This is a genomic window from Streptomyces sp. NPDC050145, assembly GCF_044460245.1.
In the GTDB taxonomy this organism is placed as follows: domain Bacteria; phylum Actinomycetota; class Actinomycetes; order Streptomycetales; family Streptomycetaceae; genus Streptomyces.
The window spans coordinates 1-115343 of the sequence record NZ_JBITJS010000020.1 but is presented as its reverse complement, the minus strand read 5'-3'; the positions used below and the strand labels follow the sequence as shown (position 1 = coordinate 115343).

Here is a 115343-nt window from a genome sequence, read left to right as displayed (position 1 = left end):
CCCAGCTCCGTACCGGCGAGCGAAAGGCGCATCCGGTACCCGGCCCCGCGCAGCCGGTCGCCGGTCCACTGCACGTCCTGCATGTGCGCCTCGATGACCAACTCGGCAGGGCCCGGCGGGAGTTCGAGACCGAGCAGCCCGGGCAGCTCCATGGCCCAGGCCTCCAGAACGAACTTCGTGCCCAGCGGGGCACCGAAGTGCGCGTGCACGGCGTGCGTCTCGGCCTGCCGACAGCATTCGAGCAGCAGAAGCGGATCGACGGCCTGCGCGGTGGTGTGGTCGGTGAAATAGACATGGGACGGCGGAAGTTGGGCTGCCGCGACGAAGCTCGTGTCGTCGATCTTCCTGCTGTCCGTGAGGAACACCTCGGACAACGCCCTGCGGTGCACCAGTTCCCGTGCCACCGTCCGTCCGAACTCGAGGGACGCGACCGCGCTCCCGACCCCGGCCGACTCCTGGACCACGCTCATCTTCTGCCTTTCCACGAAGCTACGAGACGTTCGCCCTCACGCTGCCAACACGTGCTCACGCCCGACTCATCACCTCGTCACGCGCGCCGGCGCGTCCTGTGGAACACCCTGCGCGGCCCTGCGCGGGCCCGCCGCCGGAGATCCGGGAGTGCTCCGGCGGCAAGACACGCGGACAGTGCCGGGCCGCCGGCACTCGTGGCTTCTCCTAGAACCCGACGGGGCGCGCGAAGACGCTGTACGCCCAGAGGGCGACGACACCGCCCACGCTGAGCAGCACCACCCAGGAGGCCAGGGACATCCGCCGGCCCTTCGGCCTGCGGGCGGGCTTGGGCTTGCGTCCCTGACGCGGCGCCTGGTTCCCGCGGCCGCGTGGCGCCGCGGCCGGAGCCGTGTCGATGGCGGTCTCGGCCAGCAGCCGGCGGCAGATCCCGGCGAGCTCCGCCGTCCCGGCCGTGAGGTCGGCCACCGCCTCCAGGCGGGCCGGGGCGGTGGTGCCGCCGTCGAGGATCCGACCGGCACGGATCAGCGCCTGATCCCTTCGGCCGGTCGGCGCCATGCTGATCCAGCGCCCCACATGCTCCCCCCGGATCACCACACCGCCACCGCGCTCGCGGTAGACGGTGTGCTCCCTCCACAGAACGCCGGCCAATTCGTCGGCGGTCTCTCTCAGTTGCGCCTGCATGACCCTCCCCTGTCATGTCCCTGCCTTCGGAACAGACGCCAGACTCTAGCCGCCGCCGGAACCGGTCCATGATCGAGCCCCGGCGGTCGACTCACCGGGCGCCGTCGGGGTCACAGGCCGCGCGGGCCAGGGGATGGGCGCAGGGGGCCTAAAGCGTTGTCATCTTGGAATACGGGCTCAGGATCCGCCTCTGCTCCGAACCGAAGTCCACGAGCGCCGCGACACCCTCTTCCATGGCCACCACCCGGCCGAGCCCGTACACGTCATGGGTGACCTGGTCCCCTACGGCGAAGTGCTTGAGGGCCGGTGCGACCGGGGCCTTGAAGGGGCTGGTGGGCAGGTGACGCTTGGGTACCGAGGGTTTAGTCATGGCTCAGTATGCGCCCAAACGGAGCCCCCTCCTGCCGCCCCCGTCGACCCCGGACACAAAAGGCCAGGTCACAGCGCCTTACGTGAGCAGCCGATGCCTGTCGACCTGTCGAAATCGGCCGTCGGTGCGTGGGATGCTGCTCGTCGGCTCGCGACGGCGCCGTCCGGCGTCCGCTCCTGGCCCGTCCCCTGATCAGTTTCTGCCTAGGTGAGCACCACGTATGAGAGAAAAAGTGAGATTCCCCAGTGTCGTCGGCCCCGAGCTGGCCGGGGTGATCGATCTGCCGGAGGGCGAGGTCCGGGGGTGGGGGCTCTTCGCGCACGGGTTCACTCTCGGCAAGGACTCGCCGGCCGCCTCACGTGTGTGCAAGCAGCTGGCCCGCGAAGGCATCGGCATGCTGCGCTTCGACAACCTGGGCATCGGCGACTCCGACGGTGACTGGGGCGACGGGTCCTTCACGGTCAAGGTGCAGGACACGGTGCGTGCCGCGGCCTTCATGGCCGAACGCGGGACGCCCGTGGATCTGCTGGTGGGGCACTCGTGGGGTGGCGCCGCTGCCATCGCGGCCGCCGGGGAGGTGCCCGGTCTGCGCGCTCTGGCGACGATCGCCGCGCCCGTCGACCCCAGTCACGTCGAGCGGCAGTACGACTCGGTCCTGGACCGCGTGCTCAGTGACGGCTCGCACGGGTGGTTCGTCGGCGGGCGGACGCTCGTCCTCAAGCGCGCCTTCGTCGAGGACGTCCGCAAGGCGCACCTGCGTGACCGGATCGGCGAGCTGAACCTCCCGTTCCTCGTCGCGCACTCCCCCACGGACTCCACCGTCGGTATCGACAACGCCGCGGAGATCTTCCAGGAGGCCCGGCACCCGCGCAGCTTCATCTCCCTCGAAGGCGCCGACCACCTGCTGACCGCGCGCGGGCAGGCACAGCGGGCCGCGCACATCATCAGCGCCTGGGCCGACCAGTACCTCGACGAGGCTCGCCCCTGAGCGGCGGCTGAGGCCCGGGCCGGGCAGGCTCCACCGCTCGTCGAGCCTGCCCGGCCGGTAGGCGTTACCTTGAAGTGAAGGGCTCGGTGCCGCATCCCCCGTCGGCGCCGGGCCCTTCATTCTTTGCTCCTGCCTCGTGAGGGGCTGCGGCTACCTACTGGCGGCCGGCGCCCTGTCCGCCGTAGCGCTCGGCGACCGGCTCACGCTCCGGGCCCCGATCGCGGCCATCAGGAGCAGCGTCCCGCCGATGCCCGGCACGAGTGCCGTGAAGCTGATCGGCTGGGTGGATGTCGACGCGCCGACGAGGTCGTCGGGGTCGCGCACGATCTCGTAGCGGTCACCGGGACGGGTGTCACGGCCGCACTGATCGCTGTCCCGGAGCCAGAGGGCGCGCCCCTGTGTCGTCTCGGCCTTGCACTGGTAGTCCACACCGCCGGTCCGTGGTTCGTCCTCCTGCTTCACCTCGGTGACGGTGGCCCGTACGTGCTCCCCGCGCCAGTCGAGGACCGCGCTGCGGAAGCCGTTCGGGACCATGAGGAGCAGCAGCACCCAGAGCAGTGCCAGCCCCAGCATGCGCTTCTCCGAGGGCATGCCGAGGGTCAGCAGGAGCATCAGAGACACCATGACGAGCGCGGCGTAGCCGACCATGGAGGCTTGGGGCGCGTTGTGCAGGAGGGCGGCCAGGACGCCGGCGGCCGTGACCATGGCGCCTCCGGCCAGCGCCAGGAGCGCCCCGGTGAGTCGTGGCCGGGGCGGGGTCCAGGAGCCTCGTCGGGTCAGAATCCTTTCCAGGCGCCGCCCCCGTGCCGTGGCCTGCCGCTTCGTCCTCGACTTCGTCACTCCTGCCGCCCCCTCGCTCGCGCCCTTCAACTCGCGTACCCGGCAGGGGTGTTCGGCACGCTTGATCATCCCGTCGCCTCTCCCCATACCCCCACTGGGTAGGGTCGTGCTCGCGATCACTGAGGACGAGGGGGCACGGTGACCACGGAGTTCGACGCGCTCGACGGCGAGACGACCATGGCGCTCTACCGCGAGCTGCGGGGGCGGGGGCGGAGCGCGGAAGGTTTCCGGGAGGCGGCCGAGGCGGCCGGGTTGGCGGAGTCGGAGGCGAAGGCGCATCAGGAGGAGCTGGTGCGGTTGGGCCTGATCGACGGCGCGGGCGGGGACGCTGTCGTGCTGGTGCGGCCGGAGGTGGCGTTGCGCCGGCTGCTGGCCAGGGAGCGGCAGGCGATGCTGGCGAGGGAGCGGGAGGCGGCGTCGGCGTACTCCGCCCTCGGGGAGCTCGCGGAGCGGTATCTCCGCGACGGGGAGTCCGGCGGGCGGGGGTCACCGGTCGAGATCGAGGTGATCACCGGGCGGCCGGGCATCGACCAGATCCTGCTGGAGATAGCCGAGTCGGGTCAGAGCGACGAGTCGTCCATGCACCCGGTGGCGTTCCAGCAGAAGCATCTGGACGAGTCTTTGGAGCGGGACCGGATCTCGCTGGACCGAGGGGTCCGGCGGCGGAGCCTCTACAGCCGTCGGCTGCTCGGACTTCCTTATCTCGTCGAGCACTTCGACGACCAGGTGCGGATCGGGGTCGAGGTGCGTACCGCGCCCGCGGTCCCGCTCACCATGATGATCATGGATGCGCGGCTCGCCCTGCTTCCGCTGGACCTCGACCGGCCCCGCGACGGTCTGATCGTCGCCCGCGGTTCGGCCCTGGTCCGCTCGTACGCGGCGCTTTTCGAGTACTGCTGGATGACGGCGACCCCGTACACCGGTGCGGTCGCCGCACCGGATCCGCACGGGGCGGATGCCCTCACCGAGCAGCAGGTCCTCGCGCTGCGAATGCTGGCCGGCGGTGCGAAGGACGAGCGGATCGCGCGGGCGCTCGGGGTGTCGCTGCGGACGGTGAGCCGGCTGCTGTCGGAGCTGATGCAGCAGCTGGGGGCGTCGAGCCGGTTCGAGGCGGGCGTGCGGGCCGCCCGCCTCGGACTGCTCGACTGATCACTGATCAGAGCGCCGCCCACCTCGAGCTGCTCTACTGAGCGCGGTTCAGAGCCCGAACAGCGGGCCCGTCGGAGGTTCCAGGCGGGTGCCCGGGGGCGGCGGGCACAGGGCCGCGGCGTCGATCGGCCGTGGCACCGGCACGCCGAGCGCCGTCGCCAGCCGGGCCGCGCCGTGCGGCATCACCGGCCACGACCATACCGACAGGGCGCCGGCCACCGCGAGGTGAGCGGCGAGCGCGGGTGCCTCCCAGGTGTTGGCCCGGCCGAACTCCACCGCCTCGACGACGACTTCGTCGAGCAGCGTCACCGCCTGCGCGGCCGCGAAATGCTCCGGGCCCAGGGCGGCGCGCAGTTCGGGCGCGATCCGCCGCAGCCGCTGCGTGAGCTCCGCCCACCCGACGCCGCCCGGTGTCGCATCGGGTACCAGCCCGCCGTGTTCGTCGCGCGCTGCCGCGAACACGCTCCCCAGCCAGCCGTTCCACCGCCCGACGAGGTGCCGCCGCCCCTGCGCCAGCTCCCGCTGCCGATGCTCCACGGGGGCGCCGTCGGGCCGTCTGAGCAGCACGTGCCGTCGCAGGGCGTCCGAGCCGACCGCCGTCAGCGCGTCCAGCGCCCACAGCGGCGCGGCCGTGACGTACGGGTCGTTGATGTGGAACCGCGCGGGCTGCGGGAGGCCGGCGACGCGCAGCAGCGCCGGGACGAGGGCCAGGTGGACGGCGGTGTCGCGGCGGCGCAGGAAGTGCACGGCCTCGTACGGGCCGTCCTCGGCAACGGTCTCGGCCGCCACCAGGTGGGCCAGTGCCGCCGCGAACTGCGGGTCCACGCGCTGCCCGGCGAAGCCTTGCACCGGCACGGCCGGGCCGCGGCTGCCGGGAGACGTCGCGGGCAGAGCGTGCGTCCACGACGCACGGAGCACCTCGTGGTGGGGCTCCAGGGGGAAGAACAGGCGGCGCAGCTCGCGGGGACGAGCGGGGCCGCCGCACCGTGCGCAGTGCGGATCGATCAGCTCCTCGGCGTCGTTGGGGCGCAGACAGGCCTCGCAGGGGCCGGCCCCGCACGGCGCGCCGCATCCCGGGCACTCCCCGACGACGAGCCGCCCCACGCTCCACCGCTCGCAGGACGCGCAGTACGGGTGCCGTCCCTCCCGGGCGGTGAGCAGGCCGGCCGCGTACAGCCGCCGGAACCAGGCCGCCACCCCGGCCCGATGACCCACGTCGTGGCCGACGCGCACCACGCCGTCGAGGGTGATCTGCGCGTGCGCCCAGTCGGCGGCGATGCTCTCGCCGAAGGACTCCGCGACTTCCGCGGGCTCGCGGCCGGAGCGCAGGGCCCGTGCGAGGACACCCGGGTGGTACTCGTCGATGGCGGACGTGAACACCACGGGTTCCCCGTCGGCGCGCATCCGCCGGGCCAGCGCGTCGGCGGCGACGTACGGGCCGGCGAGCTCGCCGATGTCCAGCTCGCCGTCCGCGGCGGCCGCGGCGGCGACCACCCACGTCGTGGGCGTCGGGGTGAGGGAGAAACGGGGGCGGGGGCGGGTGGGCCCCGCGACGGGGGCGGCGGTGACAACCGCGGTCACGACACGACTCCTTGCTACGCGGACAACCGGTGGGTGTCTCCCCCGGACGGGCCCTCCGGAGGAGACGGGGGAACGCTCCGCCTGTCCCCCACCCTGCGCCGGATCCGGTCCGGAACGCGAGTGATCACCGTTGCGTGCCCGCGCCATGGCGTGGATGCGCCAGGCCTCGGACCGCCGTCACGGATCTGGAGGGTGCTGCTTCCCTCCCCGGGTCCTCGGCCGTCCGACGGAGGTACCCTGCGGCGGTGAGCGAAGCGTTGGACGAGGGGCCGTTCTTCCACGGTACGAAGGCCGATCTGCGGGTCGGGGACCAGCTCACCGCTGGTTTCCGTTCCAACTACCGGCCGGAAGTCGTGATGAACCACATCTACTTCACTGCCCTGCGTGACGGCGCGGGGCTGGCCGCCGAACTCGCCGCGGGCGACGGGGACCCGCGCGTGTATCTCGTCGAGCCGACCGGGGAGTTCGAGAACGACCCGAACGTCACCGACAAGAAGTTCCCCGGTAACCCCACCCGCTCCTATCGAAGCCGGGACCCGCTCCAGGTCGTCGGCGAGGTCACCGACTGGACCCGGCTGACACCCGAGGCGCTCCAGATGTGGCGGGACCGGCTGGCGGCCATCCGTGTGGATGCCCGCGCGGAGATCATCAACTGAGGGGTGCCACTCCTGGTTGTCAGTGCCGTTCGGCATAGTGCCGCGCATGATCAACGATCTGGACGGCGTCGACTGGGCGTCGATGAGCCACGCGTACGGACCCGCTGTCGAGGTGCCCGACTGGCTGCGGGCGATGGTTTCCCCCGATCCCGAGGTCCGGGAGAAGGCGTTCAGCGACTTCTCCGGCGCCGCCCACCACCAGGGGGACGTGTACGACTGCACGACGCGCAGCCTGCCGTTCCTGCTGGAGATGGCCGAGGATCCCGCCACGCCGGATCGCGGCGCCGTCCTGGAGCTGGTCCTCAGCATCGGCCGGGAGGCCTGCGACCAGGGAGAGGACGAGTGGCTGATCATCGACGCCGACGGAGAGGAAGTGGCGTCGACGGCGGGGCGCGACGGCATCACGCTCCTGCGCGAGCACATCGCCACCCTCGCCTCCTACGCCTCGGACCCTGATCCGCGGATCCGGCGGGCCGGTGTCGAAGCGATCGGTCTGTTCATGGACGATGCCGACCGGGCGGTGCGGCTCCTGCGGGAGCGGTTGTCCGCCGAGACCGCAAGCGTCGAGCGGCTGCTCGTCATCCGTACGGCGGCCGACCTGGCCCTGCGACTGCCGGCCGCGCACGCCGGCGTCATCGCGTGGCTCGGCGGTCTGGCCGAGGCGAGTGCGACCGATCCGGACATCCGTCTCGCCGCGCTCGTGCACCGGGCCCGATGTGCCCCCTCTGATCTCGATGCGGCGGTCGGCACGGCGGCACGGCTGCTGGGCCGGATCGCCGGCGCCGCGGAGTCCGGGCGTGCGGCCCCGGCAGCGTGCGCGTGCGCCGCCGATGGTGCGGCCGAGGAGAGGGACGGGGAGGCGGACGGGGTCCCGCCGCAGATCACCGCGGCGTTCGCCGACATGGAACGGCACAACCGGCTGCACGCGCCGACCACCACGCTGTTGCGCACCTTCCACCAGGTCCTCGACGAACGCCTGGCCGCGCGCAAGGAGTTGCTCACCGCGCAGCTCACCAGCGCGCATCCCGCCATCCGCCACGACGCGATCCGTATGGCCCGGGACCTGATCACGGCCCGGCGCGGCGATCACAGCCCGCTCGTCCTGCTGCTGGCCGGGTGTCTGCTGCCCGATGACTGCTACACCTCCGCCGCCGCGGGCGAGAGTCTGGGGGCTCTGGCCGTCGTCGCGGAGCCTGCCCGCGAAGCGCTGGCCGCGTACGTCGCAGCCCTCGTCACCGCCCACGGCCCCGACGTGTGGGCCACGCCCAAGTCCCTGCTGCGCCGCGCCTACCAGGAGGCCGTCATGGCGCTGGCACATCTGGGCGACGTGCGGGCCCTTCCGGCCCTGCTGGTGGGTCTGGACAGCGGCATCGACACCTGGCGTGCCGTGCAAGTGGCCGGTCAACTCCGTTCGGCAGCAGATGAGTTGACGCCGCGACTGTCGCGGCTTCTGGCCGAGGCCGATCTCACCGATCAGGGGGCCGACATGAGCGTCAGGGCCCTGATATCGGCCCTGTCCCACCTGGGCGATCCCCGCGCCGTGCCCGTCCTCGTAGACGCCGTCACCACCGCCGTCGAGCACGGTCAGGGGCGTACCGCCGCCAGTGCTCTCAAGGCCCTCGCCTCCTTCGGGCCCCAGGCCGCTGCCGCTCTGCCCGTGATCCGGCCGCTCGCAGACGCGGCCGATGTGAAGGTCCGCGCCGCCGCCACGGCCGCCGTGTGGGACCTCGAGGGCGATCCCGCCCACGCCGTGCCCCGGCTTCAGGCGCTGCTGGACACTCCGTGCCGACACGAGGCGGCCTACGTCCTGGGACGGATCGGACCGCCTGCGTACGCCGCACTGCCGCAACTGCGGGAGATGACAGCGGCCTCGTACGAATGGACGCGGGTGCACGGCGCCGCGGCGCTGTGGGACATCGCGGGCGACGCCGAAGTCGACCTTGTCCTACGGACGTTGCTCGCGGCATGGGAGGTCAATGACGCGACCTCGAACCATGTCCTGGACTGCCTCGACCGGATGGGTCCGGCCGCCGCACCGGCTCTGCCTCGCATCGAGGCCGAACTCGCGCTGTCCCGCCGCAGCGGTCGCTTCGCCGGGCTGTCCGACGACGAGGACCTCCAGCGTGTCTGCCGGGCGGTGCTGGCCCGCCTCGCCTGAGTTACAGGCGCCAGGTGCGGATGCGGTCGGCGGCGGTGAAGACGTCGGTCTTGCCGGTGAGGATCTCGGCGGCCAGGTCGACGAGTTCGCCGTAGGGGGCGTCGATGCCTTCGCCGCTCGCGTGCATGTAGGCGATCGTCACCGCGCAGGCGAAGCGGACGTTGTGCGCGGGCAGCGGCTTGAGGAGCAGGAAGGTATGGAGCAGGGCGGCGGCGCGCCAGGAGGCGTCGGAGTCGGTGCCGACGCGGGGCGGGTCGACGCGGTGGCGGGCGACGGCGGCCATGAGGGCGGAGAAGTCGCTGACGGTGGGGTGCTCGGGCATGGCGGTCTCCTGCTGTTGCAGGAGCCACCGCATGTCGACGTGGAGGACGGGCGGCATGGGTCAGGCGGCCCGTCCTGTGGTCCGGCCGGCCGGTCCGTCGTCGAGGCCCGCGGCCCTGATGGCGTCGGCGAGGGCCGGGTCGTGGAAGGTGCGGGCGAAGATCTCGGCGCCTTCCTTCAGGGCCCGGTGGCGGGCGATCTGGTCGGCGGTCGAGGCGCGTACCAGGGCTTTGAGGGTGACCCCCTGTTCGCGTGCCAGTTCGCGGAGCTCGTCGAGCTCTTCTTCGCTGAATTCCACATTCAAGGCGGGCATGGCTTCAGGGTAGCCGCCGGGTACCTGATCATCAATCGTTGCAGGTCAGAGTGTGTTATGTGAGGTACCTGGGGACAGCGGGGGCGGCAGCGGTCATGATCGGGGGAAGGCGGGTTCGACGGCTGAGGGGGAACGGGATGCTGACCGGGATCGTGATCGACGCTGTTGATGTCGTGGGGATGGAGCGTTTCTGGACGGGTGCGACGCAGGGGCGGACGGATGGTCTGCGGCTGCGGTTCGTGCCGGTCGATGAGCCGAAGGCGGCGTACAAGAACCGGCTCCACCTCGACCTGGCCGGTGGGCCGGACTGGAAGGCCGAGGTGGAGCGGCTGCTCGCGCTGGGGGCGTCACGGGTCGACATCGGCCAGGGGGATGTCCCGTGGGACGTGCTGGCCGATCCGGAGGGCAACGAGTTCTGTGTGCTGCGTCCGGGGCACCCCGGTGTGCTCGCGGATTCCGGTCTGGTCGCGATCTGCCTCGATGTCACCGAGGAGGAGCGGGAGGCTCAGTCGGTCTTCTGGCAGACGCAGGCCGGCTGGCAGGCGGTCGAGTCGTACGAGTGGGGCGTCCGCTTGCGCCGGACACCCACGAGCACGGTCTCATTGGTGATGGGGCCGCCTGCCGCGCCGAAGGTCGTGCGGAACAGGATGCGGCTGGAGGTCAGCCGCCTCGATCGGGAGCCCGGCGAGTTCCTGGATGCTGGCGGGAACGAGTTCCAGGTCGCGCGCTGACGCCTGGCCTATGGGGCGCGTGGAGGGCTTGTCCGTTCCTACTCGGTCGTGTGCGTGGGTTGAAGCTCTCCCCTCCCTTCGCAAGCTCAGGAAGGGGATTCCCGTCTACCTTGCGGCGACAGGCTTGACGGTTTTACCCGCCCTGCGACCGCGCCTTCCGGCGGCCGGGACCTCCACGATGACGTGGCCGATCCGGTACAGGTGCAAGATGTTCCGGGCCGCGTTCCAGTCGGCGTTCGCCGTCCAGCCGCAGTCAGGGTTCTTGCAGGCGAACAGTTCCTGGCTCTCCCGGCTGCCGGGGGTGGTGAATCCGCAGGCGGAGCACCGCTGGGAGGTGTGCGGGGCGGGGACCTTGACGAGCCGGCCGCCGTGGCGGGCGGTCTTGTACGTCAGCATCGTCACGGTCCGCCCCCACGCCTCTTGGACGATGGAGCGGTTGAGTCCGGCCTTCGCCCTGGCCCCGTTGCGCAGGAACGCGCCCTGCTGCTCAGAGTCGGGCTTGGGGGCGGGGCTCTTGGTCATGCCGAGGATGTCGAGTTGTTCGACCACCAGCACGCCGTACGTGCGGGCGAGATAGGTGGTGGTCTTGTGCTGCCAGTCCAGGGCTCGTCGCGTGGCTTTTGCTCGGAGCTGCTTGATCTGGTCGTAGGTGTGCTGCAACCGCCTGGAGGTCTTCTCCCCGCGCTTGCAGAACGTCTTGCGGTGCGCGGCCTGCCGTTCCAACTCGAGGAGCTTGGCCTTCTCCTTCTCGGTCAGCCACTTGTCCCGGTCGGCGGTGCCGTCCGCAAGTCGAGGTGGGCGCCCGTGGTCCTGGTGATCCTTGTTGGACAGGGCCAGGGGGATGTTCACCCCTGCGTCGATGCCGGCCTCCGCCCCCAGGTGGGGCTTGGGGGCGCGTTCGAGGGTCTGGACGCGGAAGGCGATGTGCCAGCCGAGGGCGTCTTTGACCAGGCGGGCGCCGGTGATCCGGTTCTCGTTGTTCGCCCGCTTGCCGACCGGGAGGTCTTTGGTCCAGCGGAAGCGGACCCGGCCGACCTTGGGGATGCTGACCATGCCCCAGCGACGGTGGACCCGGACGATGTTCAGGTCCCGGCCCTGCGGAATGTCTACGGACATCGGCGAGCGGAAGCGGCCCTTGTAGCCGGGCTCGCCGGCCCGTCTTTCCCAGCAGTTCACCCACGCCCGGTGGTACGTCTTCAAGACGGCCTGCGCGGCCTGTGCGGGAAGGACGGCGAGGTGATCGAGATCCTCGCGGGCCTGCCGTATCGCAGCGTCCGCGTCTGCCAGGGTGCGTTTGTCCTTGGGCATCATCTGCCACCAGGAGTGGAGGCAGTTCCACATGGTGCGGGCCGCGTGCGCCTGGTCATCGATGACGCGGATCTCGGCGGGGCTCAGTGCCAGTCGGGCGCGGTGCCCGAACTGCCTCTTCACCAGGCCGAGTTCGCTCATGACCCTCACGCTACTACAGTTGGTTCATGTCACCACGCTGGAATCCGAATCCTGATGTACGCAGCGGTCGCCACGTCGTTTACAACCTGCATGTGCATTTGGTGTTCGTCACCAAGTACCGGCGCGAGGCGTTCACGGACGAGATGCTGACGCGCTGCGAAGAGATCATGCGGGAGGTGTGCGCGGACTTCGAGGCCGACCTCAAGCAGTTCAACGGCGAACAGGACCACGTCCACCTGCTTGTTCACTACCCGCCGAAGGTCCAGCTCTCCAAACTGGTCAACTCCCTCAAGGGCGTCTCCGCCCGCCTGCTCCGCAAGGAGTACGACGCACACGTGCGCCGGTACCTGTGGGGCGGACGCTTCTGGTCCGGCTCGTATTTCGCCGGAAGTTGCGGCGGGGCGCCTCTGACCGTTGTGCAGCAGTACATCGAGCGGCAGAAACGCCCCGCGGGATGAGCTGAACAGTGCAGACCCATGCTTCAGTGTGGGTCGCACCTATTTTGAGATGGCCTTCACCATCCGGCCTGAAGGCCGGAGCACTGGCCAAGAACAAAGGTAGACCTCGACATCGGTGCAGGTGCCCTTGATGTCCCCGGCGTTCGCGGGCCAGTTCAGGGTGACCGTGTGGGTCTCGTTCGGGGGTGTGACGAAGATATGGGTGGGGGACGCGAGGCTGTTGCCGGTCTTGTCGATGGTGTAGGCGAGGTTGAAGACGGCGGCGTCGCCGGGCTTCAGGACGGTGACGCGGGGCTGGGGCTTGCCGCGGGCAAGGGGCTGGTGGTGTGGTCGGCGTCCTTGATGTCGACGCCGGCGAAGCCGGTGGCGGAGCAGGTGGTCGAACCGCGGTTGACCATGGTGATGTCGATGCGGCTCTCAGTCTGGTCGGGGTCGGCGGAGTCCGTCTTTCCGTTGCTCGCCTGGGCGCCGCCCGTGAAGGCCGCGTCGTCCGCCAGCTTGGCATCGTCGTTCGAGGAGGCGTGTGAGGAGGAGTGTCCGGAGGAGGACGAGCCCTTCCTGGAGGAGGAGCCGGTGCCGGATCCGTCGCTGTTGCAGGCGGTGAGCGAGAGGGGGCGGCGACGGTGAGGGCGGCCAGTGCGGTGACGCGGGTGTGCTCCACGGTGTTTCCCCCGTCTGGCGTCAGGGAGTGGGGACGGTTTCCGGTTCGGTGGTGGTGGCGGTGTGCTGCGGGGTCGCGGGGGCGGCCTGCGTGGACTTGGATTTGGCCAGCCAGAGGCCGGTGAAGACGGCGGTGGTCAGGGTGACGGCACCGGCTGCGAGGAAGGCGCTGTCGAGGCCGGCTTCGAAGGAGGCGCCGCTGGACTGGCGGGTGCGGACGACGGCTCCGAGGAGGGCGACGCCGAGGACCGCGCCGATCTGGCGGGTGGTGCTGCTGATGCCGGAGGCGAGGCCGCCTTCCTGCGGGCTGACGGCCTGGACGGCGGCTCCGGTCAGCGGGGAGAGGGTGAGGGCGAAGCCGGTGCCGACGATGGCGAGGCGCCACCACACGTTGGCATAGGGGGTGTCGGCGTGGACCGTGCCGAGTGCGAGGAGTCCGAGTCCGGCGAGGGCCATGCCGACGGTGACGACGACGCGGAAGCCGTAGCGGGCGGCGAGTCGGCCGGCGTAGGGGCTGACGACGACCATGGCGAGGGAGACCGGGAGGGTCTGGAGGCCGGCGCGCAGGATCGAGCTGCCCTGGACGTGGACGAAGAACTGGGAGAAGAAGAACGACGAGCCCATGAGCGCGAAGCCGACCACGACCATGGCCGTGTTGGAGACGGTGAACAGGCGCTGGCGGAACAGGCGCAGCGGCAGCATGGGGTGGGGGCGGCGTGCTTCGACGGCGATGAAGGCGGCGAGGAGGACTGCGGCGGCGGCGAAGCTGCTGAGGATGAGTGGTGAGGTCCAGCCGCGGGCGCCGCCTTCGATGAGGGCGTAGGTGAGGACGCCGACGCCGAGGACGGAGAGCACGGTTCCGGGGACGTCGATGGCGGGGGCGTGCGGGTTGCGGCTCTCTTGGAGGGTGCGCAGGCCCATCAGGAGCAGGATCGCGCCGATGGGGAGGTTGACCAGGAAGATGGCGGGCCAGCCGAAGGCCTCGGTGAGGACGCCGCCGGCGACGGGGCCCGCGGCGAGGCCGATGCCGCTGAGTCCGGCCCACAGGCCGATCGCCTTCATGCGTTCCTGCGGTACGGGGTGGGCGGCGGCGAGCAGGGAGAGCGAGGCGGGGCTGAGGGCGGCGGCTCCGATGCCCTGGAGGACGCGTCCGGCGATGAGCCAGCCGAGCGTGGGGGCGAGGGCGCAGAGCAGGGACGCGGCGGTGAAGACCACGACGCCGGCGAGGTAGACGCGTTTGCGGCCGAACCGGTCGGCGAAGACGCCGCCGGAGAGCAGCAGCATGGCGACGAGCAGGACGTAGGCGTCGACGATCCATTGCAGGCCGGTCAGTCGGGTGTCCAGGCGGTGCTGCATGTCGGGCAGCGCGGCTCCGACGATCGTGTTGTCGAGCAGGACCATGAACTGGCCCAGGCAGGTCACGGTCAGGAGTACGGCTCGGTGGGGGCCGTTGCCTGTGGTCGCAGGTGTTGCGGCAGCCATGTGGGGTCCTCTCACCCTTTAACGCAGTCAGCGACTGCGTTAGGCGACCATAAGGGGAGCCGTTCCATAAACGCAAGTCCTGACTGCGTTAAGGTGGCGGCATGAACGAAGGACAGCGGGCCCGCAGGCCCGGCGGGCGCAGCGCACGTGTCGGCGCGCAGGTGCACCAGGCCGTCACCGAACTCATCAGCGAGCGCGGCTACGGCAACTTCACCGTCGGCGAGGTCGCGGCCCGCGCGGGCGTGGCCGACAGCAGCGTCTACCGGCGGTGGGGCAGCCTGGAGGCCCTGCTCAGCGACGTGGCGCTGACCCGTCTCAACGCGCAGTCGCCGATGCCCGACACCGGGAGCCTGGACGGCGATCTGCGGACCTACGCGGCCGCCGTGGCGCGCGAGATCACCGGACCCGACGGACTGGCGGTGGTGCGCCTGGCCGTCGCCCTGTCGAGCGACGGGCCGCAGGGACTGAAGGCCGGCGACGACCTCTTCGCCGAACGCATGGGGCAGTTGCAGTCGATGCTCGATCGCGCCGGTGACCGTGGCGAGCAGGTCCTCGACGCACTCGACGTGCTGGACCACGTCCTGGCGCCCATGTACATCCGGGTCCTGTTCGGCATGGAGCTCACACCGGAGTACGTCGACGGGCTGGTGGACCGGCTGCACCGGCCCGGCTCCTGACACACCGGCCGACGACACCGACCCAGCTCCTGACGCGCCGGCCGGCGGCACGGCGCACGCTCCTCCCCGTCATTCCGGCCGGGCCGGCCGTTGCGGTGCGAGGTACGCGCGCAGGGCGACCGGTTCCTGGAAGGTGCCCAGGGCCACGTCGACACCGTCGGTGAGGAAACGTTTCTTGCGGGGGGCTCGGCGAGCTGGTTCGGCGACGGGGCCCTCGCGGTCGCCGTCCCGGGTCCGGCCCATGCTCTGCATGGCCTCGGTGAACGGGCGGAGCAGGTCGAGGTTGCCCGGTTCGACCGGGCCGCCCGCGGCCCCGGCGGCCACCGTCTCCGTCCGGACAATGCCGGTGAGGCGTTGCTCGAACTCTCCTTTGAGGCGTTCGAGCGTGTCGAGCAGGCCGGACAGCGTGGCGCTCTGCGGGCTCGCCGGCGTGCCCGGTCCACCGCAGGCGCAGGGTGGCCGGAGTTCGGCGGCGGTATCGAAAATCAAATGGTCATCCATGTGCACGACCTCTCAACGAGCGCAACGGCCTCATGGAACGCTGCAACCCGCACAACTCACCCGGCGCGACGGAAGGTTCGGGCGCGGACAGCCGTCACCGACCGTCTCGCCCGGTCCTCAGCGGGTGCCGAGGGTCCAGCGGGGTCCGTTCGGGCTGTCCTCGATGACGAGCCCGGACTGGCCGAGCTGGTCCCGGATCGCGTCCGCGGTCGCCCAGTCCTTACGAGCCCGCGCCGACTCCCGCTGATCCAGCACCAGCCGTACGAGGGTGTCGACGACGCCGTGCAGATCCTCGCTCCGCTCACCCTCACCGGCCCAGTGCGCGTCCAGCGGGTCCAGGCCCAGGACGCCGAGCATGGCCCGCACCTCCGCCAGGCGGGCGACGGCGGCTTCCTTGTCGTCGGCGGCCAGCGCACTGTTGCCCTGACGCACCGCCGTATGCACGACCGCCAGCGCCCCGGGCACGCCCAGGTCGTCGTCCATCGCCTCGGCGAACGCCGGCGGCACCTCGTCCGCCGGAGCCACCGTCCCGCCCGCCAGCTCGGTCACCCGCTGGACGAAGCCCTCGATCCGCGCGAACGCGGACTCCGCCTCGCGCAGGGCCTCCTCGCTGTACTCGATCGTCGACCGGTAGTGCGGAGTGCCCAGGTAGTAGCGCAGCACGATCGGCCGCCAGTGCTTGACCATCTCACCGACGAGCACGCTGTTGCCCAGCGACTTCGACATCTTCTCGCCCGACATGGTGACCCACGAGTTGTGGACCCAGTACTTGGCGAACTCGTCGCCGAAGGCCTTGGCCTGCGCGATCTCGTTCTCGTGGTGCGGGAAGATCAGGTCGATGCCGCCGCCGTGGATGTCGAACGCGGAGCCCAGGTACTTGTGGGCCATCGCCGAGCACTCCAGGTGCCAGCCCGGACGGCCACGGCCCCACGGCGTCTCCCAGTCCGGCTCACCCGGCTTGGTCGCCTTCCACATCGCGAAGTCGCGGGGGTCACGCTTGCCGGAGATGCCGTCCTCGGCGGGCTGACGCATCTCGTCCAGGTCCTGGTTCGACAGCTCCAGATAACCGGGGAAGGACCGCACGTCGAAGTAGACGCTGCCGTCGGCCTCGTAGGCGTGACCGCGCTCGATCAGCCCCCGCATCATCTCGATCATCTCCGGCACATGGCCGGTGGCGCGGGGCTCGTAGGTGGGCGGCAGGCAGCCGAGCGCGTCATAGGCGTCGTTGAACGCCCGCTCGTTCTCGTAGCCGATCGACCACCACGGCCGGTTCTGCTCCGCCGCCTTCTGGATGATCTTGTCGTCGATGTCCGTCACGTTCCGCACGAACGTCACGTCGTAGCCGCGGTACGTGAACCAGCGGCGCATGATGTCGAAATTCAGGCCCGAGCGGATGTGCCCGATATGGGGTGCGGCCTGCACGGTAGCGCCACACAGGTAGATCGAGACACAGCCCGGAATGAGCGGGGTGAAATCGCGGATCTGCCGGGCGCTGGTGTCGTACAGACGGATGGACATGGCGTCGTCCCTTCGGGCGGGCAGGTGCGACACAGTGCGACACACACGACCGCTGCGGCCGCACGCACCGTTCTAGCAGGCCGCGCCGCGCGGGATCGTCCGCTTCTGGCTTGACGCGACAGCGCCGGGGTGCTTGCGCCGCCCGCCCCGGCCGTCCACCAGGCGCGGCCTCTCGTGGCTGTGTCTGGTGGGCGGCCGGGGTCCCGGTCACGCGGACAGGTCGAGGTCCTTCAGGAACGCCGCGAAGGACTTCAGCCCCGGGTGCGCTGTGCGCAGCGTGGGGATGTCGGCCTGGTAGCCGTGGTCCTGGAACCACTCGAACATGAGGGCGATCTCGGGTGCGTTGGGGATGTACGGGTTCGACGCGACCATGTCCAGGGGGAGTTCCTGGAAGCGGGCCGGTGTGCCCGTGCGGGCGGCGAAGGCCTCGGCGATCTCGGCGGCGGTGAGTTCGTCGCCGGCGATCTCCAGCTTCCGCCCGAGGTACTCCTGCGGCCGGTCGAAGGCCTCGGCGGCGAACCAGCCGATGTCCTCGACCGCGATGTACTGCACGCGGGTGTCCGGCTTCAGGGCCAGCGCCACGACGCGGGTGCCGTCGACGACCTCCGGGAGATGGTCGGCGAAGTTGTCCATGAAGAACGTCGGGCGCAGGACGGTGTGGGGGACGCCCAACTCGTCGAGGTAGCGCTCGATGTGCCGCTTGGAGTCGAAGTGCGGTACGCCGCTGTGGCGGTCGGCGCCGCCCACCGAGCTGTAGACGACGTGCGCGACGCCGGTGTCCCGGGCGGCGCGGGCGACCGCGCGGCCCTGGCGGACCTCGCCGCCGAGGCCGGCCTTCGTCATGAAGTTCTGCACGCTGAAGACGCCGTGCACGCCGTTCATCGCGGCGCGCAGCGACGCCTCGTCGTCCAGGTCGCCCCGGACCAGCGTCGCGCCGAGGGCGGCCAGTTCGCGGGCCGCCGGAGCGTCGGGCGTGCGGACGAGGGCGTGGACGGCGCGGCCCCGGGACAGCAGGGCGCGGGCCGTGGCGCCGCCCTGGGCGCCGGTGGCGCCGATGACGAGGACCGGTCCGTCGCTCTGCACGATGCTGCCTGTCTCACTCATGCCGACTCCTGCGCTGCTTCGCCGAACAGGGACGCGTTCGCCGCGGCCCACGCGCGGTAGGGGCGGGGCTCGCGGCCGGTCAGGTCGCGCACCGCCGGGCTCACCTTCGACCACGGCACGTCGGGGCTGTGCAGGGCGGCCACATTGGTCTGCGCGGCCGGGCGGTCGCCGGTGATCCCGGTGAACACGTCGACGACCTCCTCCTGCGGGGCCACCGAGAACTCCAGGTCGCGGCCCAGGACGTCGCCCAGGATCCGTGCCTGTTCCTCGGAGGTGAGGACCTCGGGGCCGGTGAGCAGGTACGACCTGCCCTCGTGTCCCTCGCCGGTCAGCGTCACGACGGCCGCCGAGGCGATGTCGTACTCGTCGATCGGCGCTCCGGGGTTGTTGCCGATCCAGTCGCGGACGCGGTTCTCCTCGCGGACCGTCCTGATCCACCAGGAGGTGTTCGCGTGGAAGGGGCCCGGGCGCAGGAACGTGCAGCCGGCGCCGGACGCCTCCAGGGCCTCCTCGGCGGCGCGGTGCTCGTCCGCGATGCCGTGCGGCAGCGGATGCTCGACACCGCCCGAGGAGAGGAGGACCAGCCGGGGCAGTCCGGCGGCCTTCGCGGCGGCCGCGAAGGTGGCGGCCTCCCCCGCCACGTCGCCGGACAGGATCACCAGGGCGGCTTCGACGTCCTTGAGCGCGACGGCCAGCGCGTCCGCGTCGCCGGGGCTGCCGGCCACCACTTCGACGGCCTCCGGCAGGTTCGCCTCGGCGGGCTTCCTGCTCAGGGCCCGTACGTCCTTGCCGAGCGCCACGAGCTGCTCGACGGCCTCGCGACCGACCTTGCCGGTCGCTCCGGTCACCAGGATCATGGCTCAGTCCCTCCAGCCCTCGGGCCGGGGCCACGGCGAGCCCAGCTGACGGTAGGTGCCCTGGTAGTCCGGCCAGTCGCGGTGGTCGCGGATCTTGCCGTCGACGAAGCGGATCAGGTGGATCTGCTCGCCGGAGAACTCGCGCCCGGTGGCCGGCATGCCGACGAGGTCGCCGACGTGGGTCCCGTACAGGACGAGGTTCGCGCGCACCCACTCGCCGTTCTCCTCGAGCGACACCTCGACGAGGCGGGCCTGCTCGGAGAACGTCATCCGCAGCCACTTGACCGCCATCGCGAAGGAGTCGGGACCGCGCAGGTCCATGTGCTCCATGGTGGCCGGGTTGAGGTACTCGGGGTGGATGTACTCGGCTACGTCGTCCGTCTTTCCGGTGTTGTACGCGTCTATCATCCGGCGCACAGCGTCGAACTGGCTGCTCATGGGCTTCCTTCCACGGCTTCTTCCCACGGTCCGTCGGGCATCGGTTCGCATCTTCCAGGGCCCGAGCGGCCGGGGGAAGGAACGTCCAACGGGCCCCGACCGGACGTCAGTCGGTCCTCCAGCGGCCCTGCAGCGGCGCTGGGGCAGGGCCTCCCACGATGGGTTCGGACAGTCGTCCGTGAAGCCCCGCAGAACCCGGGAGACGTAGTGACCACCGAGACCGCGACCGCGACGTACAAGACGAAAGTCACCGCTGCCTTCAACGGGGCCGCGGCGACCTACGACCGGCTGGACGTCGAGTTCTTCACCCCGATGGGCAGCCGGCTCGTCGAACGGGCACAGCCGGGGCCCGGCGAGCGGGTGCTCGACGTCGGCTGCGGGCTCGGTGCCACGCTGCTGCCCGCCGCCCGGCTGGTCGGCGAGGAGGGCAGCGCGCTCGGCATCGACATCGCCGCCGCCATGATCGAGGAGGCCGGCAAGGAGGCGGAGCGCCAGGGCATCACCAATGTCGAGGTCCGCGTCATGGACGGCGAGTACCCGGACCTGCCGGCGCGCTCCTTCGACCTCGTGCTCGGCAGCTACAGCGTCATCTTCCTGCCCGACGCCCGTGCCGCGCTGGCCCGTTACGCGGACCTGCTGGCCGACGGGGGCCGGATCGGCTTCACCAGCCCCGTGTTCACCAAGGACACCTTCCCGTTCCTGCCGCCGCTGTTCACCGACCTCATCCCGATGTCGCTGCTCGAGCACCTCCCCGAGGCCTGGCACCCGGAGAACCTGCACCGGCAGCTGCACTCCTGGCTGGAGGACCCCGCGGACCTGACGGCGGCCCTGGAGAAGGCGGGCTTCACCGACGTCGAGATCCACGACGAGCCGGTCGTCCAGACGGCGCCGTCCGGCGAGGCCTGGGTCACCTGGTCGCACACGCAGGGCATGCGCCTGCTGTGGCAGCACCTGCCCGAGGCAGAGGCCGCCGCGCTGCGCGAGCGGATCATCACCGCCCTGGACGCGCTGCGCGGCGAGGACGGCCGGGTCCGCTTCGAGGTCCCGGTCCGCTACGTGACCGCGCGCGTGGCCCGCTGAGCCCCCTCGCCAGGCGCGTGCGAAGGGGCGGGGCCACCGGATCGAATCCGGTGGCCCCGCCCTTCGTGGTTCGTCGCCGGGGAAGGCGCTCAGGTGACCGAGAGCGCCCCGTCGACCGCGAGGACGGTGCCGTTGGCGTACGCCGCCTCGGGGCGGGTCAGCTGCACGATCCACCAGGCGATGTCCTCGGGCCGGCCGACCCGGCCCGAGGGGATGCGCTCGGCCATCTGCGCGAGGAACCCGTCGTAGGCCTCCTGCGGCATCCCGGCCCGTACGCCGACACCCGTGTCCACCACACCGGGCGCGACGCCCACCGAGCGGATGCCGCGCGGCGCGAGCTCGACGGCCCAGGTGCGGGTCAGGAAGTCCATGGCGACCTTCGCCATGCCGTACACGGAGTTGTCGGGCCAGGCGCGCAGGCCGAGCGAGCCGGCCGAGCTCACGTTGACGACGACGCCGCCGGTGGCCTCGAGCGCGTCCAGCGCCCGCTGCGTCAGGAAGACGGGGGCCAGCAGGTTCGTGCCGAGATGGGCTCCGACCGTGTCCCGGTCCAGGCCCTCGAGGCCCGTGAAGCCGGTGACGGCGGCGTTGTTCACCAGCACGTCGAGCCGGCCGAACTCCCGCAGCGCGCTCTCCACGACCCGTTCGGGAGCCCCGGCGTCGGAGATGTCCGCGGCCAGCACCCGGATCCGGTCCTGGTACCCGTCCGCGGTCTCCTTCAGCGTGGCCTCGCTGCGGCCGACGACGAGGACGTGCGCGCCGTCCTCGGCGAAGGCGCGGGCGGTGGCGGCGCCGATCCCGGTGCCGCCGCCGGTGACGACGACCGCCTTGCGCACCTCACTGTTCGTCATGGCGTCCTCTAGAAGCACAGAGCGGTGTTGACACCGCGGATGACGGCCTGCTCGGCGTCGTGGCCGAAGTCCTTGTCGCCGATGGTGAACGACAGCTGCACGCGCGCGTGCAGGTCACGGGTGGTCGCCGCGAGCGTGGCGTAGCCGGGGATGCCCGCGCCGTGGCCCCACAGGTCGAGGTCCTTGTCGTTCTGCAGCTTCATGATGCCCAGGCCGTAGCCGATGCCCATGGGGAGGTTCTCGATCATCTCCGGCGGCAGGGCCGTGGTCATCTCCGCCAGCTGCGCCTCGTCCAGGAGCTTACCGTCGAACAGGCCGGAGAAGAAGGTGTCGAGGTCCTTGGTGGTGGAGATGATCTCGCCCGCGCAGCCGGCCTCGGACGGGTTCATCAGCGTGACGTCGACGGGCTTGCCGCCGATGTCCATGTAGCCGCGGGCGTGCGGCTCCGGGATGTTCGGGTCGTCGCCGGGCAGCACCGTCTCGTCGAGGTCGAGCGGGCGCAGGACGCGCTCGGTGATCTCTTCGCGGTAGGAGCGGCCGGTGACCTTGTCGATGAGCAGGCCGATGATGAAGTAGTTCGTGTTGCAGTACATGAACTTCGTGCCCGGCTCGAACTCCAGCGGCTTGGCGGCCGCGATGGCGATGAGGTCCTGGGGCTCGTAGTGCTTGTAGCGGTCGCGCAGGAAGCGGTCGCCCGGCTTCTGGAACGAGTCCATGTAGTTGTACAGGCCGCTGGTGTGCTGCATCAGGTTGCGGATGGTGATCTTCTCGCCGTACTCCGGCAGCAGCCCCGGCAGGTAGCTCTCCACCGTGCGGTCGAGGTCGATCTTGCCCTCGGCGACCAGCTGGAGCACCACGACCGCGACGAACGGCTTGGTGATGCAGGAGATGCGGAAGCGGCCGTCCTCGGGGACCGGCCGGTCCGTGCCCAGCTCGGCGATGCCGGAGGTCACGACGAAGGACTCCTCGCCCCGCGCGACACGGAACTGGACGCCGGCGGCGCCGAGTTCCACGAGCCGGTCCGCGGCGCCCTGCACGGCCGTCTGAAGGGCCGAGGTCTCCGGCCGGGCGATCGTCGTCTGGGTCATGTCGGAAAAACCCCCATGGGTCCAAGGCGTGGTGGTGCGGGTACGGGCAGCGTCCCCGCGGCCGGTAGCGGCACGGCCGGGGGGCGGTGGAGCGGAGATGGAGGCCGGCCGGGCCGGCGCGCGTCAGGCCAGGTCGTCGCGGGTGACGAGGCGGGCGCGGACCTGGAGTCGCCCGTCGGCGTCGCGTACGAGGATGTCCTCGCAGACACACATGCGGTGCAGGCGCGAGGGCTCGCCGAGCGTGGTCGCGTAGACGGCGACGTAGGAGCGCACCTGCACCGTGGCGTCCTGCTGCGGGCGCACGTCGAGCATGCTGACGACGTGGCGGTGCTGCTCCTTCGCCTCGACGAGCTGCGCGTTGTTGCGGCGGGTGGAGGAGACGAGGTCGGCGCGGCCGCGGACCGGCTCGGGCAGGATCGGCAGGGCGAAGGTGGCGTCCTCGGTGAACGACTCGCCCCACTCCTCGATGCGGTGCAGGTCGAGGAGCTGCATCTGGCGGGTGTAGAACTGCTGCACTTCGGCGTGCAGGACCGCGGACTCGACGGCGGGCAGCCGTACGGCGGTCGTGAGGTCGGCCAGGATGGACACGGACTTCTCCGCTTCGTCGGTGGTCAGCGCGTGGCTGCTGCGCGTCACTGTGAGCACCGCGCATCGAGCCTTCTTCGAGAAACCCTCGACCCGGGTGCCCTCGAGCCCGCGTCCAGCGGGTTCCGAGCCGGGCGGGACACGGTCGGGGCACCGACCGTTTTCTGGAGGAGAGACATGACGGCACCCACGAACCCGGTGGCGCTGGTCACCGGTGCCACCAGCGGCATCGGCCTGGCTGTCGCACGCGACCTGGGGCGCCGCGGCCATCGCGTGTTCCTGTGCGCGCGTACGCCCGAGAAGGTCGCCGAGACGGTGGCGCGGCTGCGGGGCGAGGGCATCGAGGCCGACGGCATCGCGGCCGATGTGCGCGACCGTGAGTCGGTGACGGCGCTGGTCGCGGCCGCGGTGGCCGCGTTCGGTCCGATCAGCGTGCTGGTCAACAACGCCGGCCGCAGTGGTGGCGGTGTGACCGCCGACATCGACGACGACCTGTGGTTCGACGTCATCAACACGAACCTGAACAGTGTCTTCCTGCTGACGCGCGAGGTGCTGAAGAAGGGCGGCATGGAGGGCGCCGCCTACGGCCGGATCATCAACATCGCGTCCACGGCGGGCAAGCAGGGTGTCGTGCTCGGCGCCCCGTACTCCGCGTCGAAGCACGGCGTGGTGGGTTTCACGAAGGCGCTGGGCAACGAGCTGGCGCCGACGGGCATCACCGTGAACGCGGTGTGCCCGGGGTACGTGGAGACGCCGATGGCGCAGAAGGTGCGGGCCGGTTACGCGGCCGCTCTCGAGACGTCGGAGGAGGCCGTGATGGCGAAGTTCACGGCGAAGATCCCGCTGGGCCGCTACGCGACGCCGGAGGAGGTCGCGGGCCTGGTCGGCTATCTGACGACCGATCTCGCGTCGTCCATCACCTCGCAGGCGCTGAACGTCTGCGGCGGGCTCGGCAATTTCTGACCGGAGGGGACACAGTCCGATGTCGAACGAGGAGACGGGCGGGCGGGTGCACCGTACCGTTCACGAGGTGGAGGCCGACGCCCCGGCCGACGTGGTGTACGGGATCGTCGCGGACACCGGCCGGTGGCCGCTGTTCTTCCCGCCGAACGTGCACGTGGAGCAGCTGGAGTTCGACGGCACGACCGAGCGGCTGCGGATGTGGGCGACGGCCAACGGGCAGGTGAAGTCGTGGGCCTCGCGCCGGGTGCTGGATCCGGCGGCGCGGCGGATCGACTTCCGTCAGGAGGTGTCGGCGGCTCCGGTGGAGTCGATGGGCGGCTCCTGGATCGTGACCGAGCTGGGTCCCGAGCGTTCGCGGCTGACGCTGCTGCACGACTTCACGGTCGTGGGTGACGATCCGGCGGGCGTGGAGTGGGTCGAGCGGGCCACGGACTCCAACAGCCGCAAGGAGCTGGAGAATCTGCGGGCTCTGGTGTCCGGCTGGCGCGCGCTGGAGGGCCTGGTGCTGTCCTTCGAGGACTCCGTGCGGATCGACGGTCCCGCGGAGCGGGTGTACGCGTTCCTGGAGCAGGCCGGCAAGTGGCCGGAGCGGGTGGCGCACGTGGACCGGCTCGAGCTGACCGAGGACGAGCCGGGCGTGCAGGTGATGGCGATGGACACGCGGACCGCCGACGGGTCGGTGCACACCACCGAGTCGGTGCGGGTGTGTTTCCCCGAGGACCGGCGGATCGTCTACAAGCAGACCGAGACGCCCGCTCTGATGGCGGCGCACACGGGCCGCTGGACGGTCGTGCCGGCCGAGGACGGTGGTGTGGTCGCGACCTCGCACCACAGTGTGGTGCTGCGCGAGGAGCCGATCGAGCGGGTGCTGGGCGAGGGTGCGGACGTGGCGCGGGCGCGTGGTTACGTGCGCGAGGCGCTGGGGCGCAACAGCACGGCGACGCTGAACCTGGCCAAGGCGTTCGCGGAGAGCGCGGCGTAGGCCCGGGCGCGCGAACGGCTGCCGGATCCCGTGGCGGGGTCCGGCAGCCGGGCGTTCGAGGCGGTGTCAGGCGGTATGTGCGTGCATGTGTGTGGGGGGACGGCGACGGCCCTGGTCCGGCGGGGAGCCGGGCGCAGGGCCGTTTCGCCGTACGGGGTCGGTCGTCACTGGTCGTCGGACGGCACGAATCCCAGTTCCTTGAGCATGGGCAGGTAGTTGAAGACGTCGTAGTGCTCGATGATCTTGCCGTCCGCGTCGAAGCGGAGTTCCTCGAGCATGTACCAGGTGACCTTCTTGCCCGTGGGGGCCTTGCCCATGAACTCGCCGAGGTGGGTGGCGTCCACGGTGATGCGCAGGATGACGCGGTCGTCCTCGGCGACGGCGCTCCTGACGTCCAGGTGGAGGTCGGGGAAGGCGGCGAGGCCGCCCTTCATCGCGCCGATCATCTGCTGGGTGTCGACCTGGCGGTCCTCGGAGTAGTGCCGGATGTCCGGCGCCCAGTGCTCGAGGATGCCGTCCAGCTCCCAGCGGTTCCAGGCGGCGGCGCAGTCGAGGGCGATCTGCTTGTTGCGCTGCTGGACGGTGGGGGCGGCGGGGATCGCCGGCTCGGCCTGTGTGGCGGTCATGTCGGTGGTTCCTCTCAGGGGATCAGGACGTACTTGCCGACCGCGCGGCCGTCGAGGAGCTCGCGCAGGGCGCGGGCCGCGTCGTCGAGCGGGAGGCGGCCGGCGATCTCGGGGCGCAGGACGCCCTGGCCGAGCAGGTCGTACATCGTGGCGAGGTCGGCGGCGAAGTTCTTGCCGGGCTTGACGTAGTACATGCGCATGCGGCGGCCGCCGGTGCGGCCCAGGAGGCGGGCGACGGCGCGGGTGAGGCTGCGGCGCAGGGCGGGCAGGTGGGGGCGGAACCACTGGCCGGGCCGGTAGCCGGCGACGGAGGAGTCGAAGGAGACGAGGGTGCCGCCGGGGGCGAGCATCTTCCAGCTGTCGTCGAGGCCCTTGCCGCCGATGTGGTCGAAGACCGCGGTGACGCCGTCCGGGGCGAACTGCCGCACGGCGGCGGGCAGGTCGGGGGTGCGGTAGTCGAGGGGTTCGGCGCCCATGTCCCGTACGGCGTCGTGCTTGGCGGGCGACGCGGTGCCGATGACGCGCAGGCCGTGGTGGACGGCGATGCGGGTCAGGACGGAGCCGACGCCGCCGCTGGCGCCGTGGACGAGGACGGTGTCGCCGGGGGCGGCGTCGGTGAGCCGGTGGAGCATCTGCCAGGCGGTGACGCCGTTGGTGACCAGGGCGACGGCCTCGGCCGCGTCGAGGTCCTCGGGCAGGTGGGCCAGGCAGGCGGCCGGGATCTCGGCGTGGGTCTGCCAGCCGCCGTAGCGGGGCATGGCGGCGACGCGGTCGCCCTTCTCGAACCCGGTGACGCCGGCGCCGACCTCGACGATCCGGCCGACGAGGTCGTAGCCGGGGACGAAGGGGAAGCGGGGCGGGAAGGGGTGCAGGTGCTGGAGCATCTGCACCTCGGCGTAGGAGACGCCGGCGGCCTCGATCTCGACGACGACCTTGCCGCGGCCGGCGGTGGGCCGGTCGGTGGCGTGGGTCTCGATGTACTGCTCGGGCTCGCCGCTGCCGGTCATCCGGACGGCGCGTCCGGTGCGGGCGAGCTGGGTGGTCTCGGTTCCTGCGGGGGCGCTCATGCGGCGGTCCTCGTGGTCTGCGGGGTGAAGGCGTCGGCGTGGTCGGCGGCCCACTGCGCGAAGGTCAGCGCGGGGCGGCCGGTGATCCGCTCCACCGTGTCGACGGGGGTCGGGGGGTGGGCGACGGCGTCGGCGAGGTAGCCGAGGACCATCTCCACGACGGGGGCGGGCATGGCCCGGCCCATCTGTTCGCGGGCCTGGTCGGGGGTGATCTCCTCGAAGGCGACGGGCTGTCCGACGGCGGCGGCGAGGGCGGCGACCTGGTCGCGCTGGGTGATGGCCTCGGGGCCGGTGAGCACGTAGGCCTGGCCGGCGTGGCGTTCGTCGTCGAGGAGGGCGGCGGCGGCGACCGCGGCGACGTCCTTCTCGTGGATCAGGACGCGGCGGGCGTCTCCGTAGGGGGCGCGGACGACGCCCTCGGCGCGGACGGAGTGGCCCCACTTCCACAGGACGTTGGTGGCGAACTCGTCGGGGCGCACGAAGGTCCAGGTGAGGCCGGAGGCGCGGACGGCCTCTTCCACGGCGCGGTGGTGTTCGCCGCTGTGGTTGTCGCCGGACTCGTCGAGGACGGACGAGGAGGAAAGAACGACGATGTGCCGCACGCCCGCGTCACGGGCGGCGGCGACGATCTCGCGGGCGGTCTCGGGGACCGGGAAGAGGTAGAGCCGGTCGACGCCGCGCAGGGCGTCGGTGACGCTCGCGGGGTCGGTGAGGTCGCCGGCGAACACCTCGGCCTGCGCGGGCAGTCGGGCCTCGGCGGGATCGCGGGTGAGTGCCCGCACGGTCACGTTCTCGGCGATGAGCCGGTCCACCACGTGGCGGCCCACGGATCCCGTCGCGCCTGTCACCAGTACTGTCACGCCAGTTCCACCCTCGTCACCCTGGGTCTCAGCTCGGTGAGACGTCTCGGTCGGTCTGTGGTGACAGGGTCGGGGCCCGGTCTGGAGGGATCCCTGAGAGCCGCTGGACCGGGCCCCTGACGGGCGGCTACCGGCTGTCGGCGGCGGCGTGTTCGGCGACGTAGGTCTCAATGCCGTCCAGGACGCGGTGCAGGCCGAACTCGAAGCCGCCGTCGTCGCCGAAGCCGGAGCCGGGTTCCTCGAAGACCCCGGACATCCAGACGCGGGTGAGGGTCGGGTAGCGGGTGAAGGGGATCAGCCGTTCCAGGACGGGGCCGCTGCGCTCGAACCACTCCTGGTGGCTGAGGCCGGTGCGGCGTTCGTCCTGCAGGGCGTCGGCCTCCTGGACGGTGGCGCCGCGCACGTAGCCGTTGACGAGGTTGACGACGGCGAGCATGTCGGGCTCGGTGAGGCCGGTGGCGGACACGGCGTGCAGGACGCCGTCCCACACCGCGGTCTCGTGGGGTCCCATGAGCATGCGGGAGCCGAACAGGGCCGGCATCCAGGGGTGGCGGCGGGCGATGTCCCTGATGTCGCGTGCGTACAGCTCCAGGGCCGCTCTCCAGTCGCCCTCGACCTCGGACAGGGAGGCTGCCTCCGAGAGGACTTTGTCGAGCATGCAGTTGACGAGTTCGGCGCGTCCGTGGACGTAGGTGTAGAGGGACATGGCCGACACGCCGAGCGGTTCGGCCACTCTTCGCATCGCCAGCGCGTCGAGGCCTTCGGCGTCGGCGACCTCGATCGCGGAGTCGACGATCCGGTCGACGGTCAGTCCCTGCTTGGGTCCCCGCGTGCGGGGAGCCGGTTCCCGATGGTCTCGCCAGAGCAGGGCGAGGGTGCGCGCCGGGTCCGCCGGGCGGTCCTTTCTGGCCATTCTCGTGACGTCCTCTCGCTCCACAACAGAACTCCGTACTATATAAAGGGTTTCCCCTTACGGCATACGGAGTTTATGCCCCCACCCCCCATGAGCCCCAGGAGGCATGAGACTTGACCGCTCCCGCTCCCGCTCCCGTCCCCACCGCCGCCACCACGACCGCCCCCGACGCCGCGCAGCGTGACCGGAAGGAGAAGAAGGCCAGGAAGAAGTTCGAGCTGAGCCGCAGGGCGCGGAAGCTGACCCTGGCCGTCCACGTCGTCACCTCCGTCGGCTGGGTCGGCCTCTCCCTGGGCATGGTCGTCCTCGCCCTCATGGGCTGGACGACCGACGACCCCGCCGTCGCCAAGGGCGTCTACAAGGCGATGTACGTCTTCGACGACACCGCCGTGACGGTGTTCAGCGTGTTCGCCGCGCTCAGCGGGATCCTGCTCTCCTGGGGCACCGCCTGGGGCTTCATGCTGCACTTCTGGATCATCGTGAAGTGGGTCATCACCCTCTTCATGACGATCTTCGCCTGGTTCGTGATCCACCCCGTCGTCACGCAGGCCGCGAAGAACACCGCGGACTCCGCCGGCTCCTCCTCCGGGCCCGGCTGGCCCGGCGACTTCCTCCTGTGGAGCGTGCCGGGCCTGTTCGCCCTGCTCACCGTCGCCGCCGTCGTGTCCGTCTACAAGCCGTGGGGCCGCACGAAGCGGGGCAAGGCCAAGTCACCCGCCGCACGGCGCAAGAGGGCCGCCGCGGCGAGCACGGCGGCCTGAACGTCAGCGACCGGGCCCGCCGCCGCGGGCCCGGTCGAACTCCGCGATCCACTCCGGCAGGCTGCCCGCCGTCAGCAGTCCGGTCCCGATCAGCAGGCCGTCGAACCCGGCGTCCAGCAGACCGGCCGCCGTGCGCGGCCCGTCGATACCGCTGGCGCTGACCGCGCACCCGGTCCCCGTCGCCCGCACCGCAGGGAGCAGGGCCGGACCGCGCGTCAGATCCCCCGCGCCCCGCTCCTTCGTGGCGATGTCCTTGTTGTTGACCGCGACCACACAGCTCTCGCCGTGCGGCACGGCGGCCGCCTCGGCCGCGTCGGCGACCTCCACGAACGGGGTCAGCCCCAGCTCCAGGGCCGCCTCCGTCAGCCGCTCCAGCGTGCCGGCCGCCAGCAGACGCGCCGTCAGCAGCACGGAGGAGGCGCCCAGTTCCCGGCTGCGGCGCAGCTGGCCCCGGCTCGTGACGAAGTCCTTGCGCAGCAAGGGCAGCGAGGTCAGCGCGGCGACCTCGGCGAGGAGCGCCTCGGTGCCGCCGAACCAGCGCCCCGTGACCACCGACACGCAGGGCGCCCCCGCCGCCTCGTAGGCGGCGACGACCTCGGCGACCGTACGACCGCCGAGCAGCTCCCGGCCGTCGGCGTCCCGGCACTTGACCTCCATGACCACCGGGCGGGCCGCCGAGCGCAGCGCGGCCGCGAAGTCCGCGCTCACGCCGCGGCCTCCCCGCGCGCGCCCCGCTCGCCGCGCCAGGCCCGCACCACCGCGCCCGCCGTCCCGGCGTCCAGCGTGCCGAGCGGGCCCCGGGCCGCGGAGTCCACGTCGATGCCGAGCAGCCGGGGATGGTCGAGGACCGTCTCGAAGTCCTCGCGGTTGTGCGCGCCGATCCCGCCCGCGAGCAGGAACGGCAGCGTGGCGCGTGCCGCGAGGGCGAGCACCGCGGCCGGGTCCGCGCTCAGTCCGGTGCTGCCGATCCGTCCGTCGGCGGCCGCCGTGTCGAACAGCAGGAGATCCGCGCCCGCCCGCTCGTACGCGGCCACGAGCGGGCCCTGGAGGCAGCGCCCTGCGGGGTCCAGGTGCAGCACCTTGACGATCCGCAGTCCGGGCGGCCCCTCCCGGCGCAGCCGGCGCACCAGCGACGGTGGCTGGAACCCGTGCAGCTGGACCCAGGACAGGCCCGCTTCGGCCACGACGGAGAGCAGTCGGCCCGCGTCCTTGCCGAAGGTGACCAGGACCGGTTCCACGGCGCCGGTGCGGCGGGCGGCGCCGGCCAGCCGCGCCACCTCGTCGGCGGCGAGGTCGTGCGGGCCGCCCGGGACGCCGCACCACAGGCCCACGAGGTCCGCGCCGGCCCCGGCCACCGCCCGCACCTCCTCCTCGGTGGTGGCACCGCACACCTTGACCAGCATCAGGCCGACACCGTCCGCGCGGCGTCGGCCTCCAGCGACCCGGCGGCGAACGCCGTCGCGTCGCCGGACTCGAACAGCCGCGGGTGCGCGACGCGCAGGTCGGCCAGGATCCGCTCGTAGGGCAGATCGTCGAACTCGCCGTGGAAGCGCAGGAACTCCATGTGGCGGCGCCCCTCGGAGTCGAACGGGTGGTACAGGCTGTCGCCCGTGCCGTCGAAGTCCAGCGGCGCCATCCGGTACAGGCGGCACAGCTTCTTGTTGAACACCGGGGTCGCCTTGACCCAGCGGCCCTCCAGATGCACCGAGGTCAGGCCGTGCTGGTGGAAGACGTCCCCGCCGACAAGCTCCTTGAGCCGCTCGGAGGCCAGATGGTTGCGGACGTCGGCGAGCACGAGCCGGGCCGGGACGCCGAGCGAGCGCAGGCCCGCCGCGAACAGCACCGACTTGTGCAGGCACATCCCGGACCCGGCGCGCACCACCTGGCTGGCGCGCAGTCCCTCGCGGGACAGGTCCGCGCCGTAGACCTCGTAGCGGATGCCGTCGCGGACCGCGTGGTAGAGCGCGACCGCGGACTCGGTGGGGGTGCCCGGGCCCGCGGGGAGGGCGGCGGCGACGAAGTCGCGCACCTCGTCGGACTCGTGGTCGAGGAACTCGGTGGGGCGCAGGGCGTTGGGGAACATGCGGCGTTCTGCTTTCGTCGGGGGCGGCGGGGCCGGCGTCACAGGCCGAGCAGGGCGGCGATGCGGTTGCGCTGGGTCTCGGAGGTCCCCGAGTAGATGGTCCCGGCGACCGCGTTGCGCAGTTCCTTCTCGATGCCGTACTCGGTCATGTAGCCGTTGCCGCCGAAGATCTGGACCGCGGCCAGGGCGGACGCCACGTTGGCCTCGCTGGTGACGAGCTTGGCGATGGCGATGTCCTCGGTGACGTTCTCGCCGGCCGCCATCCGCTCGCCGGTGTCGTAGAGCCAGCGCCGGGAGTTCTCGACGCCGATGCGCAGGTCCACGAGCCGGTGGGAGACGGCCTGGTTGGAGCCGATGGGCCGGCCGAACTGGACGCGCTCCTTGGCGTGGCGCAGGCAGCGGTCGAGCCGGTGGCGCATCTCGCCGGCGTTCACCACGAACGTCAGCAGGATCTCCCAGCGCATCACGTACTCCATGACGAGGTAGCCGCCGCCGACCCGGCCCAGGACCCGGTCGGCCGGGACGCGGCACCCGTCGAGGAACAGTTCGCACAGCGGGGAGGTGCGCAGGCCCATCTTGGCGATCGGGGCGCCCACGGTCAGCCCCGGTGTGTCGCGCTCGACCAGGAAGGCGGTGTAGCCGAGCGGTCCGGGCCGGTCGCTGGTGCGGGCGTAGACGGTGATGAGGTCGGCGACGGGACCGTTGCTGACGAAGGACTTGCTGCCGTCGAGCACCCAGGCGTCGCCGTCGCGGCGGGCCCGGGTGCGCATGGCGAGCGCGTCGGAGCCGCTGTCCGGTTCACTGATCGCGTGGGCGGCGATCAGCGAACCGGAGCAGAGGGCGGGCAGGTAGCGCTCCTTGAGCTCGGGCGAGCCGAAGCGCTGCAGCGGCACCCCGGTACTGGCCAGTTGGGTGCAGACGGAGAAGTTCAGACCGGCGTCGCGGCAGCCCTCCCCCAGCCCTTCCAGCACGTACATGGTCGTGGGCAGGGACTGGCCGAGGCCGCCGTACCGCTCCTCGAAGGGCAGGCCCAGCAGGCCCGTCCCGGCCAGCAGCTTCCACTTGTCGTGCGGGAAGGCGGCGGCCGCGTCCTGTTCCACGTGCCCGGAGTTGAGCTCGTCCAGGTAGGGGGCGAGGCCGTCGCGCAAGGCCTGCTGGTCGGTGCTCCACTTGATCATGGGATGTCCGCTCGGTGTCTGCTGGAATTCCGCTCGATGCCGGCTCGAGGTCCGGTCGGGGGCTCAGTACTGCGAGAAGTCGGGCGAGTCGAGGTTGTGCTTCTCGTCGCCGCGCAGGGCCGGGGTGAACACGCAGACCAGGCGCAGGTCCTCGTGCGGGCTGGCGATCAGCCAGTGGGCGTCGTGCCGGTCCAGGGCGTAGAGGGTCCCGGGGGTGATCGGGTGGGAGTTGCCGGCCTCGTCGACGACCTCGCCGCTGCCCTCGATGCAGTAGCAGGTCTCCAGGTGGTTGCGGTACTCCAGGCGGGACTTGGTGCCCGCCTTGACCACGGTGTCGGTGACCGAGTAGCCGACGCCGTCGGACTGGGTCAGGAAGCGGCGGCTGAGGCCGTTGCCCCACTCCACGCTGGTGACGTCCTCGAGCTTGCGCACGATCATGATCAGATTCCCTTCGTAGTGGCGGGGACAGCGGTGGACGGGAGGCCCGCGGGTGTGGCGCCGCGCAGCTCCCTGGTGAAGGCCGCGAACTCCTCGACGGGGTCACGGCGTTCGGCGAGGGCCCGTTCGATCCGCTCGACACCGGCGCTGCCGACGACGACGGAGTGCGCGCCGAGCCCTTCGAGCCGGGTGATGTCGGCGGCGGTGCGGACGCCGAACCCCACGGCGACCGGGGCGGTCGCGTCGGCCTGCAGCGGGCCGAGGACCTCGGCCAGGCGCCGTTCGTCCAGCGGGGCGCCGGTGCCGCTGCGGCCGTAGTGGGCGACGAGGTACAGATAGGCGGAGGCGTGTGCGGCGGCCTCGGCCCGCACCTGGGGCCCCGACACCGCGTAGCACGTGGTGACGACAGGCAGGGCGGCCCGCTCGGCCGCCTCCAGGTAGGCGGGGCGGGAGCGCGGCGGCAGCCCGTGCAGGAGCAGCCCGTCGCAGCCGGCGTCGGCCACGGACCGGGTGAAGTCGCCCAGGCCGGGGCCCTTGACGGTGTGGCTCCAGTCGGCGAGCAGGGCGATGCGCAGGTGGCGCAGGGCCGGCCGGGCGGCGGCGACCGCGTCGAGGACCTCGCGGGCGGTCACGTCGTGAGCCAGGGCCCGGCGGGCCGAGCGGCGCACGACGGGGCCGTCGGTGACGGAGTCGGGAAAGGGCACGGCCAGTTCGAGGCAGTCGACGTCGTTCTCGTCGAGCATGGCGAGCAGGTCGGGCAGCAGGTCCAGGGGCGGGTCGCCGGCGTTGAGGAACACGGCGAGGCCGGGCCGTCCGGGGCGGCGGCGGGCGAAGAAGCCGGGGCGGTCAGACAACGGACACCGCCCGGGTGCGCAGCCGCTCGACCAGGCCGTGGACGCTGCCGTCGTGGATCGCGGTGCGGGCCGCGGTCAGCGCGGCGTGCCAGTCGGCGGTGAGGCGTCCGGCGACGGCGAGCGCGGCCGCGTTCAGGCACACGGCCTGTTCGGCGACGGGGTCGCCGGCGCCGCGCAGCAGGTCGAGGAAGTGGCGGGCCACGTCGGCGCGGCCGGTGGTGACCGGGGCGAGGTCGCCGAGGTGGCCGGAGCTCAGGCCCAGCGCCTGCGGGCGCAGGGTGAACTCGTCCTCGCCGCCGCCCTCGTAGGTGCGCACGCGGTTGGGGACGATGCCCAGGAGCTCGTCCGCGCCGAGGTCGTTGGTGCACACCCACACGGTGCGGCCGGTGCGGCGTGCCGTGTGCTCGGCCGCCTGCCGGACGGCGGGCAGCCTCCTCGGGTCGGACACGCCGGTGAGCTGCGCGGTGACCGGGACACCGGCCAGGAAGGGGCCGAGGACGTTGACGAAGCGGCCGATGTCGCGCAGGTCCAGGGGCAGGGCGGCGCGGGCGAGCAGGCCGATCTCGGCGGGGTAGACGAAGGTCCCGGCGAAGGCGACGCCTTCGCGGTCGAGCACCTCGGCGGTCTCCTCGTAGGAGCGGGTGAGGTCGATGCCGAGGATCTCGAGGAGGTCCATGGACCCGCAGCCGCTGGTGTAGGCGCGCGAGCCGGTCTTGACGACCCTGACGCCCATCGCGGCGGCGGTCAGGGCGGCGGCGGTGGAGATGTTGAAGGTGCGCGGGCCGCCGCCGGTGCCGACGATGTTGACGGTGTCCTGGAAGGGCACGGTCAGCGGGGGGCGGCGCTCGTCGAGCGAGTCGAGGAGCGCGGTGAGCGTGGCGGCGCGGGGAGGTGCGGTGGACAGCGAGGCGAGCAGGGCCACGGCCTCGCCCCGGCGCAGTCCTCCGTCGTGGAGCCGGTCCCACAGGGACCGCCAGCTCTCCCGCTCGACCGGCCGGTCGCCGCCGATGAGGGTGACCAGGGCGTCGTGCATGGTTACGCCGCCCCGGCCCGCTGCGTGCGGGCGTCCGCGACGAAGGCGGCGATGGCGGTGACCGAGCGGAAGGCGTCGGGGTCGAGGTCGAGGTCGTCGGTGTCGATGTCGTACGTCGACTCGATCCAGGCGATGACCTTGAGCAGGCCGAGGCTGTCGATGACGCCCCCGTCGAGGAGGTCCAGGTCGGCGTCGAGGTCCTGCGGGCTCACGTCCGGCAGGAACTCCTCCACCACGAACCGCTTGACGGCGGTCAGGTCGTGGGTCGTGTCGGTGTCGGACATGTCAGCTCTCCTTGCTGGGGCGGTGGGTCGGTACGGGGGCCGCGACGGGCACGCGTTCGCGGTCGACTTTTCCGGTGGAGGTGCGCGGCAGCGGCTCGTCGGTGATCCGTACGGTGGCGGGCACGGCGGCCCGCGACAGTCCGCGGGCCAGATGGCCGCGCAGCACGAGGCTGTCGAGGCCGCTGCCGCCGGTGCGGCGCACCACGGCGTGCAGCAGATGGCCGGCGACGGGGTCGGGCCGGGCGAGGACGGCGGCCTCGGCGACGCCGGGGTGGGCGAGGAGGACGTGTTCGACCTCCTGCGGGTTGACCCGCACGCCGCGGACCTTGACCTGGAAGTCGGTGCGGCCCAGGAGGGTGTGGCGGCCGTCGGCGTCGCGGTGCACGAGGTCGCCGCTGCGGAAGAAGCGGCGGCCGTCGGTGGCGCCGCGCGGGTCGGGCACGAAGGCGGCGCCGCGGGCGCGGGCGTCGAGGTAGCCGGGGCTCTGGAAGGGGGTGGAGACGTACAGTTCGCCGCTGCCGGGGCCGTCGAGGACGCGGCCGTCGGGGGTCACGAGGAGGGCGTGCACGCCGGGCAGGGGCCGGCCGAGGGGTGCGGGCACGGTGAGGTCGACGACCTCGTGCAGGAAGCTGTCGTTGGTCTCCGTGCAGCCGTACAGGTTGCTGAGCCGGGCCCCGGGCAGCAGGGCGGGGAGCCTGCCGAGCAGCGGCACGGGCATGCTGTCGCCGGTGAAGACGGCGTGCCGCACGCCCGGCAGGGTGGTGCCGTCGCGGTCGGCCGCGTCGGCCAGCAGCCGGTAGAACATCGGCACCGCCTGGACGATCCCGGGCCGGTGGCGGACAACCTGGTCGAGCAGGTACCGGCCGTGGGCGGCCCGGTCCGGGTCGACGAGGACGATCCGGCCGCCGTGCGCGAGCGTGGTCCACACGTCGAGCAGGCACAGGTCGAAGTTGAGGGGGGCGTGGTTGAGGACCGTGGTGCCGGGTCCGATGCCGAAGTGCCCCGCGGCCCAGCGGGTGAACGCGGTGATCGCGTCGGCCGTCAGCGGGACGATCTTGGGTGTGCCGGTGGAGCCGGAGGTGGTCAGCAGCAGCAGCGGCGTGCCGTCGGGCGCCTCGGCGACGCCGGTCCGCACCGTGCCCGCCGCGCCGTCCGCGGCCCCGGGTTCGAGGACGTGGCGGACCGCGGCCTGCTCGTGGAGCGCGGCCCGTACGTCCGCGCCGAGGCTCTGCGCGGTGAGCAGCACCGGGCGGCGCTCGAGCTGGCAGGCGAGGAGCAGGGCCAGGGTCGCGGGCGTCTTGACGGCCTCGACGGCCACCGGCTCACCGGGCGGCAGCCCGAGCGCGGCGACGTGCCGGCGCTCGGCGCCGGCCAGGGCGAGGAGTTCGCCGTAGCTGGTCTCCCCGTCCCGGCCCACGAGCGCGGTGGCGTCCGGGTGGGCGCGGGCCCGCGCGAGGAACGCGTCGGCGGGCGTACGCCCGCTCGCCCCACTGGCTGCGCCTGACATCACCTGAGTCCCTCCGGCCGAACGGTCTGCAACCGATCCTGGGACGCGCGGCTGGAGAACCGTTCGAGCGGCGGTGTACGGGGGTCAGCGCTCCAGCAACTCCGCCAGGACGGGGGCCGGTTCGGTGCCGGCCGCGCCCGAGGGAAGCCACTCGGCGCCCTCGCGCCGGTAGGGGTACCAGCGGCCGTCGCGGCCCAGGCGCAGCTGCACGCCCCGCTCCTCGAAGGTCCAGTGGTTGTCCTGGACCAGCGGCGCCGGCAGCTCGTCCTCCTCCCAGCCCTCGGCCAGTTCGGTGCGGGTGCGCGCGAGGACCGGTCCGCCGGGAGCGAAGGTCTCCTCGAGGACCTCCAGGCCCGCGGCCGCTCCCTGCCGCCAGGCCGCGGCGGCGGCCGGCAGCCGTTCTGCGCGCCCGCTCGCCCGCCCGAGCCGGTCCAGGGTCCGCGCGTCGGCGTGTGCGGCGAGCCGTACGGTGTCCTGCCACGGCGTCAGCGGCGGGGGCGGGGCGGCGGTGCGGCCGAGGGCGTGGGCGAGCAGGGCGCGGGCGCGGACCGCGGCGTCGGCGGTCCGCATCTCCAGCGGGTCGGCCTCGATGCCGGAGCGGGGCAGGTCGTCCGTGTCCACCGGGTCCGGCAGTCCGGGCGGGGCGGGCAGCGGTGCGACGGGGCGGGCGTAGGCCTCGGCGGCCTCCTGGAGTTCCCGCTCCGCCTGCCGGCCGGCGTCGTCCCCGGCCTCGTCGGCGTCGCCGTCCTCTACGTCGTCCCCGTTTCCGTCCTCCTCCTCGCCCCCTCCCTCTCCCTCTCCCTCTTCCTCGTCCTCTTCCTCGTCGAGGCCGCCCATGGCGTGCAGCAGCACGGTGGTGCGCAGCTCCTCCAGGGCCTCGTCGCGGTCCCGGCCGCGGCACAGCAGCAGCAGGAAGGGGTCCTGGTCGAGCAGCCAGCCGAACTGGTAGGCCAGCGCCGCCGCGTGCGCGCACGGGTGGTCGAACGAGTCACAGTCGCACTCGGCCTCCAGGTCGCCGTAGCCGGGCAGCATCCGCACCCGGGCGTCCTCGACGGCCTCCAGGAGGTCCGGCGGCAGCGTGCCCTCCAGGACGGCCTCCAGCTCGGCGGGCCGGTCGGCGAGCTTCTCCCACAGCAGGTCCCACTCCTCGTCGTCCAGGACGGCGAGGGTGATCTCCACCCGGTGCGTCTCCTCGTCGTGGACGGTGACCGCGATCCGGCCGGGCGCGACGGAGATCGGACCGAGCCGGCCCGAACGGGCCGCGCCGCGCCCCTCCTTGAGCGGGTCGGCGTCGAACAGGCCGTCCTCCAGGGCGTCCGCCCAGGCACCCGCCCACCAGCTCTGACCGCGGACGCGGCCGCCCCGGCGGGCGGGGAAGGCGGCGAAACCTCGGGCCCTCATGTCCCCGGCTCCGGCGTCGACGGCGTCGTCGTCGTAACCGCTCAACTCGTGCTCCTCAGCTCGACCAGGTTGGCCAGTTCGTCGTTGGTCAGCTCGGTGAAGGCGGCCTCGCCCGAGCCGAGCACCGCGTCCGCCAGCTCCTTCTTCGCCTGGAGCATGGCGGCGATGCGGTCCTCCACGGTGCCCTCGGCGACCATCCGGTGGACCTGTACCGGGCGGGTCTGTCCGATGCGGTAGGCACGGTCGGTGGCCTGGGCCTCCACGGCCGGGTTCCACCACCGGTCGAAGTGCACGACGTGATCGGCGCGGGTCAGGTTCAGTCCGGTGCCGGCAGCCTTCAGGGAGAGCAGGAAGACGGGCACCTCGCCCTCCTGGAAGCGGCGGACCAGATCCTCACGCCGGGGCACCGGTGTGCCGCCGTGCAGGAGTTGGGCCGGGACGCCGCGGTCGGCGAGATGGCGTTCGAGCAGCCGGGCCATCGCCACGTACTGGGTGAACACGAGCACCGCGCCGTTCTCCGCGACGATGGTGCCGAGCAGTTCGTCGAGGAGCTCGAGCTTGCCGGAGCGGCCGGACAGCCGCGGGGAGTCCTCCTTGAGGTACTGCGCGGGGTGGTTGCAGATCTGCTTGAGACCCGTGAGGAGCTTGAGGACCAGGCCCCGGCGGGCGATCCCCTCGCTGCCGCGGATCTCGGCCATGATCTCGCCGACCAGCTTCTCGTACAGGGAGCTCTGCTCGGCGGTGAGGGTGACCGGGCGGTCCGTCTCCGTCTTGGGCGGGAGTTCGGGGGCGATGCCGGGGTCCGTCTTGCGGCGGCGCAGCAGGAAGGGCCGCACCAGTTCGGCGAGCCGCCGCGCGGTGTCCTGCCGGGGCCCGCCGTCCTCCTCGGCGACCGTGCGCTCGGCCTCGATGGGCCTGGACCAGCGGGTCCGGAAGGCGCCGTGGGAGCCGAGCAGGCCGGGCGTGGTCCAGTCGAGGATGGCCCACAGTTCCGACAGGTTGTTCTCGACGGGGGTGCCGGTCAGGGCGATCCGCGCGTCGGCGGGGACGAGCCGCAGCGCCTTGGCGGTGCCGGACTGCGGGTTCTTGATGTGCTGGGCCTCGTCGGCGACGACCATGCCCCAGGAGTGCGCGCCGAGCCGTTCGGCGTCCAGGCGCATGGTCCCGTACGTGGTCAGGACGAAGCCCGCGTCGGCGCCGTCCAGGGTGCGTCCGGCGCCGTGGAAGCGGCGGGTGGGGGTGCCGGGGGCGAAGCGGCGCACCTCGCGCTCCCAGTTGCCGAGCAGGGAGGCGGGGCAGACGATCAGTGTCGGCCCGGTCGTGGCGGGGTGTTCCTGGCGCAGCAGGTGCAGGGCGATCAGCTGGATCGTCTTGCCGAGGCCCATGTCGTCGGCGAGGCAGCCGCCGAGTCCGAGCGAGGTCATCCGGTCCAGCCAGCGCACGCCGCGCAGCTGGTAGTCGCGCAGGGTGGCGTCGAGCGCGGCGGGCGGGCCGAGGGGTTCGCCGCCGCCCTCGGGGTCGCTCAGCCGTGCGCGCAGGGCCTCCAGCCACGGGGTGGGGGCCACGCGGACCGTCTCCCGGCCGGCCACGGCGACCTGGGTGAGGGCGGCGCCGAGTGCCTCGATGGGGGTCAGCGGTTCGAGTTCGGGCTCGCGCGCCTTGCGGGCGAGCGCGGCGGGGATCAGCAGCCAGCGCTCGCGCAGCCGGACGACGGGGCGTACCGCTTCGGCGACCTGCCGGGTCTCGGTCTCGTCCAGGGGCTCGCCGTCGAGGGTGAGCTGCCAGCGGAAGCCGACGGCGGCGTCGGCGCCGCCGAAGAAGGAGCGCAGGTCGTCGGGCGCGTCGAGTCCCGCGCCGACGACGGCCACGGCGTCCAGGGCCCGGCTGTTCTCGGCGGGCCAGTGCAGGTCGATGCCGTGGGCGCGCAGCCGGGCGGCGCCCTGGCCGAGCAGTTCGTCGATCTCGGCGTCGCTGGGTTCGAGGTCGCCGGGGACCGGGAGCAGGCGTTCCAGCGGGGCCCAGACGGCCGCGGCGCGGCGGGCGGCCTGGGCGATGTCGTTGACGGCCTGTGGGCCGAAGCCCGGCAGGCCGCCGTCCAGGACGGCGCGGGCCGGTCCGGCGAGGGTGGGGTCGGCGAGGCTGTGCGCCCAGGGGACCAGCACGGGGGTGGGCGGTTCGCCGGGGGTGGTGCGCAGTTCCAGGCGGAAGGAGAGGCGTACGCCGCTGTCGATGCCGGCGGAGATCTCCTCGGCCCAGGCCCGCAGCTGCGGGACGTGCTGGGGTGCGGCGGCGGCGAACGCGGCCCGGCCCGAGGCGGCTTCGGCGGCCGGGGTGCGGGGCAGCGTGTCGGCGACGGCGTCGACGAACGCCCGGACCAGGCTCTCCGGTTCGGGCAGCCGGGCGGTGGTGCCCCGGCGGGGCAGGGCGCGGGCCTCGGGCGGCATCGCGGCGGCGAGCGCGCGGACCCGGGTGATGTCCTCGGGGTCCAGCGGTCCGGCGCGCCAGGTGTCGTATCCGCCCGGTGAGACGCCGGGCAGCAGCCGGCTGCGGGCGCTCAGGTGCAGGGCGAGCACGGTGGTCGCGCCCCAGAAGGCGGCGGCCGGGTGGGCGTCGGTGCCCGGGCGGGCCGCGTGGGCGAGCACGGGCAGCGCCTCGGCGACGCCCAGGCGCAGGGCGGGGACGGCACGGACCGACACCGTGCCGTCCCCCGCGGTGACCAGCGTGACCTCGGTCCGTTCGCCCGTCGTCCCGTCCGGGAGTGCGGCGCCGTCGGGACACCAGAAATGGAGGTGCCCGGTGCGGGCCGGGTCCCCGGGGTCGAAGACCACCGCGCACCGGGCGAGTGCGGTGTCGGGGCCGGCCGTCGTCACTGCCTGGGTCATCGGTCGGGTCGCTCCCCTTGCGTCGCGTGTGTTCCACGGGTGCGGGCCGTGCCGTACGGCCCGCGGGTCCTGATGTGCTGTCAGCGTCCGAGGCTCTGGTAGCGGCGTACCGCCAGCGGGAAGAAGATCGCACAGATGACGACGGGCCACAGGACTCCGAGAAGAATGGCGTGTTCCGCCGCCCAGGAGGTGCCCTGCCAGCCCGGGTTGCCGAACAGTTCGCGGGTGGCGGTGCCGGTGGCCGACAGCGGGTTCCAGTCGGCGATCGCGGCGAGCCAGCCCGGCATGGTGTCGGGTGAGACGAAGGCGTTGGACAGGAAGCCCAGGGGCCACACCAGGGTCTGTACGGCGGTGACGGCGGCGGTGTCGGTGAAGACGAGGCCGAGGTAGATGCCGACCCACAGCAGGGCGAAGCGCAGCAGCAGGAGCAGGCCCACGGCGGCGAGCGCGCGGGAGAACCCTTCGTGGGCACGCCAGCCGACGGCGAGGCCGCACAGGATCATCACGCTCAGGCCGACGACCGAGTTGAGCATGTCCGCGATGCTGCGGCCGGTGACGACGGCGGCGGACGAGGTGGGCATGGCCCGGAACCGGTCGGTGACGCCCCGGGCGGTGTCGGTGATCACGGCGAGCATCGTGACCTCGATGCCGAACACCATGGTCATGGCGAACATGCCGGGTACGAGGAACTCGCGGTAGTTGCCGCCGCCGGGTACATCCATGGCGCCTCCGAAGAGGTAGCCGAACATCAGCACCATCATGATCGGGAAGAGCAGTCCGATGATGACGGGCGCGGGGTTGCGGGCCCAGTGGGCGAGGGAACGCCCGGTGAGCACCCAGGAGTCGGCGAGGGCCCAGCGCAGCGAGCCGCCGCCGGACGTGTTCTGCGGGGTGCTGGTCGCGGTGGTCACACCGTCACCTCTTTCTCGTCCGCGGGGCGCTCCCCGGACTGCTCTGCCGTCTGCTCCGCGGGCTGTTCCCCGGTGAGGTGCAGGAAGACCTCGTCGAGGGTCGGACGGCGCAGCGCGATGTCCTCGACGTCGATGCCGGAGTCCTGCAGGGCGCGGGCGGCACCGGTCAGGGCGGCCACCCGGTCGTCGACGGGGCCGCCGACCCGCCGGTTGTCCTCGTCGACGTCGGCGCCGCGTCCGGTGACCTGGGCGAGCACGCCGGCGGCGGTCCCCAGGTCGGCGGCGTGGCGCAGGGTGATGTCGATGCGGTCGCCGCCGATGGCGGACTTGAGCTGGTCGGGGGTGCCCTCGGCGATGACCCGGCCGCCCTCGCCGCGCGGGGCGGCGATCACGGAGACGGAGTCGGCCAACTGGTCGGCCTCGTCCAGGTACTGGGTGGTGAGCAGGACGGTGGTGCCGCCGTCGACGAGGGAGCGCACCGCCTCCCAGACCTCGTTGCGGCTGCGCGGGTCCAGGCCGGTGGTGGGCTCGTCGAGGAAGAGCACGCGGGGGGCCAGGATGAGGCTGGCGGCCAGGTCCAGGCGCCGGCGCATACCGCCCGAGTAGTCCTTGACCTGCTTGTCGCCGGTGTCGGCGAGGCCGAACTGGGCGAGGAGTTCGTCGGCCCGCCGTCCGGCGGCCTGCTTGCCGAGGTGGAAGAGGCGGCCGAACATCACGAGGTTCTGGCGTCCGCTGAGCACCTCGTCCACGGCCGCGTACTGGCCGAGGAGCCCGATCCGGGAGCGGACCTGGGCGGCCTGCCGGGTGACGTCGAAGCCGGCGACCTCGGCGCGGCCGCTGTCGAGCCCGGCGAGGGTGGCGAGGATGCGGACGGCGGTGGTCTTGCCGGCCCCGTTGTGGCCGAGCAGACCGTGCACGGTACCGGCCGGCACCGCCAGGTCGAATCCGCTCAGGGCGGGGGCGTCACCGTAGCGTTTGCGCACGTCCTCGGCATGGATCGCGTACTCGGATCCCATGGAATTCCTTCCTCACAGGGCTCGGGGCGGGGGCTGGCGGCGACCCGTGGGCACACCTTCGCCCCAGCATGCCCGGCCCCGCTCGGCTGTCCCTCGAGTGTCGCTCGAGGCCGGGGGAGGACGTTCCAATCCCGTACTGTCCGCACCCCGTTCTGGAGGAAGCACCGTGGTCACCTTCGTCAACAGGTTCTCCGTCACCGGCCCGGCGGAGGAGTTCGAGCGGCTCTTCGAGCAGACGTCGGCCTTCTTCGTGGCCCAGCCCGGCTTCGTCGCCCACCGGTTGATGCGGCACGCGGACCAGGCGGGCAGCTATGTGAACGTGGCCGAGTGGCAGGACGCCGAGTCGTTCCGCCGCGCGGTGACGCATCCCGACTTCGCCCCGCACGCGGCGGCGCTGCGCGCCCTGTCGACCAGCGACCCCCAGCTGTTCACGACCACCGTGCTGGAGCGGCGCAGCAGTTGAACGCGGGTACGGGAGAAGGGGCCGGGGCGCGGACGCGCCCCGGCCCCTTCTCGTGCGCTCAGTTCCCGGCCGGGCGGATCGCGAGCGCGTGACGGAAGATGTCACGCGGGTCGTAGGCCGCCTTGACGGTCTGCAGCCGCCGGTAGTTGTCCTTGTAGTAGAGCCGGTGCCACTCCACGCCCGAGGTGTTCCACTTGGGGTCGGCCGTGTCGATGTCGGGGAAGTTGATGAAGCAGCCGTCGCCCTGCCCGTCGGGTACGGGGACGCCACCGGTCCCGGCGTAGACGTCCGCGTACAGCCGGCGCATCCAGTCGACGTTGGCGTCGTCCTTCTCGGGGTCCTGCCAGGTGTTCATGTACAGGGCCCGCATGACGGAGTCGCGCTGCGCGGTGGCGGTGTCGCCGGGCTCGGGCGAGTTGGCCCGGCCGCCGTAGCCCTGGAGGGAGACGGACGCCGTGTCGTGGGAGTGGTCGAGGCTTCCCAGCCGGTCGAAGAGGGCGTCGATCTGCGCGTCGTCGTAGGCGCGGCGCAGGTAGGCGCTCTTGAGCTTCTGGCGGCCCTGCTCGGCGTCCTGATTCGCCGACAGCGCCTCGACGGAGGCGAACCAGGGCAGGTGTTCGGTGGGCAGGGCGTACGGTTCGGCGCCCACGCCGTCGGTGAGCGCGTCGATGTGGTCCTGGAGCAGCTTCTCGGCGTCGGGCAGCGTCGCGTCGAGGTGGGTGAAGGCGATGGCGGCCATGCCCGAGTCGTTCTCGTGCTGCCTGCCGAGCAGGATCAGACCGCTGAACAGGCCCCGGTAGGGGGAGTCGGGGCCGCTGTGGCGCTCGTGCCAGCGCCCGTGGTTGCGGACCAGGGTCCGGAAGGCGGCCTTGTCGAGCCCCTCGCGCGGGAACATGACCGTGGAGGCGAGCATCGAACCGGGCGGGCGGGGCAGCAGCTTGCCCGGGTCGCTGCCGGTGGCGCCGGGGGAACGGAACCAGTAGCGGGTGACGATGCCGAAGTTGCCGCCGCCGCCCCCGGTGTGCGCCCACCACAGGTCGCGGTGCGGGTCGCCCGGTTCGCGGGTGGCGACGATCGCGCGGGCCCGGCCGGAGCCGTCCACGACGACGACCTCGACGGCGTACAGGTGGTCGGAGGAGAGGCCGTGCCGGCGCGAGAGCTGCCCGAAGCCGCCGCCGACGACGTGGCCGCCGAAGGCGACGGTGGCGCTGGCGCCGCCGGGCACGGTCACGCCCCAGCCGTAGTACAGGGTCCGGTACACGTCGGCGAGCTGGGCGCCCGCGCCGACCTCGAAGGCCCGGCGGCCCGCGTCGTAGCGGACGGTGTTCATCTCGGCGAGGTCGACGACGACCTCGGCGCCCGAACCGCCGACGAAGTTCTCGAAGCAGTGGGCGCCGCTGCGGGCCACGACCCGCTTGCCGGCCCGCACCGCGTCCTGGACCGCCCGCACGACCTGGTCGGTGGTGGTGACCACCTGGAAGGACTCGGGGCGGGTGGTGAATCGCTTGTTCTTTCCGCGCAGCGCGAGGTCCTCGTAGCGCGGGTCGGACTCGCCGACCGGGACCGGTCCGAATCCGGCGCCGGTGGTGCCGGCGTGGGCGGGGGCCGCGGTGACGGCGGCGAGGGTGCCGCCCGCGGCCGCGGTGGCGGTGGCCGCCGCGACGGTGTGGGTGAGGAACCGTCGGCGGTTCGGGTCGGTCATCGTGAACCTCTCGGGGCGGGACGGGGGGTCAGGCGCTGGCGCGGGCGGACAGGGCCCGGTTGACGGTCTCCAGAAGGGCGCGGGGCGTCTCGGCCTCGTCGACGGCCTCCTCGTCCAGCACGACGTCGTAGTCGCGCTCGATGCGGCCGGTGGTCTGCAGGACGGCGAGCGAGTCGTAGCCGAGGTCGACGAAGAGGACGTCCATGACGTCCCCGTCGAGGTCGACGCCTTCGCCCTCGCCGGCGCACTCGCGCAGCAGGGTGGTCAGATCCGCCATGTCCAGGTGTTTCACGCTGATACCTCGTTTCGGTGGGTGGATCGCTGGGGGAAGGACGGGTTCCGGCCGGTCAGCCGGCGGTGACGACGGTGGCGGAGTTGAAGCCGCCGCGGCCGCGGGCGAGCACGAGTGCGGTGCGCAGGGCGGTCCCGGTGCGCGGGGCGCCGGTGACCAGGTCGAGCGGGCAGTCGGCGGCGAGCCGGGTGACGTTCGTGGTGGGCGGGACGACCTGGTCGCGCAGGGCGAGCAGGGCGGCCGCCAGATCGAGGGAGCCGCCGCCCGCGCTCAGGCGTCCGGTCATCGTCTTGGGTGCGGTGACCGGGACCCCGTACGGGCCGAACAGGTCGGTGAGCGCCTCGGCCTCGGCCCGGTCGGCGTCCCGCCGGCCGGCCGCGTCGGCGAACACGACGTCGACGTCCGCGGTGGTGAGTCCGGCGTCCGCCAGGGCGAGGCGGGCCGCGTCGGCGAGCCGGGGGCCGCCGCGGCCCGGCGCCGGGTCGAAGGTGGCGGCGCAGCCGGCGACGGTGCCGTAGACGTGGGCGCCGCGCGCGCGGGCGGACTCGGCGTCCTCGAGGACGAGCAGGGCGCCGCCCTCGCCGACGACGTGCCCGTCGGCGTCCTCGTCGAAGGGGAGGTAGGCGCGGGCGGGGTCCTCGCGGACGCTGAGCTCGCCGGTGGCGAGATGGGCGGCCCAGCCCCACGGGCACACGGCGGACTCCAGTCCCCCGGTGACGACGAGCCGGGCGCCCCGGCTCAGGTGCCGGCGGGCGTGCGCGACCGCGTCGAGGCCGCCGGCCTGCTCGGAGACGAGGACGCCGCTGGCGCCGCGCAGGCCGTGCTTGATGGAGATCTGGCCGGAGTTGACGGCGTAGAACCAGGCGAACGCCTGGTACGCGCTGACGTGGTTGCCGCCCTTGCTCCACAGCGCTTCCAGCTCCCGCTGGCCGAACTCGAAGCCGCCGGCGGAGCTCGCGGTGACCACACCGGCCGCGTACTCGGGCAGCTCGGCCGGGTCGACGCCCGCGTCGGTGAAGGCCTCGACGGTGGCCGCCAGGGAGAGGCGGGTGACGCGGTCGGTCTGCGGGAGCAGCCGGCTGGAGACGTGCTCCTCGTCGACGAACCCGGGTACCTCGCCGGCGAGCCGGGCCGGGTAGGGGCCGGCGTCGAACCGGGTCAGCGGGCGGATGCCGCTCTCGCCGCGCAGGGTCGCGGCCCACCAGGCCTCGGTGCCCAGGCCGTTGGGGGCGGCGACGCCGAGTCCGGTGACCACGGCCGTGCGCTGCCCCGCGCCGGCCGCCGGGGCCGTCTCGTCGCGGGTCGGGGTGATGGTGTTCACGCTGCTTCTCCCAGGCGCGGGCGGGTGAGGATCATGGCGCTCTGGAAGCCGCCGAACCCGCTGCCGACGGTGAGCACGGTGTCCGTGCGCTGTTCCCGGGCGGTGAGCGGGGTGTAGTCGAGGTCGCAGGCGGGGTCCGGCTCGTGCAGGTTGGCGGTGGGCGGCACGGTGTCGTGTTCGATCGCCAGGGCGCTCGCGGCCACTTCCAGGGAGCCGATCGCGCCGAGCGAGTGCCCGATCATCGACTTGATGGAGCTGACCGGCACCTCGTGGGCGCGCTGTCCCAGGGCCTGCTTGAAGGCGGCCGTCTCGTGGCGGTCGTTCTGCTTGGTGCCCGAGCCGTGGGCGTTGATGTAGTCGACGGCGCTCGGGTCGAGCCGCGCCTCGTCGAGGGCGGCCCGGATGGCCTCGGCCATCTCCTTGCCGTCGGCGCGCAGTCCGGTCATGTGGTACGCGTTGCTGCGGGAGGCGAAACCGGCGATCTCGGCGTACACGTGGGCGCCGCGGCGGCGGGCGTGCTCCAGCTCCTCGATGATCAGGACGGCCGAGCCCTCGCCGAGGACGAATCCGTTGCGGGTGCGGTCGAAGGGCCGCGAGGCGGTCGCCGGGTCGTCGTTGCGCGGGCTCGTCGCGCGGATCGCGTCGAAGCAGGCCACGGAGATCGGCGAGATGGGCGCCTCGGTGGCACCGGTGACCATGATGTCGGCGGAGCCCTCCCGGATCACCGAGACGGCGTGTCCGACGGAGTCGAGGCCGGAGGTGCAGCCGGTGGAGACCATGGACACCGGCCCCTGGGCATCGGCGGTCCAGGCCACTTCGGCCGCCATCGAGCTGGGGACGAAGAAGTCGTAGAGGTGGGGCACGGCCTGCTCGTGGTCGACCAGCCACCGCGAGCCCTGGTCGCTGACCTTCGCGTACTCGACGTCGAGTCCGGTCGTGCAGCCGACGGCGCTGCCCAGGGTGACGCCGGTGCGCAGGGGGTCGAGGGAGCCGGCGAGGCCGCTGTCGGCCAGGGCCTCGCGGGCGCCGACCACGGCGAACTGGGCGGCCCGGTCCAGGCGTTGCGCGTCCTCCTCCCCGATGCCGTGGGCCGCCGGGTCGAAGTCGACCTCGGCGGCGATGCGCGAGCGGAACTGCGCGGGGTCGAACAGGGTGATGCCCCGGGTGGCGGTGCGGCCGGACGTCAGCAGCGACCAGAACTCCTTGGTGCCCACTCCCCCCGGCGCGACGACTCCGATCCCCGTGATCACGACGCGCCTCATCGGTTGTGCCTCACAGTCGTCTCCTCCGTTACGGCGGGCCGGTCCGGCCGGCCGGACCCGTGCGGGAGGTCCCGCACGGGCTCCGAGACTCGCGGAGCCACCTAGAGGTGCACTCGAAGAACGGACGGCTGCGGCGGAGGCGGCGGCTCCGCTCAACACGGCGGCCGCGCCGCTCCCCCTCGCGGGAGAACGGCGCGGCCGCCGGGTCTGGACGGGGGCGCCGCGAGGCCGGTTTCCGGTCAGCCGGTCTTGCGGCGGAACTGGCGCTTGCGGTTGCCGGAGCCGCTCATGGTCTTGACCTTGAGGCGGCCCTCCTCGTGCGCCTGCCGCGCCTGCGAGGCCTGCGCCTTGCGGTTCAGCGCCGCGCGGAACTTCTCGCGCGCGGCCTGCTCGTCGACGTCGCCCTGGGGGTTCTGAGTCATACGGACCTTCTTCGTCTCCGGAAAGCAGTGGTCGTACGCCATGGTCGCGAGCGGTCCTGGACCGGCGCTCGAGCCTTCCTGAAGCGGGGCTCGGCGGCGCGTGTTCAAGAGTGAGCGGCGGCCCGCGGGGGCCCGGGGTCACGCTCCCAGGGCGAGGAGGCCCGCGCGGGCCCGTGCTGCGGCGGAGGAGTGGGACAGATGTCGGCTACGAGGCGGGTGCACGCCTATCCCTTCGAGGGCGAGGTGCACGGGCTCGAACTCCATCCCAAGTTCGAGGAGTTGCGGGAGTCGGACCCGCTGGCGCGGGTGCGTCCGCCGTACGGCGGCGAGGGGTGGCTGGTCACCCGGTACGACGACGTGCGCACCGCGAACTCCGACCCCCGCTTCAGCCGCAACCAGATCGGCGAGGACACGCCGCGCACCACGCCGCTGGCCCGGCGCGGCGACACGATCCTGAGCATGGACCCGCCGGAGCACACGCGGCTGCGCAAGCTGGTGTCGAAGGCGTTCACGGCGCGCCGGATGGGCGCGATGCAGGGCTGGCTGGAGGAGTTGTTCGCGGGCCTCCTGGACACGGCGGAGCAGAAGGGCGCTCCGGCCGATGTCGTGCGGGACCTGGCCGAGCCGTTCACCATCGCGGTGATCTGCCGGCTGCTCGGTGTGCCGTACGAGGACCGGGAGAAGTTCCAGCACTGGTCCGAGGTCATCATGTCGACCACGGCCTACACCAAGGAGGAGGCCGTCGCGGCGGACGCGTCGATCCGCGCGTACCTGGCCGATCTGGTGGCGGCGCGCCGCACCGGGGAGCACGACGATCTGCTCCAGGTGCTGGTCTCGGCGCGGGACGAGGGCGACCGGCTCTCGGAGGACGAGCTGATCACCTTCGGGGTGACGCTGCTGGTGGCCGGGCACGAGACGTCCGCGCACCAACTCGCCAACATGATCTACGTGTTGCTGACCCACGAGGACCAGCTGGCGCTGCTGCGCGAGCGGCCGGAGCTGCTGCAGCGGGCGGTGGAGGAGCTGCTGCGGTACGTGCCGCTGGGCAACGGGGTCGGCAACGCGCGCACCGCCCTGGAGGACGTGGAGCTGAGCGGCGGCACGGTGCGGGCCGGTGAGGGCGTGATGGCCGCGGCGGTGAACGCGAACCGTGATCCGCGGATGTTCGACGATCCGGACCGGCTCGACATCACCCGGGAGAAGAACCCGCATCTGGCGTTCGGTCACGGGGCGCACTACTGCCTGGGCGCGCAGCTCGCGCGCATGGAGCTGCGGGTGGCGATCGGCGGCATGCTGGAGCGTTTTCCGGGACTGCGGCTCGCGGTGCCGGCGGACGAGGTCGAGTGGAAGTCCGGCGGACTGTTCCGGGGGCCGCGGCGGCTTCCGGTCGCGTGGTGAGGGAGAACGTGATGGGGGAGAGCGTGATGAGCGGTCAGGAGCAGCAGGCCCGCTGGCGGATCGAGGCCGACGGGCAGGCGTGCATGGGGACGGGTATCTGCGCGGGGGTGGCTCCGCACCGCTTCCAGGTGGTGGACGGGCGTTCGATGCCCTCCGCGGAGGAGTTCCCTCCGGACGACGCGGTGTGGGACGCGGTGGAGTCGTGTCCGATGGAGGCGCTGCGGGTGCGGGACACGGTGAGCGGTGAGCTGCTCGACCTCTCGTGACGCCGCCCCGAGCCCACCCCGAGCACGCCTCAAGCACTTCTCGAGTGCTTCTCGAGCGTGCTGCGTGGGGGATGCTCTTTGCTGGGGTTACCGTCGGAAGTGGTGTGCCCGGCACCGGAGTTCAGCGCAGGGCCGCATCACAGCAAGCGCACCGTGCGACAGGAGAACCGAATGAAGTTCGCGATCGTCATCATCGAGAACGCCGAGTCCCGGCGGCAGATCCAGGAAGACCGCTCCACGTACCGCAAGAGGATCGAGGGCTGGATGGGCCAGCAGGGCCAGGCCGGTGTCCTCGTCGGCGGCGAGGCGTTCGAGACCGAGACCGTCGCCCCGGTGACGGTCCGCCGCGAGGCCGACGGCACCACCCCTCAGGTGATCGAGGGCCCGTTCGCCGGTGACGCCGAGACGCTGGGCGGCTACATCATCGTCGAGGCGGCCGACCGCGACGCCGCCGTGGAGATCGCCAAGACGTGGCCCAACCCCGAGACCCTCGAGGTCCGGCCGCTGTGGACCGCCGCGTAGCCCTCACCGGCGACCGGTCCCGACCCGCGGCCGGGGCATGCCACGGCACCGCCCCGGCCGCGGGCTCCGTGCCCCCGGGCGTGCAGCAGACGAAGGAGAGACGGCCGTCATGACGGACGCGCTGGAGGCATCCGCGACGCACGTATCCGGGACGCACGTATCCGGGACGCAGGTATCCGGGGCGCAGGACGAACAGGGCCCGCTGCGGCCCCTGTTCGACGCCGTGCACGACACCGTCGCCGAGGTGCGGTCCCGGCAGGACGACTACTTCGCCCGGCGGCCCCTGCGTCTGCCCGCCCGACTGCTCGCCGCCGGCAGCGACGAGGCAGCGGCGGCTTCCCTGGCCCGCCTGCTGGGCGACACCTACGCGCTCACCGTCGAGCCGGTCACCGACGAGGTCGAACTGACCGCCGTGGACCGCCTCGCGGCCACCCGCGCCGCCCGCGCCACCCGCTCCGGCCCCCTTCCGGCCGCCGCCCCGCCGTCCGCGCAGGAGGCGGCCGCGCTGGCCCGCCTCCAGAACGAACGGCGCGCCGCCGTCGCGCGGGAGGCCGACCGGATCGGTGCCGCCGCCCCCGAGCGCGTCGGCGTCCTCGGCGGCGTCCTGCCCTACGTCGCGGCCGGGCCCCGCACCGAGGGCGAACCCCCGATCGTCCTCGTCAACGCGCTCGGCATGGGCACCGCCCTGTGGCACCCCCTGATGGCCGTGCTCGCGCCCACCCACCGGGTGCTGACCTGGGCACCGCGCGGCACCGCGCCGGGCACCCGTCCGATGCGGCTGCGCGACCAGGCCGACGACCTCGCCGCCGTCCTGGCCGCCGAGGGAGCACGCGACTGCCACCTGGTGGGCTGGTGCAGCGGCCCCAAGACGGCCCTGGCCTTCCACCGGCGGCGCCCCGGCACCGTCCGCTCGATGGTCTTCCTGCACGGCTCGTTCCGGCACACCGGCGACGCGGCCGGACGTGAACCCGACACCCCCTACGAGCGCAACCTCGAGGAGCTGTGCCGCGCGGTGACCTCCCGGCCCTCCCTCGCCGGCCGGCTGCGCACCCTGTTCACCGGCGTCCCCGCGCCCCTGCCCGACGACGCCCCGCCGCACCGGGCCGCCGAGGAGGTCCTCGCCCGGCCGGCCCGGGCCCTGGACACCGAACTGCTGCGCCCCTTCGGGGACGACGCCGTCCTGGTCGCCTACGCGCGCCAGCTCCTCGACTACTGGGCCGACGACGCGCTGGCCGACGCGGGCGACGTGGACGTGCCGGTGCTGTGCGTGGGCGCCGAGTTCGACCGCATCGCCTCCCCCGAACGCCTCGCGCTCGCCGCCGGCCGCTTCCCCCGGGCCCGCCACGAGCTGCTCGCCGGGGCCACGCACCACTCCATGTACGACCGGCCCGCCGAGGTGGCCGCCGTGCTCACCGACTTCTTCGCGACGGCGGGGCCTCGCTCAATTGTGAGCGGCGTCGGCCGCTGACGCTCCCTAGCGTCGGACTCCAGGGGCTCGTACGCCTCTTCACCAGTGCGACGAAGGAGACTGAGCGATGACCGACGCGGCGAGCGGTGCCCGGAGCGCGTTTCTTCCCGCCCACAGCGGGCCGCTGGGATCCGACTCCGGCCTGCTGCACACCGGCAACGCGGGATTCATCATCCACCGTGCGGGCCAGCTCAACCACGCGTTCCGCGCCCAGGGCCGTCAGTTCGCCACGGACCTGGTCGGCCACCTCAACAAGGTGATGGAGGGCATCGCGACGATCGTCGTGCACGAGGAGATCCTCGGCACCGCCGACCGCCTCCACTGGCTGATCCACATGAAGCAGCCGAACGACTACAGCCGCTTCCTCGAGGTCGCCGACCACGACCGCAGCTTCAAGGAGATCACCGAGGCGGACCGGATCGCCGCCGCCGAGGGCGCCGGCAACTGGGAGCGCATGTTCGTCGAGGGCTCCTTCAAGGAGCGCGTGTACGTGCCGCAGCACGGCCTGGACGAGCACGACGACGACCACGGCCACGACGACCACCACGAGGCGTCGGACACCTTCGTCCCGCCGGCCCGCCACCAGACGGGTCTGCCCGACGACCAGATGCGCAGCTCCGTCGACAGCGGCCTGACGATCCTGCGCACCGCGCAGACCGCGTTCAAGTTCCGCACCGAGGCCCGCGAGTTCGCCTTCGCCTGGGCCCGGGAGGTCAACCGCGCACTCGCCGGCGAGGCCACGGTCTACCTGTACGAGGAGACCTTCGGCCAGCAGGACCGGATCCACTGGATGATCCACCTCGACAGCTTCGACACCTACGGCAAGCTGGTCGAGCTCAGCCGTCACGACGCCGGCTACCAGGCCCTGTTCGGCCGCCAGTTCGTGCCGGACTACAAGGGCGGCGGCGGCTGGGAGCAGACCTTCGTGTCGCCGACCATCCAGGACGTCGTGCTCACGCCGCTGCACGCCGGCTCGCCCTCCTGGTTCTGAGGGCGGACGCGACCGTGACGGCCACCGGCCCGGTCCACGACGGCGTGCGGCTGACGGCACAGCCGCACGTCCTGCGGGTCACGCTCGTCAGTGCCGACGGCCTCAACAGCCTCGGTGGCGGCACGCTCCGGGCCCTGGAGTCGGCCCTCGACCGGGCCGAGGCCGACCCGGACTGCCGGGTGCTGGTCATCGAGGGCTCGGGCGGCACGTTCTGCACGGGCCTCGACTTCGAGGAGGCCGTCACCGACGCCTCGGGCGCCGACCAGGGCGGGGCCGCGTTCCTCGCGCTGATGCGGCGCCTGGGCCGGACCCCGCTCGCGGTCGTCGCCTGCGTGGACGGCCGGGTGGCCGGCGGCGGTGTCGGACTCGCGGCGGCCGCCGACCTCGTGATCGCCACCGAGCGCAGCGAGTTCAGCCTGCCGGAGGCCCTGTGGGGCCTGGTCCCCTGCTGCGTGCTGCCGGTACTGGTGCGGCGCACCGGCTACCAGCCCGCGTACGCGATGGCGCTGAGCACCCAGCCGGTGCCGGCCCGCCGCGCCGCCGAGTTCCGGCTCGTGGACGAGGTCGTGCCGGACCCGGAGGCGTCGGTGCGCCGGCTCCTCGTCCGGCTGACCCGGCTCGACCCCGTCACGATCGGCGAGCTCAAGCGGTACTTCCAGGCGATGTGGTTCACCTCGCAGGACACGGACGAGTTCGCGCTGCGCGAGTTCACCCGGCTGATCGACTCGCCCGTCGCGCGGCGCCGCATCACCGACTACACGACTACGCGGCGGCTCCCCTGGGAGGCGCCGCGGCCCTGACCGGGCCGAGCCAGGAGGACGACGCGATGGTGGCACTGGTGTTCCCTGGGCAGGGATCGCAGCGCAAGGGCATGGGCGACGGGCTGTTCGCCCGCTTCCCCGAACTGACCCGGCAGGCCGACGACATCCTCGGCCATTCGATCGAGGAGCTGTGCCGCACCGGGGGCGAGGGCCGCCTCGACCGCACCGAGTACGCGCAGCCCGCCCTGTTCGTGGTGAGCGCGCTGTCCTGGCTGGCCCGCGACCCGGCCCTGCCCGAGCCCCGGTTCCTGGCCGGGCACAGCCTGGGCGAGTACGGCGCGCTGTTCGCCGCGGGGTGCTTCGACTTCGCCACCGGGGTGCGGCTCGTGCGCGAGCGGGGCGCCCTGATGGGGCGGGTGCAGGGTGGCGGGATGCTGGCGGTGGTCGGCGTCGACGGCGACGAGGTCCCGGGGCTGCTCGCGCGGTCCGGGGCCTCCGGAGTCGACGTCGCCAACTACAACTCGCCCTCCCAGACCGTCCTCTCCGGCCCGCTGGACGAACTGCGCACGGCGTCGGCGGCGTTGTCGCAGCGGCCGGGTGTGCGCTGTGTGCCGGTCCGGGTGAGCGCCGCGTTCCACTCGCGGCACATGCGCCCGGCCGCCCAGGAGTTCACCCGGTTCCTGACCGGATTCACCTTCGCCGACCCGGTCCGCACGGTGGTGTCGGGCGTGACGGCGCGCCCCTACGGCCCCGGCGAGGTCGCCGGTCTGCTGGCCCGCCAGATCGAGAGCCCGGTGCGCTGGTCGCAGACCATGGAGTACCTCGCCGGGCACGGGGTGGACGCGGTCGAGGAGATCGGCCCCGGGCAGGTCCTGACGAACCTGTGGAAGCGCGGCCGCACGGAACGCGCCGCGAGGACGCCCGCCCCGACCGCCTCCGCCACCACGCCTACGGCCCCCGCCCCGGCCGCCACGACTGCCGCACCGGCATCCACCGGTCTGCGGGCCGAGGAGCTGGGCAGCGCGGAGTTCCGCCGCGAGTACGGGATCCGCTACGCCTATCTGGCCGGCGCCATGTTCCGCGGGATCGCCTCCGCCGACCTGGTGATCCGGATGGGCCGGGCCGGACTCATGGGCTTCTTCGGCGCGGGCGGTCTGGCCCTGGACCAGGTGGAGAAGGCCGTCGTACGCATCAAGGAGGCGCTCGGCCCCGACGGCCGCTACGGCGTCAACCTGCTGCACTCCATCGACGACCCCGCGTACGAGCAGGCCGTCGTCGACCTGTGTCTGCGCCACGACGTGCACGACGTGGAGGCCGCGGGATTCACCCAGCTCACCCCGGCCGTCGTCCGGTTCCGCTTCGCCGGGGCGCACCGCGACGCCGCCGGGCGGCCCGTCGCCGTACGGCGGGTGCTGGCGAAGGTGTCGCGGCCCGAGGTCGCCGCCGCGTTCATGGGCCCCGCCCCTGCGCCGATCCTGCGCAAGCTGCTGGCCGACGGGCACCTGACACCGCTCGAGGCCGAGATCGCCGCCGAACTCCCCGTCGCCCAGGACATCTGCGTCGAGGCCGACTCCGGCGGGCACACCGACGGCGGCGCGGCGCTGACCCTGCTGCCCGCGATGCTGCGGCACCGCGACGCGGCGATGACCCGGCACGGCTTCGAGCGCCGGATCAGGATCGGCGCCGCCGGGGGGATCGGGGCGCCGGAGGCGGTCGCCGCCGCGTTCGTGCTCGGCGCCGACTTCGTCCTCACCGGCACAATCAACCAGTGCTCGCCCGAGGCGGGCACCTCCGACGCGGTCAAGGACATCCTCGCCGGACTCGACGTGCAGGACACCGCGTACGCCCCGGCGGGCGACATGTTCGAGATCGGGGCCCGGGTCCAGGTGGTCCGCAAGGGCACCCTGTTCGCGGCGCGCGGCAACAAGCTGTACCAGCTCTACCGCGGCCACGACAGCTGGGAGTCGATCGACCCGGCGACCCGCCGCTCGGTCGAGGAGACCTACTTCAAGCGGCCGTTCGACGAGGTGTGGGCGGAGACCCGCGCCTACCACCTCGGCCAGGGGCGGGACGCGGAGATCGAGAAGGCGGACCGGCTGCCCAAGCACCGGATGGCCCTGGCGTTCCGCTGGTACTTCGCCCGCTCCGTGCGCTGGGCCCTGGAGGGCGATCCGGCCCAGCGCGTCAACTACCAGATCCAGTGCGGCCCGGCGATCGGCGCGTTCAACCACGTGGTGCGCGGGACCGGTCTGGAGGACTGGCGCGCGCGGCACGTCGACCTGATCGCCGAGCGGCTGATGACGGGCGCCGCGGACGTCCTCGGCGCCGTCCGATGACCGCGCGGAACGCGCAGAACCGAAGCACTCGCAGAATACGCAGCACCCTGACACCTGCATACCTGGAGCGATCATGACCGCACTGACCTTCCATTCGACCAACTCCGGTGTGGTCGTGGAGCGCACCGCTCAGCTCAAGCAGGCCCACCGGGCCGAGGGGCGCCGGATCGCCCAGGAGCAGGCCGCCTACCTGAACGAGAAGTTCGCGGGGCAGACGACCGTCACCGTGCACGAGGAGACCTTCGGGACCCGCGACCGGCTGCACTGGCTGGTCAACCTGCCCCGGCTCAGCGGGCACCGGGAGCTGGCCGGGCTGCTCGACGGTGACGAGGGTCCGGCCGCCGACACCGACTGGCAGGGCATGTTCGTGGACGGCTCGTTCACGGAGACGGCGCTGATACCGCAGCACTGGGGCATGTACGGCACGGACGAGGCGCTGCCGGAGGGCACGGTCATCGACGCGGCGGCCCCGGACCTGCGGGTGCCGCCGGCCCAGCGGCAGACGTCGATGAGCGCGGAGCAGACCCTCAACTCGTCGACGGCCGGCTGGATGATCCACCGGGTGGCCCAGCCGAAGTACGCCTTCCGCGCCGAGGCGCGGCTGTTCGCCCGGAAGATCACCGAGTCGATCAACACGCGGCTTCCGGGGATCGCCTCGTCGTTCCTGTACGAGGAGGCGTTCGGCCCCGCGGACCGGGTGCACTGGCTGATCCACATGAAGTCCGAGGACGCCTACTACGACCTGATCGACATGCACATGCGCATGGACGAGGCGACCCGTGCGATCTATCTCGACGAGATCATCGCGCCGGAGAAGGGCGGCGGCACCTGGAACCGTCTCTTCGTGGAGCAGAGCATGGGGGACGTCTCCTTCGCGCCGCTGCGCTAGAGCATCGCTCGCTCCGCGCTCGCCCCGCGCTAGCCCGCCGCTAGCCAACCGCTCACCGTCCGCTCACCCTTCGCTCGCCGCCCGCGGAACCGCTCACTTCTGAGCGGGGCCGCGGGCGCGCCGCTTCCTAGGGTGCGTCACGGCGCAGCAACCGTGGTCTTTCCCAGGGGGAGCGGATATGGAGCCTGGAACCAGCCCGGCGGGGCAGCAGGACGAGATCGGCGACGGCCTCGCCGCGCGGGTCACGGACGTGGTCGTCCGGGTCCTGTCCGAGGCCCGGCCGGATGCGGGACCCGCGCACGCCGGCACCGAGGTGGGCCGCCTGGCCCTCGACTCGATGACGGCGGCCCGGCTGTGGCTCGCGGTGCAGGGCGAGTGCGCGGCCGACGTGCCGCTCGGCTGGCTCGCGGAGGCGGACACGATCGGCGCTTACGCGCGCCGGGTCGCCGAGCATGCGGCCGGTGCGGCGGGCCCCGGGGACAGCGAGGACACCGGCGCCGCGGTCGGCGCGCGGGTCGTCTCGGATCCCGGCGCCCGGTACGAGCCGTTCCCGCTGACGCCGTTGCAGGAGTCGTACCTGATCGGCAAGGAGCCGGAGCTGCAGGCGGACGCGGCGGGCTGTCACCTGTACCGCGAGTTCGACGTCCCGGCGCTGGACGCGGACCGGCTGCGGGCCGCCTGGCAGCGGCTGGTCGAGCACCACGACATGCTGCGGGCGATCGTCACCGACGACGGCCGCGCGCGGATAGCCGAGCGGGCCCCCGCGTGGGAGATGCCGGTGCGCGAGAGCGCGGACCGTGCCGCGTTCGGCGCGACCGCGACCGCCGTGCGGGCCCGGATGTCCCACCAGCTGTTCGCCGCCGACGCCTGTCCCCCGTTCGCGATCGAGGTGACCCTCGGCCCGGACGGCGCGGGCCGCGTCCACTTCGGCATCGACGCGATGGTCACGGACGGCCAGGGCCTGGACCTGCTGACCACTCAGTGGGAGGCGTGTTACGCCGACCCGCAGCACATACTTCCCGCACCGGCGGCCTCGCTGTCGGTGCGGGACTGCGTCGTGGCCCTGGACGCGGCCCGCGGCGGCGCCGCGCACCGCCGCGACCTGGAGCACTGGGTGCGCCGGCTGGGCGAACTGCCGGGAGCCCCGGGCCTGTTCACCGAGGCCGGGCCGGAGCGGGGTGCGGGGCTGTCGTGCGTGCGCCGCAGCAGCCGCACCGCGCGCCTGTCGCCCGCCGAGTGGGACGCGCTGCGCGAGCGGGCGGAGGCGCTGGGCGTCTCGCCGACCTCGCTGGTGCTGACGGTGTTCACCGAGGCCCTGGACCGGCACGGTGACCAGCGGCCGTACTCGGTCGTGGTCACCACGAGCCGGCGTCCGCAACTGCCGTCCGGCGCCGACCTGTTGGTGGGACCGTTCACGGCGACCACGTTCGCGGAGGCGGTGCCCTCGGGCCGGCACACGTTCGAGGAGGCGGCCAGGCTCACGCACGCCGGGCTGTGGGAGGCACTGGAGCACTCCTCGGTGTGCGGGGTGAGCGCGCAGCGGGCCCTGCGCGGCCGCGGCGCCGGGCCCGGGCCGCTGCCCGTGGTGTTCACGAGCATGCTCGACACGGCGGGCCGCCCGCGCGAGCGGGGCTTCGGGGCGGCGCCGGTGTACGCGGTCAGCCAGACCACCGGGGTGTGGCTCGACCATCAGATGTGGGAGCAGGACGGCGCGCTGCACGTGCGCTGGGACACGGCTGACGCGTGCTTCGCGCCGGGCACGGTGGACGCCGCGTTCGCGTCGCTGTGCAACGGGCTGCGGGCGGCCGCGGTGGACGGCCCGGCCGACGAGCGGCCGCTGAACGACCTTCAGCAGGCGTACTTCGTGCCGCGGGCGGCCGGTGAGCCGGGTCCGTGGCGCGGCTGCCAGGTCGTGGTGTCGTACGAGACCGAGGAACGGGTGGACCCGCTGCGGCTCGAGTCGGCCGTGGTGCGGCTGGCGGAGGCGCACGAGGTGCTGCGCTCGGCCGTCACCGAGGACGGCGCCGTGGCGGTGCGGGCGCGGGCGCCGCGCCGCTGGGCGGTGCCGGTGCTCGAGGGCGTCCCGGCGGACACGGTGCGCGAGGCGATGGCGGCGTCCCCGTTCCCGCTGGGGCGGCATCCGCAGTTCGAGGTGCGGGTGGTGCGCGGCGAGGCGGGCGACACGGTGCTGCTGTCGGTGGACCTGACGCTGGCGGACGCCCGCAGCATCCATCTGACGGGCCGTGAACTGATGCGCCTGTACGCCGATCCGTCGGCGGAGCCCGTTCTCGTACGGGCCCCCGGCACGGACGCCGGCACGGACGAGGCCGGCGCGGACGGGCACTGGGGGCGGGTGCTGCGGGATATGCCGCCGGGGGTGCCGCTGCCGGAGCCGGACGCGGCGGCGGGGCCCGAGCGCCGGGTGCGGCTCGACGGTGCGGCCCTCGCGCTGCGGCCGCTGGCCGAATGGTGCGAGCGGCACGGTGTGGGCCTGGACGCGGCGCTGCTCACGGCGTTCACCGATGTGCTCGCCGAGCGGTTCGGGGCGGACTTCGCGGTGCCGGTGGTCCGCTGGGACCACGCGCTGGACGCGCGGCGGCCCGGCGAGTTCACGAAGCTGAGCTGGCTGCCGTGCGCGCCGCGCGAGCTGCCGTTCGCGCAGCGGGCGCGTATCTACCAGGACGCGCTGGAGCGGGACGCGGCGGTGGCGGGCAGCGGCCTGCCCGAGCTGCGCCGCGCCGTGGCGCGCTCCGGCGGCGCGGGCTACCCCGTCGTCTACACCTGCGTCCTGGACCTGACCGGCCGCCCGCTGCCGGGCGCGGTGCGCGAAGGGCCGTGGCTGAGCTGCACCCCGGACGTGTTCCTGGACTGCATCACGACGCTCGACGCGGGCCGGCTGCGGCTGTCCTGGGACACCGCGGAGGGGCATGCGCCGCAGGAGGGCCTGGGCGAGCTGTACGAGGCGTACGCGCGGGCCGTGACCCGGCTCGCCGAGGACGACGGGGCCTGGCGTGAGACGGCGGCCCCGGCGGCCGTGAAGAGCACGGTCGAGGACCGCACGGCCGACGGCGGCACGGTCGAGGACGGAGTGCCGGTGGGCGCGGAGCTGCACAAGATCCTGCACACGTGGAACGACACGGAGTTCCCGTTCGACGGCGAGCGGCTGATACACCGGCCGTTCGAGGAGCGCGCGGCCGCGCAGCCCGAGGCGGAGGCCCTGCGCTGGCGCGGCGGGTCAATGACGTACCGGGAGCTGAACCGGCGGGCCAACCGCATCGCGGCCCGGCTCGCCGGACAGGGCGTGGGCCCGGAGACGGTCGTGGCGGTCAGTGTGCCGCGCGGGCCGATGATGGTCGCGGCGGTGCTCGGCATCCTCAAGGCCGGCGGCGTCTACCTGCCGATGGAGCCCCACCTTCCGGCCGAGCGCGCGGCGGTCATCCTGGAGGAGGCCCACGCCGAGGCGGTCGTCGTCACCGCGGACCGCGACGGCTGGCCGGTACCGGCCGGCTGCCCGAGCGTGTGCGCGGACGACGCCGTCGCGGGCCCGCACCCGGCGGACGCGGACGAGAACCCGGAGCCGGCGGCGCAGCCGCACAACACGGCGTACATCATCTTCACGTCGGGCAGCACGGGCCGGCCCAAGGGTGTCGCGGTCGCGCACCGGCCGGTCCTGAACCTGCTCAACTGGTGCGAGCGCACCTTCGGCTTCGGGCCCGGCGACATGGGTCTGTGCGTGACCTCGCTCGGCTTCGACCTGTCGGTGTTCGACGTGTTCGGACTGCTCGGCGCGGGCGGCGCGCTGTACATCGCGGACGCGGAGCAGCAGCGCGACCCGGGCCTGCTGCTCGATGTGCTCGTCGAGGAGCCGGTCACCTTCTGGAACTCGGCGCCGACCACGCTCGCCCAGGTGGGCGCGCTGCTCGACGGGGTGCGCGGCGGCTCCGGGACCGGCGATCTGCGGCTGGTGTTCCTCAGCGGCGACTACACGCCGCTGTCGCTGCCGGACGAGGTCAGGGCCGTGTTCCCGGGCGCCGACATCATCAGTCTGGGCGGCGCCACCGAGGCGACGGTGTGGTCCAACTGGTTCCGGGTCGGCGCGATCGATCCGGCGTGGCGCAGCATCCCGTACGGCAGGCCGATCGACAACTGCCGCTATCACGTGCTGGACGCGCAGATGCGGCCGTGTCCGGTGGGTGTCGAGGGCGATCTGTACATCGGCGGCGTGTGTCTCGCGCTCGGGTACGTCAACCAGCCCGAGCTGACCGCGGACCGCTTCGTACCGGACCCGTTCCACGACGATCCGCAGGAGCGGCTCTACCGGACCGGGGACCGGGCGCTGTACTACCCGGACGGGAATCTCAGCTTCCAGGGCCGCTCGGACGGTCAGGTGAAGATCCGCGGTTTCCGTGTCGAGACGGGCGAGATCGAGCACCGGCTGCGGGCCCACGACGGGGTCAAGGAGGCCGTGGTCCTGCCCCGCGAGGACGGGTCGGGCGACCGCACGCTGGTGGCGTACGTGGTGGCGCGGCCCGAGGCGGCGCCGTCGGCGCGGGAGCTGCGGTCGTTCGCGGGGCAGACGCTGCCCGAGTACATGGTGCCGAACTTCATCGGTTTCCTGGCCCAGTTCCCCGCCACCTCGAACGGGAAGCTGGACCGGGCGGGGCTGCCCTGGCCGCTGGGCAAGGAGCATCTGACGGCGCCGGAGACCGGTGCCGCCGCGTCGGACAGCCCGGCCGCAGCGCCTGCCGCCGCGGAGCAGTCCGCCCAGCCGTCCGCGGCGGAGGCGATCGTGGCCGCGGAGGTGCCCTCGATCGAGGATCTGCGCGAGCGGATCGCCGGGATGTTCGCGCAGACGCTGGGGACGGGTGCGGTGGATCCCGACGCCGACCTGTGGGACCAGGGGGCGACCTCCTTCACGATGGTCCGAGTCTCGGGCTCCCTGCAGAAGGCGTACCAGGAGCGCTTCCCGGTGTCGGCGCTGCTGGACAATCCGACGGTCGACGCGATCGCCCGCTGGGTGCACTCCCGGCTGGGCGGCGGCGAGGCCCCGATCGCGGTGCCTGTGCCGGAGCCGGAGCCTGTACTGGTGGCCGAGCCTGTACCGGAGCCGGTGCCGGTGGCTGAGCCGGAGCCGGTGCGGGCCGCTGCCTCGGAGGTGCCGCCGGACTCGGTGGACTTCTTCTCGGCCGAGGAGCGCGAGCGGTTCAAGAAGCGGCACTGGAACCGGCGGTCCGAGGAGCCTGGTCTGACCGAAGTGGCTCTGCCCGAGGCCGAGTTCGAGCCCGAGCTGTTCGCCTGGCGGTCCAGCCGGCGGGACTTCCTCGACCGGCCGGTGGAGCACCGCGCGTTCGCGCGCCTGCTCGGCCTGCTGCGCCAGGCGACCGGCCCTGAGGGGACCGGCGCCCTGTACCCGTCGGCCGGCGACACCTACTCCGTACAGGTCTATCTGCATCTGACGCCGGACGCCGTCGAGGGCCTGGACGCCGGGCTGTACTACTACGACGCCGCCCGCCACACGCTGCGCCTGCTGCGGCCCGGTGTCCGCCCGGACCGCGGGACGCACTTCTACTACAACCGGCCGGTGTTCGACCGCTCCCGGTTCGGGATCTACCTGTTCGGCCAGCGGCACGGGATCGAGCCGCTGTACGCGGACGAGAGCCTGCGCTATCTCACCCTGGAGTCCGGCTACATGGGTGAGCTGCTGATGCTGGGGCAGGCCGCGCACGGCGTGGGCCTGTGCCCGATCGGCGCCCTGAACACGGACGAGCTGCGCGAACAACTGGGCCTGGACGAGGGCCATGTGTTCCTTCAGGCCTTCCTGGGCGGCGCCGCCGCGCACCCGGCCCGCTCCGGGCACGGCACCGCGCCGTTCTTCGCCGAGCCTGTGCGGTCGGCGGCCGAGCCGGTCCTCGACAACGCCGAAGCCGCCGAACACCACGAACACCGCGAACATGCCGAACATCCCGAACACCCCGAACACGCCGCCGAGCCGACGGCCGTGATCGGCATGGCCGGCCGCTTCCCCGACGCCCCGGACCTGGAGACCTTCTGGGACGGTCTCGTCACGGGCCGCAGCGCCGTCGCCGAGGCACCCCCGACCCGCCCCGAGGCGGCCCCCGAGGGAGCCCGCGCGGTCGGCGGCTTCCTGCCGCACATCGACCGGTTCGACAGCCTGCACTTCCACGTGTCGCCGCAGGAGGCACCGGACGTGGACCCGCAGGCACGGCTGATGCTGGAGACGGTCTGGCAGTGCCTCGACGACGCCGGGCACACCGCGGAGTCCCTGCGCACGTCCGCGGGGCGGGTCGGCGTATTCATGGGCGCCATGTGGCACGACCACCGGCAGCAGGGCGCCGACCGGTGGCAGGCGGGCGACAGCGCGCAGATCGCCGCGGCCGGCTCCGACATCGCCAACCGGATCTCGCACTTCTTCGACTTCCGCGGCCCCAGCCTCGCCGTCGACACGTCCTGCTCCTCGTCGTTCGCCGCGCTCCACCTGGCCGTGGAGAGCCTGCGCCGCGGAGAGTGCGGCGCGGCCGTCGTCGGCGCCGTGAACCTGCTGGCCCACCCCTACCACTGGGGGCTGCTCGACGGCCTCGAACTGCTCGCCGCCGACGCCTCGCCCGCCGCGTTCGCGGCCGAGGGCAGCGGCTGGCACCCGGGCGAGGGCATCGGCGTCGTGCTGCTGCGCCCGGCCGGAGCGGCCCGCCGCGCCCGGGACACCGTGCACGGTGTCATCGAGGGCACCCGCGTCGGCCACGCGGGCCGCGCACCGCGCTACGGCGCTCCGCACACCGAGGCCCTCGCGGACTCCCTGGCCCGCGCCCTCGCGGACGCCTCGGTGATCCCCGACGACGTCGACTACGTGGAGTGCGCCGCGGCCGGCGCGGGCATCGCCGACGCGGCGGAGCTGGAGGCGCTCGGCTCCGTGCTCGCCCGGTGCGCGGGCACCGCCCCGGTGCCGGTCGGCACACTGAAGCCCAACATCGGCCATCTGGAGGCCGCTTCCGGCATCTCGCAGCTGATCAAGTCGCTGCTGCAACTGCGGCACGGGCAGATCGCGCCGACCCGCGTGGCCGCCGAGCGGAGCCCGCTCGTGGACTGGGACGCGCTGCCGGTCGAACTGGCCGACACCCCGCGCCCGTTGCGCCCGCGCGCGGCCGACGGCCGGGCCACGCTGCTCATCAACGCGGTCGGCGCGACCGGCTCGTACGGCCATGTGGTGCTCCGCGCCCCCGGGCCCGACACCACGGCGCCGGACGCGGACGAGCGCACCGGCACGACGGCGGACGCGGCCGGGCGGGCCCCGCACACCGTGGTCCTGTCGGCCGGTTCGGCCGACGGTCTGCGGGTGGCGGCCGGGCGGCTGCGCGAGCACCTGGCGGGCGCGGGCCGCACCGCCCGGCTCGCCGACGTGGCCTGGACGCTCCAGACCGGCCGGGCCTCCCTCGCCCACCGCCTGGCGCTGAGCGCCGACAGCACCGAGGGGGTCCGGGCCGGACTCACCGCGTTCCTCGACGGGCGCCCCTACCCGGGCCTGGCCTCGGGCGTCGGCGACCCGGCGCTCGCCGCGGCACCGGCACGGGCGGACGACGTGCGGCAGGCCGTGGACGACTGGCTGCGCGGTCACCGGGTGGACTTCGCCCGGCTGTGGCCGGCCCCGGGCCGCCGCGTCCCGCTGCCCGTCCATGTCTTCGCACCGGTACCCCACCCGGTCGCGGCCCCCGCCGCCCGGCAGCCCCGTACCGCTCCCGTCAGCCCTGAGCCTCCGACGCCGGTCACCGTGTCCGCGGACCCGCGGGACGGACGGGACCAGGACGGGGACCGGGACCGGGTGCGGCGCTACGTCATCGAGTGCTTCGCCGACGCGAGCGGCATCGCCGCCGACCAACTGCACGCGCGGGTCCCGCTGGAGCACTACGGGCTCAGCTCCCGGCTGGTGGCCCGGTTCAACAAGCGGCTGCGGCGGGACGTCGAGGGCGCGTCCAGCACCGTCCTGTTCGAGTACGCCGACCTCGCCGGGGTGGCCGAGCACCTGGCGGCCCACCACGAAGGCCCCTGGTCGGAGCGGCCCGCCGGGAACGGTCCGGCGCCCCACACAGAGGCACAAACAATCCCGCAAACAACACTCCAAACATCTCAGCGATCATCTGAACAATCAGAGTTGCAAACAACTCAGCAACCAATAAGGCAAACAGAGCGGCGAGCCGAACCCGCGACCGCGGCGGAGCCGATCGCCGTCGTCGGGATCGCGGGGCGCTACCCGGGTGCCCGGGACCTGGACGCGTTCTGGAGCAACCTGGCCGGCGGGGTCGACAGCATCGGGCCGCTGCCCGCCGAACGGGCCCGCGAGGGCTGGCCCGTCGACCGGATGTGGGGCGGGTTCCTCGACGGCGTGGACCGCTTCGACAGCCTGTTCTTCGGCATCACCCCGCGCGACGCCCAGCTGATGGACCCCCAGGAGCGGCAGTTCCTCGAGGTGGTCTGGGAGACGCTGGAGGACGCCGGCTGCACCCGGGCCCGGATCCGCGAGCGGCTCGACTCCCGGGTGGGTGTGTTCGTCGGCACGATGTACAACGAGTACCCGTTCTTCGGCGTCGAACGGTCGCTGACCGGGGAGGCCGCCGACACCGGTTCCGCGGTCGCCGGCATCGCCAACCGGGTGTCGTACTTCCTCGATCTGCACGGCCCGAGCCTGGCCGTGGACACCATGTGCTCGTCGTCGCTGACGGCACTGCACCTGGCGGTGGAGAGCCTGCGCCGCGGCGAGTGCGCGGCCGCGCTCGCGGGCGGGGTCAACCTGTCGCTGCATCCGCACAAGTTCCGCCAGCAGGACCGGCTGAAGATGGCGTCCAGCGACCACCGCTGCCGCAGCTTCGGCGCCGGCGGCGACGGCTTCGTCCCCGCCGAGGGGGTCGGCGCCGTGCTGCTCAAGCCGCTGTCGGCGGCCGAGGCCGACGGGGACCGGATCCACGCCGTCATCCGGGGCACGGCCGTCAACCACGGCGGCAAGACCAACGGTTACATGGTGCCCAACCCGGTCGCCCAGGGCGATCTGGTCCGCGCGGCGCTGCGCCGCGCGGGCGCCGACCCGGCCACCATCGGCTACCTGGAGGCGCACGGCACCGGCACCCGGCTGGGCGACCCGGTGGAGATCAACGGCCTGAACCGGGCGTTCGCGCAGGCGGCGACCGAGGCTGCCGCGGGGCACCGGGCCATCGGCTCGGTGAAGTCCAACATCGGGCACGCGGAAGCGGCCGCCGGCATCGCCGGGCTGACCAAGGTGATCCTCCAGCTCCGCCACCGCAGGCTCGTGCCGTCGCTGCACGCCGAGGAGCTCAACCCGGCCGTGGACTGGGCCGGTTCACCCTTCGAGCTGGTCCGTGAGGGTCGCCCGTGGGAGGCGCTCACCGGCCCGGACGGCGCCGTACTGCCGCGCCGCGCGGGCCTGAGCGCCTTCGGGGCGGGCGGGGCCAACGCCCATGTCGTCGTGGAGGAGTACGTCCCCTCCCCCACCTCGGACACGTACGCCGACACGGGTACGGGTACGGGTACGGGTACGGGTACGGCCCAGTTGATCGTGCTGTCGGCCTTCGACGAGGACCGGTTGCGGGCGATGGCGGCCCGGCTGAGCGAACGCCTCGGCGACCGGTCCGGTGACGCCACCGGCGACCCGGCCGGCCTGGGCGACATCGCGTACACCCTGCAGTGCGGTCGCGAACCGCTGCGCGAGCGGCTGGCGGTGGTCGCGCACGACGTGCCGGAGCTGCGCCGCGCCCTGGACCGGTTCGTCTCCGGTGACGCGACGGGCTGCGTGCACGCCCGCACTCCCGGCGGAGACCTCCCCGAGGGCCCGCTGTCCGGCATCGACCCGGCGGCGGACCGGGAGGCGGAGCTGCTGCGCCTGGCCCGTCACTGGGCGGCGGGCGGCGCGGTCGACTGGGCCGGACTGCACCCCGTGCGGCGCCGCCCCGTCTCGCTGCCCTCCTACCCGTTCGCCGGTGACCGGCACTGGCTCCCCGAGCCCGCGGCCGTACCCGTACCCCTCACCAAGACCGCTGCGCAGAGCGCCGCGCCCGCGCCGAGCCCTTCGGGGACGGCCCTGTTCGGCCGCACCTGGCGGACCGCCCCGGCGCTCGCACCGGCGCAGGACATCGAGGGGCGCGTCGTCTGTGTGTTCGCCGCGCCCGGCGAACCCGTGGCCCGCGCGCTGCTCGCCCGACTGGGCCCGGACCGGGTCACGCTCGTCCGGGCCGGTGCCGACGCCGGGGACGGCGTGCCCGCCATCGGCGACGAGGCCACGGCCGCGGCGTTCGCCGAGGGCCTGCGGGCGGACGGCCCAGGCGCCGTGGACGGCATCGTCGACCTCACCGACCTCGGCCGCACGGGCACCGAACCCGCGAACGTGTGGACCGCGCGGCTCGTGCTGCTGCGCCGTACCGTGCGCGCCCTGCGCGGGCGCGGCTGCCGCGTCCTGCACGTGACCGAGGGCCTGCACGCCCCGTCGGGCGGCACCCCGTCGCTCGCCGGCGCCCGGATGGCGGGCTTCGTGCGGATGCTCGACGCGGAGTACCGGCGGGTCACCGGCACCGTGCTCGACCTGGACCTGGAGGCCTGCGGGCCGCGGGCGGCGGCCGGGCACATCGTGGCCGAGTACACCGCCGCGCACGGCCCGCGCGAGGTCTCCGTACGGGCCGGGGTGCGGCACCGCGCCGACCTGGTGGCGCTGCCCGACGACGGGGACCGGCCGCTGCGCCCCGACCCGTACCGCGCCTACCTCGTCACCGGCGGCACCCGCGGCATCGGCGCCCGGGTGGCCCGGCTCCTCGTCCGGCGCGGCGCCCGGCGGATCGCCCTCACCGGCGCCCGCCCGCTGCCGCCCCGCGACCGGTGGCCGCTCCTCGACCGGGGCACGCCCGAGGCCGAGACGGCTGCCCTGGTCGGCGAACTGGAGTCCCTGGGCGCCCAGGTGCTGGTGCACTCCGGCCCGCTCAGCGAGCGCGAGCGCACCGACGCCTTCCTGCGCCAGGTGCGCGAGCGGCTGGGGCCGGTCGGCGGTGTCGTGCACTGTGCGGGCCGCGCGCCCGTGGGCCGGCCGTCGTTCATCGGCAAGGACCTCGCCGACTTCGCGCCCGTCCTCGAACCGAAGACGACGGGCCTGGAGGTCCTGGACGAGCTGTGCGCGGACGACCGCCCGGACTTCTTCGTGCTGTTCTCCTCGCTGTCGGCCCTCGCGCCCGGACTCGCCGCCGGTGTCCTCGACTACGCCGCGGCCAACGCCTTCCTCGACTGCTACGCCGACCACCGGGCGCGCTCCGGCCGCCCGGGGTTCCGCTCGATCGCCTGGCCCACCTGGAGCGAGTCCGGGATGGGCACGGGCCGGCCCGACAGCTGCGCGCCCGTGGGCGTGGGGCCGCTCGGCGACGAGGAGGGACTGCGCGCCCTGGAACGGGTGCTGGCCCTGCCCGCCGGGCTGCCGGCCCGCGTGGCGGTGTGCCCGCCGCTCGACGGTGTGCCCGCCGACCCGGCGCTCCTGCTCGGCTCCCGTGACGGCGTAGACCCGGGCGCCGGCACAGATCCGGACGCCGCGGCCGGTCCCGTACCCGTACCCGAACCGTCACCGGCGGGGGCCACTCAGCCCCTGCCGCTCGTCCCCGAGGAGTCCCTCATGGCGCAACCCGTCGCCGGACCGCCCTGGCTGGCCGCGGTGTTCAGCGAACTCCTCGCGATCCCCGAGGACGCCCTCGACCCGACGGCGCTCCTGGGCGACCTGGGTGTGGAGTCCGTCCTGCTCGGGGAGATCCTGCTGCGGCTGGAGGAGCGGACGGGCCTGAGTCTGGATCCGGCGATCCTGCTCGACCACCCCACGCTCGAACGCCTGGGCCGCCATCTGCTGTCCCTCGGTGTGCCGGCCGGTCCGCCCGCCGCACCCGCGCAGCCGGTCCCCGCAGCCGCTCCGGCGGTGTCCGGGGCGTCCGCCGCGGACACCGCCGGGAAGGTCGCGATCGTCGGGCTCGCCTGCCGGTTCCCCGGGGCGCCGGACGCCGCCGCCTTCCAGCGCAACCTGCTGGACGGGGTGTGCTCGGTGACCGAGGTCCCGGCGTCGCGCTGGGACACCGGCGCGCTCTACCGGGCCGAGCCGGAGCCGGGCAGCAGCATCAGCAAGTGGGGCGGCTTCCTGGACGGCATCGAGGACTTCGACGCCGAGGCGTTCGGCATGGGCGAGGACGAGGCGCGCTGCCTCGACCCGGCCGTGCGCCTGTTCCTGGAGGGCGCCGCCGACTGTCTGGCGGACGCCGGGTACGCGACGCGGGAGCTCGCGGGCCGGGACGTGGGCGTGTTCGCCGGGGCCCGTCTCTCGCAGTACGGGCGCCGGGTCGGCGAGCGGCGCGGGGCCGTGGGCATGGGCTCCGACCAGAACTTCATCGCCGCGCGGGTCGCCCACCACTTCGATCTGCACGGCCCCAACCTCGTGGTGGACAGCGCCTGTTCGTCGTCCCTGGTGGCCCTGCAGCTGGCCTGCCGGAGCCTGCTGGACGGGGAGTCGGAGCTGGCGCTCGCCGGTGGTGTCGACATCCTCCTGGACGAGGAGCCGTATCTCGAGTTCAGCGCGGCCAAGGCGCTGTCCCGGCACGGTCGTTGCGCCACCTTCGACGAGAGCGCCGACGGTTTCGTACCGGGCGAGGGCTGTGGCGTCGTCCTGCTCAAGCCGCTGGAGCGGGCGCTCGCCGACGGCGACCGGGTGCACGCCGTGATCGACGCGGTCGCGGTGAACAACGACGGCCGCACCATGGGTCTGACCACGCCCAATCCGGTGGCGCAGGCCAAGGTCGTCCGCCGGGCCCTGGCGGCGGCCGGCCGGCGGCCCGACGAGGTGGGTCTGATCGAGGCCCACGGCACGGGCACGATGATCGGCGACCCCATCGAGCTGCGGGCGCTGACCGAGGTGTTCCGTGAGGACACCGCGCGCTCCGGTTTCTGCGCGATCGGCAGCGTCAAGACGAACGTCGGGCATCTGCTGAGCGCGGCGGGCATGGCCGGGCTCCTCAAGACGGTGCTGGCCGTGCGGGACGGGCGGATCGCGCCGACGCTGTTCTGCGAACGCCCCAACCCCCGCTTCGACTTCGCGGCCTCCCCGTTCGCCCTGAGCCGGGCCGCCCGCGCGTGGACGGTGGAGCCGGGCCGGGTGCGGGTCGGCGGGGTGAGCGCCTTCGGGCTCGGCGGCACCAACGCCCACGCCGTCGTCAGCCAGCTGGACCCGGTGCTCGCCGCCGCGCACCGGCCGCGCCCGGCCCTGCCCGCGCCGGTCTACCGCAAGCGCCGGCTGTGGCTGGAGGCCCCGGGAGCGACGCCGCCGGCCGCACCGCCGCCGCCCGCCTCGCCGGCCGCTCCCGCGCCGGCCGCCCCGCGCCCCGTGCCGGGTGCCTCGATCCTCGGCCTGACCTTCGAGGAGCCCACGACCGCTCCCGGTCGCGCCCCCCTCACCCCGACCGGCGCCGACACCGCGGCGTCGCAGGAAGGACGGAAGTGGTGAACGAGTCCTCCACGCCCCAGCCGGGCCAGGAGCTGGTGTGCCATCTCGTGCTGGAGCACAGCGACTTCATCATGCAGAACCACCGGGTGCACGGGGTGTCCGTCATGCCGGGGGTGACCTTCCTCGACATCGTCTTCCGCATCCTGCGCGACCGGGGCTTCGACACGGCGCGGGCCGAGCTGCGCAACGTCCTGTTCCACGAGGCGATCGCCACCACCGAGGGCAGTGACCGCGACATCCGCGTCACGGTGTCCACGTCCACGGACGGCAGCCGCTGGATCACGGCCGAGAGCCGCCGCCGCGAGAACGGCGCGGCCGTCTCGGAGTACCGGGAGAACTTCCGGGGCGAACTCGTCCTGCTCGACCGGCCCGAGCCCGGACCGATCGACCTGGACCGGCTGCGCACGACGGCCCGCCGGGTGAGCGACCTCGACGACATGTACGCGCGGGCGCGGGCCGAGGAGATCCGGCACGGCTCGGCGATGCGCTGCTACGGCCGGCTCTACCACGGCGACGGCGAACTCCTGGCGGAGCTGGGCCTGGACGAGGAGGCCGCCGCCCTCGACACCCACTTCCATCTGCACCCGGCGAAGATGGACTGCTCCACGATCGCCGCGTTCGCCCAGGTCCCGCCGCCGGACCAGGACCCGTTCATCCCGGTGTTCATCGAGTCGTTCCGGGCGCCGCGCCCGCTCACCGGAGTCGCGTACGCGTACATGCCGCGGCCGGAGACGTACGCGCAGTCGGGCGACATCATGCACAACGACTGTCTGCTGTACGACGGCGAGGGCCGCTTCCTCGCCTCGTTCACCAAGCTGACCTGCAAGCGCATCCGCAACCCCGAACTGATCACCCGCCTGGTCGAGGCCCCGGCCACGACCGTGCCCGCGCCCGCCCCGGCCCCCGTCTCCCCCGCCCCCGGGGCCGAAGGTGGCGCCGGGGCGGGCGGCGCGGACGCGGTGCGCGCCCACCTGCGCGCGCTCGCCGGGGAACTCCTCGGCCGGCCCGCCGGTGAGATACGCACCGACACCGGCTTCTACGACCTGGGCCTCGACTCCGGGCACATGCTGGACATCAGCCGCCGCCTGGAGGAGTACGTCTGCGCGCCGCTGTACCCGACGCTGCTGTTCGAGTTCTCCGACATCGACTCGCTCGCCGCGCATCTGTACGCGGAGTTCGGGGCGCAGGTGCGCAGCGCGGCGGCGCGGGAGACCGTCTCCGTCCAGGAGAAGACCGAGGCCGCCGCCGGGACCACCGAGGCCACAGAAGTCACGGAGGCCACAGAGGTCGCGGAGGTCGCCCCCGTGCTCGGTGTGCGCCGGCCCGTGTGGACGCCGCTGCCGGTCGAGGGGCCGTCCGCGCCGGACGCGGACGGTCCGGACGGTCCGGGTGCGATCGTGCTCGTCGGCGCCGACGCGGCGACCGCCGCCGCGCTGCGCGACGCCGTCGCACCGGCCCGCGTGGTGCGGGCCGAACGCGCCTCCGCCTTCCAGCGGATCGCCGCCGACCACTACCGTCTCGACCCGGCCGTCCCGGACCAGCTGACCGCCCTGACGACGGCGCTGGCGACCGACGGCGTCTCCCCCGCCGCTTACGTGCGGTGCGCCCGTGCGGGCCGCGCCGACGGGCCCGGCACGGTCCCCGACGCGTACCGGGAGAGCTGGGCGCTGGCCGTGGCCGTCACCGGCACCCGTCCGACGCGGCCGGTCCCGGTGCTGTTCCTGCACGCGCACGACACGGCCGGGCCCCGGCCGCAGGAGGCGGCGCTGGGGGCGCTGGCCCGCACCTTCTCCGCCGAGGCGCCCATGCTGCGCTGCCGTGCCGTGGGCCACGACGCGGGGACCCCCGCGGAGCTGGCCGGCCTGGTCGCCGCCGAGTGCGGAGACCTGTCGGCCGAGCACGAGGTGCGCCGCACCGGCGGCACCCGCTCGGTGGTGCGCCACGAACTTCTGACGCTGCCCGCGATCCCCGGTACGGGGCCCGCGAACGGCGTCTACCTGGTCACCGGTGGCGGTGGCGGTCTGGCCGCGCTGGTCGTGGACCGGATGGTGGCGCGGGGCCCGGCGCGGTTCGTCCTGACGGGCCGCAGCGAGCCGGGCGACGGGCTGACCGAGCGGATCGCGGGGTGGCGCCGTCGCGGCGCCGAGGTCACGTACGTGCGCGGTGACGTCACGCACGCCGACGACGTGCTGGCCGCCGTGGCCTGCGCGCGCGAGACGTACGGCCGTCTCGACGGTGTCCTGCACTGCGCGGGCAGCGTCGACGACGGCATGTTCTTCCGCAAGGCCCCCGAGCGCTCCGCCGCCGTGCTGGCCGCCAAGGTGACGGGGACCCTGCACCTGGACGAGGCGACCGCCGACGACGACCTGGAGTTCTTCGCGCTGTTCTCCTCCGTGTCGGCGTCCGTCGCCAACCCGGGGCAGGCCGACTACGCGTACGGCAACGCGTTCATGGAGCACTTCGCCGAGCGGCGGGCCGCCCGGAGCGACCGTTCCGGCACCACCGTCGCGATCGGCTGGCCGCTGTGGGCCGACGGCGGCATGCGGGTCTCCGAGGAGGTGCGGCGCCGCTCCGCCCGGGACACCGGACTGCACGCCCTGCCCACGGACCTGGGCGTGGACGCGCTGTTCGGGCTGCTGGCCGGGCGGGCGCCACGCGCCGTCGTCACCTACGGCGACCAGGAGCGCATCGCCGGACTGCTGCCCGCCCCGCGGGGCGCGGCCGGTACGGCGGGCACGCCCGCGGCCGAGGCTCAGGATCATGATCAGGCTCAGGCGCACGGTGAGGACATCGCCGTCATCGGGATCGCCGGCCGCTATCCGCGGGCCGCGGACCTGGAGGAGTTCTGGCGCAATCTGGCCGAGGGCCGGGACTGCGTCACCGAGGTGCCGGCGGAGCGCTGGGACCACACCGCCTACTTCGACCCGGAGCGCGGGGCGCCCGGGCGCACGTACGGCCGCTGGGGCGGTTTCCTCGACGGTGTCGACCGCTTCGACGCCGCGTCGTTCGGGATCTCGCGGCGCGAGGCCGAGCTGATGGACCCGCAGGAGCGGCTGTTCCTGACGGTGGGCCGGCAGGCCGTGGAGAACGCCGGGTACCGGCCCGAGGAGCTGGCCCGTACCCGGGTCGGCGTGTTCGCCGGTGTCATGTGGAGCCACTACCAGCTGTGCACCGACGGCGGCGCCGACGCGGTCGCCCCGACCGCCCTGCACTGCTCCGTCGCCAACCGGCTCTCGTACTGCCTCGACCTGTCCGGGCCCAGCATGGCCGTGGACACGGCCTGTTCGTCGTCGCTGACCTCGCTGCACCTGGCCGCCGAGAGCATCCGGCGCGGCGAGTGCGCGATGGCGATCGCCGGCGGCGTGAACGTGGCGGCGCACCCGCAGAAGTACCTCCAGCTCGCCGAGGGCCGCTTCCTGTCGAGCGACGGGCGCTGCCGCGCCTTCGGGGCGGACGGCGACGGATACGTGCCCGGCGAGGGCGTCGGCGCGGTCCTCCTCAAGCCGCTGTCGGCGGCGCTCGCCGACGGCGACCACGTCCACGGCGTGATCAAGGGCTCGTTCCTCAACCACTCGGGCCGCACCAGCGGTTTCACGGTGCCGAGCCCGACCGCGCAGGCGGAGCTGATCGCCGACGCCCTGGAGCGGTCCGAGGTGGCCCCCGGCAGCGTCGGCTACATCGAGGCGCACGGAACCGGCACCGCGCTCGGCGACCCGATCGAGGTCGAGGGGCTGCGCCGGGCGTTCGCCGACTCCGGTCTGCCCGCGCGCAGTTGTGCCGTGGGCTCGGTGAAGTCGAACATCGGGCATCTGGAGAGCGCGGCCGGTATCGCGGCCGTCACCAAGGTCCTGCTCCAGATGCGGCACCGCGAGCTGGTGCCGTCGCTGCACAGCGAAGAGCCCAATCCGCACATCGACTTCTCCTCCTCCCCCTTCGCCGTGCAGCGCGCCCGGGAGCCGTGGACCCCGCCGCCGGGCGCCGAGGTGCTGCGGGCCGGGGTGAGCGCGTTCGGCGCGGGCGGTTCCAACGCCCACGTGCTGCTGGAGAGCGCACCGCAGGCCCCCGCCACGCCTGTGACCGGGCCGCAGCTGCTCGTCTTCTCCGCCAAGGACGAGGAGACGCTGCGCGAGGTCGTACGCCGTCAACTGCGGCACCTGGACGGGCTGTCGGGTCCGGCGCGCGGCGGCGCGGACGACGGGGTGCGGGACCGGCTCACGCGGGAGGTGGCCGCGCTGCTCGACGTGCCGGCCGACGCCGTCGACGTGCACGAGAGCCTGACCGATCTGGGTCTTGACCGGCTGGCGCTGGCCGAACTGGGCCGCCGGGCCGAGGACCTGCTGCCCGCCGGGCCGCCGTCCGCCCAGACGTCCGTCGCCGAACTCGCCGAGTCGGCGACCTCGGCGGGCGCTGCCCACACTGTGCCGCTCACGGACATCGCGCACACTCTGCGGGTGGGGCGCGCCCAGCTCGCGTCCCGGCTCGCCGTGGTCTGCGAGGACGCGGACACCCTGGGCCGGCAGTTGCGCCGGTTCCTGGACGGCGCCGAGGCGGGTCCGGGCGTGTTCACCGGACAGGTCGCGCCGGACGCGGAGCCCGCGCCCGTGCACGGGGCCGCCGAGCTGTTCCGCGCCGGCCGGCTCTCCGAGCTGGCCCGCGCCTGGGCGGAGGGCGGCACGGTGGCGTGGGACGAGTGCCGCGCCGACGGTCCCCGGCCGCGCCGGGTGCCGCTGCCCGCGCACCCACTGGACGAGCGCTCGTACTGGATCGGCGACTGGAAGAACGCCCGTGCGGAGGACCGGGAGGACCGGGAGGACCGGGGCACGGTGCACGCCGAGCCTGCCGCCCCGGTCGCCCCCGTCGCACGGCCCGAACTGGACGCGGACGAGGCGGTGTCGGCCGTCGTGGACGCCGTCGGCGCGCGCCTCTACCTGGCGCGGGACGAGGTCGACCAGCGGCTGTCGTTCAGCGAGATGGGCGTGGACTCGGTCGGCGCCGTCGAGATCGTGGAGCAGCTCGGGGCGCGGTTCGGCCTGGAGCTCGACCCGGTCGCCCTGTTCGACCATCCGACGGTGCCCCGGCTCGCCGCCCACCTCAGGACGCTGTGGCGCAGCAGCCCCGCGCCGCTCGCCGAGGCCCCGGTCGCGGCGCCCGTCGCACCCGTGACCCCCGAGGCCCCCGTCTCCTCGGGCGACATCGCCGTCATCGGCATGTCGGGGCGTTTCCCGGGCGCCGAGGACCTGGACGCCTTCTGGGAGAACATCGCGGCCGGGCGGGACAGTTTCACCGAGGTGCCCGCGCAGCGCTGGGACGTCGGCCGTATCTTCGACGCCGACCGTCTCGCGCCGGGCCGCACGTACAGCAAGTGGGCGGCGATGCTGCCCGAGGTGGACCGGTTCGACGCGGCGTTCTTCAACCACTCGCCGCTCGAGGCGGAGGTCATGGACCCGCAGCAGCGGCTGTTCCTGGAGCAGTCCTGGTCCGCTCTGGAGCACGCCGGGTACGCGGTGGGCGCCGACGAGCGCACCTCCTGCGGTGTGTTCGTGGGCTGCGCGCCGGGTGACTACTCGACGCTGCTCACGGAGGCGGGCCGGGCGGACACCGGGCACGCGTTCCTCGGCACCACCAGTTCGCTGCTGCCCGCCCGCATCGGCTACTTCCTGAACCTGGACGGGCCCACCATGGCGGTGGACACGGCCTGTTCGTCCTCGCTGGTGGCCGTGCACCTGGCCGCCGAGAGCATCCGGCGCGGCGAGTGCGCGATGGCCCTGGCCGGGGGTGTGGCCCTCATGGTCACTCCGCAGCTGCACGTGCGGGCCAGCAAGGTCGGCATGCTGTCGCCGCGCGGCCGCTGTCTGCCCTTCGACGCGGCGGCGGACGGGACGGTGCTCGGCGAGGGCGTGGGCGCGGTCGTGCTCAAGCGCCTGGACCGGGCCTTGGCCGACGGGGACCACATCCACGGCGTGATCCGGGCGACCGGCGTCAACGGCGACGGCCGCACGAACGGCATCACCGCGCCGAGCGCCGTGTCGCAGGCCGCGCTCGTCGCGGACGTGCACGAGCGGGCCGGCGTCGTCGCCGAGGACATCGGCTACGTGGAGGCCCACGGCACCGGCACCGCGCTCGGCGACCCGATCGAGGTGCGGGCGCTGACCGAGGTGTTCCGCCGCACCACGGACCGCGAGGGCTACTGCGGCATCGGCACGGTGAAGGCCAACATCGGGCACACGACGATGGCGGCCGGCATCGCCGGGCTGCTCAAGACGCTGCTCGCGCTGCGGCACGGCGAACTGCCGCCCGCCCCTTCCTTCGAGCGGCCGAACCCGAAGACGGCGCTGGAGTCCAGTCCGTTCTTCGTGGTGCGCGACCGGCAGCCGTGGCAGCCGGGCCCGGGCGGGGTACGGGTCGCGACGGTCAGCAGCTTCGGGTTCAGCGGCACCAACGCGCACGCGGTGATCGCGCAGCCACCCGCGCCGCGGGACCGCCCCGCCCCGGAGGACCGGGAGCGGCTGTTCGTGGTGTCGGCGCGCGACGAGGCGGGCCTGGACCGGCTGCTGCTGCGGCTCGCCGACGCGGGCCTGGACGGGGCCGACCCGGCCGACGTGGCGTTCACGCTCGGCGCCGGGCGCGCCCATCTGCCGGTCCGGGCGGCCGTGATCGCCCGCGACCTGCCCGAACTGCGCCGCAAGCTGCGGCAGTCGGCGTCCCGCGAGAGCGCCCCGGGCTGCTTCCGTACCGGCTCGGGCAAAGCCGCCCAGGCTCCGGACGGGCAGGCTCTGGCCGCGCTGACCGAGCGCGCCGGTTCCGCCGCGTCCACGGAGCGGGTCGCCGCCCTGGAGGGGCTGGCCGCCGCCTATGTCGCGGGCGCGGACCTCGACTGGCGGGCGCTGCCGTACGGGGCCCGGCCCCGTCGAGTGCCGCTGCCCACCTACCCGTTCGCGGGTGACCGGCACTGGATCTCCGTGCCGGAGGAGTCCGCCACCGCCCCGGAGGCCGAGGCCCCGGCCGCGGCCGGTCCGCACCCGCTGCTCGGCGCGCCCTCGGGCGCGCCCGGCGACGCTGGCGGGGCCCGCTTCCCCGTGTCCGTGCCCGCCGCGCACTGGGTGCTCGACGACCACCGGATCGGGGACCGGCCGGTGCTGCCGGGCGCGGCGGGGCTCGACCTGGCCGTGACGGCGGCCCGGCAGATCGCCCCGGCGGGGCCGGTGCGGCTGCACGGGGTGCAGTGGCTGCGGCTGATCGACGCCGAGGCCGCCGCGCACCTGTCCCTGACCCTCACCTCGGACGGTGACGGATACCGCTTCGCGCTCACGGCGGGCGCCGACGCGGCGGTGTGCTCCCGGGGTTCGGCCTCGGTGGGCGGCGCCGCCCCGGCCCCCGAGACGCTCGACCTCGCCGGGATCGCCGCGCGCTGTTCCCGCGAGGTCCCCGCGGACCGCTTCTACGAGGACTTCCGCGCCGGCGGCATCTCGTACGGCCCGGCCTTCCGGGTCCTGGAGAAGATCACTTTCGGCGACGACGAGGTGCTCGGCGCGCTGCGCGTCCCCTCGGACACGGCCGGCTTCGCCCTGCACCCGGCGCTGCTCGACGGCGCCCAGCAGACGATCGCCGCGCTGGAGGCCGGCAACGACGCGACGCTGGTCCCGTTCGCCGTCGAGACCGTGGAGGTCCTCGACGCGACGGCCGTCCCCGCGTACGCCCATGTGGAGCGGGCGGGGGCGCAGCGGTACACGGTGCGGCTCGCCGACCGGTCCGGACGGGTCTGCGTGCGCTACGAGGGCCTGACCCTGCGGGCGCAGCACAGCGCGGTCGACTCGATGATGTACCGCCCGGTGTGGCGTCCGGCCTCCGCGGCGGCCACCGGCGAGGTGGCCCCGGCCGGACGGACGGCCGTCGTGCACACCGCCGACTCGGCCGAGCTGGCCGGGGCGCTGACGGCCCGTACGGGCGCGACGCCGGTGGAGCTCGCCGGTGACGGCGCGGCGGACCATCCGGTGCTCGGAGAGCCCCTGGACACCGTCTACTTCCTCGCCCGCACGGGCGCCGAGACGGCGGAGCCCGCCGAGCGGGACGGCACCGCGCTGGCGCTGTTCCGGCTGGTCAAGCGGCTGCTGGACGCGGGTCGCGGCCGGGACCGGATCGCGCTGCGCATCGTCCTGGCCGGCGCGGTGCCGGCCGACGCGCAGGAGCCGGTGCGCCCGCACGCCGCCGGGGTGCTGGGCCTCGCCCGGGCGATCGAGTCGGAGTGTCCGCGCTGGAGCGTCTCCTGTGTGGACGTGGGTGCCACGGGAGGGACCGGCGACGCCGTGGAGCGCACGGCCGAGCGGGTCGTGGCCGAGCCCGGCACCGAACCCCTGGTGCTGCTGCGCGACGGGACCCGTCTGGAGCGGGTCTTCGAACCGCTGCGGACCGAGGCGCCGCAGGGCACGGCTCCCTTCCGCGAGGGCGGGGTGTACGTCCTGGTCGGCGGGGCCGGCGGGATCGGCTTCGCGCTGAGCCGGCTGCTCGCCCGGATCGCCCGGGCCCGCCTGGTGTGGATCGGCCGCAGCCCGGAGGGGCCCGAGCACCGGGCGAAGGCCGCCGAGATCGCCGCTCTGGGCGGTGAGGTGCTCTACGTGTCGGCGGACGTCGCCGACGAGGCGGCGCTGCGGCGCGGCCTGGAGGCCGTGCACGCCCGGTTCGGCACGGTCGACGGCGCCGTGCACGCGGCCCTCGACCTGCGGGACCGCACCATCGCCCAGATGGACGAGGCGGACTTCCTCGCCGGGCTGGCGCCCAAGGTCGCCGGGATGACCGCGTTCGCGCGGGTCTTCGGCGCCGAGCCGCTGGACTTCATGCTGGTCTTCTCCTCGGCGGTGTCGTTCGTGGAGGCGGGCGGGCAGGCCAACTACGCGGCGGCCAGCACGTTCGAGGACGCCTACGTGCAGTGGCTGGACCGGCGGCACGACTACCCGGTGTCCGTCGTGAACTGGGGCTTCTGGGGCAGTGTCGGCGCGGTCGCCAACGACCGGATGCGGTCCGCGTTCGCCCGCCTGGGCGTCGGCTCCGTCGAGCCCGCCGAAGGCATGGCGGTGCTGCGCCGGGTCGTCTCCGGACGGCTGCCCCAGACGCTCGCGATGAAGGCGGATCGCGCGGCACTGCCCGCCATGGGCATCCGGGTCACCGGAACACCCGACGCCACCGCCACCGCCGCGCCCGCGGCCCCGGCGCCGCGCCCGCAGGCCGTGGCGGGCCGCGCGCCGGTCTCCGCCCCGGGCGGGGATCTGTCGGCCGACACCGTACGGGCCTATGTCGCCGGGGTGTTCGCCGAGGTCCTCAAGTACGACAGTGCGGCGCTCGACCCGTCGGCCACGTTCGAGACCTTCGGTGTCGACTCGCTGGTCAGCCTCAACATCGTCGACCGTTTCGAGCAGGACCTCGGCGACCTGCCGCAGACCCTGCTGTTCGAGCACATGACGATCGACCAGGTCGGCGCGTACTTCCTCGCCGAGCACCTGGAGCGGCTGACCGCCGTCCTCGCCCCCGGGCAGTCCGGCGCGGCCCCGGCACCCGCCGGGGAACCCGTGGCGGCCGCCCCGACCGCGGCCCCGGCCGCAGCGGAGGGTGACGTCGCGGTGTTCACGCGGGCGCAGGAGGCGTTCGCGCAGGTGGAGGCGTTCAGCCGGGACCTGCTGTGCCGTACGTTCCCGCACCTGGACGGCGTACCGGCGGCCGGTGAGCGGATCACCGCCGACGCGCTGGCCGGCCGGCTGGGCGTGGTGCGCCGGCACCGCCGGCTGTTCGACGCCGCGCTGAGCGTGCTGCGCTCCTGCGGGGCGGTGACCGGTGACGCGGACGGGCTGGTGTTCCACGGTCCGGACGCGCTGCCGGGCGAGCCCGTGGACGGTGCCGAAGTCGCCGCTCGCTACCCGGAGATGAGCGGTCACGTCACGCTCCTGGAGCGGACCCTGGGAGCGCTCGGCGAGGTGCTCGCCGGCCGCCGCAATCCGATGGACGTGCTCTTCCCGAAGGGGTCGGTGGCCCTGGTCGAGCCCATCTACAAGGGCCAGCCCATCGCCGACCACTACAACCGGCTGCTCGGCGAGGAGGTCGCGGACGCGGCCCGCCGGATCCGCGCGGAGCTGGGCCGGCCGGCCCGGATCCTGGAGATCGGCGCGGGCACCGGGGCCAGCTCCCGGACCGTGCTCCCGGCGCTGGCCGCGGCGGACGCCGAGGCCCACTACTGCTACACCGACATCTCCCCCGCGTTCCTGCGCCACGGCGAGCGGGAGTTCGGCCCCGCGCACGGCGGGATGCTGGCCTTCCAGGTCCTCGACATCTCGCAGGACCCGGCGGCCCAGGGCATCGGGACCGGCTCGTACGACGTGGTGCTCGGCACACACGTCCTGCACGCCACCCCGGACATGGAACGCACGCTGGCCCACATCCGCACGCTGCTGCGGCCGGGCGGCGTGGTGCTCGTCAACGAGATCACGCGCTTCTCCGAGTTCCTCACTCTCACCTTCGGTCTGACGACCGGCTGGTGGATGTACGAGGACGCGGAGCGCAGGCTGCCGCACTCGCCGCTGCTGGCGCCCGCGCAGTGGCGCGAGGTCGCGGCGGCGGCCGGGCTGCGCACCGTGCGCACCCGGGGTCTGCCCGGCATCGCCGCGGACGACCTCGAGCAGTCGCTCGTCGTGGCCGAGCGGCCCGCCGAGGACGCCGCCGGTGCCGTGCCGGACGCGGCGGCGCAGGGGGTGTCGGACGATTCCGTACGCTCGTACGTCACCGGCGTGTTCGCCGAGGTGCTCAAGTACCGCGCCGAGGACCTGGATCCGGCGGCGACGCTGGAGACGTTCGGCGTCGACTCGCTGGTCAGCCTGAACATCGTGGACCGCCTCGAGCAGGATCTCGGCGACCTGCCGCAGACGCTGCTGTTCGAGCACACGAGCATCGAGCGGCTCGCGGAGTACCTGGCCGCGGAGCACGCGGAGGGGCTCGCCAAGGTCCTGGGCGGGCCGGCCGCGGAGCCCGCACCGGTGGCCTCCGCGCCGGCACCCGAGGTGCGGGAGATTCCCCAGCCCGCGCCGACGGCCGCTGTGACGGCGGCGGTGACGGCCGAGCCCGCACCCGCCGCCCAGGCCGACGCATCGCCGGAGGAGGCTTCGGACGCGCTCGACATCGCCGTCATCGGTGTCGTCGGCCGCTACCCGAACTCCCCCGACCTGGAGGCCTTCTGGCGCAACCTGTCCGAGGGCCGCAGCTGCATCCGCGAGATCCCGTCCGAGCGCTGGGACTGGCGCCGCAACTTCGACCCGGACAAGAACGCCAAGCACCGCAGCTACAGCCGCTGGGGCGGCTTCCTCCAGGACATCGAGATGTTCGACGCCCCGCTCTTCGGCGTCCTGCCGCGCGACGCCGCCGACATCGACCCGCAGGAGCGGCTGTTCCTGGAGACCTGCTGGGAGCTCCTGGAGACGACCGGCCACCTCGGCCAGTACACCCACGAGCCGCAGACCGGTGTGTTCGCCGGGCTCATGTACGGCGAGTACGGCCTGCTCGCGGCGGCCACCGACTGGCCCGCGGGCCGCTACGCCACCGGCCACTCCGCGTACTGGTCGATGGCCAACCGCGTCTCCTACACCTTCGACCTTCAGGGCCCGAGCCTCGCCGTCGACTCCGCCTGCTCGTCCGCGCTCAGCGCCATCCAGCTGGCCTGCGAGAGCATCCGGCGCGGCGAGTGCCGGATGGCCATCGCCGGCGGGACGAACCTGATCCTGCATCCCGCCCACTTCGCGGCCCTGTGCGCCCGCAACATGCTCTCGGCCGGTGACGCCTGCCGGGTCTTCGACGCGGGCGCCGACGGGTTCGTGCCGGGTGAGGGAGCGGGCGCGGTCCTGCTCAAGCCGCTGGCCCAGGCCGAGGCCGACGGCGACACGATCTGGGGCGTCGTCAAGGGGGCCTTCAGCAACGCGGGCGGCAAGGTCAGCGGGTACACGGTGCCCAACCCGAACGCTCAGGCCCGCCTCGTGGAACAGGCCCTCGACCGGGCCGGAGTGCATCCCCGGACCGTGTCGTACGTGGAGGCCCACGGCACCGGGACGGCGCTGGGCGACCCGATCGAACTGGGCGGTCTCACCAAGGCGTTCCGCGCCGCGGGCGCCACCGACGAGGGCTTCTGCTCCATCGGCTCGGTCAAGTCGAACATCGGTCACCTGGAGGGCGCGGCCGGCATCGCCGCCGTGACGAAGGTGCTGTTGCAGCTCAAGCACAAGACCCTGGCGCCCACCATCCATCTCGACACCCTCAACCCGAAGATCGCCTTCGAGGGTTCGCCGTTCCGGCCGCAGCGCGTCGCCGAGCCCTGGGACCGCCCGGTCGCCGAGGTGGACGGCGTGGAGCGCAGCTGGCCGCGGCGGGCCGGTATCAGCTCCTTCGGAGCGGGAGGAGCGAACGTGCACATAGTGCTGGAGGAGTACTCCGGCCCCGGTCCGCAGGAGGGCGCGGCGGCCGCCGGGGAGCCGGAGCTGTTCGTGCTCTCCGCTCTGGACCGCGGCACGCTCGCCACGTACGCGGAGCGGGTCGCCGACTTCCTGGACACGCCCGACGGGGCCCGGGTCCCGCTCGCGGACCTGGCCCACACGAGCCGGACCGGGCGCCGTGAGCTGCCCGAGCGGCTCGCCGTGACCGCGACGACGCACGCCCAGCTCTCGGCCCGGCTGCGGCAGTTCGCGGCCGCCGGAGTGGACGGGACGGGCGAGGGCGTCATGCTCGGCACCGCGCGCAAGGGCGGCCCGGCCGAAGGCCTGACCCCCGAGGAGCTCACCGCCGCGCTGACCGCACGGCGCTGGGACACGGCGGCCGCGCACTGGGTCACCGGAGGCCGCGTCGACTGGCGCACGGCGAACGGGGACCGGCGCCCGCGCAAGGCGGCGTTCCCGACGTACCCGTTCCACCGCAGCCGCCACTGGATCACCTCGGACCCGGACCATCTGGCACCGGAGCTCCAGGACGGGGCGGGGCGTGCGGCGGAGACCCGGGAGGCGGCAGGACTCACGGCCGCGCAGGAGTACCCGGGCGCGGAGAAGCCCGCTGCCGAGCCGCAGGGCACGGCGGAGCCCGGCGAGGCGGCGCGACACGTGGCTCGGCCCACGGAGGAAGCATCGGTCACGGGCCGGCCTGCGACCGAGCTCCCGGTCGCGGCGGAGCCCGCGCAGGCCCGCTCGGCCGGACCCCGCGACGCGGCGCAGCCCGTGCAGGTGGCCCAGGTCGTGACGGCCCCTGCCACGGCACCCGTCGACGAGACGCCGGTCGCCGCGGAGCCTGGGCCGGTGGTGCCGCCGGAGGCGGACGGCGAGGACGAGGTCACCGTCGAGCGGGCCGTCAGCCACCCCGCGCTGGCCGTCGCGGCGCACCACCGGATCTCCGGGAGCCGCTGGGTGCCCGGGGTGGCGCTGCTCGAACTGGCCCGCGAGGCCTGTCCGGTGCCGGATGCGGACGACTCGGGGCTGAGCCTTCCGTTCCGGGTCGGTGGTGTGCGCTGGAACCGGCCCGTCGACCTGGACGCGGGCACCGAGCGGGTCCGCCTGGGCTTCACCGGGGCGGACGGCGGACAGGCGTTCCGGGTCATGGCCGACGGGCCGTCCGGCGCCGTCGTCGCCGCCCGGGGCGTCCTGACCCCGGGCCCGTGCACTCCGGACGCCGGCCTCGACCTGGCCGCGCTGCGGGAGCGCTGCACCGAGCGCCCCGACCCCTGCGAGTTCTACGACGCGTTCGCGCGGGCGGGCCTGGAGTACGGGCGTCCGCTGCGCACCGTCGCCGGGCTGTGGACCGGCGCGGGAGAGACCCTCGTCCGGCTCAGCCTGGGCCGGGTGCAGCGCCAGATCGGCTCGCCGCACGTCCTGCACCCCGCGCTGCTCGACGGCGCGCTCCAGTCGGTGTCGACGCTGTGCGGGCGGGACGACTCGTACCTGCCCGTGGGCATCCAGGAGATCCGGGCCCACGCCGAACTGCCCTCCGACAGCTGGGCCCACATCCGCGAGGTCACTCCGGCCGGGCCGGCGAACGGGCGGCGCCGATTCGACATCCGGCTGTCCGACGGCACGGGGCGGGTGCTCCAGGCCGTGGACGGGCTGGAGATCGCGCCGCGCGGGGGCGCCGGTGGCGCCGCCCCGGCGACCCGGACCCGCTATCTGGCCCCGGTCTGGGCCCCGACCCCGCTGCCGCCGGCCACGGAGGACACTCCCGGCACCGTGCTGCTGTGCGGGACCCGGACTCCGCAACTGCTGGAACTGGCAGCGGAGTTGACGGGGTCGGGCCACACCGTCGTATGCGCGGCCGACGGCCCCGAGTTCACGATCGACAGCTCGGGCGCGTACGTCTCGTACACGCTGCGCGGCACCGACCCGGCCGAGCACACCCGGCTGACGGAGGACCTCGCGGAGCGGGGGCTGCTGCCGGGAGCGATCGTGCATCTGGCGGACGAGGAGGCCGGTGAGGTCCCCGAGGTCCTGCCGTTCGTCCTGTGGTCGGCGGTGGCGGTGCTCGGCCGACCCGAACGCCCCGCTCTGCGCGTCGTGTTCTCCCACCGCCGGGGCCCACAGGGCGCGTCCGCCCACCACGTGGCCGTGGGCGCGACCCTGCGCACGCTGGGCCTGGAGCACAGCAAGTTCTCCGGTGTCCGGCTGGAATTCCCGGCCGAGGGCCCCGGCGCGCGGGCGGTCGTCGACGAGCTGCGCGCGGCGCGCCCCGGAGCCGTCGAGGTCTCCCTCTCCGCCGACGGCACGCGGAGCCAGAAGGACCTGGAGGCGTTCGAGCCGCCGGCCGCACGGCCCTGCGACTTCACGCCGCGCGCGGACGGCGCGTATCTGATCACCGGCGGCGCGGGCGCGCTCGGGCTGCACTTCGCGCGGTTCCTGGCCGAGCGGGCCGGTGACGGCGCGACGATCGTGCTCGCGGGACGCTCGCGGCCGGGACCGGACGCGGCGGCGCGGATCGAGGAGCTGAACGGATCGGGGGTCCGGGTGCTGTTCCGGGCCGCCGACCTGACGGACGCCGCGTCCGTACGGGGCCTGGTGGCCTCGGTCGCCGCCGAGTTCGGTCCGCTGCGCGGCGTGCTCCACTCGGCCGGCGTGACGCGTGACGCCCGCGCGGTCAAGAAGACGGCGCGGGAGCTCGCGGAGGTGCTCGCTCCGAAGGTGCCGGGCACCGTGCATCTGGACGCGGCGACGGCGGACCAGCCGCTGGACTTCTTCGTCCTGTTCTCCTCGATGTCCGGCGAGGCGGGCAATCTCGGGCAGGCGGACTACGCGTACGCCAACGCCTTCCTCAACGCCTTCGCCGCGGACCGCGAAGGCCTGCGCGCGCAGGGGCTGCGTTCCGGACGCACGCTGTCGATCGGCTGGCCGCTGTGGGCGGACGGTGGGATGACGGTGGACGACGCGACCCGTGAACTGTTCGCCCGCACCTGGAACATGGTGCCGCTGAGCACCCGGGCCGGTCTGGAGGCGTTCGTGCGCGGCCTGGCCTGCGAGCTGCCCGCCCTGTGCGTGGTGGAGTCGCTCGTCGGGCAGGAGACGGCGGCCCCGGCGGCCTCCGCGAAGCCCGCCGCCACGGTCGACGCGGCCGTCACGGCCCAGGCGGGCCCGGCGGTGGACGAGGCTCGGCTGCGGTCGCTCGTCGAGGACGAGACCCGGGTGCTCGCCTCGGGCTTCCTGCTCGTGGACCCGACCGAGGTCGACGTCACGGCCGAACTCCTCGAGCTCGGCTTCGACTCGATCACGCTGACCGAGCTGGTCAACAAGGTCAACGAGCGGTTCGGACTCGATCTGCTGCCGACAGTCCTCTTCGAGTGCCCCGACCTGACCTCGTTCGCCGCCTACCTGACCGAGCATCACGCGACGGAACTCGCGGCGCACTACGCGCCTGTGGCCGTCCCGGAGGAGCGGTCCGCGCAACCGGAACCGGTCCAGGTACTCGCGCCCGAGCCCGAATCCGAGCCTGTGAAGGTCGCTGAAGCCGACCGCGAGCCGACCGCCGGGGCCTCCGACGCCCCGGCCCCGGCACCCGCACCGGCTCCGGCACCCGCTCCGGTCCCCGCCCGCTCGGAGATCGCCATCATCGGCATCTCGGGGGTGTTCCCCGGCTCGGCGGACGCCGACGCGTTCTGGGCGCACCTCGCGGCCGGCACGGACCTGGTGCGGCCGGTCCCCGAGGACCGCACCGCGATCCGCGCCAAGGCCGCCACCCGCGACCTGCGCGGCGGCTTCCTCGACTCCGTCGACACCTTCGACGCGCGCCTCTTCGGCATCTCGCCCAACGAGGCCGCGCTGATGGACCCGCAGCAGCGGCTCTTCCTGCAGAGCGCCTGGCACGTCTTCGAGGACGCGGGCTACCGGCCCGCCGACCTCGCGGGCAGCGCCTGCGGGCTCTTCGTCGGCGTCGCCACGCACGACTACGACGACCTGCTCAAGGAGAGCGGCGTCGCGGTCCAGGCCCACACCGCGACCGGCATCGCGCACTCGGTGCTGGCCAACCGGGTCTCGTACCTGCTCGATCTGCACGGTCCCAGTGAGGCCGTCGACACGGCGTGCTCCAGCTCCCTGGTCGCCCTCCACCGCGCGCTGCGCGCCATCCAGGACGGCGAGTGCGAACTCGCCGTCGCCGGCGGCGTCAACGTGATCCTGACCCCGGGGCTCCTGGAGTCGTTCAGCCAGTCGGGGATGCTCAGCGCCGACGGCCGCTGCAAGACCTTCGACGCCGAGGCCGACGGGTACGTACGCGGTGAGGGCGTCGGCGCGGTCCTGCTGAAGCCGCTCGCGCAGGCCGAGGCCGACGGCGACCACGTCTACGCCGTCGTCAAGGGCACCGCCGTCAACCACGGCGGCCGCAGCAACTCGCTGACCGCCCCGAACCCGGAGTCCCAGGCCCGCGTCGTGGCCGCCGCCGTGCGCGCGGCCGGCGTGGAGCCGGACACGATCACGTACATCGAGGCGCACGGCACCGGCACCCGGCTCGGCGACCCCGTCGAGATCGAGGGGCTGAAGAAGGCGTTCGCGACGCTGCACGCGGAGCGCGGGGAGGCCGTGCCGGACAGCGGCCGGATCGCCGTCGGCGCGGTGAAGACGAACATCGGTCACCTGGAGACGGCCGCCGGTATCGCGGGCATCGTCAAGGTGGTGCAGAGCATGCGCCACCGCGAGCTGCCCGCCAGCCTGCACCTGCGGAACCTGAACCCGTATCTGCGCCTGGACGGCACGCCGTTCACCGTCAACGACCGGCACCGGACCTGGGAGCCCGCGCTCACCTCGGACGGGCGCCGGGTGCTGCGCGCCGGGATCAGCTCGTTCGGCTTCGGCGGCTCCAACGCCCACATCGTGCTGGAGGACCGTCCGCCGCGTCCCGTCTCCCCCGTGCAGGACTTCGCGCCGCACACGGTGCCGCTGTCGGCGGGCGACCCGGACGACCTGCGCGCCTACGCCGGGCGCCTGGCCGAGCAGCTGGCCCGCACCCCCGACGCCGACCTGGCCCGGGTCGCGTACACCCTGCAGACGGGGCGCACCGAGCACCGGTACCGCTTCGCCGTACGGGTGCGCGACCGTGCCGAGCTGATCCACGCCCTGGAGACGTACGTGGCGGGTGAGCTGCCCGCGCACGCCGCCGCCGACACGGCCCGGCGCGACGTCCCCGCGGTGCGCGGCGACGAGGATCCCGCGCTGCTGGCCAAGCTCTGGTGCGAGGGCGCGGCCGTGCCGTGGCACTCCTGGTGGCCCTCGTCACCGGGCCGGATCCCGCTGCCCACCGCTCCGTTCGCCCGCACCCGGCACTGGTTCCGCGCCCCGGAGCCCGAGCCGGAGCCCGAGCCGGAGGCCGCGCCGGTTCCCGTGCCCGTACAGGAGCCCGAGTCCGTACGGGAGTCCGTGCGCGTGCCCGAGCCCGTGCGGAGCGCGGACGCCGCCCCGTCCCGCCCCCGACCCCGTACCCCCCTGTCCCGTCCCGGTGCCGCCAAGGAGACCGCCATGACAGCCCGCAGCGACACACCCCCGACGCGCCGGGGTCCCCGGATCCGGCTCGCGGCGCCGGGCCGTCCGGCGGACACCGCGCCGGCCCCTTCCCCGGCCCCCGCCCCCGCCCCGGTGGCCGCGCCCGCCCCGGCCCCGGTCCGTATTCCGGTGCAGCCGGGCCCGGAGACGCGGGAGACCGTGGCCGCCGCTCCGGACGTCGCCGCGACCCTCGTCGCCCTGCTGCGCGGCGAGCTGTCGACGATCCTGGGCACGCCCCCGGAGGAGGTCGAGAACGACACCCCCTTCGGTGAGCTCGGGCTCGACTCCATCTACCGCATGGACCTCATCCGCACGATCAACGACCGGTTCGGCCTGGACCTCAAGGCCGCCGAGCTCTACAACTACGACACCGTCGACAAGCTCACCGAGTTCGTCGCGCCCCTGTGCGGCCCCACCGCCGCGGCGCCCGCGCCCGAAGTCACCGGTACCGACACCCGGACCGCTCCCGAGCGCATGGCGGACCTCGTCCACGACGTCGTACGCCAGGAGCTCGGCCGGGACCTCGACGACGCGCTGTCCTTCGTCGACAACGGCTTCGGGTCCTTCGACATGCTGCGCGTCGTCGCCGCGCTGGAGCGGGTCTTCGGCGCGCTGCGCAAGACGCTGCTCTTCGACCACCCGACCGTCGGCGCGCTCGCCGCGCACCTGGCCGAGACGCATCCCGACGCCGGCCCCGTCTCCTCGGCCCCGAGTACCGGCCGTACCGGCCCCGCGGCCTCGGCCGCCCCCGCGCCCCGGGAGCCGTACACGGGCGGCGCGCTGGTCGTCGAGAAGACCGCGCTGCGCGAGCAGCCCGCGATCGCCGAGACGGTCGCCGGCCTGGAGGCCGCGTACGGGCGCGAGGGCGGCCTCCCCGGCCGCGACATCGCCCCGCTGATCTTCCTGGGCGCGGAGCGCACCTCGTACTTCAACTTCTCGATCCGTGACGACGCGATGCTCACCTGGAGCTATGTCGGTCCGTCGGCGGACATGCCCGCGCTGGCCACGGAGTTCGTCCGCTACGGACAGGCCCACGGCCTGGGCGCGAACATCGTCTCGCTGATCCGCCTCGAGGAGGTCGACGGCGTCCGGTTCACGGCCACGCCCTTCGGCGCCCTGCAACGGCTGGAGGACATCTCGGACTTCAGCCTGGAGGGCGGCCCGATGCAGCGGCTGCGCTACGCGGTCCGCAAGTTCGAGAAGGCGGGCGTCTGCCGGACCGAGGAGTACACCGTCGGCTCCGACCCGCGCACCGACCAGGAGATCACCGTCCTGATCGACCGGTGGGCCGCGGCCAAGGACATGGTCAACCCGTACGTGTCCACGGTCCGTGACGAGATCGGCCGGGGCATCCTCGCCGAGCGGCACCGGATGTTCCTGACGTACCTGGACGACCGGATGGTCGCCGCGGTCATCGTCACCAAGATCCCGTCCGAGGACGGCTATCTGCTGGACCTGGAGTTCTACCCGGAGGACGCGCCGATGGGCGCCCTCGACCACACCGTCGTGCGGATCATCCGGCAGACGGCCGAGGAGGGCTGCACCGTCTTCAGTTTCGGCGGCAGCTTCGGCGCGAAGGTCTGCGAGTCGCCGAACGCGGCGCCGGAGGCCGAGGCCGCCCTCACCGATCTGCGCTCGCGCGGCATCTTCACGGGTGACGGCAACCTCCGCTTCAAGAACAAGTTCCGCACCACGAACCTGCCGCTGTACCTGTGCCAGCCGGCGGACACGGAGCGTACGGACGTCTCTCGGCTGATCCTGATGATCGCGGACCCGGACGTGGGCGCGGCCGCTCCCGCCGCCCCCGCCGCTCCGGTCCCGGCGGCCCCCGCCGTAGCGGTGCCCGCGCCGCAGTCCGCCCCGGCGCCCGCCCCGATCGTGACCCGCGCCCCGGCAACCACACCCGCACCCGCCGCCACCCGCCCGCGCGAGGAGCAGCTGTCGCGCAACGGCTGGAACCCGCTGCATCTGCCGTCCTCCGACATCGAGTTCGACCTCGTCACGGACTCCTGGGCCGAGCTCGACCGCCCGTTCGTGCACACCCGCACCGCCGAGCTGCACGCCCGTGCGGCCGGCCGCGCCGTGGGCCAGACCCTGGAGGGTCTCGACCTGCTGCCGTTCTCCTGCGTCGTGGCGACCACGTCCGGCCGCGCGGCGGAGGCGGCCCTGTGCCGGGCCTGGCCGCAGCAGGGCGTCGTCCTGCACAACTCCCTCTTCCCGACCTGGTACTTCAGCCACCTCGACCACGGGCTCACCCCCGTAGAGGCACCCCGCGCCGCCGGCGCGGAGTCGGTCTTCCGCGGCGACCTCGATCTGGACCGGCTCGACACGCTGCTGCGCGAGCACGCCGGCAAGGTCGCGTTCCTGTGCCTGGAGGTCAGCAACAACGCCCGGGGCGGCGCCGCGCTGAGCCTGCACAACCTCACGGGCGTCCGCGAGCTCGCCGACCGGCACGGGGTGCAGCTGGTCCTCGACGCCACCCGGATCCTGGAGAACGCGGCGCTCGTCGCCGCGCACGAGCCGGGCCGGCAGGACCGCGACCCGCTCGACGTGACCCGCGAGATGTTCTCCCTCGCCGACAGCGTCACCATCAGCCTGTCCAAGGACTTCGGCGTGGACTGCGGCGGCATCGTCGCCACCGACGACCCGACCGTCGCGCACCACCTGCGGGAGCGGATCGCGCTGCGCGGCCCCGAGGCGGGGCGCTCCGTGCGCGCGCTGGCCGCCGAGGCTCTGGAGGACACCGCGTGGGCGGTGCGCGCGACGGGCGAGCGGGTGCGCCGAGTGGCCGCGCTGCGCCGCGCGCTGGCCGGGGCGGGTGCCCCGGTCGTCGCCGACGAGGCGACGCACTGCGTGCTCCTGGACACCGCCCGGCTGCCCGAACTCGACGGGCACGAGCACCCGGTGCCCGCGTTCCTGGCCTGGCTGTACCTGCACACGGGGATCCGCGCCGCCGCCCACCTGGACGGCTCGACGGGCACCTCGTCGCTGGTGCGGCTCGCGGTGCCGGTGGGTCTGGACCCGGCCGCGGCCGACACCCTCACCGCGCGGCTGACCGCCCTGTTCACGGCGCCGCGGCACATCCCGGACCTGGTGGCGGTGCCCGGCGACGGCCCGGCCGCGCTCGCCTCGTACCACCCGGCCGACCGGGTGCCCGACGACATCCGCGAGGCGATGACCGAGGGCCACACGGCCGGGAACGACAACTGGACGGTCCTGCGCGAGCACCACCCGGGCGTGCGGCGGCAGTTGCTGCCGCTGGCGGCCGGTGAGGGCGGCGGCGACGTCGAGGTGTTCACCGCCGGGACCGGTCCGACGCTGCTGCTGATGCTGCCGTTCAACATCGGCGCGGGCCTGTTCGGCCCGCAGTTCGCGGCGCTCAGCGACCGCTACCGCGTCGTCGTGGTCCACCACCCGGGCGTCGGCTCCACCACGGCCTGCGAGGAGCTCGGCTACGAGGGCATCGCGGACCTGTGCCTGCGCACACTGCGGCGCCTCGGCGTCGACGGCCCGGTCCACGTGGCGGGTGCCTCGTTCGGCGGCATCACCGCCCAGACCTTCGCCCTGCGCCACCCCGAGGCCACGGCGTCACTGACCCTGATCGGCAGCTCGTACAAGCTCGGCAACCGCGACGGGGAGGTCAACCGGCTGGCGCTGGTGGCCCGCGAGGACTTCGACCGGGTGCAGGAGCACAGCGGCTCGGCCCGCCTGGACCGGGAACGCGGCCGCTACGAGGAGCTGCTGCTGCGCTGCGAGAGCATGGACCCGCAGACCGGCCTGCGCTACCTGGACGTCTTCGCCGCCGCACCGGACCTGCTCGGCCGCCTCGGCGACATCGCGGTGCCCACCCTGATCGTGCAGGGCCGGCACGACACCGTCATCCCGCAGAAGACGGCCCATCTGCTGCACGGCGCCATCCCGGACGCCCGCTTCCACGAGGTGCACGACGCCGGGCACTTCCCGAGCCTGTCGAGCTCCGACGAGTTCAACGCCGTCCTGTCCGCCTTCCTGGAGGAGCACCCGGCATGACCATCACCCCGACCGCTTCGGCCGCCACGGCCACGGACGCCGGACACGGCATCACCCGGACCGTCACCGTGCGGCCCGGCATGTGCGGCCCCGGCTCGCTGTTCCCCGGCCAGCTCGGCGACTGGACCTGGGAGACCGTCACCGCGCAGTGCGGCACGGACGTGTTCGCCGCGCGCGACGCGTCCGGCAACCCCACCTACCTGGCGTTCTACTACTTCCGGGTGCGCGGCGACCGCACACTGCACCCCCGCTCCCTCACCTTCGGCGACCGCCTCTCGGTGACCTCGGGCTGCTACGACCAGGGCACCGAGTCGGTGCTCACCCTGCACCGCGTCGACCGGGCCGGCACCCCTGACGCGGACCGCCCGCTCGACCTGGCGGAGTTCTACGAGCGGCCGCGCGGCGGCACGCTGTACGTGGAGAACTTCAACCGCTGGGTGACGCGCTCCGACCCGAACAGCAACCAGGGCCTGGTGAAGTCCTCGCCGCCGGACTTCCGCAACGAGGGGCTGCCCGCGCTGTCGGCCGCGTACTCGCCGCGCGCCGTGTACCGCGAGGCCCGCGACGCGCACACCTTCCGGGCCGTGGACGAGCCGGGATTCACCCCGCTGGACACGACCGTCGAGATCGAGCACCCGGTCGACGTCGTCCGCGACGTCAACGGTGTCGGCCTTCTCTACTTCGCCTCGTACTTCTCCATGATCGACGAGGCGGCGCTCGCGCTGTGGCGCCGGCTCGGCCGCTCCGACCGGGCGTTCCTGCGCCGCGTCGTCGTCGACCAGCAGGTCTGCTACCTCGGCAACGCCGACCTGGACTCGGTCCTGGTCCTCGGCGCGCACGCCCGGGCCAGCACCACGACGCCCGGCGAGGAGATCGTCGACGTCGTCATCCGCGACCGCGACAGCGGCCGCGTCATCGCCGTCAGCACCCTGCACACCGTGCACGACGTGCACGGCTCCCACGACCCGAAGGGGCACGCATGACCCAGGCACCGATCGACGTGCGGGCACAGACCGCCGAGCTGGTGAAGGAGGTCGTGACGGAGATCCTGCCCGGCGTGGACCGCGACCTCATCGGCGGCTCCCGCCACCTGAAGGATCTGGGCGCCGACTCCGTGGACCGGGTCGAGATCATCGCCGCGCTCCTGGACCGCTCCGGGGTGGACGCCCCGATGTCCGCGTTCAGCGAGCTGCCCGACATCGACGCCCTCGTCGACTTTCTGAGCGGAGCCCCGCGATGAGCACGACCGACGCCTCCGGGGCGTACGGCATCGAGGCGCTGAACGTGTGGTGCGGGCTGGCCCGGCTCAGTGCCGCGGACCTGTTCGCCGGGCGCGGTCTGGACCCGGACCGCATCGACAACCTCATGATGTCGGAGCGCTCCATCGGCCTGCCGATCGAGGACCCGGTCACCAACGCCGTCAACGCGGCCCGGCCGATCGTGGACGCGCTGACGCCCGAGGAGCGGGACCGTATCGAGCTGGTGGTGACGTCCACCGAGTCGGGCGTCGACTACAGCAAGTCGCTCACCTCCTACGTCCACAAGTACCTGGGCCTGAACCGGCACTGCCGGCTCCTGGAGGTCAAGCAGGCCTGCTTCGGCGCGACCGCCGCGGTGCAGACGGCGCTGGGCTATCTGGCCTCCGGGATCTCCCCCGGTGCCAAGGCCCTGGTGATCGCCACGGACGTGGCCGTCGTGGACGAGAAGGCGGAGTACTCCGAGCCCGCGGCCGGGCACGGCGCGGCGGCCGTCCTGCTCAGCGACCGGCCCCGCGTGCTGACCATGGACCTCGGCGCGTTCGGCAACTACAGCTACGAGACGCTCGACTCGGCGCGCCCGTCGCCGCGCTTCGACATCGCCGACGTCGACCGCTCCCTGTTCGCGTACCTGGACTGTCTGAAGAACTCGTACGCCGACTACGCGTCGCGCGTCACCGACGTCGACTTCACCCGCGACTTCGACCATCTGGTCATGCACACCCCGTTCGCCGGTCTGGTCCGGGCCGGACACCGCAAGATGATGCGTGAGCAGGGCGCGGCCGGTACGACCGTGGACGCGGACTTCGCCCGCCGGGTCGCCCCGTCGCTGATCTACCCGGGCACGGTCGGCAACCTGTGCTCGGGCTCGGTGTACCTGGCGCTGGCCAGCCTTCTGGACTCGGGCGTCGTGACGAGCCCGCGCCGGGTGGGCCTCTTCTCGTACGGCTCGGGATGTTCGTCGGAGTTCTTCAGCGGCATCGTCGACGAGCGGTCGGCCGCGGCGGTCGGCGAGCTGGGCATCGGCAAGCATCTGGAGGCCCGGGCCCGGATCACGTTCGAGGAGTACCTCGCGGTCCTGGAGCACAACCTGGAGTGCCTGGTGCCGGTGGAGAACCGGACCGTGGACCCGGAGCCGTGGGAGCCGATCCTCGCGCGGGCCGGCGACCGGCCGGAGATCCTCACCTTCACCGGTGTCCGCGACTACCACCGGCAGTACGCGTGGCGCTGACCCGGAGCGCCGGTGCGCCCATCCCCCGCCGAACGACGAGGAGTTGACGGTGTCCGTGACCTGGACGGCCGCCGGGGCCGAGGACGCGCGGGCCGCGTCGGACGGCGGCGGCCTGCGACTGTTCTGCTTCGCCCACGCGGGCGGCGGCAGCTCGTTCTTCCACCCCTGGCGCGAGGCGCTGGGTCCCGGGGTCGACGTGCGGCCCGTCGTGCTGCCCGGCCGCGAGCGCCGGTCCCGGCAGGCCTCGCACACCCGGATGGGGCCGCTGGTGGAGGAGCTCACCGCGGAGCTCGCCCCGCAACTGGACCGGCCGTACGTCCTGTTCGGCCACAGTCTCGGTTCGATCGTGGCCTACGAGACCGCCAGAGCTCTGCTCGCACGGGGCTCGAGGCCGCCTTCGGCACTGCTCGTGTCGGGGCGGCGCGGGCCGTTCGTCCCCGACACCCGGCCGCCCGTGCACCACCTGCCGGAGGACGCGTTCCTCGCCGAGGTGTCGCGCCTGGGCGGCACCCCGCCCGAGCTCCTGCGCCAGAGGGAGCTGGTGCGGCACTTCCTGCCGCCGCTGCGGGCCGACCACGAGATCAACGAGACGTACCGGCCGGACCGGCTGACCGGCCCCGCGCTGACCTGCCCGGTCTTCGCGTTCACCGGGGCGGCCGATCCGCTCGCCGACCCGCACGCCGTGGCCCGCTGGCGCGAGGTGACCAGCGGCGGCTTCCGGCTGCGGGTGTTCCCCGGCGACCACTTCTATCTCAAGGGGGCGCCGGAGGACCTGATGACCGCGCTGCGCACGGCGCTGTCCGGAGTGGACGGTGTGGATCCGCTCTCGAGTGTTCTTCGAAGGACCTTTCATAAAGTCGCAATGTGATTGTCACGTGCCGACTGCACCGGGAGGCCAGATGAATCTGCTGGATGTCACCGCTCCGACCGGATTCGACATCCGGCTGCGTGACTTCGTGCGCGCGCAGTCCCCGCACACGACGGTTTGCGTGGTGCGACGCAACCAGAGCGCCTACAGCAGCGGCGGGCAGGACCGGAACGTCTACTTCTTGGAGAGCGGTCAGATCAAGACCGTGATGTTCTCCCGCTCGGGCAAGGAGTGCCTGCTGCGTCTCCACACCCCCGGCGAGATCTTCGGCGAGCTGTGCTCGCTCGGCGGCATCCGCGAGGAGTCCGCCATCGCGATGCGCGACAGCGTCGTGCACCGCATGTCCTACGAACACTTCCTGTCCTCGATCACCGCGGCCGGGATGGTCGACGACTTCATCAACCACCTCACCCGGCGCCTGGCCGAGCAGCAGCAGTCGATCACCCATCTGGTGACCGTCGACAGCGAGCAGCGTCTCGGCGAGATCCTGCTGGACCTCGCGCGCAAGTTCGGCCGGGGCAACGGGCGGCGCCCGCACATCGCCGAGCGCATCACCCACGAGGAGCTGGCCGGCATGGTCGGGACCACCCGCTCGCGCGTCGGGCACTTCCTGAAGGGGTTCCGCGACCGGGGTCTGGTCGACGTCACCCCGGACTCCCACCTGATCATCGACCGGCGCCGGCTCGCCGCCTATCTGGAGAGCCGCTGCGCCTGACCGGGGCCTTCGCCCCGACGACCCTCACGAGGTGACATCCCATGTGGGACCAGAAGTTCGAGACTCTGCTCAGGGACCGTCTGCCCGGCCTGGACGCCGGCGCGCCCCTCACGGAGGACCTGCCGCTCGCCGCCTTCGGGCTGGACTCGATGGCGACGGTGGGCCTGATCGGCGCCATCGAGGACGGGTACGGGACGCTGCCCGACGAGGCGGTAACGCCCGCCAACTTCACGACGCCCGGCACGGTCTGGGCCCTGGTCAGTTCGCTCTCCGGCTCCGGCCGATGAGCGGCGACAAGCTGCTGCACCACTGGTTCCTGGACGGTCTGGCCCGCAATCCGGCGGGCATAGCGCTGCGGATCGGCGCCCGGACCTGGACGTACACCGAGGCGGACCGGGTCGCGCGGCGCTGGGCGGCCGCCCTGCACGGCGGGGCGCGTGCGCCGCGCCGGGTCGGGGTGCTGGCCACGAAGAGCGAGGAGAGCCTCCTCGGCTTCCTGGCCGCGCTGTACGCGGGCTGCACCGCCGTGCCGCTCAACCCGGAGTACCCGGTGGACCGCAACCGGGGCATCGCCGCCGAGGCGGGGCTCGACGCGCTGATCGTCGACCCCGCGGGCGCCGCCCAGCTGGACGCCGTCGCGGCGGCCGCCGAGCCGCTCGTGGTGCTCGCGCCGCGCCGCGACACGTGGCCGGCGCCGGGCCCGGAAACCCCTGTGGTGGTGCCGGATCCGGACGGCGACCGGGCGCCCGCCGAGGGCCCCGACTCGCTCGCGTACATCCTGTTCACGTCGGGTTCCACGGGCCGCCCCAAGGGGGTGCCGATCCGGCACGGCAACGTCTCCGCGTTCCTGACGTCGGTGCTGCCGCGCTACGACTTCGGGCCGGACGACGTCTTCGGGCAGGTCTACGAGCTGACCTTCGACCTGTCGATGTTCGAGGTGTGGTGCGCCTGGGCGAGCGGCGCCTGTCTGACGGTCCTCAACCGGCTGCAGGCGCTCGACCCCGCCCGTTCGGTCCGCGCCCACGGCATCACGGTGTGGACGTCGACCCCGAGCCTGGCCGCCGCGCTGCGGGGGCACGGGCTGCTGACGCCGGGCCGGCTGCCGTCGGTGCGCCACACCGTCTTCTGCGGTGAGCCGCTGCCCGAGGACGTGGCGGCCGCCTGGAGCGCCGCCGCGCCCGCCTCGGCCGTCGACAACCTCTACGGCCCCACCGAGCTCACCATCGCCTGCACCGGTTTCCGCTGGTCCCCCGCGTCCGGTACGGGCAATGTGCCGATCGGCACGCCCAACGCGGGCCTGCGGTACGTGCTGTTCGAGGACGGCCGCGTCGGCGGGGACACGGGCGAACTGTGCGTCACCGGGCCGCAGATGTTCGACGGGTATCTCGACCCGGCCAACGACACGGACCGTTTCCTGGAGCACGAGGGTCTGCGCTGGTACCGCACGGGCGACCGGGTGCGCCGCGGCCCCGACGGCACGCTGGTGCACCTGGGCCGCGGCGACGGCCAGGTCAAGATCAACGGCTACCGGGTGGAGCTGTCCGAGGTGGAGGAGGCCGTACGGGCCTGCCTGCCCGGCCGTGAGGCGGTGGTCCTGGCGGTGCCCGGGGCGACGAGCCCGGTGCTGGTGGCGTTCGTCGTCACCGAGGACACGGCGGGCCTGCTGACGGACGCGGCCCGCGAGCTGGCCCGCCGGCTGCCCCCGTACATGCTCCCGGCGCATCTGTGGGCGCTCCCCGATCCGCCGCTCAACGCGAACGGCAAGACGGACCGCCTCCAGTTGCGCAAGGAGGCGGAGCACCGGCTGACGTCCTAGAAGCGGACCGGACCCGGTCCGGCTCACGCACGCTCGGCGGGCGTCCCCAGGTCCTGGGGCGCCCGCTGTGCCGTGTACGCGCTCATCGACGGGACGGCGGCCAGGAGTTCCTCGGTCCAGGGGTGCCGGGGGTGGGTGAACACCTCGGTCACGGGCCCCTGTTCGCGGACCGTTCCGCCGTCCAGGACGAGGACCCGGTCGGCGATGCGGGCGATCACGCCCAGGTCGTGGCTGATCAGGAGCAGGCCGAGGCCGAGGCGGGTGCGCAGGTCGTCGAGCAGGGCGAGGATGTCGGCCTGGATGCGGACGTCGAGGCTGGAGGTGACCTCGTCGCACAGCAGCAGCCGGGGCCGCGGGGCGAGGGCGCGCGCGATGGCGACCCGCTGCCGCTGGCCGCCGGACAGGGTGCCGGGCAGCCGGGCGGCGCACTGTTCGTCGAGTCCGACCAGGCGCAGCAGGCGCAGCGTCTCGTCGGCGGCGGCCCGCCGGTCCATGCCGCGCAGCACCCGCAGGGGGCGGGCGATGGTCGCGCCGACGGTGCGCCGCGGGTTGAGGGAGCCGCTCGCGTCCTGGGCGACGAGCTGGACGAGGCGGCGCTGGTCGAGGGTGCGGGCGCGCAGCGGGCCGGGGACGGGGGTGCCGTCGAGTGCGACGGTGCCGGTGTCGGGGGTGTGGTGGCCGGTGACGCAGCGGGCGAGGGTGGTCTTCCCGGCGCCGGACCCGCCGAGGAGGGCGACGCACTCGCCGGGGGCGACGTGCAGGGACACCTCGTGGGCCGTGGTGACCCGGCGGGCGCCGCGGCCGTGTCCGGCGGTGAGGCCGGTGACGCGCAGGACCGGTTCCGCCTCGCTCTCGGGGCGGGGCGGCCGGGTGTGGGCCTCGGCGATGTCGGGGACGGCGCGCACCAGTTCGCGGGTGTAGGTCTCGCGGGGCCGTCCGAGCACCTCGGTCAGGGGGCCTTCCTCGACGAGCCGGCCGGCCCGCAGCACGGCGATCCGGTCGGTGAGGCGGGCGGCGGCGGCCAGGTCGTGGGTGATGAACAGCAGGGTGAGACGGCGGCGTTCGGTCAGGCGGGCGACCTCGTCGAGGACGAGGCGCTGGGTGAGCAGGTCGAGTCCGGTCGTCGGTTCGTCGAGGACGAGCACGTCGGGTTCGGCGGCGAGGACGCGGCCGAGGGCGAGGCGCTGTTGCTGTCCGCCGGACAGTTCGTGCGGGTAGCGGCGCAGGAAGGCGGGGTCGTGGGGCAGTCCCACGGCGCGCAGGGTGCGGGCGGCGTCCTGCGGGGTGCGGCGGGCGGCGAGCTCGGTGACCTGGGCGGCCACCCGCATCGTGGGGGTGAGGGCCGCGGCCGGGTCCTGCGGGAGGCAGGCCACGCGGCGCCGCAGCCGGCGCAGTTCGCGGCCGCGCAGGGCCAGCGGGTCCTGGCCGGTGACCTCCAGGGTGCCTGCGGTGGCGCGCAGGCCGGGGCGCAGCGCGCCGAGGAGGGCGAGCGCGAGGGTGGTCTTGCCGGAGCCGGACTCGCCGACGACGCCGAGGCGTTCGCCGGGCCGCAGGGTCAGGGAGACGTCGTCGAGGACGCGCTGTCCCCGGGGTCCGGTGACGGTCAGTCCGGTGACGCGGACGGGGTCGGGTCCGTCGTCGGGCGGCCTCGGTGCGGGGCCGGCGGGCTGGTCGGGGGCGTCGGACAGTGCGGTCATGGGGCGAACCTCGTGATCGCCCGGTCGAGGGCGAGGTTGACGGAGACGGTGAGCACGGCGAGGCCGAGGGCCGGTGCCGCCACGCCCCAGGGCGCCAGGGTCACGCCCTCCATGTTCTCGCTGATCATGGAGCCCCAGTCGGGGCTGTCGGGGCCGAAGCCGAGGAACCCGGCGGAGGCGGTGAGGGCGATGGCGATGGCGAGGCGGGTGCCCGCGTCGGCGAGCACGGGCCGCACGACGCCCGGCACGATCTCGCGGACCATCACCGCGGCCGGCCCGTCGCCGAGGGCCACGGCCTGGTCGACGTATCCGGAGTGGACGATCTGGAGGGTGGCGGCGCGGGCTACGCGGGAGACGAAGGGGACGCCGGTGAGGGCGACGGCGGTGACCAGGGTGAGGGTGCGGTAGCCCCAGCCGTGCAGCAGCACCAGCAGGACGAGGGCGGGCGGCAGGGCGAGCAGCAGGGTGTCGAGCCGGGACACGGCGGCGTCGAACCATCCGCCGAGGTATCCGGCGAGCACCCCGGTCGTGGTGCCGAGGAGGGTGGTGACGACGGTGGCCAGCAGCGGTACGAGGACCAGGGGCCGCCCTCCGGACAGGAACCGCGACCACACGTCCCGCCCCTCCCCGTCCGACCCGAGCGGAAGCCCGGCGCCCTGGCTGTAGGGGGCGGCGGTGATGTGCGCCGGGTCGTGCGGCGCGAACCAGGGGCCGAGCAGCGCGAACAGGACGATCGCGGCGACGGGCAGGAGCCACAGCAGGCCGCGCCACCGGCTGCGGGGCGGGGCGGACGCGTCGACGGCGGCTGTGGTGGCGGGCGTGTTCATGTGGCGGTCCGGGTGCGGGGGTCGGCTGCCGCTGCCAGGAGGTCGGCCAGGAGGAGGCCGGTGACCACGGCCGCGGCCATGAGGAGACCGATGCCTTCGAGGACGGCGGCGTCGTGGTGTTCGACGGCCGCGACCAACTCGTTGGACAGGCCCGGGTAGTTGAAGACCTGTTCGACGACGGCGGTGCCGCCGACGAGGGTGCCGGTGAGCCAGCCGAAGACCTGGGCGCAGGGTCCCGCGGCGGTGGGCAGCAGGTGGCGCAGGACGACGCGGGCGGGGGTGAGTCCCGCGAGGCGGGCGGCCTCGACGTGCGGGGTGGCGGCGGCGTCCACGACGGCGGCGCGGACCAGCCGGCCGGCCCAGGCCGCGGAGAACAGGGTCAGCGCGGTCACGGGCAGGACGAGGGCCTCGGGGTGGGCGAGGAGGGGTTCGCCGAAGGGGACCAGGGATACGGCCGGCAGGACGCCGAGCCAGGAGGCGAAGACCAGGGTGAGCAGGCCCGCGGTGACGAACTGGGGGACGGAGACCAGGGCGACCGAGGTGCCGGAGAGGATCCGGTCGAGGAGGCTGCCGGGCCGCAGTCCGGCGGCGATCCCGATGGTGAGGGCCAGGGCGACGGTGAGGACGGCGCACACCCCGGCGAGCAGAAGGGTGTCGGCGAGCGGCCCGGCGATGATCCGGCTGACGGGGCGCCGGTCGACGAGGCTGTGGCCCAGGTCGCCGGAGAGCGCCGAGCCGATCCAGTCGGCGTAGCGGACCAACAGGGGTCGGTCCAGGCCCAGTTCGGCGTGCAGCCGGGCCACGTCGGCGGGGCTCGCTGCGCCGCCGAGCGCGGCCGCGGCGGCGTCGCCCGGCAGCACCTCGGCGGCGGCGAACAGGACGAACGAGCCGGCCAGCAGGGTGGCCAGCGCGCCCGTGAGGCGCCGCCCGGCGAGGGCGGCGAGTCGGACGGCGGTTCTCACGCCGTCCTGGCCCGTGTGAACACGGGGGTGGACTGGCTGGACCAGACGCCGGTGAGTCCGGGTACGGAGGCGTCGAGCTGTTCCTGGAATCCCCACAGCAGGTCGCCGCCGGTGGCGGACAGGTCGCGCTGGATGGTGGCGAACGCGGCCTCGCGCCGGTCGTCGTCGACGGTGGCCTGCGCGGCCGCGAGCCGCTTGAAGTGCCGCTCCCCGAGCCCGGTCACGTTGAAGAACGCGCCCTTGGTGGTGGTGGCGGACAGGTGCACGGCGGCGGGCCGGTTGGCGTAGTAGAAGGTCTGGAAGGGGGCGCGGGACAGGCCCTTGAGGTCCGCGTAGTACGTGTCGGCGGGCACGGTCCGTACGTCGAGGTCGACGCCGGCCTCCTTGAGCTGCTGGCCGAGCAGCCGGGCCGCGGCGGTGAAGCCGGGCACGGTGTCCGCGGCGCGCAGTTCCAGGGTGTCGACCCCGGCGCGCGCGAACAGGCGCTTCGCCTCGGCGACGTCGCGGGTGCGGGCGCGGCCCGCGTATCCGGGCAGGCCCTTGCCGACGAGGTCCTCGCCGGGGGTGCCGAGGCCGAGCAGGACCTTCTGCACGAGTGCGTCGCGGTCGGCGGCCAGCCGGACGGCGCGGCGCACGTCCGGGTCGTCGAAGGGGGCGAGCCGCTCGTTCATGGCGAACGACAGGGCGTTGGAGTTGGCGGTGTGGCCGCGCCGCACGCTGATCGCCCGGTTGGCCCGCTCGGCCTTGGCGCCGGTGGCCGTGATGCCGAAGGCGTAGTCGATCTGGCCGCTCTTGAGCGCGGCGAGGCGGGCGGCGGGGTCGGCGATCAGGGAGAGGTCGATGCGCCGGAAGTGCGACGTGCCGTTCCAGTACTTGTCGTTGACGGCGAGCCGGAGGTTCTTGCCGTCCTGCTCGTCGAGCCGGTACGGGCCGGAGCCGACGCCGCGCGCGAAGTCCTTGTCGCCGGTGCCCTCGGGGAAGACCGGGGAGAACACGGCGAGGATGCCTTCCCTGAAGTCGCCGCGGGGCCGCTTGAGCCCCACCTTCAGGGTGTGCTGGTCGACGATCTTCAGCCGGTCGAGGTCCAGGTCGGCGAAGTTGTTGGCGCGGGTGGACGGCGGGGTCGCCAGGGTGCGCAGGGAGTAGGCGACGTCCGCGGCGCGCACCGGCGAGCCGTCGTGGAACACGGCGTGCTTGTGGATCCGCACGGTCCACTCGGCGGCGTCGGCGCTCGGCTCCACCGACTCGGCGAGGCCGAGTTCGTAGCGGCTGCCCTTGAGGTACATGAGCTGGTCGTACAGGTGGTACAGGGCGATGTAGCTGGCGCCGAACCCGGCGTGGCGGGGGTCGAGGCCGATGGTGCCGGTGGCGTCGGAGGCGCCGACGCGCAGGGCCTTGCCGGATCCGGCGACGGTACGGGTTCCGCCGGTCTCACCGGCGCAGCCGGTCAGGGCGGCGGAGCCGGCGGCGACGGTGGCCGCGGCGGCGCTCCACTGCAGGACTCGGCGGCGTGCGACGCCGTCGGCGCGTGACATGACGGAGGGCTCCTGGGGGTGGGGTGGGTGGGCTGGTGGTCTCACGGCTCAGGCCCACCAGTCGCGGGTGCCGCCCTCGTCGGCGCCGCACTGGCGCCAGATCTTGCCGTCGCGCAGGACGTAGACGCCGAAGGTGACGACGGTCTCGCCGCGGCAGGTCATGGTGCCGCGCATCATGACGGTGTCGTCGGTCTGGATGAACTCGTTCATCTCGACGTGCTGGAGGTCGAGCTCCCAGTAGCGGCGCAGCAGTTCACGGATGTTGTCGTGGCCGCGCACGGGGCCGGTGAAGCGGACCCATTCGGCGTCGGGGTGGTAGAGGTCGACGAGTCCGTCGAGGTCGCGTTCGGCGGTGCAGCGGATCATCTCCGCGAACAGCGGGTGGATCGGCGTCTCGGTCTCGGTGCTCATGCGGGGGCTCCTGTCGGATCGGGGCGGTGCGCGGCGGAGGGGGCCCGGAAGCGGTCCCTGATGAGGCGTTTGACGACCTTGCCGAGGTCGTTGCGGGGCAGTTCGTCGACGAGCAGGACCCGGGTCGGGATCTCGTGCGGGGCGAGGGTGCCGGCCGCGTGGTCGGCGAGCGCCGCGCACAGCCGGTCCGGGTCGGGGGTCTCGCCGGGTACGGGGACGACGGCCGCGGCCACGCCGTCGGTGCCGGTGGCGACGACGGCGACGTCGGCGACGGCCTCGTGGTCGTAGAGGACGGACTCGACGCGCAGCGAGGAGACGAGGCCGTGCGCGGTGGGCACGGCGTCGGTCTCGCGGTCGAAGAGGTACAGCTCGCCGTCGTCGTCGACGTGGCCGAGGTCGCCGGTGTCGCACCAGCCGCCCTCGGGGACGCCGTCCGCCTCGGGGCCGGCGTCCAGCCGGTCGCGCGGGGGCGCTCCGTCGGCGCGCAGCCAGATCCGGCCGACCTGTCCGGCGGGCAGGGCCGCGCCGTGCCGGTCGGTGATCAGGACATGGGTGCCGGGGGCGGGCCGCCCGACGGACAGCGGGCGTTGCGGGTCGAGGGTGCCGATGGTGACGGCGGGTTTGGCCTGGCTGGCGGAGTAGGCGCCGATGACGCGGGCCTTGGGCATCGCGGTGAGCAGGGCGCGGGCCAGCGGCGGGTGCAGGAACGCGGAGGCGGTGGCCACGGTGGTGACGCAGGTCAGGTCGTGGCGGTGCAGCGCCCCGTCGCGGGTCATGGCGACGGCGAGGTGCGGGGTCATCATGACGGTGCTGGCGGCGTGCTGCTCGATGAGGGCGCACAGCCGGTCGGCGTCGCCGGGCGGGGCGAGGACGAGGGTGGTCGGGGTCGCGTTGAGCACCATGGAGACGGTGGTCGCGCTGGCGGTGATGCCCAGGTGCACGGAAGCGACCATCGGGGTGGGTTCGTCGTGCGCCATGACGGAGCGGGGGCCGCCGGCGGTGGCGAGGTTCTGGTGCGGGACGATCACGCCGCGGGCGAGCCCGGTGGTGCCGGAGGAGTAGACGATCTCGGCGGCGTCGTCGGGGGCGTGGGCGAGGTCGACGGGGGTGTCGCCCGCGACGGACAGGGCGTCGACGGTGTCGGTCCAGGTGACGGACGGGGCGGCGGGCGGGGCGGTCCGGCCGTGGACGATGCCGGTCATGCCGCACTGCCGGGCGCGGCGTTCGAGTTCCTCGGCGGGCAGGCGGACGGGCAGGTGGAGTACGGTGCCGCCGGCCTTCAGGACGCCGAGGTAGGCGACGGCGTAGCCGTCCCAGTCCATGTCGCCGAAGAAGACGCCGATGCGGGTGCCGCGGGCGGTGCCGGCGGCGAGCAGTCCGCGGGCGAGGTCCTCCGAGCGCCGGTCCCACTCGCCGTAGCGGAGGTCGGGCCGGCCGTCGACGACGAGGGCGGTGCGGTCCGGGTGCAGCCGGGCGTGCGAGCGCAGTTGGTCGGTCAGGTACGAGAAGGCACGTTCCGCCATCGCGGGCTCACCCGCCTATCTGGAAGGAGACGCCGCCTCGGCCCTCGAAGCGGGGAGCGGTGGCGGCGAGCAGGTGGTCGAGGATGAACCGGGCGCGCTCGGCGGGCTCGTCGTCGCTCAGGGAGCGCAGGTAGCGGTCGTGGGCGGCGAGCGAGCGCACCGCGCGTTCGCGGGCGGCGTCGTCGACGGCGACGGCGTGGGTGGGGCGCGGCGATCCGGCGACGGCCACCTTGCCGGCCCGCCACGGTTCGAGGCCCTCGTCGAGGAGTTCGGGGAAGATCCAGCGGTTGGCGGCGTCGGCGACGGCGTCGAGGGCGGCGCGGCCGACGTCCCGGTGGTCGGGGGTGTTCCACGCGCCGGAGGCCCAGGTGTCGTGGTGGTTGAACGTCACGATGAGCTCGGGGCGGTGGCGGCGGACGGCGCGGGCCAGGTCGCGGCGCAGTCCGGGCCCGTAGGTGATGGTGCCGTCGGTGTACCCGTCGAGGAAGTCGACCTGCTGGACGCCGAGTTCGGCGGCGGCCTTGCGCTGTTCGGCCTCGCGCACCGGCCCGCACTCGGCCGGGTCGAGGCCGTCGATGCCCGCCTCGCCGCGGGTGACGAGGAGGTAGGCCACCTCGATCCCCCGCGCGGTCCAGGCGGCCACGGCGGGCCCGGCGCCGAACTCGATGTCGTCGGGGTGGGCGACGATCGCGAGGACGCGGCTGAAGTCGTCGGGCAGTTCGAGGAGTGTGTCGGCCATGGGGTTCCTTCCCGGTGGACGGGGCAGCCGCGCGGGCCGGGCCGCGTCCTCGTGGACGACGGCCCGGTGTGCGCGTGGTGTTCCTGGACGGAGTGGGTCAGGCGGCGTCGGCTTCGGCGGGCGCGGGGACACGGACGACGAGGGCGGCGATGAGGATCGCCGCCGCGGCCAGGCCCGCGCTGCACAGGAACGCGACGGTGTAGCCGTGCGTGTCGTCGAGGCCGCCGACGGCCTGGGTGACGGTGGTGAGGACGGCCAGGCCCAGCGAACCGCCGACCAGGATCGCGGTGTTGAACAGGCCGGAGACGGCGCCCGCGTCGGCCGGGTCGACGCCGCTGGTGGCGATGGTGCCGGCCGGCATCATGGTCAGGCCGAGGCCGATGCCGGAGATGATCGTGGGGCCGAGGACGGTGGCGACGAAGCTGGTCGACGACGCGGCCAGGCCCAGCCAGCCCATGCCGAGGCCGAGGCAGAACAGGCCGGTCATCAGCATCCGGGTCAGTCCGACGCGGGCCACGGTCTTCATGCAGACCTGCGCGAACACCAGCAGGGTGGCGATCAGCGGCAGATAGGCGAGGCCGGTCTGCAGGGCGGAGAACCCGAGGATCTCCTGGAGGTAGAGGGTGACGAAGAAGAAGTAGCTCATCTGCGTGGCACCGAAGATCATCATGATGGCGAGCGCGCCGCTGGTGTTGCGCCGGCGGAACACGTGCAGCGGCAGGAACGGGTGGGCCTGGCGCCGCTCGACGAGCAGGAAGACCGCGAGGAGGACGGCGGCGAGGACGAGCAGGCCGCCGCGCAGCGGGGAGGTCCACGGGCGCTGGGTGTCGAGGAAGACGAAGACCGTCATCAGCAGGGCGGCCGTGATGGTGACCGCGCCCGCCACGTCCAGGCTGGGCCGCTGTTCGGCGCGGCTCTCCTTGAGCGTCGTCAGGGCGAGGATCACGACGAGCGCGCCGATCGGGACGGCGGCGAAGAAGCTGAACTCCCAGCCGGGGCCGGACGTCAGCAGGCCGCCGACGAGCAGGCCGAACAGGGCGCCCGCCGCCTGCGTGCTGCCCCACAGGGCGAACGCCCGCTGCCGCTCGGGGCCTTCGGCGAACGAGGTGATGATCAGCGAGAGGACGACCGGGGCGGTCAGCGCGCCGCCCAGGCCCTGCACGGCGCGGGCGATCACCATGACCGTCGGGTCGGTGCTGAAGCCGCACACGACGGAGGCCACGGTGAAGATCGTGACGCCGGTGACGAGGACGCGGCGCCGGCCGAACAGGTCGCCGATGCGGCCGCCCAGCGGCAGCAGTCCGCCGTACAGGAGCCCGTAGGCGTTGACGACCCACGGCAGGCCGGACTCGGTGAAGTGGAGGTCGCGCTGGATGAACGGCAGGGCCACGTTGACGATGGTCTGGTCGACCTGGATGAGCAGTTCGGCCATCAGCAGGGTGACGAGGATCAGTCTGACGACCAGGGAGCGCGGGCCCTGGTCGGAACTGTCCTCGGCGGTCGGCCTGCCGTCCGCGGTGCTGGTGGTCATGACTCTCCTGATCCTCGTGTCACAGCCGCCGTCCGGGCAGACTCGGCCGGGGCCACGTTAGGAAGGGCGCCGCGGAAGCGATGCTCAATACAGCGCATGTTCGGCGGCGGATCCGCCCCGGCCGGGGCGGTCCCCGGTCACCAGGTGACGGGCAGCGTCTTCGGAGCGCGGATGATCATGTCCGACTTCCAGGTGATCTCGCCGTTCAGGCGCAGTCCCGGCATGCCGACGACGAGTGCCTTCAGCGCCTCCTGGAGCTCGACGCGGGCCAGGTGCGCGCCCAGGCAGTGGTGGGCGCCGTGGCCGAAGACCATGTGCCGGTTGTCGGCGCGGTCGAGGACGACCTCGTGGCCGTTCTCGAAGACGTTCTCGTCGCGGTTGACGATGCTCGTGTCCACGACGACCGGTTCGCCGGCCCGGACGAGGGTCTCGCCGACGGTGAGGTCCTCCAGGGCGTAGCGCGGGGAGATGCCGTTGGCGGCGAAGGGCACGAAGCGCAGCAGTTCCTCGACGGCGACCGGGATCGAGTCGGGGTTCTCGCACAGGCGCGTCCACAGCTCGCGGCGCTGCTGGAGCACGTGGACGAAGTTGGAGATCTCGCTCGCGGTCGTCTCGAAGCCGCCGATGAGCGTCGCGATGCACAGCCCGATGAGCTCCTGCTCGTCCAGCCGGTCGTGGGCGTCGCGGGCCTCGATGAGGGCGCTGGTGAGGTCGTCGCGGGGCGTCTCGCGGCGCTGCGCGATCAGGTCCTCGAAGTACTTCTGCAGATCCATGAAGCTCTGCACGCACTCTTCGTCGGTCAGCTCGTTCGTGGACAGCGCGGCGTCGCACCAGGCGCGCAGCTGTGCGCGGTCCTCGGCGGGCACGCCGAGCAGTTCGCAGATCACGGTGACCGGGATGGCGAGCGCGTAGGAGCCGACGAGTTCGGCGCTCGGGCCCGCGGCCCTCATGTCGTCGACGAGTCCGGCGGCCAGCTCGCCGATCCAGGCGCGCTTGCCCTCGACGCGGCGCGGGGTGAACGCCTTGGACACCAGGGTGCGCAGCCGCGTGTGGTCCGGCGCGTCCATCGTCAGGATCGACTCGGGCACGGGCCGGGGGGTCATGCGCGGCTCGTCCCGCCGGGTGGCCTCGTTGCGGGAGAAGCGCCGGTCGGTCAGGACGAAGCGGGCGTCCTCGTACCGGGTGACGAGCCAGGCGGGCTCGCCGAACGGCAGCTGGACGCGGATCGGGGCGCCGTCCTCGATGAGCTTGATGTACGAGTACGAGAGCTCGAGCCCCTCCCCGCCGGTGAAGGGGTAGGCGGCCGGTGCCGCCTGCGGGTGCTCGCTCGATGCTTCCACTTCGGTGCTCACTGTCGACCGCCTCCTCGGGGTTCCCGCCGTGACGCGGCGTCACGCTAGCGATCCGCGCGCCGCGTGCCTGCTCAATCGGGAGCATCGGAGGGGAGGTCGCGCCGGGATACTCCCGCCCATGACTCAGCTACGGATTCAGGCCACGTTCGTGGTCGACGTGTGGGACGGCGTGGACGACGAGAAGGTCGACGGCGGTCCGGTCACGGCCCGCGTCGAGCTCGCCAAGACGTACACGGAGGGCGATGTGCTCGGCACGGCCACCGGTCACATGGCGACGACCCAGGGGCCTGGCGGTGCCGCGTACGTGGCGCAGGAGCGGGTCACCGGCACGGTGGGCGGGCGCACGGGCACGTTCGTGCTCGAGCACCGGGCGACCCAGGTCGGCAGCGGTGAGCCGGTGACGTGGGCGGGCATCGTGCCCGGCTCCGGTACGGGTGAGCTGGCGGGCATCAGCGGCGAGGGCTCCCTCGGCCACGGCACCCTGGACCTGACCGTCGAGCTCCCGTAGGTCAGTTCTTCTCGGCGGCGGCCAGGATCTTCTGCGAGGTGTGGAAGAACCGGCCCGTCGCCCGGACCCCGAACATCTTCTCGATGACGGGGGCGGGGTTGACGGGGCGGCCGCCCAGCAGCCGCCAGCGCACGTACGCCGTGCCGTCGTGCGTGCCCAGGATCTCCCAGTCGCCCTTGGGGGAACGGACGGGGAGGTCGGTGCCGGTCAGCGGCGCCGATCCGTAGAGCATGGAGAAGCGCTCGTCCGCGGCCGGGCCGGCCCCGTCGAACGGCGCGGCCGCCAGTTCCGCGCGCAGTTGGTCCGCCGTGCGCAGGATCGTGGGGATCTCGAATCCGAAGGCGTCCTCGAGGCCTCGCTCGATGAGGGCGACGAGGCGCTCGGGGTCGCTGTCCGCGCTGGTGAAGAAGGCGTTCCCGCTCGCGATGTAGGTGCGCACGGAGCCGAGGCCGAGCCCGGTGAGCACCTCGCGCAGCCGGGCCATCTCGACCTTGCGGCTGCCCACGTTGACGGCGCGCAGGAACGCGATGTGGATCTGATCAGTCGTCATGCCAGCCTTCGCGTCGGTCTGTTCGGGGGCGTCATGCTCTCATGGGGCTTCAGAAGGTCCGCGCTTCAGAAGGCCCGCGCTTCAGAAGGTCCGTTCCGCCACCGGGAACCGGTGGTGCGCGTCGTTCCTGCGCGACAGGTCCTCGACGAACATGTCGAGCAGCGGCTGCTCCTGGGCCCGCCAGTGGAAGTGGCCGCCGGTGAACCGGCGCAGGCGGAAGGAACGGCGCGTGTAGGCCCGCCAGGCACTCAGCTCCTCGCCGAGGACCGTCGGGTCGTCGAGGCCCGCCGTCGCGGTGAGCGGCGCGTGCACGCTGTTGTCGAGCCCCTCCTCGTACGCCTCGGTGAGCGCGAAGTCGGCGCGCAGCACCGGCAGTTGGAGCCGGGCCAGTGCCGGGTCCCCGAGGACGCCGGGGTGGACGCCGGGGTGGCGGGCGGCCGCGGCGAGGAACGCGTCGTCCGGGAGGCCGGAGAGCGGGTCCTGACGGATCGGCAGGTGCGGGGCCGCCTGGCCGGACACGTAGAGGCGTTCGGCGACGAGTTCGTGGTCCCATTCGAGGCGCGCCGCGATCTCGTAGGCCAGCAGGGCGCCGAGCCCGTGGCCGTAGAGGGCGAACGGGCGGTCGCACAGGCGGGCCACCGTGGGCACCAGGTCGTGCAGCAGCGCCTCCATGGTGGAGCACGGGTCCTTGCCCAGCCGGGCGCCCCGGCCCGGCAGTTCGAGGGGGGTGACGGTCAGATGCGGCGCGAGCCGGTCGCGCCAGGGCAGATAGACGCCCGCCGAGGCACCGCAGTACGGCAGACAGAACAGGCGCACGGACGTGCTGCTCATGTTTCCCCCTCGGCTCCGCCACGCGGCCCGTCCCCCGGACCCCGCACTGCCGCGGACCCTACGCATCCGCTCGCCCTCGGCCCGGATTCTGCAGCGGTTCTCGCGGCACGCTCCGGGCGTTCTCGAGGGTCGCTCCGGTCGCGGTTCCTAGCGTCGCCCCGGGGACGTCCAGGATCGCGGATCCAGGGAGGAGTACGGATGTCCGGAGCTCTCGCGCAGGGCGCCGCCCGGCCACGGCTGATGGCGGTGCACGCGCACCCCGACGACGAATCCAGCAAGGGCGCGGCGACGATGGCGCGCTACGCGGCGGAGGGCGCGGACGTGCTGGTGGTCACGTGCACGGGCGGCGAACGGGGTTCCTTCCTCAACCCGTCCTGTCCGCGGCCGCCGGGACCGGTGGACATGGCGGCGGTCCGCGCCCGCGAGATGGCGCGCGCCCGGCGCATCCTCGGGGTGCGCCAGTGCCGGCTCGGCTACCGGGACTCCGGGCTGCCGGAGCACGGCGAGCCGCTGCCCGCCGACTGCTTCGCCCGGGCCGACCCGTACGCGGCGACGGGCCGGCTGGTGCGGCTTGTGCGCCGGTTCCGGCCGCACGTCGTGACGACGTACGACGAGGACGGCGGCTATCCGCACCCCGACCACGTGATGGCGCACCGGATCGCGGTGGCCGCGTTCGAGGCGGCGGGTGACGGCGGCGCGCATCCCGGGGCGGGGCCGCCCTGGCAGCCGCTGAAGCTGTACTACAACCACGGCTCGCACCCGGAGCGCAGTGCGGCGCTGCACCGTGCGCTGCTGCGGCGCGGCAGTACGGCGCCGTACGCGCCGCTGCCCTGCGAGCCGGTGCGCCGCCCGGACATCACGACCCGGGTGCCCTGCGCCGCGTGGTTCCCCGTGCGGGACCGGGCGTTGCGGGCACATGTGTCGCAGGTGGATCCGGACGGGGTGTGGTTCGCGGTGCCGACGTGGTTGCAGCAGGAGGTGTGGCCGACCGAGGACTACACCCTGGCGCGCTCGCTGGTGCCGGTCGCCCTGCCGGAGGACGACCTGTTCGCGGGGGTGACGGCCGTCGGTGCCGGACGCCCGCCCGTGATGGCCGGTATGTGACGCTCCGGTTGCTCGCGGCAACGACCCCGTGCAAGCGTCTGAACACACTCGTAGTCGTATTCGTGGAGGGGCATGCCCACGCAGATCAGCGTCCGTTCCGTCACCAAGGCCTTCGACGGCCGCGTCGTCCTCGACGACGTCACGTGCTCGCTCCCGGTGGGTGAGCGCGTCGGGATCATCGGGGAGAACGGTTCGGGAAAGAGCACCCTGCTGCGTCTGCTGGCCGGGGTCGAGGAGTGCGACCAGGGCGAGGTCGTCGTCCGCGCGGACGGCGGTGTCGGCCATCTCGCGCAGTCCGAGCGGCTCCCGCCGGAGCTCACCGTCCAGGACGTGATCGACCGCGCCCTGGGCGATCTGCGCGCCGTCGAGGAGCGGATGCGCCGCCTGGAGGCCGCGATGGCCGACGGCGACGAGAGCGTCCTCGCCGAGTACGGGGAGCTGTCGACGGCGTTCGAACTGCGGGGCGGCTACGAGGCGGACGCCCGTGTGGAGCGCGCCCTGCACGGGCTGGGTCTCGGCCTGCTGGAGCGCGCCCGCGGCGTCGGGAGCCTGTCGGGCGGCGAGCAGGTGCGGCTGCGGCTCGCGGCCGTCCTCGCGGCGGGCCCCGAGGTGCTGCTGCTCGACGAGCCCACCAACCATCTCGACGACGGCGCTCTGCACTGGCTGGAGGAGCATCTGCGCACCCGCCGCGGCACGACGGTCGCGGTCTCGCACGACCGGATGTTCCTGGAGCGGGTGACGACGACGCTGCTCGAGGTGGACGCCGACCGCCGCACCGTCGTCCGCTACGGCAACGGCTACGCGGGCTATCTCACGGAGAAGGCCGCGGCCCGCGAGCGCTGGGCGCAGGCGCACGCGCAGTGGGAGACGGACGTGGCCGGGCTGCGCGAGGCGGCCGCGACGACCGCCCGCAGGGTGGCGCCGGGGCGGGCCATGAAGGACGGCAACAAGATGGCCTACGACCGGGCGGCCGGGCGGGTGCAGCAGTCGCTGGCCAGCCGGGTGCGGCAGGCCGAGGAACGTCTGCGCCGGCTGCTCGAACGGCCGGTGCCGGCGCCGCCCGACCCGCTGCACTTCGCGCCCGCGATGCGGTCCGGGCAGGTGCGCGGCTGTGCGCTCGACGCGGCCGGTGTCGGCGTCGGGGGACGTCTGAGCCCGATCGGCCTCACGCTCGACGCCGGGGAGAAGCTGCTGATCACGGGGCCGAACGGGGCGGGCAAGAGCACGCTCCTGGACGTCCTGGCCGGGCGTCTCGCCCCGGACACCGGCACGGTCACCCGCCAGGGGCGCGTGGGCCATCTGCCGCAGGAGCCGGAGCCGGGCCGGCCCGGGGAGACGCTCCTGACCGCGTTCGCGCGCGGCCGTACGGGGCCCGCCGACGAGCACCGTGAACTGCTGCTCTCCCTGGGCCTGTTCGACGAGGAGCAGCTCTCGGTGCCGGTGCGGGGGCTGTCCACCGGGCAGCGGCAGCGCCTCGCCCTGGCCCGCCTGGTGACCCGGTCCTGGGACGTCCTGCTCCTGGACGAGCCGACCAACCATCTCTCCCCCGCGCTGGTGGAGGAGCTGGAGGCGGCGCTGCTCGGCTTCGACGGCGCGCTCGTGGTGGTCAGCCACGACCGGCTGCTGCGCGAGCGGTGGCGGGGCAGACGGCTGACGGTGTCGTCGTCTGCGGCCCAGGCCGTCCGCGTCTGAGCCGCCCGTACCACCCGCCACTTCTCCTTCTCCTTCTCCTTCTCTCCCCCCATCCCCTCAGGCAAGGAGCCACCCATGTCCCGGTCCGGTGTCGTCTTCGAGCAGGTGCATGTCGCGGACCCTCGCGTCCGTCCGGCCCCTACTCCCTCACCACCGGCCCGGACGGCGCCCTGTGGTGCACGCTCGTCCACTGCGGGGGCATCGCGCGGCTGACCGGGTCGGGCGGGCTGGAGCGGCACGCCCTCGACTCGGAGTCCTGCGGCCCGTCGGTCATCACGTCGGGCCCGGACGGCGCCCTGTGGTTCACGCGGGCCCGGGACGGGCGCATCGGGCGGATCACCGTGGACGGCAAGTCCTCCTCCTACGCGGGCCCGGCTCCGGACGGCGGGCCGTTCGGGATCGCGGCGGGTGCGGACGGCGCTCTGTGGTTCACCGAGATGAACACCGACCGGATCGGCCGGATCACGGTGGACGGTGAAGTGGGCCGGTTCGAGCTGCCGTTGTCGGGCGCGTTCCCCTCGTTCATCACGGCCGGACCCGACGACGCGCTGTGGTTCACGCTCAACCGGGCGGACGCGATCGGCCGGATCGGGCTCGGCGGGGACGTCACGGTCCACGCCCTGCCGACCGCGCAGGCGGCGCCGGTCGGGATCACGGCCGGGGCGGACGGGGCGCTGTGGTTCGTGGAGATCGGCGCGGGTCAGATCGGGCGGATGGCGACCGACGGCACGGTCCGGGAGTTTCCGCTCCCGGACCGTGCCTGCCGCCCGCACGCGGTCGCCGCCGATCCCGGCCGGGGCGTGTGCTGGTTCACCGAGTGGGCCACCGGCCGGGTCGGCTCGATCACGCCCGACGGGCGCGTCGAGGAGTACGAACTGCCCGGCCCCGGCGCCGAACCGCACGGTCTGGCCGTGGCGCCGGACGGGGCGGTGCACGTGGCGCTGGAGACGGGCCAGGTCGTCCGTATGACGCCCTGACCCGCCGCCGCTCCGGTGGGCCCCGTGCACGGGTTCACCGGAGCGCCCTCACCTCCTCGGGGTCGGTCTCGCGCAGCTCGCCGTCCAGGAGGATCCAGCGGGTGATGCCGATGGAGTCCAGGAAGGTCAGGTCGTGGCTGGCCACGACCAGGGCGCCTTCGTAGGACGCCAGGGCGGTGGTGAGCTGGCGGATGCTGGCCATGTCGAGGTTGTTCGTCGGCTCGTCCAGCATGAGGAGCTGCGGGGCGGGCTCGGCGAGCATGAGCGCGGCGAGGGCGGCCCGGAAGCGTTCGCCTCCGGACAGCGTCCCGGCCTGTTGGTCGGCCTTGGCGCCGCGGAAGAGGAACCGGGCGAGGCGCGAGCGGATCCGGTTGTTGGTGGCGTCCGGGGCGAACCGGGCCACGTTGTCGGCGACGCTCGCCTCCTCGTCGAGCACGTCGAGCCGCTGGGGCAGGAAACGCAGCGGCACATGGGCGGTCGCCTCGCCCGCCACCGGGGCCAGTTCCCCGGTGATGGTGCGCAGCAGGGTCGTCTTGCCCGCGCCGTTGCGTCCGACCAGCGCGATCCGCTCGGGGCCGCGCAGTTCGAACTCGCCGTCCACGCGCGCCCCGTAGGCCAGCTCCAGGTCGCGCAGGGTGAGGACGGTGCGGCCCTGGGGGACCGCGGTGCTGGGCAGGTCGATGTGGATCTCGTCGTCGTCGCGGACCGCTTCGACGGCCTCGTCGAGGCGTTCCTTGGCCTCGGCGAGTTTCTCCTCGTGCATGATGCGGTGCTTGCCG

Annotated in this window: 84 protein-coding genes and 2 pseudogenes (1 of these 86 running past the window's edge); 34 read left to right on the top strand and 52 right to left on the bottom strand. The window is 73.5% G+C overall.

The genetic code is table 11. The features are described 5' to 3' along the window. From ACIBTU_RS32750 to ACIBTU_RS32740, 3 genes are all read right to left on the bottom strand, one after another. Positions 1-485: the beginning of a ScbA/BarX family gamma-butyrolactone biosynthesis protein gene (locus ACIBTU_RS32750; RefSeq protein WP_399130300.1), read on the bottom strand. 526 nt of this gene lie to the left of the window's left edge; only the first 485 of its 1011 coding nucleotides appear in the window; it begins with the start codon at positions 483-485; its stop codon lies off the left edge, out of view. A 190-nt stretch (positions 486-675) separates the two neighbouring features. Beyond that, positions 676-1152, bottom strand: a complete 477-nt coding sequence (locus ACIBTU_RS32745; protein ID WP_399130299.1) for a hypothetical protein — start codon at positions 1150-1152, stop codon at positions 676-678. 148 nt (positions 1153-1300) lie between these two features. Then, complete coding sequence (locus ACIBTU_RS32740; RefSeq protein ID WP_223206499.1) at positions 1301-1522, bottom strand: hypothetical protein; 222 nt, start codon at positions 1520-1522, stop codon at positions 1301-1303. A 232-nt stretch (positions 1523-1754) separates the two neighbouring features. Between ACIBTU_RS32740 and ACIBTU_RS32735 the strand changes: the two genes are divergently transcribed. Further along, a complete protein-coding gene (locus ACIBTU_RS32735) occupies positions 1755-2510 on the top strand; it encodes an alpha/beta hydrolase family protein (protein WP_399130298.1) in 756 nt (251 codons plus the stop codon). A gap of 150 nt (positions 2511-2660) precedes the next feature. Here the strand turns inward: ACIBTU_RS32735 and ACIBTU_RS32730 are convergent, their stop codons facing one another. Beyond that, complete coding sequence (locus ACIBTU_RS32730; RefSeq protein ID WP_399130297.1) at positions 2661-3419, bottom strand: hypothetical protein; 759 nt, start codon at positions 3417-3419, stop codon at positions 2661-2663. Between the two features lie 69 nt (positions 3420-3488). Here ACIBTU_RS32730 and ACIBTU_RS32725 point away from each other — a divergent pair, with 69 nt between their 5' ends. Continuing rightward, on the top strand, positions 3489-4499 hold the full coding sequence (locus ACIBTU_RS32725; protein WP_399130296.1) for a LuxR C-terminal-related transcriptional regulator: 1011 nt from the start codon (positions 3489-3491) through the stop codon (positions 4497-4499). Positions 4500-4547: 48 nt separating this feature from the next. Here the strand turns inward: ACIBTU_RS32725 and ACIBTU_RS32720 are convergent, their stop codons facing one another. Beyond that, positions 4548-6080: a class I tRNA ligase family protein gene (locus ACIBTU_RS32720; protein ID WP_399130295.1), complete on the bottom strand. Its 1533-nt coding sequence runs from the start codon at positions 6078-6080 to the stop codon at positions 4548-4550. A 245-nt stretch (positions 6081-6325) separates the two neighbouring features. On the opposite strand from ACIBTU_RS32720, the gene arr reads away from it, so the two are divergent. Together arr and ACIBTU_RS32710 are read left to right on the top strand one after the other, a co-directional pair. Continuing rightward, positions 6326-6736 (top strand): NAD(+)--rifampin ADP-ribosyltransferase, encoded by a 411-nt coding sequence (arr, locus tag ACIBTU_RS32715; RefSeq protein WP_399130294.1) that lies wholly within the window; start codon positions 6326-6328, stop codon positions 6734-6736. Between the two features lie 46 nt (positions 6737-6782). Continuing rightward, positions 6783-8894, top strand: coding sequence for a HEAT repeat domain-containing protein (locus tag ACIBTU_RS32710; protein WP_399130293.1), 2112 nt, complete (start codon positions 6783-6785; stop codon positions 8892-8894). Position 8895: 1 nt separating this feature from the next. Here ACIBTU_RS32710 and ACIBTU_RS32705 read toward each other — a convergent pair whose 3' ends face one another. After that, positions 8896-9273 (bottom strand): toxin Doc, encoded by a 378-nt coding sequence (locus tag ACIBTU_RS32705; protein WP_399130292.1) that lies wholly within the window; start codon positions 9271-9273, stop codon positions 8896-8898. A 3-nt stretch (positions 9274-9276) separates the two neighbouring features. After that, entirely contained in the window at positions 9277-9528 is a 252-nt protein-coding gene (locus ACIBTU_RS32700; RefSeq protein WP_399130291.1) for a hypothetical protein, read from the bottom strand. Positions 9529-9665: 137 nt separating this feature from the next. On the opposite strand from ACIBTU_RS32700, the gene ACIBTU_RS32695 reads away from it, so the two are divergent. After that, positions 9666-10259, top strand: coding sequence for a VOC family protein (locus ACIBTU_RS32695; RefSeq protein ID WP_399130290.1), 594 nt, complete (start codon positions 9666-9668; stop codon positions 10257-10259). Positions 10260-10364: 105 nt separating this feature from the next. Here the strand turns inward: ACIBTU_RS32695 and ACIBTU_RS32690 are convergent, their stop codons facing one another. Then, positions 10365-11708, bottom strand: coding sequence for an RNA-guided endonuclease InsQ/TnpB family protein (locus ACIBTU_RS32690; RefSeq protein WP_399130289.1), 1344 nt, complete (start codon positions 11706-11708; stop codon positions 10365-10367). 26 nt (positions 11709-11734) lie between these two features. Here ACIBTU_RS32690 and tnpA point away from each other — a divergent pair, with 26 nt between their 5' ends. Beyond that, positions 11735-12166, top strand: a complete 432-nt coding sequence (tnpA, locus tag ACIBTU_RS32685; RefSeq protein WP_399130288.1) for an IS200/IS605 family transposase — start codon at positions 11735-11737, stop codon at positions 12164-12166. Positions 12167-12205: 39 nt separating this feature from the next. Here tnpA and ACIBTU_RS32680 read toward each other — a convergent pair. Further along, positions 12206-12564, bottom strand: a pseudogene (locus ACIBTU_RS32680) (DUF4232 domain-containing protein). Between the two features lie 10 nt (positions 12565-12574). Here ACIBTU_RS32680 and ACIBTU_RS32675 point away from each other — a divergent pair. Continuing rightward, a complete protein-coding gene (locus ACIBTU_RS32675) occupies positions 12575-12793 on the top strand; it encodes a hypothetical protein (protein WP_399130287.1) in 219 nt (72 codons plus the stop codon). Between the two features lie 54 nt (positions 12794-12847). Here ACIBTU_RS32675 and ACIBTU_RS32670 read toward each other — a convergent pair whose 3' ends face one another. Then, positions 12848-14308, bottom strand: coding sequence for an MFS transporter (locus tag ACIBTU_RS32670; protein WP_399130286.1), 1461 nt, complete (start codon positions 14306-14308; stop codon positions 12848-12850). Positions 14309-14409: 101 nt separating this feature from the next. On the opposite strand from ACIBTU_RS32670, the gene ACIBTU_RS32665 reads away from it, so the two are divergent. Then, entirely contained in the window at positions 14410-14985 is a 576-nt protein-coding gene (locus tag ACIBTU_RS32665; RefSeq protein ID WP_399130285.1) for a TetR/AcrR family transcriptional regulator, read from the top strand. A 69-nt stretch (positions 14986-15054) separates the two neighbouring features. On the opposite strand, the gene ACIBTU_RS32660 is transcribed toward ACIBTU_RS32665, so the two are convergent. The 5 genes from ACIBTU_RS32660 to ACIBTU_RS32640 all read right to left on the bottom strand — a co-directional run bounded on the left by ACIBTU_RS32660 (position 15055) and on the right by ACIBTU_RS32640 (position 19403). Continuing rightward, positions 15055-15492 (bottom strand): hypothetical protein, encoded by a 438-nt coding sequence (locus ACIBTU_RS32660; RefSeq protein ID WP_399130284.1) that lies wholly within the window; start codon positions 15490-15492, stop codon positions 15055-15057. 111 nt (positions 15493-15603) lie between these two features. Further along, positions 15604-17004: a cysteine--tRNA ligase gene (gene cysS / locus ACIBTU_RS32655; protein ID WP_399130283.1), complete on the bottom strand. Its 1401-nt coding sequence runs from the start codon at positions 17002-17004 to the stop codon at positions 15604-15606. Positions 17005-17211: 207 nt separating this feature from the next. Beyond that, positions 17212-18108, bottom strand: coding sequence for an NmrA/HSCARG family protein (locus tag ACIBTU_RS32650; RefSeq protein ID WP_399130282.1), 897 nt, complete (start codon positions 18106-18108; stop codon positions 17212-17214). Continuing rightward, a complete protein-coding gene (locus ACIBTU_RS32645) occupies positions 18105-18965 on the bottom strand; it encodes an NAD(P)H-binding protein (RefSeq protein WP_399130281.1) in 861 nt (286 codons plus the stop codon). The genes ACIBTU_RS32650 and ACIBTU_RS32645 overlap by 4 nt, the downstream gene beginning before the upstream one ends. A gap of 3 nt (positions 18966-18968) precedes the next feature. Then, positions 18969-19403: a SnoaL/DnrD family polyketide biosynthesis methyl ester cyclase gene (locus ACIBTU_RS32640; RefSeq protein ID WP_399130280.1), complete on the bottom strand. Its 435-nt coding sequence runs from the start codon at positions 19401-19403 to the stop codon at positions 18969-18971. 207 nt (positions 19404-19610) lie between these two features. Between ACIBTU_RS32640 and ACIBTU_RS32635 the strand changes: the two genes are divergently transcribed. Continuing rightward, positions 19611-20483 (top strand): class I SAM-dependent methyltransferase, encoded by an 873-nt coding sequence (locus ACIBTU_RS32635; protein WP_399130279.1) that lies wholly within the window; start codon positions 19611-19613, stop codon positions 20481-20483. Between the two features lie 89 nt (positions 20484-20572). Here ACIBTU_RS32635 and ACIBTU_RS32630 read toward each other — a convergent pair whose 3' ends face one another. The 3 genes from ACIBTU_RS32630 to ACIBTU_RS32620 form a co-directional block, all read right to left on the bottom strand. After that, positions 20573-21334 carry an SDR family NAD(P)-dependent oxidoreductase gene (locus ACIBTU_RS32630; RefSeq protein WP_399130278.1) on the bottom strand — a complete coding sequence of 254 codons (762 nt, stop codon included), beginning with the start codon at positions 21332-21334 and terminating at the stop codon, positions 20573-20575. Positions 21335-21342: 8 nt separating this feature from the next. Beyond that, positions 21343-22422 (bottom strand): serine hydrolase domain-containing protein, encoded by a 1080-nt coding sequence (locus ACIBTU_RS32625; protein WP_399130277.1) that lies wholly within the window; start codon positions 22420-22422, stop codon positions 21343-21345. Positions 22423-22545: 123 nt separating this feature from the next. Continuing rightward, positions 22546-23067 (bottom strand): nuclear transport factor 2 family protein, encoded by a 522-nt coding sequence (locus ACIBTU_RS32620; RefSeq protein WP_399130276.1) that lies wholly within the window; start codon positions 23065-23067, stop codon positions 22546-22548. Between the two features lie 117 nt (positions 23068-23184). On the opposite strand from ACIBTU_RS32620, the gene fabG reads away from it, so the two are divergent. Further along, complete coding sequence (gene fabG / locus ACIBTU_RS32615; protein ID WP_399130275.1) at positions 23185-23970, top strand: 3-oxoacyl-ACP reductase FabG; 786 nt, start codon at positions 23185-23187, stop codon at positions 23968-23970. Between the two features lie 19 nt (positions 23971-23989). After that, positions 23990-24952, top strand: a complete 963-nt coding sequence (locus ACIBTU_RS32610) for an aromatase/cyclase (protein WP_399130274.1) — start codon at positions 23990-23992, stop codon at positions 24950-24952. 164 nt (positions 24953-25116) lie between these two features. Here the strand turns inward: ACIBTU_RS32610 and ACIBTU_RS32605 are convergent, their stop codons facing one another. The 4 genes from ACIBTU_RS32605 to ACIBTU_RS32590 all read right to left on the bottom strand — a co-directional run bounded on the left by ACIBTU_RS32605 (position 25117) and on the right by ACIBTU_RS32590 (position 28418). Beyond that, complete coding sequence (locus ACIBTU_RS32605) at positions 25117-25578, bottom strand: ester cyclase (RefSeq protein WP_399130273.1); 462 nt, start codon at positions 25576-25578, stop codon at positions 25117-25119. 14 nt (positions 25579-25592) lie between these two features. Next, entirely contained in the window at positions 25593-26645 is a 1053-nt protein-coding gene (locus ACIBTU_RS32600; RefSeq protein WP_399130272.1) for a zinc-binding dehydrogenase, read from the bottom strand. Then, positions 26642-27505: an NAD(P)H-binding protein gene (locus tag ACIBTU_RS32595; RefSeq protein WP_399130271.1), complete on the bottom strand. Its 864-nt coding sequence runs from the start codon at positions 27503-27505 to the stop codon at positions 26642-26644. Before ACIBTU_RS32595 ends, ACIBTU_RS32600 begins: the two co-directional genes overlap by 4 nt. A gap of 127 nt (positions 27506-27632) precedes the next feature. Beyond that, positions 27633-28418 (bottom strand): TetR/AcrR family transcriptional regulator, encoded by a 786-nt coding sequence (locus ACIBTU_RS32590; RefSeq protein ID WP_399130270.1) that lies wholly within the window; start codon positions 28416-28418, stop codon positions 27633-27635. A gap of 113 nt (positions 28419-28531) precedes the next feature. Between ACIBTU_RS32590 and ACIBTU_RS32585 the strand changes: the two genes are divergently transcribed. Continuing rightward, positions 28532-29179 (top strand): DUF2269 family protein, encoded by a 648-nt coding sequence (locus ACIBTU_RS32585; protein ID WP_399130269.1) that lies wholly within the window; start codon positions 28532-28534, stop codon positions 29177-29179. Positions 29180-29182: 3 nt separating this feature from the next. Here the strand turns inward: ACIBTU_RS32585 and ACIBTU_RS32580 are convergent, their stop codons facing one another. The 13 genes from ACIBTU_RS32580 to ACIBTU_RS32520 form a co-directional block, all read right to left on the bottom strand. Further along, positions 29183-29887, bottom strand: a complete 705-nt coding sequence (locus ACIBTU_RS32580) for an indole-3-glycerol-phosphate synthase (RefSeq protein ID WP_399130268.1) — start codon at positions 29885-29887, stop codon at positions 29183-29185. Continuing rightward, complete coding sequence (locus ACIBTU_RS32575; RefSeq protein WP_399130267.1) at positions 29884-30582, bottom strand: N-(5'-phosphoribosyl)anthranilate isomerase; 699 nt, start codon at positions 30580-30582, stop codon at positions 29884-29886. The genes ACIBTU_RS32580 and ACIBTU_RS32575 overlap by 4 nt, the downstream gene beginning before the upstream one ends. Next, entirely contained in the window at positions 30582-31262 is a 681-nt protein-coding gene (locus ACIBTU_RS32570) for a transglutaminase family protein (protein WP_399130266.1), read from the bottom strand. Before ACIBTU_RS32570 ends, ACIBTU_RS32575 begins: the two co-directional genes overlap by 1 nt. 38 nt (positions 31263-31300) lie before the next feature. Continuing rightward, a complete protein-coding gene (locus ACIBTU_RS32565) occupies positions 31301-32440 on the bottom strand; it encodes an acyl-CoA dehydrogenase family protein (protein ID WP_399130265.1) in 1140 nt (379 codons plus the stop codon). Positions 32441-32503: 63 nt separating this feature from the next. Continuing rightward, positions 32504-32878, bottom strand: coding sequence for an ectoine synthase (locus tag ACIBTU_RS32560; RefSeq protein WP_188341957.1), 375 nt, complete (start codon positions 32876-32878; stop codon positions 32504-32506). Between the two features lie 2 nt (positions 32879-32880). Next, positions 32881-33732: a tryptophan synthase subunit alpha gene (trpA, locus tag ACIBTU_RS32555; protein WP_399130264.1), complete on the bottom strand. Its 852-nt coding sequence runs from the start codon at positions 33730-33732 to the stop codon at positions 32881-32883. Next, positions 33725-34765 (bottom strand): anthranilate phosphoribosyltransferase, encoded by a 1041-nt coding sequence (locus ACIBTU_RS32550; RefSeq protein ID WP_399130263.1) that lies wholly within the window; start codon positions 34763-34765, stop codon positions 33725-33727. Before ACIBTU_RS32550 ends, trpA begins: the two co-directional genes overlap by 8 nt. Before the next feature lie 2 nt (positions 34766-34767). Continuing rightward, positions 34768-35049, bottom strand: a complete 282-nt coding sequence (locus ACIBTU_RS32545) for a phosphopantetheine-binding protein (RefSeq protein WP_399130262.1) — start codon at positions 35047-35049, stop codon at positions 34768-34770. 1 nt (position 35050) lies between these two features. Continuing rightward, positions 35051-36556 carry an AMP-binding protein gene (locus ACIBTU_RS32540; RefSeq protein ID WP_399130261.1) on the bottom strand — a complete coding sequence of 502 codons (1506 nt, stop codon included), beginning with the start codon at positions 36554-36556 and terminating at the stop codon, positions 35051-35053. A gap of 84 nt (positions 36557-36640) precedes the next feature. After that, complete coding sequence (locus ACIBTU_RS32535) at positions 36641-38002, bottom strand: SWIM zinc finger family protein (RefSeq protein ID WP_399130260.1); 1362 nt, start codon at positions 38000-38002, stop codon at positions 36641-36643. Beyond that, on the bottom strand, positions 37999-40839 hold the full coding sequence (locus ACIBTU_RS32530; protein ID WP_399130259.1) for a DEAD/DEAH box helicase: 2841 nt from the start codon (positions 40837-40839) through the stop codon (positions 37999-38001). The genes ACIBTU_RS32535 and ACIBTU_RS32530 overlap by 4 nt, the downstream gene beginning before the upstream one ends. An 80-nt stretch (positions 40840-40919) precedes the next feature. Then, complete coding sequence (locus tag ACIBTU_RS32525; protein ID WP_399130258.1) at positions 40920-41750, bottom strand: ABC transporter permease; 831 nt, start codon at positions 41748-41750, stop codon at positions 40920-40922. Continuing rightward, positions 41747-42766, bottom strand: a complete 1020-nt coding sequence (locus tag ACIBTU_RS32520) for an ATP-binding cassette domain-containing protein (RefSeq protein WP_399130257.1) — start codon at positions 42764-42766, stop codon at positions 41747-41749. Before ACIBTU_RS32520 ends, ACIBTU_RS32525 begins: the two co-directional genes overlap by 4 nt. 166 nt (positions 42767-42932) lie before the next feature. Here ACIBTU_RS32520 and ACIBTU_RS32515 point away from each other — a divergent pair, with 166 nt between their 5' ends. Continuing rightward, positions 42933-43229: an antibiotic biosynthesis monooxygenase family protein gene (locus ACIBTU_RS32515; protein WP_399130256.1), complete on the top strand. Its 297-nt coding sequence runs from the start codon at positions 42933-42935 to the stop codon at positions 43227-43229. 58 nt (positions 43230-43287) lie between these two features. On the opposite strand, the gene ACIBTU_RS32510 is transcribed toward ACIBTU_RS32515, so the two are convergent. From ACIBTU_RS32510 to ACIBTU_RS32490, 5 genes are all read right to left on the bottom strand, one after another. Next, positions 43288-44931 carry an FAD-binding oxidoreductase gene (locus ACIBTU_RS32510; RefSeq protein ID WP_399130255.1) on the bottom strand — a complete coding sequence of 548 codons (1644 nt, stop codon included), beginning with the start codon at positions 44929-44931 and terminating at the stop codon, positions 43288-43290. Positions 44932-44959: 28 nt separating this feature from the next. Further along, a complete protein-coding gene (locus ACIBTU_RS32505) occupies positions 44960-45223 on the bottom strand; it encodes an acyl carrier protein (protein WP_399130254.1) in 264 nt (87 codons plus the stop codon). A 55-nt stretch (positions 45224-45278) separates the two neighbouring features. Beyond that, on the bottom strand, positions 45279-46544 hold the full coding sequence (locus tag ACIBTU_RS32500) for a ketosynthase chain-length factor (RefSeq protein WP_399130253.1): 1266 nt from the start codon (positions 46542-46544) through the stop codon (positions 45279-45281). After that, positions 46541-47806, bottom strand: a complete 1266-nt coding sequence (locus tag ACIBTU_RS32495; RefSeq protein WP_399130252.1) for a beta-ketoacyl-[acyl-carrier-protein] synthase family protein — start codon at positions 47804-47806, stop codon at positions 46541-46543. The genes ACIBTU_RS32500 and ACIBTU_RS32495 overlap by 4 nt, the downstream gene beginning before the upstream one ends. A gap of 239 nt (positions 47807-48045) precedes the next feature. Beyond that, on the bottom strand, positions 48046-48228 hold the full coding sequence (locus ACIBTU_RS32490) for a DUF5302 domain-containing protein (protein WP_188341944.1): 183 nt from the start codon (positions 48226-48228) through the stop codon (positions 48046-48048). A 198-nt stretch (positions 48229-48426) separates the two neighbouring features. Here ACIBTU_RS32490 and ACIBTU_RS32485 point away from each other — a divergent pair, with 198 nt between their 5' ends. From ACIBTU_RS32485 to ACIBTU_RS32405, 17 genes are all read left to right on the top strand, one after another. Continuing rightward, positions 48427-49626, top strand: coding sequence for a cytochrome P450 (locus tag ACIBTU_RS32485; RefSeq protein ID WP_399130251.1), 1200 nt, complete (start codon positions 48427-48429; stop codon positions 49624-49626). Between the two features lie 11 nt (positions 49627-49637). Continuing rightward, complete coding sequence (locus tag ACIBTU_RS32480; RefSeq protein WP_399130250.1) at positions 49638-49892, top strand: ferredoxin; 255 nt, start codon at positions 49638-49640, stop codon at positions 49890-49892. A gap of 171 nt (positions 49893-50063) precedes the next feature. Continuing rightward, a complete protein-coding gene (locus ACIBTU_RS32475) occupies positions 50064-50414 on the top strand; it encodes a YciI family protein (RefSeq protein ID WP_399130249.1) in 351 nt (116 codons plus the stop codon). Between the two features lie 109 nt (positions 50415-50523). Further along, positions 50524-51882: an alpha/beta fold hydrolase gene (locus ACIBTU_RS32470; RefSeq protein ID WP_399130248.1), complete on the top strand. Its 1359-nt coding sequence runs from the start codon at positions 50524-50526 to the stop codon at positions 51880-51882. A 67-nt stretch (positions 51883-51949) separates the two neighbouring features. After that, a complete protein-coding gene (locus ACIBTU_RS32465; protein ID WP_399130247.1) occupies positions 51950-52873 on the top strand; it encodes a DUF6039 family protein in 924 nt (307 codons plus the stop codon). 14 nt (positions 52874-52887) lie between these two features. Then, positions 52888-53673 carry an enoyl-CoA hydratase-related protein gene (locus tag ACIBTU_RS32460; protein WP_399130246.1) on the top strand — a complete coding sequence of 262 codons (786 nt, stop codon included), beginning with the start codon at positions 52888-52890 and terminating at the stop codon, positions 53671-53673. Between the two features lie 26 nt (positions 53674-53699). Beyond that, positions 53700-55970, top strand: a complete 2271-nt coding sequence (gene fabD, locus ACIBTU_RS32455; protein ID WP_399130245.1) for an ACP S-malonyltransferase — start codon at positions 53700-53702, stop codon at positions 55968-55970. A 73-nt stretch (positions 55971-56043) separates the two neighbouring features. Continuing rightward, the gene (locus tag ACIBTU_RS32450) at positions 56044-56859 is read left to right on the top strand and encodes a DUF6039 family protein (protein ID WP_399130244.1); all 816 of its coding nucleotides are present in this window, start codon (positions 56044-56046) and stop codon (positions 56857-56859) included. A 178-nt stretch (positions 56860-57037) separates the two neighbouring features. Beyond that, entirely contained in the window at positions 57038-70393 is a 13356-nt protein-coding gene (locus ACIBTU_RS32445; protein ID WP_399130243.1) for an amino acid adenylation domain-containing protein, read from the top strand. Next, positions 70390-92439 (top strand): SDR family NAD(P)-dependent oxidoreductase, encoded by a 22050-nt coding sequence (locus ACIBTU_RS32440; protein WP_399130242.1) that lies wholly within the window; start codon positions 70390-70392, stop codon positions 92437-92439. The genes ACIBTU_RS32445 and ACIBTU_RS32440 overlap by 4 nt, the downstream gene beginning before the upstream one ends. Continuing rightward, positions 92436-93422: an LnmK family bifunctional acyltransferase/decarboxylase gene (locus ACIBTU_RS32435; protein ID WP_399130241.1), complete on the top strand. Its 987-nt coding sequence runs from the start codon at positions 92436-92438 to the stop codon at positions 93420-93422. The genes ACIBTU_RS32440 and ACIBTU_RS32435 overlap by 4 nt, the downstream gene beginning before the upstream one ends. After that, positions 93419-93679, top strand: coding sequence for an acyl carrier protein (locus ACIBTU_RS32430; RefSeq protein ID WP_399130240.1), 261 nt, complete (start codon positions 93419-93421; stop codon positions 93677-93679). Before ACIBTU_RS32435 ends, ACIBTU_RS32430 begins: the two co-directional genes overlap by 4 nt. Next, positions 93676-94926 carry a hydroxymethylglutaryl-CoA synthase family protein gene (locus tag ACIBTU_RS32425; protein ID WP_399130239.1) on the top strand — a complete coding sequence of 417 codons (1251 nt, stop codon included), beginning with the start codon at positions 93676-93678 and terminating at the stop codon, positions 94924-94926. Before ACIBTU_RS32430 ends, ACIBTU_RS32425 begins: the two co-directional genes overlap by 4 nt. 49 nt (positions 94927-94975) lie before the next feature. Next, positions 94976-95794, top strand: a complete 819-nt coding sequence (locus ACIBTU_RS32420; RefSeq protein ID WP_399130238.1) for a thioesterase II family protein — start codon at positions 94976-94978, stop codon at positions 95792-95794. Positions 95795-95825: 31 nt separating this feature from the next. Further along, positions 95826-96509, top strand: a complete 684-nt coding sequence (locus tag ACIBTU_RS32415) for a Crp/Fnr family transcriptional regulator (RefSeq protein ID WP_399130237.1) — start codon at positions 95826-95828, stop codon at positions 96507-96509. A 41-nt stretch (positions 96510-96550) separates the two neighbouring features. Next, a complete protein-coding gene (locus ACIBTU_RS32410; protein WP_399130236.1) occupies positions 96551-96796 on the top strand; it encodes an acyl carrier protein in 246 nt (81 codons plus the stop codon). Then, entirely contained in the window at positions 96793-98325 is a 1533-nt protein-coding gene (locus ACIBTU_RS32405; RefSeq protein ID WP_399130235.1) for a D-alanine--poly(phosphoribitol) ligase, read from the top strand. Before ACIBTU_RS32410 ends, ACIBTU_RS32405 begins: the two co-directional genes overlap by 4 nt. 23 nt (positions 98326-98348) lie before the next feature. On the opposite strand, the gene ACIBTU_RS32400 is transcribed toward ACIBTU_RS32405, so the two are convergent. The 9 genes from ACIBTU_RS32400 to ACIBTU_RS32360 form a co-directional block, all read right to left on the bottom strand. Beyond that, complete coding sequence (locus ACIBTU_RS32400; protein WP_399130234.1) at positions 98349-100022, bottom strand: ABC transporter ATP-binding protein; 1674 nt, start codon at positions 100020-100022, stop codon at positions 98349-98351. Continuing rightward, a complete protein-coding gene (locus ACIBTU_RS32395) occupies positions 100019-100849 on the bottom strand; it encodes an ABC transporter permease (protein ID WP_399130233.1) in 831 nt (276 codons plus the stop codon). The genes ACIBTU_RS32400 and ACIBTU_RS32395 overlap by 4 nt, the downstream gene beginning before the upstream one ends. Then, complete coding sequence (locus ACIBTU_RS32390; RefSeq protein WP_399130232.1) at positions 100846-101811, bottom strand: ABC transporter permease; 966 nt, start codon at positions 101809-101811, stop codon at positions 100846-100848. Before ACIBTU_RS32390 ends, ACIBTU_RS32395 begins: the two co-directional genes overlap by 4 nt. Then, the gene (locus ACIBTU_RS32385) at positions 101808-103346 is read right to left on the bottom strand and encodes an ABC transporter substrate-binding protein (protein ID WP_399130231.1); all 1539 of its coding nucleotides are present in this window, start codon (positions 103344-103346) and stop codon (positions 101808-101810) included. The genes ACIBTU_RS32390 and ACIBTU_RS32385 overlap by 4 nt, the downstream gene beginning before the upstream one ends. Positions 103347-103394: 48 nt before the next feature. Beyond that, on the bottom strand, positions 103395-103757 hold the full coding sequence (locus ACIBTU_RS32380; protein WP_384619865.1) for a nuclear transport factor 2 family protein: 363 nt from the start codon (positions 103755-103757) through the stop codon (positions 103395-103397). After that, a complete protein-coding gene (locus ACIBTU_RS32375; protein WP_399130230.1) occupies positions 103754-105280 on the bottom strand; it encodes a class I adenylate-forming enzyme family protein in 1527 nt (508 codons plus the stop codon). The genes ACIBTU_RS32380 and ACIBTU_RS32375 overlap by 4 nt, the downstream gene beginning before the upstream one ends. A 7-nt stretch (positions 105281-105287) precedes the next feature. Further along, a complete protein-coding gene (locus tag ACIBTU_RS32370) occupies positions 105288-106019 on the bottom strand; it encodes a PIG-L deacetylase family protein (RefSeq protein ID WP_399130229.1) in 732 nt (243 codons plus the stop codon). Between the two features lie 97 nt (positions 106020-106116). Further along, positions 106117-107550 carry an MFS transporter gene (locus ACIBTU_RS32365; RefSeq protein ID WP_399130228.1) on the bottom strand — a complete coding sequence of 478 codons (1434 nt, stop codon included), beginning with the start codon at positions 107548-107550 and terminating at the stop codon, positions 106117-106119. Between the two features lie 137 nt (positions 107551-107687). After that, positions 107688-108902, bottom strand: a complete 1215-nt coding sequence (locus ACIBTU_RS32360) for a cytochrome P450 (RefSeq protein ID WP_399130227.1) — start codon at positions 108900-108902, stop codon at positions 107688-107690. 118 nt (positions 108903-109020) lie between these two features. Here ACIBTU_RS32360 and ACIBTU_RS32355 point away from each other — a divergent pair, with 118 nt between their 5' ends. Then, a complete protein-coding gene (locus ACIBTU_RS32355) occupies positions 109021-109410 on the top strand; it encodes a DUF3224 domain-containing protein (RefSeq protein WP_399130226.1) in 390 nt (129 codons plus the stop codon). 1 nt (position 109411) lies between these two features. Here the strand turns inward: ACIBTU_RS32355 and ACIBTU_RS32350 are convergent, their stop codons facing one another. Both ACIBTU_RS32350 and ACIBTU_RS32345 read right to left on the bottom strand, forming a co-directional pair. After that, entirely contained in the window at positions 109412-109960 is a 549-nt protein-coding gene (locus ACIBTU_RS32350; RefSeq protein WP_399130225.1) for a DUF1697 domain-containing protein, read from the bottom strand. Positions 109961-110041: 81 nt separating this feature from the next. Further along, entirely contained in the window at positions 110042-110791 is a 750-nt protein-coding gene (locus ACIBTU_RS32345; RefSeq protein ID WP_399130224.1) for a thioesterase II family protein, read from the bottom strand. Positions 110792-110989: 198 nt separating this feature from the next. On the opposite strand from ACIBTU_RS32345, the gene mca reads away from it, so the two are divergent. The 3 genes and pseudogenes from mca to ACIBTU_RS32330 all read left to right on the top strand — a co-directional run. After that, positions 110990-111895, top strand: coding sequence for a mycothiol conjugate amidase Mca (gene mca / locus ACIBTU_RS32340; RefSeq protein WP_399130223.1), 906 nt, complete (start codon positions 110990-110992; stop codon positions 111893-111895). A gap of 72 nt (positions 111896-111967) precedes the next feature. After that, a complete protein-coding gene (gene abc-f, locus ACIBTU_RS32335) occupies positions 111968-113587 on the top strand; it encodes a ribosomal protection-like ABC-F family protein (RefSeq protein WP_399130222.1) in 1620 nt (539 codons plus the stop codon). A gap of 131 nt (positions 113588-113718) precedes the next feature. Further along, positions 113719-114564, top strand: a pseudogene (locus ACIBTU_RS32330) (virginiamycin B lyase); the annotation flags it as partial. A 34-nt stretch (positions 114565-114598) separates the two neighbouring features. On the opposite strand, the gene ACIBTU_RS32325 reads toward ACIBTU_RS32330, so the two are convergent. Beyond that, positions 114599-115343: ATP-binding cassette domain-containing protein (locus ACIBTU_RS32325; RefSeq protein WP_399130221.1), on the bottom strand; the 745-nt coding region annotated here is incomplete at its 5' end.

Bases quoted from the DNA above. Each gene is read 5' to 3' on its own strand.
- ACIBTU_RS32690 (WP_399130289.1), bottom strand. From the start codon at position 11,708: ATGAGCGAACTCGGCCTGGTGAAGAGGCAGTTCGGGCACCGCGCCCGA.
- ACIBTU_RS32410 (WP_399130236.1), top strand. From the start codon at position 96,551: ATGTGGGACCAGAAGTTCGAGACTCTGCTCAGGGACCGTCTGCCCGGC.
- ACIBTU_RS32560 (WP_188341957.1), bottom strand. From the start codon at position 32,878: ATGATCGTGCGCAAGCTCGAGGACGTCACCAGCGTGGAGTGGGGCAAC.
- ACIBTU_RS32510 (WP_399130255.1), bottom strand. From the start codon at position 44,931: ATGACCGACCCGAACCGCCGACGGTTCCTCACCCACACCGTCGCGGCG.
- ACIBTU_RS32495 (WP_399130252.1), bottom strand. From the start codon at position 47,806: ATGAGGCGCGTCGTGATCACGGGGATCGGAGTCGTCGCGCCGGGGGGA.
- ACIBTU_RS32425 (WP_399130239.1), top strand. From the start codon at position 93,676: ATGAGCACGACCGACGCCTCCGGGGCGTACGGCATCGAGGCGCTGAAC.
- ACIBTU_RS32565 (WP_399130265.1), bottom strand. From the start codon at position 32,440: ATGATCAAGTGGAGCACCGACCAGCAGGCCTTGCGCGACGGCCTCGCC.
- ACIBTU_RS32450 (WP_399130244.1), top strand. From the start codon at position 56,044: ATGACCGCACTGACCTTCCATTCGACCAACTCCGGTGTGGTCGTGGAG.
- ACIBTU_RS32375 (WP_399130230.1), bottom strand. From the start codon at position 105,280: ATGGCGGAACGTGCCTTCTCGTACCTGACCGACCAACTGCGCTCGCAC.
- ACIBTU_RS32385 (WP_399130231.1), bottom strand. From the start codon at position 103,346: ATGTCACGCGCCGACGGCGTCGCACGCCGCCGAGTCCTGCAGTGGAGC.
- ACIBTU_RS32465 (WP_399130247.1), top strand. From the start codon at position 51,950: ATGACCGACGCGGCGAGCGGTGCCCGGAGCGCGTTTCTTCCCGCCCAC.
- ACIBTU_RS32550 (WP_399130263.1), bottom strand. From the start codon at position 34,765: ATGCACGACGCCCTGGTCACCCTCATCGGCGGCGACCGGCCGGTCGAG.
- ACIBTU_RS32430 (WP_399130240.1), top strand. From the start codon at position 93,419: ATGACCCAGGCACCGATCGACGTGCGGGCACAGACCGCCGAGCTGGTG.
- ACIBTU_RS32485 (WP_399130251.1), top strand. From the start codon at position 48,427: ATGTCGGCTACGAGGCGGGTGCACGCCTATCCCTTCGAGGGCGAGGTG.
- ACIBTU_RS32625 (WP_399130277.1), bottom strand. From the start codon at position 22,422: ATGACCCAGACGACGATCGCCCGGCCGGAGACCTCGGCCCTTCAGACG.
- ACIBTU_RS32665 (WP_399130285.1), top strand. From the start codon at position 14,410: ATGAACGAAGGACAGCGGGCCCGCAGGCCCGGCGGGCGCAGCGCACGT.
- ACIBTU_RS32675 (WP_399130287.1), top strand. From the start codon at position 12,575: ATGCGGCTCTCAGTCTGGTCGGGGTCGGCGGAGTCCGTCTTTCCGTTG.
- ACIBTU_RS32520 (WP_399130257.1), bottom strand. From the start codon at position 42,766: ATGGGATCCGAGTACGCGATCCATGCCGAGGACGTGCGCAAACGCTAC.
- ACIBTU_RS32575 (WP_399130267.1), bottom strand. From the start codon at position 30,582: ATGCTGGTCAAGGTGTGCGGTGCCACCACCGAGGAGGAGGTGCGGGCG.
- ACIBTU_RS32545 (WP_399130262.1), bottom strand. From the start codon at position 35,049: ATGTCCGACACCGACACGACCCACGACCTGACCGCCGTCAAGCGGTTC.
- ACIBTU_RS32650 (WP_399130282.1), bottom strand. From the start codon at position 18,108: ATGAGTGAGACAGGCAGCATCGTGCAGAGCGACGGACCGGTCCTCGTC.
- ACIBTU_RS32705 (WP_399130292.1), bottom strand. From the start codon at position 9,273: ATGCCGCCCGTCCTCCACGTCGACATGCGGTGGCTCCTGCAACAGCAG.
- ACIBTU_RS32380 (WP_384619865.1), bottom strand. From the start codon at position 103,757: ATGAGCACCGAGACCGAGACGCCGATCCACCCGCTGTTCGCGGAGATG.
- ACIBTU_RS32530 (WP_399130259.1), bottom strand. From the start codon at position 40,839: ATGACCCAGGCAGTGACGACGGCCGGCCCCGACACCGCACTCGCCCGG.
- ACIBTU_RS32600 (WP_399130272.1), bottom strand. From the start codon at position 26,645: ATGAGCGCCCCCGCAGGAACCGAGACCACCCAGCTCGCCCGCACCGGA.
- ACIBTU_RS32745 (WP_399130299.1), bottom strand. From the start codon at position 1,152: ATGCAGGCGCAACTGAGAGAGACCGCCGACGAATTGGCCGGCGTTCTG.
- ACIBTU_RS32670 (WP_399130286.1), bottom strand. From the start codon at position 14,308: ATGGCTGCCGCAACACCTGCGACCACAGGCAACGGCCCCCACCGAGCC.
- ACIBTU_RS32645 (WP_399130281.1), bottom strand. From the start codon at position 18,965: ATGATCCTGGTGACCGGAGCGACCGGCAAGGTCGGTCGCGAGGCCGTC.
- abc-f (WP_399130222.1), top strand. From the start codon at position 111,968: ATGCCCACGCAGATCAGCGTCCGTTCCGTCACCAAGGCCTTCGACGGC.
- ACIBTU_RS32405 (WP_399130235.1), top strand. From the start codon at position 96,793: ATGAGCGGCGACAAGCTGCTGCACCACTGGTTCCTGGACGGTCTGGCC.
- cysS (WP_399130283.1), bottom strand. From the start codon at position 17,004: ATGTCCATCCGTCTGTACGACACCAGCGCCCGGCAGATCCGCGATTTC.
- ACIBTU_RS32695 (WP_399130290.1), top strand. From the start codon at position 9,666: ATGCTGACCGGGATCGTGATCGACGCTGTTGATGTCGTGGGGATGGAG.
- fabG (WP_399130275.1), top strand. From the start codon at position 23,185: ATGACGGCACCCACGAACCCGGTGGCGCTGGTCACCGGTGCCACCAGC.
- ACIBTU_RS32740 (WP_223206499.1), bottom strand. From the start codon at position 1,522: ATGACTAAACCCTCGGTACCCAAGCGTCACCTGCCCACCAGCCCCTTC.
- ACIBTU_RS32480 (WP_399130250.1), top strand. From the start codon at position 49,638: ATGGGGGAGAGCGTGATGAGCGGTCAGGAGCAGCAGGCCCGCTGGCGG.
- ACIBTU_RS32400 (WP_399130234.1), bottom strand. From the start codon at position 100,022: ATGACCGCACTGTCCGACGCCCCCGACCAGCCCGCCGGCCCCGCACCG.
- ACIBTU_RS32630 (WP_399130278.1), bottom strand. From the start codon at position 21,334: ATGACGAACAGTGAGGTGCGCAAGGCGGTCGTCGTCACCGGCGGCGGC.
- ACIBTU_RS32415 (WP_399130237.1), top strand. From the start codon at position 95,826: ATGAATCTGCTGGATGTCACCGCTCCGACCGGATTCGACATCCGGCTG.
- ACIBTU_RS32370 (WP_399130229.1), bottom strand. From the start codon at position 106,019: ATGGCCGACACACTCCTCGAACTGCCCGACGACTTCAGCCGCGTCCTC.
- ACIBTU_RS32365 (WP_399130228.1), bottom strand. From the start codon at position 107,550: ATGACCACCAGCACCGCGGACGGCAGGCCGACCGCCGAGGACAGTTCC.
- ACIBTU_RS32345 (WP_399130224.1), bottom strand. From the start codon at position 110,791: ATGAGCAGCACGTCCGTGCGCCTGTTCTGTCTGCCGTACTGCGGTGCC.
- ACIBTU_RS32610 (WP_399130274.1), top strand. From the start codon at position 23,990: ATGTCGAACGAGGAGACGGGCGGGCGGGTGCACCGTACCGTTCACGAG.
- mca (WP_399130223.1), top strand. From the start codon at position 110,990: ATGTCCGGAGCTCTCGCGCAGGGCGCCGCCCGGCCACGGCTGATGGCG.
- tnpA (WP_399130288.1), top strand. From the start codon at position 11,735: ATGTCACCACGCTGGAATCCGAATCCTGATGTACGCAGCGGTCGCCAC.
- ACIBTU_RS32700 (WP_399130291.1), bottom strand. From the start codon at position 9,528: ATGCCCGCCTTGAATGTGGAATTCAGCGAAGAAGAGCTCGACGAGCTC.
- ACIBTU_RS32470 (WP_399130248.1), top strand. From the start codon at position 50,524: ATGACGGACGCGCTGGAGGCATCCGCGACGCACGTATCCGGGACGCAC.
- ACIBTU_RS32590 (WP_399130270.1), bottom strand. From the start codon at position 28,418: ATGGCCAGAAAGGACCGCCCGGCGGACCCGGCGCGCACCCTCGCCCTG.
- ACIBTU_RS32540 (WP_399130261.1), bottom strand. From the start codon at position 36,556: ATGTCAGGCGCAGCCAGTGGGGCGAGCGGGCGTACGCCCGCCGACGCG.
- fabD (WP_399130245.1), top strand. From the start codon at position 53,700: ATGGTGGCACTGGTGTTCCCTGGGCAGGGATCGCAGCGCAAGGGCATG.
- ACIBTU_RS32570 (WP_399130266.1), bottom strand. From the start codon at position 31,262: ATGTTCCCCAACGCCCTGCGCCCCACCGAGTTCCTCGACCACGAGTCC.
- ACIBTU_RS32445 (WP_399130243.1), top strand. From the start codon at position 57,038: ATGGAGCCTGGAACCAGCCCGGCGGGGCAGCAGGACGAGATCGGCGAC.
- ACIBTU_RS32350 (WP_399130225.1), bottom strand. From the start codon at position 109,960: ATGACGACTGATCAGATCCACATCGCGTTCCTGCGCGCCGTCAACGTG.
- ACIBTU_RS32475 (WP_399130249.1), top strand. From the start codon at position 50,064: ATGAAGTTCGCGATCGTCATCATCGAGAACGCCGAGTCCCGGCGGCAG.
- ACIBTU_RS32640 (WP_399130280.1), bottom strand. From the start codon at position 19,403: ATGAGCAGCCAGTTCGACGCTGTGCGCCGGATGATAGACGCGTACAAC.
- ACIBTU_RS32355 (WP_399130226.1), top strand. From the start codon at position 109,021: ATGACTCAGCTACGGATTCAGGCCACGTTCGTGGTCGACGTGTGGGAC.
- ACIBTU_RS32605 (WP_399130273.1), bottom strand. From the start codon at position 25,578: ATGACCGCCACACAGGCCGAGCCGGCGATCCCCGCCGCCCCCACCGTC.
- ACIBTU_RS32435 (WP_399130241.1), top strand. From the start codon at position 92,436: ATGACCATCACCCCGACCGCTTCGGCCGCCACGGCCACGGACGCCGGA.
- ACIBTU_RS32710 (WP_399130293.1), top strand. From the start codon at position 6,783: ATGATCAACGATCTGGACGGCGTCGACTGGGCGTCGATGAGCCACGCG.
- ACIBTU_RS32490 (WP_188341944.1), bottom strand. From the start codon at position 48,228: ATGACTCAGAACCCCCAGGGCGACGTCGACGAGCAGGCCGCGCGCGAG.
- ACIBTU_RS32395 (WP_399130233.1), bottom strand. From the start codon at position 100,849: ATGAACACGCCCGCCACCACAGCCGCCGTCGACGCGTCCGCCCCGCCC.
- ACIBTU_RS32730 (WP_399130297.1), bottom strand. From the start codon at position 3,419: ATGATCAAGCGTGCCGAACACCCCTGCCGGGTACGCGAGTTGAAGGGC.